The sequence below is a fragment of the Ruegeria sp. A5 genome, from assembly GCF_056543005.1.
Genome location: NZ_JBQGAV010000001.1, coordinates 449,233 through 559,808, shown reverse-complemented (window position 1 = coordinate 559,808; position 110,576 = coordinate 449,233). Strand labels below are relative to the sequence as shown.

118 protein-coding genes, 2 tRNA genes and 1 pseudogene (2 of these 121 only partly in view) are annotated in these 110,576 nt (G+C 55.6%); 56 read left to right on the top strand and 65 right to left on the bottom strand.

Annotated elements, in window-relative coordinates; all coding sequences use genetic code 11:
- The 10 genes from iscR to ACR0AY_RS02810 form a co-directional block, all read left to right on the top strand.
- On the top strand, nt 1-373 hold the 3' portion of the coding sequence (iscR, locus tag ACR0AY_RS02855) for a Fe-S cluster assembly transcriptional regulator IscR (protein WP_170393031.1). It extends 86 nt beyond the left edge of the window; 373 of the gene's 459 nt are visible here — the last part of the coding sequence; its start codon lies off the left edge, out of view; its stop codon occupies nt 371-373.
- Between the two features lie 54 nt (nt 374-427).
- Complete coding sequence (locus ACR0AY_RS02850; protein ID WP_170509807.1) at nt 428-1,471, top strand: aminotransferase class V-fold PLP-dependent enzyme; 1,044 nt, start codon at nt 428-430, stop codon at nt 1,469-1,471.
- Nucleotides 1,472-1,489: 18 nt separating this feature from the next.
- Nucleotides 1,490-3,010 carry a Fe-S cluster assembly protein SufB gene (gene sufB, locus ACR0AY_RS02845; protein ID WP_170393033.1) on the top strand — a complete coding sequence of 507 codons (1,521 nt, stop codon included), beginning with the start codon at nt 1,490-1,492 and terminating at the stop codon, nt 3,008-3,010.
- A complete protein-coding gene (locus ACR0AY_RS02840) occupies nt 3,010-3,213 on the top strand; it encodes a hypothetical protein (RefSeq protein WP_480453696.1) in 204 nt (67 codons plus the stop codon). Before sufB ends, ACR0AY_RS02840 begins: the two co-directional genes overlap by 1 nt.
- Before the next feature lie 51 nt (nt 3,214-3,264).
- Nucleotides 3,265-4,020, top strand: coding sequence for a Fe-S cluster assembly ATPase SufC (gene sufC, locus ACR0AY_RS02835; RefSeq protein WP_170393035.1), 756 nt, complete (start codon nt 3,265-3,267; stop codon nt 4,018-4,020).
- Nucleotides 4,020-5,300, top strand: coding sequence for a Fe-S cluster assembly protein SufD (gene sufD, locus ACR0AY_RS02830; protein ID WP_170646081.1), 1,281 nt, complete (start codon nt 4,020-4,022; stop codon nt 5,298-5,300). Before sufC ends, sufD begins: the two co-directional genes overlap by 1 nt.
- A complete protein-coding gene (locus tag ACR0AY_RS02825) occupies nt 5,300-5,785 on the top strand; it encodes a YIP1 family protein (RefSeq protein ID WP_170509815.1) in 486 nt (161 codons plus the stop codon). Before sufD ends, ACR0AY_RS02825 begins: the two co-directional genes overlap by 1 nt.
- Entirely contained in the window at nt 5,782-6,348 is a 567-nt protein-coding gene (locus ACR0AY_RS02820) for a Yip1 family protein (protein ID WP_170509816.1), read from the top strand. Before ACR0AY_RS02825 ends, ACR0AY_RS02820 begins: the two co-directional genes overlap by 4 nt.
- A gap of 13 nt (nt 6,349-6,361) precedes the next feature.
- Nucleotides 6,362-7,582 (top strand): cysteine desulfurase, encoded by a 1,221-nt coding sequence (locus ACR0AY_RS02815; protein WP_170509818.1) that lies wholly within the window; start codon nt 6,362-6,364, stop codon nt 7,580-7,582.
- Nucleotides 7,583-7,639: 57 nt separating this feature from the next.
- Nucleotides 7,640-7,716, top strand: a tRNA-Arg gene (locus ACR0AY_RS02810).
- Nucleotides 7,717-7,844: 128 nt separating this feature from the next.
- On the opposite strand, the gene mepK is transcribed toward ACR0AY_RS02810, so the two are convergent.
- Nucleotides 7,845-8,414 carry a peptidoglycan L,D-endopeptidase MepK gene (gene mepK, locus ACR0AY_RS02805; RefSeq protein ID WP_170509840.1) on the bottom strand — a complete coding sequence of 190 codons (570 nt, stop codon included), beginning with the start codon at nt 8,412-8,414 and terminating at the stop codon, nt 7,845-7,847.
- Between the two features lie 345 nt (nt 8,415-8,759).
- Between mepK and ACR0AY_RS02800 the strand changes: the two genes are divergently transcribed.
- From ACR0AY_RS02800 to ACR0AY_RS02785, 4 genes are read left to right on the top strand one after another with little or no spacing between them, the layout of a single operon-like run.
- The gene (locus ACR0AY_RS02800) at nt 8,760-10,361 is read left to right on the top strand and encodes a L,D-transpeptidase scaffold domain-containing protein (protein ID WP_170509843.1); all 1,602 of its coding nucleotides are present in this window, start codon (nt 8,760-8,762) and stop codon (nt 10,359-10,361) included.
- Nucleotides 10,362-10,395: 34 nt separating this feature from the next.
- Nucleotides 10,396-11,487, top strand: coding sequence for a UDP-3-O-(3-hydroxymyristoyl)glucosamine N-acyltransferase (gene lpxD / locus ACR0AY_RS02795; RefSeq protein ID WP_170393042.1), 1,092 nt, complete (start codon nt 10,396-10,398; stop codon nt 11,485-11,487).
- Nucleotides 11,488-11,519: 32 nt separating this feature from the next.
- Nucleotides 11,520-11,777 carry an acyl carrier protein gene (locus ACR0AY_RS02790; protein WP_170393043.1) on the top strand — a complete coding sequence of 86 codons (258 nt, stop codon included), beginning with the start codon at nt 11,520-11,522 and terminating at the stop codon, nt 11,775-11,777.
- Nucleotides 11,778-11,785: 8 nt separating this feature from the next.
- Entirely contained in the window at nt 11,786-12,994 is a 1,209-nt protein-coding gene (locus tag ACR0AY_RS02785) for a beta-ketoacyl-[acyl-carrier-protein] synthase family protein (RefSeq protein WP_170509846.1), read from the top strand.
- Nucleotides 12,995-13,046: 52 nt separating this feature from the next.
- Here the strand turns inward: ACR0AY_RS02785 and ACR0AY_RS02780 are convergent, their stop codons facing one another.
- Nucleotides 13,047-13,634: an invasion associated locus B family protein gene (locus ACR0AY_RS02780; RefSeq protein ID WP_170509849.1), complete on the bottom strand. Its 588-nt coding sequence runs from the start codon at nt 13,632-13,634 to the stop codon at nt 13,047-13,049.
- 443 nt (nt 13,635-14,077) lie between these two features.
- Here ACR0AY_RS02780 and ACR0AY_RS02775 point away from each other — a divergent pair, with 443 nt between their 5' ends.
- Entirely contained in the window at nt 14,078-15,625 is a 1,548-nt protein-coding gene (locus ACR0AY_RS02775) for a helicase HerA-like domain-containing protein (protein WP_170509852.1), read from the top strand.
- A 45-nt stretch (nt 15,626-15,670) separates the two neighbouring features.
- Here the strand turns inward: ACR0AY_RS02775 and ACR0AY_RS02770 are convergent, their stop codons facing one another.
- From ACR0AY_RS02770 to ACR0AY_RS02745, 6 genes are all read right to left on the bottom strand, one after another.
- On the bottom strand, nt 15,671-15,883 hold the full coding sequence (locus tag ACR0AY_RS02770) for a hypothetical protein (RefSeq protein ID WP_480438555.1): 213 nt from the start codon (nt 15,881-15,883) through the stop codon (nt 15,671-15,673).
- Nucleotides 15,884-16,110: 227 nt separating this feature from the next.
- Nucleotides 16,111-17,424 carry a branched-chain amino acid ABC transporter permease gene (locus ACR0AY_RS02765; protein WP_170509854.1) on the bottom strand — a complete coding sequence of 438 codons (1,314 nt, stop codon included), beginning with the start codon at nt 17,422-17,424 and terminating at the stop codon, nt 16,111-16,113.
- A complete protein-coding gene (locus tag ACR0AY_RS02760; RefSeq protein WP_170393049.1) occupies nt 17,421-18,431 on the bottom strand; it encodes a branched-chain amino acid ABC transporter permease in 1,011 nt (336 codons plus the stop codon). The genes ACR0AY_RS02765 and ACR0AY_RS02760 overlap by 4 nt, the downstream gene beginning before the upstream one ends.
- A gap of 85 nt (nt 18,432-18,516) precedes the next feature.
- Nucleotides 18,517-19,347, bottom strand: a complete 831-nt coding sequence (locus ACR0AY_RS02755; protein ID WP_170509856.1) for an ABC transporter ATP-binding protein — start codon at nt 19,345-19,347, stop codon at nt 18,517-18,519.
- Complete coding sequence (locus tag ACR0AY_RS02750; RefSeq protein ID WP_170393051.1) at nt 19,344-20,132, bottom strand: ABC transporter ATP-binding protein; 789 nt, start codon at nt 20,130-20,132, stop codon at nt 19,344-19,346. Before ACR0AY_RS02750 ends, ACR0AY_RS02755 begins: the two co-directional genes overlap by 4 nt.
- Before the next feature lie 125 nt (nt 20,133-20,257).
- Nucleotides 20,258-21,439 (bottom strand): ABC transporter substrate-binding protein, encoded by a 1,182-nt coding sequence (locus ACR0AY_RS02745; RefSeq protein WP_170509860.1) that lies wholly within the window; start codon nt 21,437-21,439, stop codon nt 20,258-20,260.
- A gap of 171 nt (nt 21,440-21,610) precedes the next feature.
- Between ACR0AY_RS02745 and ACR0AY_RS02740 the strand changes: the two genes are divergently transcribed.
- Nucleotides 21,611-22,705, top strand: a complete 1,095-nt coding sequence (locus ACR0AY_RS02740; protein WP_170509864.1) for a PQQ-dependent sugar dehydrogenase — start codon at nt 21,611-21,613, stop codon at nt 22,703-22,705.
- Between the two features lie 88 nt (nt 22,706-22,793).
- Nucleotides 22,794-23,321 carry a GNAT family N-acetyltransferase gene (locus tag ACR0AY_RS02735; protein ID WP_170509868.1) on the top strand — a complete coding sequence of 176 codons (528 nt, stop codon included), beginning with the start codon at nt 22,794-22,796 and terminating at the stop codon, nt 23,319-23,321.
- Nucleotides 23,322-23,341: 20 nt separating this feature from the next.
- Here the strand turns inward: ACR0AY_RS02735 and ACR0AY_RS02730 are convergent, their stop codons facing one another.
- Nucleotides 23,342-24,346 (bottom strand): GlxA family transcriptional regulator, encoded by a 1,005-nt coding sequence (locus tag ACR0AY_RS02730; protein ID WP_170393055.1) that lies wholly within the window; start codon nt 24,344-24,346, stop codon nt 23,342-23,344.
- A gap of 169 nt (nt 24,347-24,515) precedes the next feature.
- On the opposite strand from ACR0AY_RS02730, the gene ACR0AY_RS02725 reads away from it, so the two are divergent.
- A complete protein-coding gene (locus ACR0AY_RS02725) occupies nt 24,516-25,886 on the top strand; it encodes a class II 3-deoxy-7-phosphoheptulonate synthase (RefSeq protein WP_170393056.1) in 1,371 nt (456 codons plus the stop codon).
- Between the two features lie 55 nt (nt 25,887-25,941).
- Here ACR0AY_RS02725 and ACR0AY_RS02720 read toward each other — a convergent pair whose 3' ends face one another.
- Nucleotides 25,942-26,613 carry a PAS domain-containing protein gene (locus ACR0AY_RS02720; RefSeq protein ID WP_170509872.1) on the bottom strand — a complete coding sequence of 224 codons (672 nt, stop codon included), beginning with the start codon at nt 26,611-26,613 and terminating at the stop codon, nt 25,942-25,944.
- 232 nt (nt 26,614-26,845) lie between these two features.
- On the opposite strand from ACR0AY_RS02720, the gene ACR0AY_RS02715 reads away from it, so the two are divergent.
- The 10 genes from ACR0AY_RS02715 (at nt 26,846) to phoB (ending at nt 36,275) form a co-directional block, all read left to right on the top strand.
- The gene (locus tag ACR0AY_RS02715) at nt 26,846-27,736 is read left to right on the top strand and encodes a YicC/YloC family endoribonuclease (RefSeq protein ID WP_170405806.1); all 891 of its coding nucleotides are present in this window, start codon (nt 26,846-26,848) and stop codon (nt 27,734-27,736) included.
- Nucleotides 27,737-27,751: 15 nt separating this feature from the next.
- Complete coding sequence (gmk, locus tag ACR0AY_RS02710; protein ID WP_170393058.1) at nt 27,752-28,393, top strand: guanylate kinase; 642 nt, start codon at nt 27,752-27,754, stop codon at nt 28,391-28,393.
- Entirely contained in the window at nt 28,390-28,911 is a 522-nt protein-coding gene (locus tag ACR0AY_RS02705) for a gamma carbonic anhydrase family protein (RefSeq protein WP_170646059.1), read from the top strand. Before gmk ends, ACR0AY_RS02705 begins: the two co-directional genes overlap by 4 nt.
- Before the next feature lie 6 nt (nt 28,912-28,917).
- A complete protein-coding gene (locus ACR0AY_RS02700; RefSeq protein ID WP_170646058.1) occupies nt 28,918-29,949 on the top strand; it encodes an ATP-binding protein in 1,032 nt (343 codons plus the stop codon).
- A gap of 181 nt (nt 29,950-30,130) precedes the next feature.
- On the top strand, nt 30,131-31,171 hold the full coding sequence (locus tag ACR0AY_RS02695; protein WP_170393061.1) for a substrate-binding domain-containing protein: 1,041 nt from the start codon (nt 30,131-30,133) through the stop codon (nt 31,169-31,171).
- An 88-nt stretch (nt 31,172-31,259) separates the two neighbouring features.
- Complete coding sequence (gene pstC / locus ACR0AY_RS02690) at nt 31,260-32,732, top strand: phosphate ABC transporter permease subunit PstC (protein ID WP_170509883.1); 1,473 nt, start codon at nt 31,260-31,262, stop codon at nt 32,730-32,732.
- Entirely contained in the window at nt 32,729-34,045 is a 1,317-nt protein-coding gene (gene pstA, locus ACR0AY_RS02685) for a phosphate ABC transporter permease PstA (RefSeq protein ID WP_170393063.1), read from the top strand. Before pstC ends, pstA begins: the two co-directional genes overlap by 4 nt.
- 12 nt (nt 34,046-34,057) lie before the next feature.
- The gene (gene pstB / locus ACR0AY_RS02680) at nt 34,058-34,855 is read left to right on the top strand and encodes a phosphate ABC transporter ATP-binding protein PstB (protein WP_170393064.1); all 798 of its coding nucleotides are present in this window, start codon (nt 34,058-34,060) and stop codon (nt 34,853-34,855) included.
- A gap of 16 nt (nt 34,856-34,871) precedes the next feature.
- Nucleotides 34,872-35,573 carry a phosphate signaling complex protein PhoU gene (gene phoU / locus ACR0AY_RS02675; protein WP_170393065.1) on the top strand — a complete coding sequence of 234 codons (702 nt, stop codon included), beginning with the start codon at nt 34,872-34,874 and terminating at the stop codon, nt 35,571-35,573.
- A gap of 12 nt (nt 35,574-35,585) precedes the next feature.
- Nucleotides 35,586-36,275: a phosphate regulon transcriptional regulator PhoB gene (gene phoB, locus ACR0AY_RS02670; protein ID WP_170393066.1), complete on the top strand. Its 690-nt coding sequence runs from the start codon at nt 35,586-35,588 to the stop codon at nt 36,273-36,275.
- On the opposite strand, the gene ACR0AY_RS02665 is transcribed toward phoB, so the two are convergent.
- Nucleotides 36,272-37,183 carry a LysR substrate-binding domain-containing protein gene (locus ACR0AY_RS02665; RefSeq protein ID WP_170509885.1) on the bottom strand — a complete coding sequence of 304 codons (912 nt, stop codon included), beginning with the start codon at nt 37,181-37,183 and terminating at the stop codon, nt 36,272-36,274. The genes phoB and ACR0AY_RS02665 overlap by 4 nt on opposite strands.
- Nucleotides 37,184-37,281: 98 nt before the next feature.
- Between ACR0AY_RS02665 and ACR0AY_RS02660 the strand changes: the two genes are divergently transcribed.
- Nucleotides 37,282-38,511: an acyl-CoA dehydrogenase gene (locus tag ACR0AY_RS02660; protein ID WP_170509888.1), complete on the top strand. Its 1,230-nt coding sequence runs from the start codon at nt 37,282-37,284 to the stop codon at nt 38,509-38,511.
- Nucleotides 38,512-38,643: 132 nt separating this feature from the next.
- Nucleotides 38,644-39,411 carry an SDR family oxidoreductase gene (locus ACR0AY_RS02655; RefSeq protein WP_170509891.1) on the top strand — a complete coding sequence of 256 codons (768 nt, stop codon included), beginning with the start codon at nt 38,644-38,646 and terminating at the stop codon, nt 39,409-39,411.
- Here ACR0AY_RS02655 and ACR0AY_RS02650 read toward each other — a convergent pair.
- From ACR0AY_RS02650 to ACR0AY_RS02635, 4 genes are all read right to left on the bottom strand, one after another.
- Nucleotides 39,408-40,274: an acyl-CoA thioesterase gene (locus ACR0AY_RS02650; RefSeq protein ID WP_170509894.1), complete on the bottom strand. Its 867-nt coding sequence runs from the start codon at nt 40,272-40,274 to the stop codon at nt 39,408-39,410. The two genes, ACR0AY_RS02655 and ACR0AY_RS02650, sit on opposite strands and share 4 nt — an antisense overlap.
- A gap of 49 nt (nt 40,275-40,323) precedes the next feature.
- Complete coding sequence (locus ACR0AY_RS02645; RefSeq protein ID WP_170509897.1) at nt 40,324-41,541, bottom strand: serine hydrolase domain-containing protein; 1,218 nt, start codon at nt 41,539-41,541, stop codon at nt 40,324-40,326.
- 107 nt (nt 41,542-41,648) lie between these two features.
- Nucleotides 41,649-42,680, bottom strand: a complete 1,032-nt coding sequence (locus ACR0AY_RS02640; protein ID WP_480453691.1) for a phosphotransferase family protein — start codon at nt 42,678-42,680, stop codon at nt 41,649-41,651.
- Between the two features lie 27 nt (nt 42,681-42,707).
- Complete coding sequence (locus ACR0AY_RS02635) at nt 42,708-43,526, bottom strand: SDR family NAD(P)-dependent oxidoreductase (protein WP_170509903.1); 819 nt, start codon at nt 43,524-43,526, stop codon at nt 42,708-42,710.
- Nucleotides 43,527-43,634: 108 nt separating this feature from the next.
- Between ACR0AY_RS02635 and ACR0AY_RS02630 the strand changes: the two genes are divergently transcribed.
- The 3 genes from ACR0AY_RS02630 to ACR0AY_RS02620 all read left to right on the top strand — a co-directional run bounded on the left by ACR0AY_RS02630 (nt 43,635) and on the right by ACR0AY_RS02620 (nt 45,964).
- Complete coding sequence (locus tag ACR0AY_RS02630; protein WP_170509906.1) at nt 43,635-44,636, top strand: NADPH:quinone oxidoreductase family protein; 1,002 nt, start codon at nt 43,635-43,637, stop codon at nt 44,634-44,636.
- A gap of 129 nt (nt 44,637-44,765) precedes the next feature.
- Entirely contained in the window at nt 44,766-45,215 is a 450-nt protein-coding gene (gene aroQ / locus ACR0AY_RS02625) for a type II 3-dehydroquinate dehydratase (protein WP_170509909.1), read from the top strand.
- Complete coding sequence (locus ACR0AY_RS02620; protein WP_170393076.1) at nt 45,212-45,964, top strand: autoinducer binding domain-containing protein; 753 nt, start codon at nt 45,212-45,214, stop codon at nt 45,962-45,964. The genes aroQ and ACR0AY_RS02620 overlap by 4 nt, the downstream gene beginning before the upstream one ends.
- A gap of 364 nt (nt 45,965-46,328) precedes the next feature.
- Here the strand turns inward: ACR0AY_RS02620 and tsf are convergent, their stop codons facing one another.
- From tsf to ACR0AY_RS02595, 5 genes are all read right to left on the bottom strand, one after another.
- The gene (gene tsf / locus ACR0AY_RS02615) at nt 46,329-47,204 is read right to left on the bottom strand and encodes a translation elongation factor Ts (protein ID WP_170509912.1); all 876 of its coding nucleotides are present in this window, start codon (nt 47,202-47,204) and stop codon (nt 46,329-46,331) included.
- Between the two features lie 76 nt (nt 47,205-47,280).
- Complete coding sequence (gene rpsB / locus ACR0AY_RS02610) at nt 47,281-48,081, bottom strand: 30S ribosomal protein S2 (protein WP_170637669.1); 801 nt, start codon at nt 48,079-48,081, stop codon at nt 47,281-47,283.
- Between the two features lie 168 nt (nt 48,082-48,249).
- Nucleotides 48,250-49,125, bottom strand: coding sequence for a lyso-ornithine lipid O-acyltransferase (gene olsA, locus ACR0AY_RS02605; RefSeq protein WP_480453688.1), 876 nt, complete (start codon nt 49,123-49,125; stop codon nt 48,250-48,252).
- A complete protein-coding gene (gene olsB / locus ACR0AY_RS02600) occupies nt 49,091-49,846 on the bottom strand; it encodes an L-ornithine N(alpha)-acyltransferase (RefSeq protein ID WP_170509917.1) in 756 nt (251 codons plus the stop codon). The genes olsA and olsB overlap by 35 nt, the downstream gene beginning before the upstream one ends.
- Before the next feature lie 105 nt (nt 49,847-49,951).
- A complete protein-coding gene (locus ACR0AY_RS02595; protein ID WP_010440107.1) occupies nt 49,952-50,134 on the bottom strand; it encodes a DUF3553 domain-containing protein in 183 nt (60 codons plus the stop codon).
- Nucleotides 50,135-50,176: 42 nt separating this feature from the next.
- Between ACR0AY_RS02595 and ACR0AY_RS02590 the strand changes: the two genes are divergently transcribed.
- Nucleotides 50,177-50,773: a histidine phosphotransferase family protein gene (locus ACR0AY_RS02590; RefSeq protein ID WP_170509920.1), complete on the top strand. Its 597-nt coding sequence runs from the start codon at nt 50,177-50,179 to the stop codon at nt 50,771-50,773.
- Here the strand turns inward: ACR0AY_RS02590 and ACR0AY_RS02585 are convergent.
- The 9 genes from ACR0AY_RS02585 to ACR0AY_RS02545 all read right to left on the bottom strand — a co-directional run bounded on the left by ACR0AY_RS02585 (nt 50,770) and on the right by ACR0AY_RS02545 (nt 58,255).
- Nucleotides 50,770-52,032, bottom strand: a complete 1,263-nt coding sequence (locus tag ACR0AY_RS02585; RefSeq protein ID WP_170509923.1) for a glutamate-5-semialdehyde dehydrogenase — start codon at nt 52,030-52,032, stop codon at nt 50,770-50,772. The two genes, ACR0AY_RS02590 and ACR0AY_RS02585, sit on opposite strands and share 4 nt — an antisense overlap.
- Before the next feature lie 39 nt (nt 52,033-52,071).
- The gene (gene proB / locus ACR0AY_RS02580; RefSeq protein WP_170509926.1) at nt 52,072-53,178 is read right to left on the bottom strand and encodes a glutamate 5-kinase; all 1,107 of its coding nucleotides are present in this window, start codon (nt 53,176-53,178) and stop codon (nt 52,072-52,074) included.
- Nucleotides 53,166-54,200 (bottom strand): GTPase ObgE, encoded by a 1,035-nt coding sequence (obgE, locus tag ACR0AY_RS02575; protein WP_170509929.1) that lies wholly within the window; start codon nt 54,198-54,200, stop codon nt 53,166-53,168. Before obgE ends, proB begins: the two co-directional genes overlap by 13 nt.
- A gap of 37 nt (nt 54,201-54,237) precedes the next feature.
- Nucleotides 54,238-54,774 carry a GNAT family N-acetyltransferase gene (locus ACR0AY_RS02570; RefSeq protein ID WP_170509932.1) on the bottom strand — a complete coding sequence of 179 codons (537 nt, stop codon included), beginning with the start codon at nt 54,772-54,774 and terminating at the stop codon, nt 54,238-54,240.
- Nucleotides 54,771-55,379 carry a LysE family translocator gene (locus ACR0AY_RS02565; protein ID WP_170509934.1) on the bottom strand — a complete coding sequence of 203 codons (609 nt, stop codon included), beginning with the start codon at nt 55,377-55,379 and terminating at the stop codon, nt 54,771-54,773. Before ACR0AY_RS02565 ends, ACR0AY_RS02570 begins: the two co-directional genes overlap by 4 nt.
- Nucleotides 55,380-55,474: 95 nt before the next feature.
- Entirely contained in the window at nt 55,475-55,744 is a 270-nt protein-coding gene (rpmA, locus tag ACR0AY_RS02560) for a 50S ribosomal protein L27 (protein WP_010440093.1), read from the bottom strand.
- An 11-nt stretch (nt 55,745-55,755) separates the two neighbouring features.
- A complete protein-coding gene (locus ACR0AY_RS02555; RefSeq protein ID WP_170421606.1) occupies nt 55,756-56,373 on the bottom strand; it encodes a 50S ribosomal protein L21 in 618 nt (205 codons plus the stop codon).
- Nucleotides 56,374-56,606: 233 nt separating this feature from the next.
- The gene (locus ACR0AY_RS02550; protein ID WP_170509936.1) at nt 56,607-57,413 is read right to left on the bottom strand and encodes a DUF2059 domain-containing protein; all 807 of its coding nucleotides are present in this window, start codon (nt 57,411-57,413) and stop codon (nt 56,607-56,609) included.
- A complete protein-coding gene (locus ACR0AY_RS02545) occupies nt 57,413-58,255 on the bottom strand; it encodes a DUF2059 domain-containing protein (RefSeq protein ID WP_170421599.1) in 843 nt (280 codons plus the stop codon). Before ACR0AY_RS02545 ends, ACR0AY_RS02550 begins: the two co-directional genes overlap by 1 nt.
- Before the next feature lie 123 nt (nt 58,256-58,378).
- Between ACR0AY_RS02545 and ACR0AY_RS02540 the strand changes: the two genes are divergently transcribed.
- Nucleotides 58,379-58,468, top strand: a tRNA-Ser gene (locus ACR0AY_RS02540).
- A gap of 289 nt (nt 58,469-58,757) precedes the next feature.
- On the opposite strand, the gene ACR0AY_RS02535 is transcribed toward ACR0AY_RS02540, so the two are convergent.
- Nucleotides 58,758-58,958 carry a GDCCVxC domain-containing (seleno)protein gene (locus ACR0AY_RS02535; protein WP_480453839.1) on the bottom strand — a complete coding sequence of 67 codons (201 nt, stop codon included), beginning with the start codon at nt 58,956-58,958 and terminating at the stop codon, nt 58,758-58,760.
- A 22-nt stretch (nt 58,959-58,980) separates the two neighbouring features.
- Nucleotides 58,981-59,304: a hypothetical protein gene (locus ACR0AY_RS02530; protein WP_170509939.1), complete on the bottom strand. Its 324-nt coding sequence runs from the start codon at nt 59,302-59,304 to the stop codon at nt 58,981-58,983.
- 99 nt (nt 59,305-59,403) lie between these two features.
- Here ACR0AY_RS02530 and ACR0AY_RS02525 point away from each other — a divergent pair, with 99 nt between their 5' ends.
- From ACR0AY_RS02525 to ACR0AY_RS02515, 3 genes are all read left to right on the top strand, one after another.
- Nucleotides 59,404-59,802, top strand: a complete 399-nt coding sequence (locus ACR0AY_RS02525) for a MerR family transcriptional regulator (RefSeq protein ID WP_170509942.1) — start codon at nt 59,404-59,406, stop codon at nt 59,800-59,802.
- Between the two features lie 109 nt (nt 59,803-59,911).
- Nucleotides 59,912-61,309: a sensor histidine kinase gene (locus tag ACR0AY_RS02520; RefSeq protein WP_480453685.1), complete on the top strand. Its 1,398-nt coding sequence runs from the start codon at nt 59,912-59,914 to the stop codon at nt 61,307-61,309.
- Complete coding sequence (locus ACR0AY_RS02515) at nt 61,306-61,953, top strand: response regulator (RefSeq protein WP_170392761.1); 648 nt, start codon at nt 61,306-61,308, stop codon at nt 61,951-61,953. The genes ACR0AY_RS02520 and ACR0AY_RS02515 overlap by 4 nt, the downstream gene beginning before the upstream one ends.
- Before the next feature lie 76 nt (nt 61,954-62,029).
- On the opposite strand, the gene ACR0AY_RS02510 is transcribed toward ACR0AY_RS02515, so the two are convergent.
- The 4 genes from ACR0AY_RS02510 to ACR0AY_RS02495 form a co-directional block, all read right to left on the bottom strand.
- Complete coding sequence (locus ACR0AY_RS02510) at nt 62,030-62,875, bottom strand: hypothetical protein (RefSeq protein WP_480453684.1); 846 nt, start codon at nt 62,873-62,875, stop codon at nt 62,030-62,032.
- A gap of 159 nt (nt 62,876-63,034) precedes the next feature.
- Nucleotides 63,035-63,916, bottom strand: a complete 882-nt coding sequence (locus ACR0AY_RS02505; protein ID WP_170509948.1) for a cation diffusion facilitator family transporter — start codon at nt 63,914-63,916, stop codon at nt 63,035-63,037.
- 158 nt (nt 63,917-64,074) lie between these two features.
- A complete protein-coding gene (locus tag ACR0AY_RS02500; protein ID WP_480453682.1) occupies nt 64,075-64,983 on the bottom strand; it encodes a c-type cytochrome in 909 nt (302 codons plus the stop codon).
- 13 nt (nt 64,984-64,996) lie between these two features.
- On the bottom strand, nt 64,997-65,464 hold the full coding sequence (locus ACR0AY_RS02495; RefSeq protein WP_170509951.1) for a cytochrome c: 468 nt from the start codon (nt 65,462-65,464) through the stop codon (nt 64,997-64,999).
- Between the two features lie 86 nt (nt 65,465-65,550).
- On the opposite strand from ACR0AY_RS02495, the gene ACR0AY_RS02490 reads away from it, so the two are divergent.
- Nucleotides 65,551-66,396: a LysR family transcriptional regulator gene (locus tag ACR0AY_RS02490; RefSeq protein ID WP_170509954.1), complete on the top strand. Its 846-nt coding sequence runs from the start codon at nt 65,551-65,553 to the stop codon at nt 66,394-66,396.
- Nucleotides 66,397-66,830: 434 nt separating this feature from the next.
- Here the strand turns inward: ACR0AY_RS02490 and cueR are convergent, their stop codons facing one another.
- From cueR to ACR0AY_RS02440, 10 genes are all read right to left on the bottom strand, one after another.
- The gene (cueR, locus tag ACR0AY_RS02485) at nt 66,831-67,217 is read right to left on the bottom strand and encodes a Cu(I)-responsive transcriptional regulator (RefSeq protein WP_170405727.1); all 387 of its coding nucleotides are present in this window, start codon (nt 67,215-67,217) and stop codon (nt 66,831-66,833) included.
- 15 nt (nt 67,218-67,232) lie between these two features.
- Complete coding sequence (locus tag ACR0AY_RS02480) at nt 67,233-69,743, bottom strand: heavy metal translocating P-type ATPase (protein ID WP_170509956.1); 2,511 nt, start codon at nt 69,741-69,743, stop codon at nt 67,233-67,235.
- Between the two features lie 325 nt (nt 69,744-70,068).
- Nucleotides 70,069-70,797 carry a DsbA family protein gene (locus ACR0AY_RS02475; protein WP_480453679.1) on the bottom strand — a complete coding sequence of 243 codons (729 nt, stop codon included), beginning with the start codon at nt 70,795-70,797 and terminating at the stop codon, nt 70,069-70,071.
- Between the two features lies 1 nt (nt 70,798).
- Nucleotides 70,799-71,272: a c-type cytochrome gene (locus ACR0AY_RS02470; RefSeq protein WP_170509961.1), complete on the bottom strand. Its 474-nt coding sequence runs from the start codon at nt 71,270-71,272 to the stop codon at nt 70,799-70,801.
- Nucleotides 71,272-72,642, bottom strand: a complete 1,371-nt coding sequence (locus ACR0AY_RS02465) for a multicopper oxidase family protein (RefSeq protein ID WP_170509964.1) — start codon at nt 72,640-72,642, stop codon at nt 71,272-71,274. The genes ACR0AY_RS02470 and ACR0AY_RS02465 overlap by 1 nt, the downstream gene beginning before the upstream one ends.
- 39 nt (nt 72,643-72,681) lie before the next feature.
- On the bottom strand, nt 72,682-73,581 hold the full coding sequence (locus tag ACR0AY_RS02460) for a c-type cytochrome (protein ID WP_170509967.1): 900 nt from the start codon (nt 73,579-73,581) through the stop codon (nt 72,682-72,684).
- Nucleotides 73,582-73,590: 9 nt separating this feature from the next.
- Nucleotides 73,591-74,160 (bottom strand): cytochrome c, encoded by a 570-nt coding sequence (locus ACR0AY_RS02455; RefSeq protein WP_170509970.1) that lies wholly within the window; start codon nt 74,158-74,160, stop codon nt 73,591-73,593.
- Between the two features lie 395 nt (nt 74,161-74,555).
- Nucleotides 74,556-75,005, bottom strand: coding sequence for a c-type cytochrome (locus tag ACR0AY_RS02450; RefSeq protein WP_170509973.1), 450 nt, complete (start codon nt 75,003-75,005; stop codon nt 74,556-74,558).
- A gap of 68 nt (nt 75,006-75,073) precedes the next feature.
- Nucleotides 75,074-75,655 (bottom strand): L,D-transpeptidase, encoded by a 582-nt coding sequence (locus ACR0AY_RS02445; protein ID WP_170509977.1) that lies wholly within the window; start codon nt 75,653-75,655, stop codon nt 75,074-75,076.
- Nucleotides 75,656-75,872: 217 nt separating this feature from the next.
- Nucleotides 75,873-76,106, bottom strand: a complete 234-nt coding sequence (locus ACR0AY_RS02440; RefSeq protein ID WP_170509980.1) for a hypothetical protein — start codon at nt 76,104-76,106, stop codon at nt 75,873-75,875.
- 182 nt (nt 76,107-76,288) lie between these two features.
- Between ACR0AY_RS02440 and ACR0AY_RS02435 the strand changes: the two genes are divergently transcribed.
- From ACR0AY_RS02435 to ACR0AY_RS02400, 8 genes are all read left to right on the top strand, one after another.
- Nucleotides 76,289-76,843, top strand: a complete 555-nt coding sequence (locus tag ACR0AY_RS02435) for a hypothetical protein (RefSeq protein WP_170393102.1) — start codon at nt 76,289-76,291, stop codon at nt 76,841-76,843.
- A 210-nt stretch (nt 76,844-77,053) separates the two neighbouring features.
- Nucleotides 77,054-78,082: an alcohol dehydrogenase catalytic domain-containing protein gene (locus ACR0AY_RS02430; RefSeq protein ID WP_170509983.1), complete on the top strand. Its 1,029-nt coding sequence runs from the start codon at nt 77,054-77,056 to the stop codon at nt 78,080-78,082.
- Nucleotides 78,083-78,124: 42 nt separating this feature from the next.
- Nucleotides 78,125-79,000: a branched-chain amino acid ABC transporter permease gene (locus ACR0AY_RS02425; RefSeq protein WP_170393104.1), complete on the top strand. Its 876-nt coding sequence runs from the start codon at nt 78,125-78,127 to the stop codon at nt 78,998-79,000.
- 4 nt (nt 79,001-79,004) lie between these two features.
- Nucleotides 79,005-80,102, top strand: coding sequence for a branched-chain amino acid ABC transporter permease (locus tag ACR0AY_RS02420; protein WP_170509987.1), 1,098 nt, complete (start codon nt 79,005-79,007; stop codon nt 80,100-80,102).
- The gene (locus tag ACR0AY_RS02415; RefSeq protein ID WP_170421563.1) at nt 80,099-80,863 is read left to right on the top strand and encodes an ABC transporter ATP-binding protein; all 765 of its coding nucleotides are present in this window, start codon (nt 80,099-80,101) and stop codon (nt 80,861-80,863) included. Before ACR0AY_RS02420 ends, ACR0AY_RS02415 begins: the two co-directional genes overlap by 4 nt.
- Complete coding sequence (locus ACR0AY_RS02410; RefSeq protein WP_170405694.1) at nt 80,860-81,633, top strand: ABC transporter ATP-binding protein; 774 nt, start codon at nt 80,860-80,862, stop codon at nt 81,631-81,633. Before ACR0AY_RS02415 ends, ACR0AY_RS02410 begins: the two co-directional genes overlap by 4 nt.
- A 5-nt stretch (nt 81,634-81,638) precedes the next feature.
- Entirely contained in the window at nt 81,639-83,525 is a 1,887-nt protein-coding gene (locus ACR0AY_RS02405) for an AMP-dependent synthetase/ligase (protein ID WP_170509990.1), read from the top strand.
- A 30-nt stretch (nt 83,526-83,555) separates the two neighbouring features.
- Nucleotides 83,556-84,716 carry an ABC transporter substrate-binding protein gene (locus ACR0AY_RS02400; protein WP_170509993.1) on the top strand — a complete coding sequence of 387 codons (1,161 nt, stop codon included), beginning with the start codon at nt 83,556-83,558 and terminating at the stop codon, nt 84,714-84,716.
- 60 nt (nt 84,717-84,776) lie between these two features.
- On the opposite strand, the gene rpsI is transcribed toward ACR0AY_RS02400, so the two are convergent.
- Both rpsI and rplM read right to left on the bottom strand, forming a co-directional pair.
- The gene (rpsI, locus tag ACR0AY_RS02395) at nt 84,777-85,262 is read right to left on the bottom strand and encodes a 30S ribosomal protein S9 (protein WP_010440030.1); all 486 of its coding nucleotides are present in this window, start codon (nt 85,260-85,262) and stop codon (nt 84,777-84,779) included.
- 6 nt (nt 85,263-85,268) lie between these two features.
- Nucleotides 85,269-85,727, bottom strand: a complete 459-nt coding sequence (gene rplM / locus ACR0AY_RS02390) for a 50S ribosomal protein L13 (protein ID WP_039536983.1) — start codon at nt 85,725-85,727, stop codon at nt 85,269-85,271.
- Nucleotides 85,728-85,966: 239 nt separating this feature from the next.
- Between rplM and ACR0AY_RS02385 the strand changes: the two genes are divergently transcribed.
- Complete coding sequence (locus ACR0AY_RS02385) at nt 85,967-86,332, top strand: nuclear transport factor 2 family protein (protein WP_170595655.1); 366 nt, start codon at nt 85,967-85,969, stop codon at nt 86,330-86,332.
- A 3-nt stretch (nt 86,333-86,335) separates the two neighbouring features.
- On the opposite strand, the gene ACR0AY_RS02380 is transcribed toward ACR0AY_RS02385, so the two are convergent.
- The gene (locus tag ACR0AY_RS02380; protein WP_170595657.1) at nt 86,336-87,739 is read right to left on the bottom strand and encodes an aminotransferase-like domain-containing protein; all 1,404 of its coding nucleotides are present in this window, start codon (nt 87,737-87,739) and stop codon (nt 86,336-86,338) included.
- 99 nt (nt 87,740-87,838) lie between these two features.
- Between ACR0AY_RS02380 and ACR0AY_RS02375 the strand changes: the two genes are divergently transcribed.
- A complete protein-coding gene (locus ACR0AY_RS02375) occupies nt 87,839-88,066 on the top strand; it encodes a YjiS-like domain-containing protein (RefSeq protein ID WP_170393113.1) in 228 nt (75 codons plus the stop codon).
- 59 nt (nt 88,067-88,125) lie between these two features.
- On the opposite strand, the gene ACR0AY_RS02370 is transcribed toward ACR0AY_RS02375, so the two are convergent.
- On the bottom strand, nt 88,126-88,569 hold the full coding sequence (locus ACR0AY_RS02370) for a PaaI family thioesterase (RefSeq protein WP_480453676.1): 444 nt from the start codon (nt 88,567-88,569) through the stop codon (nt 88,126-88,128).
- A 49-nt stretch (nt 88,570-88,618) separates the two neighbouring features.
- Between ACR0AY_RS02370 and ACR0AY_RS02365 the strand changes: the two are divergent.
- The 4 genes and pseudogenes from ACR0AY_RS02365 to gluQRS all read left to right on the top strand — a co-directional run.
- Nucleotides 88,619-89,413, top strand: a pseudogene (locus ACR0AY_RS02365) (enoyl-CoA hydratase); the annotation flags it as partial.
- A gap of 251 nt (nt 89,414-89,664) precedes the next feature.
- Nucleotides 89,665-91,005: a methylenetetrahydrofolate--tRNA-(uracil(54)-C(5))-methyltransferase (FADH(2)-oxidizing) TrmFO gene (trmFO, locus tag ACR0AY_RS02360; RefSeq protein WP_170509999.1), complete on the top strand. Its 1,341-nt coding sequence runs from the start codon at nt 89,665-89,667 to the stop codon at nt 91,003-91,005.
- A 38-nt stretch (nt 91,006-91,043) separates the two neighbouring features.
- Entirely contained in the window at nt 91,044-91,658 is a 615-nt protein-coding gene (locus tag ACR0AY_RS02355; RefSeq protein ID WP_170510000.1) for a class I SAM-dependent methyltransferase, read from the top strand.
- A complete protein-coding gene (gluQRS, locus tag ACR0AY_RS02350; protein WP_170510003.1) occupies nt 91,655-92,500 on the top strand; it encodes a tRNA glutamyl-Q(34) synthetase GluQRS in 846 nt (281 codons plus the stop codon). Before ACR0AY_RS02355 ends, gluQRS begins: the two co-directional genes overlap by 4 nt.
- Nucleotides 92,501-92,523: 23 nt before the next feature.
- Here gluQRS and hisI read toward each other — a convergent pair whose 3' ends face one another.
- Complete coding sequence (gene hisI, locus ACR0AY_RS02345; RefSeq protein WP_170510006.1) at nt 92,524-92,913, bottom strand: phosphoribosyl-AMP cyclohydrolase; 390 nt, start codon at nt 92,911-92,913, stop codon at nt 92,524-92,526.
- 48 nt (nt 92,914-92,961) lie between these two features.
- Between hisI and ACR0AY_RS02340 the strand changes: the two genes are divergently transcribed.
- Both ACR0AY_RS02340 and ACR0AY_RS02335 read left to right on the top strand, forming a co-directional pair.
- Nucleotides 92,962-93,414: an iron-sulfur cluster assembly scaffold protein gene (locus ACR0AY_RS02340; RefSeq protein ID WP_480453675.1), complete on the top strand. Its 453-nt coding sequence runs from the start codon at nt 92,962-92,964 to the stop codon at nt 93,412-93,414.
- Nucleotides 93,415-93,469: 55 nt separating this feature from the next.
- Entirely contained in the window at nt 93,470-94,108 is a 639-nt protein-coding gene (locus tag ACR0AY_RS02335) for a MarC family protein (protein WP_170393121.1), read from the top strand.
- 185 nt (nt 94,109-94,293) lie between these two features.
- Here ACR0AY_RS02335 and ACR0AY_RS02330 read toward each other — a convergent pair whose 3' ends face one another.
- The 5 genes from ACR0AY_RS02330 to sciP form a co-directional block, all read right to left on the bottom strand.
- A complete protein-coding gene (locus ACR0AY_RS02330) occupies nt 94,294-94,416 on the bottom strand; it encodes a hypothetical protein (protein ID WP_255612104.1) in 123 nt (40 codons plus the stop codon).
- Between the two features lie 110 nt (nt 94,417-94,526).
- Complete coding sequence (gene recG / locus ACR0AY_RS02325; RefSeq protein ID WP_170510009.1) at nt 94,527-96,617, bottom strand: ATP-dependent DNA helicase RecG; 2,091 nt, start codon at nt 96,615-96,617, stop codon at nt 94,527-94,529.
- Nucleotides 96,614-98,866, bottom strand: coding sequence for an NAD-dependent DNA ligase LigA (ligA, locus tag ACR0AY_RS02320; RefSeq protein ID WP_170510012.1), 2,253 nt, complete (start codon nt 98,864-98,866; stop codon nt 96,614-96,616). Before ligA ends, recG begins: the two co-directional genes overlap by 4 nt.
- Nucleotides 98,867-98,991: 125 nt before the next feature.
- Nucleotides 98,992-99,708, bottom strand: a complete 717-nt coding sequence (ctrA, locus tag ACR0AY_RS02315; protein ID WP_170393124.1) for a response regulator transcription factor CtrA — start codon at nt 99,706-99,708, stop codon at nt 98,992-98,994.
- Between the two features lie 84 nt (nt 99,709-99,792).
- Nucleotides 99,793-100,086 (bottom strand): CtrA inhibitor SciP, encoded by a 294-nt coding sequence (gene sciP / locus ACR0AY_RS02310; protein ID WP_170393125.1) that lies wholly within the window; start codon nt 100,084-100,086, stop codon nt 99,793-99,795.
- Between the two features lie 130 nt (nt 100,087-100,216).
- Here sciP and mnmA point away from each other — a divergent pair, with 130 nt between their 5' ends.
- A complete protein-coding gene (mnmA, locus tag ACR0AY_RS02305; protein ID WP_170405650.1) occupies nt 100,217-101,362 on the top strand; it encodes a tRNA 2-thiouridine(34) synthase MnmA in 1,146 nt (381 codons plus the stop codon).
- On the opposite strand, the gene ACR0AY_RS02300 is transcribed toward mnmA, so the two are convergent.
- From ACR0AY_RS02300 to dxr, 10 genes are all read right to left on the bottom strand, one after another.
- The gene (locus ACR0AY_RS02300) at nt 101,359-101,940 is read right to left on the bottom strand and encodes a cadmium resistance transporter (RefSeq protein ID WP_170510015.1); all 582 of its coding nucleotides are present in this window, start codon (nt 101,938-101,940) and stop codon (nt 101,359-101,361) included. The two genes, mnmA and ACR0AY_RS02300, sit on opposite strands and share 4 nt — an antisense overlap.
- Nucleotides 101,940-103,097 carry a lipid-A-disaccharide synthase gene (gene lpxB / locus ACR0AY_RS02295; RefSeq protein WP_170510018.1) on the bottom strand — a complete coding sequence of 386 codons (1,158 nt, stop codon included), beginning with the start codon at nt 103,095-103,097 and terminating at the stop codon, nt 101,940-101,942. Before lpxB ends, ACR0AY_RS02300 begins: the two co-directional genes overlap by 1 nt.
- Nucleotides 103,097-103,891: a UDP-2,3-diacylglucosamine diphosphatase LpxI domain-containing protein gene (locus ACR0AY_RS02290; protein WP_170510021.1), complete on the bottom strand. Its 795-nt coding sequence runs from the start codon at nt 103,889-103,891 to the stop codon at nt 103,097-103,099. The genes lpxB and ACR0AY_RS02290 overlap by 1 nt, the downstream gene beginning before the upstream one ends.
- Nucleotides 103,892-103,895: 4 nt before the next feature.
- Nucleotides 103,896-104,681, bottom strand: a complete 786-nt coding sequence (gene lpxA / locus ACR0AY_RS02285; RefSeq protein ID WP_170405636.1) for an acyl-ACP--UDP-N-acetylglucosamine O-acyltransferase — start codon at nt 104,679-104,681, stop codon at nt 103,896-103,898.
- Nucleotides 104,678-105,151 (bottom strand): 3-hydroxyacyl-ACP dehydratase FabZ, encoded by a 474-nt coding sequence (fabZ, locus tag ACR0AY_RS02280; RefSeq protein ID WP_170393131.1) that lies wholly within the window; start codon nt 105,149-105,151, stop codon nt 104,678-104,680. Before fabZ ends, lpxA begins: the two co-directional genes overlap by 4 nt.
- A 72-nt stretch (nt 105,152-105,223) precedes the next feature.
- Complete coding sequence (locus tag ACR0AY_RS02275; protein ID WP_170393132.1) at nt 105,224-105,808, bottom strand: OmpH family outer membrane protein; 585 nt, start codon at nt 105,806-105,808, stop codon at nt 105,224-105,226.
- A gap of 6 nt (nt 105,809-105,814) precedes the next feature.
- Nucleotides 105,815-108,175, bottom strand: coding sequence for an outer membrane protein assembly factor BamA (bamA, locus tag ACR0AY_RS02270; RefSeq protein ID WP_170393133.1), 2,361 nt, complete (start codon nt 108,173-108,175; stop codon nt 105,815-105,817).
- Between the two features lie 128 nt (nt 108,176-108,303).
- Entirely contained in the window at nt 108,304-108,432 is a 129-nt protein-coding gene (locus ACR0AY_RS02265) for a hypothetical protein (protein ID WP_255612105.1), read from the bottom strand.
- 90 nt (nt 108,433-108,522) lie between these two features.
- Nucleotides 108,523-109,875 (bottom strand): RIP metalloprotease RseP, encoded by a 1,353-nt coding sequence (gene rseP, locus ACR0AY_RS02260; protein ID WP_170510023.1) that lies wholly within the window; start codon nt 109,873-109,875, stop codon nt 108,523-108,525.
- A 5-nt stretch (nt 109,876-109,880) separates the two neighbouring features.
- Nucleotides 109,881-110,576, bottom strand: partial view of a 1-deoxy-D-xylulose-5-phosphate reductoisomerase gene (dxr, locus tag ACR0AY_RS02255; protein WP_170405627.1) — the 3' portion only. Its footprint extends 477 nt past the window's final position; only the last 696 of its 1,173 coding nucleotides appear in the window; its start codon lies beyond the right edge, outside the window; the stop codon is at nt 109,881-109,883.

Genomic DNA, 110,576 nt, shown 5'->3' with positions numbered 1-110,576 from the left:
CGAGATTTCCGAACGTCAGGATATTTCACTACCGTATTTGGAGCAGCTTTTTGTGAAACTTCGCCGAGCTGATCTGGTCAGTTCAGTACGCGGACCGGGTGGGGGCTATCGCCTGGCGCGACCTGCCTCGGAAATCCGTGTGGTCGAGATACTGGCCGCGGTTGATGAGACGGTGGATGCGATGCACAAGGGGGCAGGTGCCTCGGGCGCGTCTTCGGGCAGCCGGGCGCAGTCACTGACCAATCGGTTGTGGGAAAGCCTGAGCGCGAATGTTTACGTATTCCTGCATCAAACGCGGCTGTCGGATGTAATTCGGAATGATCTTGCACCGTGTCCCGCTGTTCCTAGCTTGTTCGCAGTCGTGGACGATTGATCTGATGACGTTTTTCTGTGTTCCGTCAAAACCCATCTTGGAAAAGATACATCTATGAAACGGGTTTATCTCGACCATAACGCAACCGCCGCTCTGAGGCCCGAGGCCCGCGATGCAATGATCGCGGCGATGGATTTGGTGGGCAATCCGTCCTCGGTCCATGCCGAAGGGCGCGCCGCAAAAGCGGTGGTCGAGAAAGCGCGGGCTCAAATCGCAACAGCGTTTGGGGCCGATGGTGCCGACATCGTGTTTACTTCTGGTGCGACGGAGGCAGCGGCTTTGGCCATGGCGGGGCGCGATCTTCAAGGTGCAGCGATTGAGCATGACGCGGTAAGAGCTTGGATTAATGAGGTTCTGCCTGTCTCCCAAGGCGGTTACGTTGACGTGCCGGACGCTTCCCGATCCACGCTACAACTGGCCAATTCGGAAACTGGAATTGTTCAAACTTTGCCTGCCGGTCTTGCGGTCACCGACGCGACTCAGGCTTTTGGTAAGTTGCCGATAGCCTTCAACTGGCTGGGGGCTGAGATGGCGCTGATTTCAGCCCACAAACTTGGCGGGCCAAAAGGGATCGGGGCGTTGGTGATGAAACGCGGCACCAATCTTGCTGCGCAAATCAAGGGCGGCGGGCAGGAGATGGGGCGTCGCTCGGGTACAGAAAATGTCACTGGAATTGCGGGGTTCGGAGCAGCAGCTGAAGCCGCGTCCCGTGATTTAGCAAATGGCGTTTGGGAAAACGTTGCAGAACTTAGAAATATTCTAGAAAACGCTCTTGAGGCTGGTACGAAAGCTACTATTTTTGTCGGGAAAGTCCAGGAGCGACTCCCCAACACTCTGTGCTTCGCCACACCGGGATGGAAGGGCGAGACACAGGTCATGCAGATGGATTTGTCAGGCTTCGCGATCAGTGCGGGCTCGGCCTGCTCCAGCGGCAAGGTTCGTGCAAGCGCCGTACTGACGGCCATGGGATTTGATGAGATGACGGCCTCTAGCGCAATCCGCGTATCGCTGGGGCCAGAGACGGTAGAAGAAGATGTGCTGCGTTTCGCGGAAACGTGGCTTGAAAAAGAGAAAAAGCATCGCGCGCGGGCCGCGTGATCTGACGGAGGGTGAATTATGGCCGCTTTGGACCAGACCCAGGTGAAAGAGGGTGTCGATCAGGAAACCGTAGACGCGGTTCGCGAGGTCAGCACTTATAAATACGGCTGGGAAACTGATATCGAGATGGAGTATGCGCCAAAAGGCGTGAATCCCGATATCGTTCGTCTGATCTCGGACAAAAATGATGAACCTGAGTGGATGACCGAATGGCGTCTGGCCGCGTTCGAGCGCTGGACCCAGATGGAAGAGCCTAAATGGGCGATGGTGCACTACCCGCCGATCGACTTTCAGGACCAGTATTATTATGCCCGTCCGAAATCGATGGAAGATAAACCCAAATCTCTGGATGAGGTCGATCCCAAGCTTCTGGCGACATACGAAAAGCTGGGTATCCCTTTGAAAGAACAGATGATCCTGGCAGGTGTCGAGGGCGCTGAGAATGCTCCGGCAGAAGGCCGTAAGGTTGCTGTTGATGCAGTATTTGACTCGGTTTCGGTCGGGACGACTTTTCAGGAAGAGTTGAAGAAAGCTGGCGTTATTTTCTGCTCGATTTCCGAGGCGATCAAAGAGCATCCGGAACTGGTCAAGAAATACCTGGGGACGGTCGTACCGGTCTCGGACAATTTCTATGCCACGCTCAACTCGGCTGTATTCTCGGATGGTTCATTCGTCTACGTCCCGCCCGGCGTGCGCTGCCCGATGGAACTGAGCACATATTTCCGCATCAATGCAGAAAATACCGGCCAGTTTGAGCGCACGCTGATCATCGCCGACAAGGGCTCTTACGTCTCGTATCTGGAAGGCTGCACCGCGCCCCAGCGCGACACCGCTCAGTTGCACGCGGCGGTTGTCGAGATCATCGTCGAAGAAGATGCCGAGGTGAAATACTCGACCGTTCAGAACTGGTTCCCCGGAGATGAGAATGGCAAGGGCGGGATCTACAACTTCGTGACCAAGCGCGCCGATTGTCGGGGTGATCGCTCCAAGGTGATGTGGACGCAGGTCGAAACCGGCTCAGCCGTAACCTGGAAATACCCGTCCTGCATCCTGCGTGGCGACGATAGCCAGGGTGAGTTCTACTCGATCGCGATCACGAACAACATGCAGCAGGCCGACACCGGCACCAAGATGGTTCATCTGGGCAAGAACACCAAGTCGCGGATCGTATCGAAAGGGATCAGTGCCGGTAAGGCGCAGAACACCTATCGTGGTCTGGTGTCGATGCATCCAAAGGCCAAGGATAGCCGCAACTATACGCAGTGCGACAGCTTGCTTATTGGCGACAAATGCGGGGCGCATACGGTTCCGTATATCGAGGTGAAGAACAACTCATCTCGGGTCGAGCACGAGGCGACGACATCAAAAGTGGATGACGATCAGCTGTTCTATTGCCGTCAGCGTGGCATGGACGAGGAAGAAGCCGTGGCCTTGGTCGTCAACGGGTTCTGCAAGGACGTTCTGCAGGCGCTGCCGATGGAATTTGCGATGGAAGCGCAACAGCTTGTGGCAATCAGCCTTGAGGGATCAGTCGGCTGATGACACCAAAACCCCAACAGCGAATCCGAAAGGACGATGTCCTGACCGTGCTTGGCTATGCGTTGCCGGTGCTCGGCGGCCTGTTGGGGGTTGCTTACGTCAATACCAAGTACATGGATTTTATTAACCCGGTTTGGGCTGTGGGCGGAGGTGCTTTGCTTGGATGGATTATCGCCCGTGTGATCCGCAAGGCACTGGGATAGGAACACATCGGGGCCACGTTACGCCCCTTGCGAGATGCAAAAGGACAAAAAATGCTGGAAATCAACAACCTGCACGTCAAACTTGAGGAAGAAGACAAGCAAATTCTGAAAGGGGTCGACCTGACGGTCGAGCCTGGCAAAGTGCACGCGATCATGGGGCCCAATGGCTCGGGCAAATCGACGCTCAGCTACGTGTTGTCAGGCCGTGATGGCTATGAGGTGACCGAGGGCGGCGCGACCCTTGACGGCGAGGATCTGCTTGAGATGGAACCGGAAGAACGTGCAGCCGCAGGTGTGTTTCTGGCGTTCCAGTACCCGGTCGAGATTCCCGGTGTGGGCAACATGACCTTCCTGCGCACCGCCGTGAATGCGCAGCGCAAAGCACGTGGCGAGGAAGAGCTGTCGGCGACGGATTTTCTGAAAGAGGTTCGTGCCAAGGCCAAGGCGCTGAAAATCGACGCAGAAATGTTGAAGCGCCCGGTCAATGTGGGCTTTTCAGGCGGTGAGAAAAAGCGCAATGAAATCCTGCAAATGGCGATGCTTGAGCCGAAGATGTGTATCCTGGACGAAACGGACTCGGGCCTTGACGTAGACGCGATGAAGCTGGTGGCCGAGGGCGTGAACGCGTTGCGTGATGAGGGGCGCGGGTTCCTTGTTATCACGCACTATCAGCGGCTTCTCGATCACATCAAACCTGACGTGGTTCACATCATGGCGGATGGTCGTATCGTGAAATCCGGTGGTCCCGAACTGGCGCTGGAAGTTGAAAACAACGGCTATGCCGACATACTGGCTGAAGTGAACTGATGGCTTTGCCCCAAGCAAAACAGACAGCAACCGAGGAACGGCTGGCAGCGCTGACCATGCCGGATGCGGGATGCACACGCAAAGCGCGCGAAGCCGCAATTGCACGTGTACGCGCGATGGGTTTGCCCAGTCGTCGAGATGAATACTGGAAATATACCCGTCCAGACACTCTGGTCTCTGCGGAAGCTCCCAGTGCTGCTTTGTTCAAAACGGATGAACCGGCTCTGTTCCACGCGCTCGACCGGCTGAAGATCGTTTTCATTGATGGCGTATTCAGCCCGGAAGAGTCTGATGATCTGTCTCTGGAGGGTGTAACGATCGATCGGCTGGAAGATATCTGTTGCAAAGATATTCATTGGGCCAAAGAGTTATACGGCGTTCTTGAAGCAAAAGGCCAAAATCCAGTGGCGCGTCCCTTGGCGGCGCTGAACACAGCCCATGCATCAGATGGTGTTGCCATTCATGTTACCGGCAAGCCGAGCAAACCGATTAATTTGATCTATCGCCATGAATCTGAAACGTCGGACGCGATCTTGCATCATGTCGTTCGGGTTGAAAGCGGTGCCGAAGTCACGATCCTTGAAAACGGACCCGCAGCGTCGCGCTTCAACAAATGCATGGAGATCGATATCGCCGACAATGGCACACTGCATCACATCCGTGCGCAGGGCCGGGATCATCAACGTCGTGCGGCGACTCATATGTTCTCGCGGCTTGGTAAGGAATCCGTCTATAAATCCTTCACGCTGACCGTGAACGGAGTTTTGACGCGAAACGAGCAAGTCGTCGAACTGACGGGTGACGATGCGGTCGCGCACGTGGCGGGTGCGTGTGTTGGAGATGGTGATTTTCTCCATGATGACACGGTCTTTGTCACCCATGATGCGGTGAATTGCGAAAGCCGCCAAGTGTTCAAGAAGGTGCTTCGCAACGGGGCGACGGGTGTTTTTCAGGGCAAGATCTTGGTAAAGGAAGGCGCTCAGAAAACCGACGGTTACCAGATCAGCCAGTCGCTGCTTCTGGACGATGACAGTCAGTTCCTCGCAAAGCCGGAGCTCGAGATTTACGCCGATGACGTGGCGTGTTCGCACGGTTCAACCTCTGGCGCCATTGATGAAACGGCTTTATTCTACCTACGCTCGCGTGGAGTCCCGACGGCAGAGGCAACGGACATGTTGACACTGGCCTTCCTGGCTGAAGCCGTTGATGAAATCGAGGACGAGGATCTGGCAGCTGATATCGTGTCCCGATTGCAAGATTGGCTGGCACGCCGCCGCTGATGCCTGTCACAACTGATATCGTGGCCACGTATCGCGGACCGGGGCGTGTGGTGCGTCGGCTGCTTGATATGGGGCCGCGCGAAGACCGCGCATTGGCGTTTGTGATGGCGTTCTGTGTAATAGGCTTTATCGCACAATTGCCCGGACTTGCACGGAGGGCTCATCTGGAAGGGATAGAGCTGAACATGCTGATGGGCGGGGCCCTGTTGGGATCGGTCTTTATTCTGCCATTGTGCTTTTATCTTCTTGCTTGGCTCACCCATTTCATCGCGCGGATGATGGGGGGCGATGGCACCAGTTATGGCGCGCGGCTAGCCTTGTTCTGGGCGCTTCTCGCGTCAGCGCCTTTGGTGTTGCTGAATGGGCTTGTGTCCGGTTTCATCGGCCCCGGGTCAGCGCAAACACTTGTGGGGCTGTTATGGGTTGCGGTATTCCTCTGGTTCTGGTTGTCGGGCCTCAAGCAATCGCAAAAGGCTGCTAAATGAATTCCACCGCACTGCTCAACCTGGTCGTTCTGACCCTGTCCAATCCAGCCGAAGCCGCAAGACGATTGCTCGCGTTGCGGCTGGGTACGGAGGTACTATGGCTCGCCTTTTCTCTTGCGGTGATCCTGAACGCACTGGTCCAGTCTGCGTCCAGCTTCGTCCTGCCGCTTATCAGTCCGGATGTTCAGCAACTGGCTGAGCCACTATCGAGGACGCTTTTTGTTTCCGTTGCGGCAATCATGATCAGCGTCGTGACGTTCCTATTAGTGGGCCGCGTCCTGGGTGGAACGGGAACGTTCAATGACTTCATGACGCTGATTGTCTGGTTGCAAATCCTGCAAATTGCGGGGCAAGCAATTATTCTAGCGCTGGTTGCAGCGCTGCCGTTTCTATTCTTACCGGCCAGTCTGGCGATGCTGGGTCTTAGCCTTTACATCACCCTGCATTTTCTCAACGAGGCGCATCGATTTAATTCGTTGGGAAAGTCGTTTGTTGTGATCCTGATCTCTGGTCTTGTGGCCGTCCCGTTTGTTCTTTGGCTGATCCCCGCCGGGTCTGTATAGGGAAGTCCTGTCTATGTATGACGTACAAAAAATCCGCGCAGATTTTCCGATCCTGTCACGTCAGGTCAACGGAAAGCCGCTGACTTATCTAGACAATGGGGCCTCCGCGCAGAAACCCCAGGTAGTGATCGACGCGATCACGCAGGCCTATGCGCTCGAATATTCGAACGTGCATCGAGGGCTTCACTATCTGTCAAATCTCGCGACCGAGAAATATGAGGCCGTCCGTGGCACGGTTGCGCGGTTTCTGGGCGTATCAAACGAGAATGAGATTGTCCTGAATTCGGGTACGACCGAAGGAATCAATTTAGTCGCCTACGGTTGGGCAATGCCACGCCTGCAGGCGGGGGACGAGATTGTCCTCAGCGTGATGGAACATCACGCCAACATCGTACCGTGGCACTTCCTGCGCGAACGGCAGGGCGTGGTGCTGAAATGGGTCGATGTCGATGCGACCGGCCATCTTGACCCTCAGGCGGTAATCGACGCCATTGGCCCCAGGACAAAGCTGGTTGCGGTGACCCAATGCTCGAACGTGCTGGGCACTGTGGTTGATGTCAAAGCAATCACGCAAGGCGCCCACGCCAAAGGCGTTCCGGTTCTGGTGGATGGCAGCCAGGGCGCGGTTCATATGCCCGTCAATGTCGATGACATCGGATGTGACTTCTATGCCATCACGGGTCATAAACTGTACGGCCCATCCGGTTCTGGCGCTATTTTTATCAAATCGGACCGTATGGCTGAAATGCGCCCCTTTATTGGTGGCGGTGACATGATCAAAGAGGTTTCAAAAGATCAGGTGATCTACAACGATCCGCCAATGAAGTTCGAGGCCGGAACCCCTGGCATCGTGCAGACCATCGGGTTGGGTGTGGCGCTTGACTATATGATGGACCTTGGCATGGAGAGCATCGCATCGCATGAGGCCGGCTTGCGCGACTATGCAATGCAACGGTTGAATGGATTGAACTGGCTGCAGGTTCAAGGCACCACAGCGAACAAAGCCGCGATATTCAGCTTTACTTTGGATGGGGCAGGGCATGCCCATGATGTTTCAACCATTCTGGACAAAAAGGGTGTCGCCGTGCGCGCAGGCCACCACTGCGCCGGGCCGCTGATGGATCATTTAGGGGTCACTGCTACCTGTCGTGCCAGCTTTGGGCTTTATAACACGACGAATGAGGTCGACACTCTGATCGATGCGTTGGAGCTTGCCCACGATCTGTTTGCCTGATCGTACTGCGGATTTGCAGTTGCACCCGGATTGGAACGAGGGTAGCTAACGGCCAAGGCACCTGTAGCTCAGCTGGATAGAGCGCTGCCCTCCGAAGGCAGAGGCCAGAGGTTCGAATCCTCTCAGGTGCGCCATTTCACCCTTGCTAGTCGGCATATTACGCAGAACTGACGGTGCACGAACCTGTTTTTCCAGGCAAAACAAAACCCCCGCCAGAACTATCTGATGGGGGTTGTGCAACAGCGAAAGATGAAATGCTCGATTAGCCGCGCCACGAGCGGATGACACCGCAATCCATGTGAACGAAATTCGAACGATAGTACTGTCCAACGCCACCGGCACGGCAGGCCATCGCTGCTTTGCCCATTTGCGAGACCGAGCGTGATGACAGTCGCAGATCAGCAGCCTGACCCTTCATATGAAGCGAATTCTTGGCAACACCCCGCGAGCGGCGGCGCAGCATTGCGTTGGTTTGCGGTGAGCGGTAACCCGACAGCAGCATGTATGGCTCGCTGACATCCAGAAGGTTATGAGTGGCCGCCATAATGTCGACGGTCCTCAGGTCCACGGACTTGACTTGATCGCTGCGCCAGTCGCGCATGAAGTGGTTGACCTCTTTCACCGCGTCTTTGATGTATTTGCCATCAACCCAATAGACCATATCGATACGTTCACCGGTACGGCCGGAATACATGCGGATACGGCGAATATCACCTCCGCCGCGAAGGAAACCTGCTGCGTTGGAATATGTGGGAGCTGCAACAACTGCGGTTGCGGCGAATGCGCCCAATAGGGCACGCCGGGTCAGGCCCGAGGTACTGCTCTTGGTCATTTTTTGTTTCGTCCCGTACTGTTCCTGCCTGCACACGATGTTACGCGCGCCGTATTAATTTTTTCCCATCCCAGATGCGGGATTTATGGCACAGTAGGATTCAACAGCCAAGAAATCTTTGGTCGCAGTCAAATCAAGGGGGAAATTTCGGCAGTTTTTTGCGCAACTGATGCAAGTATGCTTGCTTTTGGCGCAGTTCGCGCGTCGGCGATGCAATCGCGCACCAGGGGTCAAAGAAGCGGTCTGGTGATGAATTTGTGAATAGACATCAGGCGCTCAGCAAAACATTATTTTCAGACGCCGCTTATAGGGCGTGACAAGTCATTGAAGAAACAGGGCCATCCTATGTCATTTGTTACCCGTGCTCGTTCAAGTGTTTTTATCGCCGCTTTCCTTGTGGCTTCGGCCTCAGTCGCGCAGGCGGGGACGGATGGCACAGCGTTTCAAATGGCCGTTGCGGAAAGTGTGTCCAACAGCCCCGCAATTGCTGAGTTTTATCGCACAAACGGGTTTGATCCGGTTTGGGTTGGCGATACGACCGAACATGCTGCACGACGCAAAGCTCTGATCGAAGCGCTTTCGACAACCGACCTGCATGGATTGCCTGGGGCACAATACGACGTCCAGACTTTGGTGACAAAGATGCAGGACGCGCGCAACACCCGTGATCTGGGCATGCTCGAGGCTGAGTTGACACGAGTTTTTGTTAAATATGCCAGCGACTTGCAGTCCGGTTCTGTATCGCCATCGCAAATCGATGCCGGCCTGGTGCGAGCTGTGGAAAAGCGCAGCGCCGCAGAGCATCTTGAACTGCTTGTTTCCAGCCAGGGTGATACGTATTTCAAGAACTTGATGCCGCAATCGCGTCAGTATCTTGCGTTGCTGAAACAGAAGAAGGCGCTGGAAGCGCTGATGACACAAGGTGGCTGGGGCGAGACCGTTCCTGTCTCCAAGCTTGAGCTTGGGGACACAGGGAACAGTGTCATCAGGCTGCGCAATCGACTTGTTGCGATGGGTTATCTGAAGCCTACTGCCAGCCCAAACTATGATGATGCGCTGTTTGCGGCGGTGCAATCCTTTCAGGCTGCTCATGGTCTTGAGGCGGACGGCGTAGCTGGCAAAGGCACGATTTCCGAGATCAATCGCCCAGTTTCAGATCGCTTGAAAGCTGTTTACGTTGCGCTTGAACGGGAGCGCTGGTTACCCAAAGACCGTGGTGAGCGGCATATTCTGGTGAATCTGGCCGATTTTTCTGCCAAGATCGTCGATGACGGGCAGGTCACGTTTGAGACTCGTGCCGTGATCGGCAAAAACACACATGATCGCCGTAGCCCAGAGTTCTCGGATGAGATGGAGCATATGGTGATCAACCCAAGTTGGTATGTGCCACGCTCGATCATCACGAAGGAATATCTGCCGCAATTACGGGCCAATCCAAATGCTGTCGGCCATATCCAGATCACCGACCGCCGTGGCCGTCAGGTAAATCGTGGAGCGGTTGACTTTACCCAGTTCACTGCGCGTAATTTCCCGTTTTCCATGCGTCAGCCCCCGAGCAAAAGCAACGCACTTGGGCTGGTGAAGTTCATGTTCCCTAATAAGTACAACATCTATCTGCATGATACGCCTCAGAAATCTCTGTTCGCACGCGAGGTTCGGGCATTCTCTCATGGATGCATCCGTTTGGCGCAACCGTTCGAGTTTGCCTATAAGCTGCTGGCCAAGCAGGAAGAGGATCCTAAGGCGTTTTTCCACCGCGTTCTGAACACGGGCAAAGAAACGAAGGTTGAACTGGATAAAAAAATTCCGGTGCATCTGATTTATCGCACGGCCTATATTGGCCCCAAAGGCGAGGTGCAGTATCGCCGCGACGTGTATGACCGGGATCGCAAAATCTGGGAAGCGCTGCAAAAGGCAGGGGTGGTCCTGCCGGACGTTCAAGGGTAATCACGAGGCAAATCCCGCCACGAGGACGCCCGACATGCAGTTTACCGTTCAACAAATCGCCGATTCCCTGGGGGTCGTCGCAGAAGGCCAGACTGGGCTGACCATCTTGCGGGCAGCCGAGCCGGGAGATGCCGGGCCAACCGATCTGGCCATGGCGATGTCGCCAAAATATGCTGAAGCCTTGGAGACCGGTACAGCACGGGCCGCGGTTTTGTGGGATGGCGCGGACTGGAAAGCACTGGGGCTTGAGGCCGCCATTTTTGTGCAACGCCCCCGCATGGCGATGGCAGGGATCACCGCGATGCTGGATCGCGGGCAGGGGATTGCGCCGGGAATTCATCCATCGGCTGTCATTGATGAAACCGCCGAGATCGGGGTAGACGTATCGGTCGGCCCGCTTGCTGTTATCGGTGCGCGCGCGCGCGTCGGCGCGGGTTCGGTTATCGGCGCGCATTGCGTGATCGGTATGGATGCGTCGCTTGGTGAAAACGCTCTGCTGCGCGAAATGGTCAGCATAGGTGCGCGGGCTCAAATCGGTGATCGCTTTATCGCGCAGCCGGGTGCCCGTATCGGCGGGGACGGTTTCAGCTATGTCACACCAGAAGTCTCGGGTGCCGAAAATGCGCGGAAAACTCTGGGTGATCAGGGGGATGCAAAGGCGCAAAGCTGGTTGCGCATCCATTCGCTGGGTGCGGTCGAGATTGGCGATGACGTCGAGGTCGGCTCGAACTGCACTGTCGACAACGGGACCATACGCAATACTGTAATCGGTAGTGGATCGAAACTGGATAATCTTGTCCACGTGGGACACAACACCCGAGTCGGGCAGGATTGTTTGTTATGTGGGCAAACCGGCGTTTCTGGTTCGGTCGAGATTGGTAATAACGTAGTACTGGGTGGTCAGACTGGTGTTGTCGATAATATTTTCATCGGTGATGGCGTGATTGCCGGTGGCGGCACCAAGATTCTGTCAAATGTTCCTGCTGGTCGCGTGATCATGGGCTACCCGGGCATTAAAATGGAAAGCCATACCGAGATATATAAAGCCCAACGTCGTCTGCCCCGATTGTCGCGCGACGTCGAGGCGTTGAAAAAGGCTGTTTTCAAACAGCCTTCAAGTGATTAAATCATCCCCAAGGCGAAAATCAGGGGATCGAGATGAGCATCAGCGACCGCGTCATAGCAATCATTGCCGAACAGGCCGTGCTTGAGCCTTCGGATGTGACGCCCGACAGTACGCTCGAAGAATTGGGCATCGATAGCCTGGGTCTTGTTGAGAGTATCTTTGCCATCGAGGAAGAGTTCGATATCACCGTGCCCTTCAACGCAAACGAGCCCACATCCGGCGATTTCGACATTTCGAATGTGACAGCGATCATTGCGGGTATCGAAAAACTCGTGTCTGAAAAGGTCTGACCGCTGGTATGAAACGCGTCGTCATTACGGGTGCTGGCACCATTAACGCGTTGGGCCATTCCGTCCCCGACACTCTGGAAGCCATGCGCGAGGGTCGTTGTGGTATCTCCGAGCTTGAGTTTCGTGATGTGGATCGCCTGTCGATCAAGATCGGCGGTCAAGTCCGGGGTTTTGAGGCCGAGGGCCGTTTCAACCGCCAACAGATGACGCTGTATGATCGGTTCACGCAGTTCACGTTAACCGCCGCCAAAGAAGCGATCGATCAATCCGGTATCGTATTCTCGGGTGACACAGCCGCGCGGTCGGGGGTGGTGCTGGGAACGGCCGGTGGTGGCGTCTCCACCTGGGATGACAACTACCGCTCGGTTTACGAGGATGGTAAAAATCGCGTGCATCCTTTTGTCGTGCCCAAGCTGATGAACAACGCGGCGGCCAGCCACGTTTCGATGGAGCACAACCTCAAAGGCCCTAGCTTTACAGTATCAACAGCGTGTGCGTCTTCGAACCATGCGATGGCGCAGGCATTTCAGATGGTGCGCAGCGGGGCAGCGCCCGCAATGGTGACCGGTGGCTCGGAGTCAATGCTGTGCTTTGGGGGCGTCAAGGCATGGGAAGGGCTTCGCGTCATGTCAAAAGATGCCTGTCGGCCCTTTAGCGCAAACCGAAACGGGATGGTGCAAGGCGAAGGTGCGGGTGTTTTTGTGTTCGAAGAATACGAACACGCGCGCGCGCGCGGAGCAGATATCCTGTGCGAGGTCGTGGGATTCGCCATGTCCTCGGACGCGGCCGACATAGTTATGCCCAGCAAACAAGGGGCAGCACGGGCCATGGCCGGGGCGTTATCGGATGCACGGCTGAATGCATGCGATGTGGGTTACATAAATGCCCATGGGACCGGCACGGCTGCAAATGACAAAACCGAATGCGCAGCCGTTGCTGGTGTGTTTGGTCCGCACGCCGACGATCTGATGATTTCGTCAACAAAGTCCATGCACGGTCACTTGATCGGCGGTACCGGGGCAGTTGAGCTATTAGCCTGTATCATGGCCCTGCGCGACGGGGTGATCGCCCCGACCATTGGCTATGAAGAGCCCGACCCCGAATGCGCGCTGGATGTGGTGCCAAACGAGTCGCGTGAGGCGAAAGTTAATGTCGCCCTTAGCAATGCTTTCGCCTTTGGTGGGCTGAACGCCGTTCTTGCGTTGAAGCGTATATGAAGAAGCCGCCGTGTAATCACGGCGGCTTTCTTATTCGATGCTTTTGCGGGGCTTAGTTTATGGAAACGTTCAGTCCGTCAAAGCCTGCTGTGAAGCCAGACAAAGACATGTCCATATTCAGAACCTGATCTGGCAGGCGCGCAGGAACCAGCGACAGCACTGCCTTTTGGCCTGATTTCATCGCGTCGATATCACCCTGTGTCAAACCCAGTTGCGCCACACAGCCAACCGGAATGCAGTGGTGATAATTGTAAAGCTTGCGCGGTGCCCCATCGATCGACATAGCCAATTGCGCCTGCAGCAGGGTTTCGAGCGGTACTACAACATTCGCCCAAGCAACAGCGGCACCGCCTTCGGGCAGTTTTCCGATCGAAACTTCAGCAATCGGATCACCCTGTTGGTTATTCAGGATCTGAACCATCGCGCAGGGATCGTCTTCGCCTTCGGTTTTGATGCAGGAAATATTCCATTCACCCGTTTGTTCTTTGACGTATTGCTCGCCAACACGGGGACCAGATTCACCCAGATCCAGATCGCTGCCAACTTCGGCTTCAGGTTGCTGTGTGGTTTCCTGCGCAAATGCTGTTCCGCACAACAGTGCTGCGGCCGCCACATTAAAAGGGACAAGTTTCCTGATCATGAATGCCTCATCTAACTGATCCAGTTTTTTGTTTCCTCTATCACCGCAATTCAGTGGTGTCAGGGTAAATCCGAATTCCAGACCGTGAATTGATCGTTTTTTGCCGAAATGCGTGGGAAACACCGCGATCTGCAACGAAAAAGGGAGCCGGTGGAGCGGCTCCCTTCCTGAATATTTTCTCCCCGTCGGACTGGCCGACTTAGTTATGCGCAGACGTTACGAAAGGGGAACCCGTTGGTCAACTCCTAACCCTAAAAAACTATTCTTGCGTCTTTCGGTTTTCGTAGAAATTAAAAAAAAAAGCCGTGCCCAAAGGCACGGCCAGTCGACAGGGAGGAAGTTTGCCCCCGCAGCCAAGCCACGAGAAGCAACATTTACTCTCGCAGCGAAAGGTTAACTTTGTATGCTTGCAGCAGATCGGTAGAATTCGGGACAGATTTTCAATGGACAACAAGATCTTCGTAGGCGGTGGTGGCGACGGCTATTCAGTGGCACAGGGGCTGTCGCTGAAATATGCGAACCGCCATGGCCTGATTGCTGGTGCGACCGGTACGGGCAAAACGGTTACGCTGCAAATTCTGGCTGAAGGCTTCTCACAGGCGGGGGTTCCAGTGTTTCTGGCCGATGTGAAAGGTGACTTGTCTGGGCTGGCGCTGCCTGGAAGCGAAACCCACAAATTACACCAGGCTTTTTTGGATCGGGCCGAGAAGATCGGGTTCGGCACATTCTCTTACGCCGCGTGTCCAGTCACGTTCTGGGATCTGTTTGGCGAGCAGGGGCATCCGGTCCGAACCACAGTGACAGAGATGGGCCCACTGCTACTATCGCGACTGATGGAGCTGAGCGAGGCGCAGGAAGGCATTCTGAACATCGCCTTTCGGGTCGCAGACGAAGAAGGCATGCCGCTGCTTGACCTGAAAGACCTGCAGGCATTGCTGGTCTGGATAGGCGAGAAACGTGCCCAACTATCGCTGCGCTATGGCAATGTCTCGACATCTTCGATCGGTGCTATTCAACGCCGCTTGCTGGTTCTGGAAAATCAGGGCGGTACCAATCTGTTTGGCGAGCCTGCGTTGGACCTGGCCGACCTGATGCGGACAGATGCGAACGGGCAAGGGATGGTGAACATTCTGGCCTCTGACAAGCTGATGGGCTCTCCGCGTCTGTACGCGACTTTCCTGTTGTGGCTGCTTAGCGAATTGTTTGAAGAACTGCCCGAAGTGGGGGACCCTGAAAAACCGAAACTGGTGTTCTTCTTTGATGAAGCGCACTTGCTGTTCGAGGACGCCCCCAAAGTGCTGGTGGACAAGGTCGAGCAGGTGGCGCGCCTGATCCGATCAAAGGGCGTTGGCGTTTATTTCATCTCGCAGAATCCGGCGGACATCCCGGAAGATATTCTGGGTCAGCTGGGCAACCGGGTCCAACATGCGCTGCGGGCCTTCACAGCGCGCGACCGCAAGAATCTGCGACTTGCTGCTGAGACCTATCGTGAAAACCCAGCTTTCGATACTGAGACCGCAATCCGAGAGGTGGGCGTGGGCGAGGCCGTGACGTCGATGCTGCAAAAGAAGGGTGTACCGGGCGTGGTCGAGCGCACTTTGATCCGGCCACCGGGCTCCCAACTTGGTCCGATTACCAAAGCTGAGCGTCAGTCGGTGATCAAAGCTTCGCCGATGGATGCAAAATACGGCAAGCGTATCGACCGCAAATCGGCGTTTGAGATTCTGCAGGCGCGCGCGGATGCCGCTGCGAATGCGGCGGAACAGGCGGAATCCGACGAAGTTCTGGAACAGCAGAGCCCGGCAGAACGCGAATACGCCTCGGCCCGAAGGTATTCGGGCAACCGCGTTGGGCGATCGTCATCTCGTCTTTCGCGCAAAAAGGATACCTTCGCCACGGCCATGAGCGAGGCCGTGATCAAAGAGCTGAAAGGAACAACTGGCCGCCGCATCGTCAGGGGCATACTGGGCGGCTTGTTCCGCAATCGATAGAATCCGGAGCGCAGCGCGCGCCGAACCAGTCGCGCGCCCATATTGTTATCGATTAAGCCGGCGCAGGCCTTCCTGTCTGCAATAATTATCCGCCTCGGGCACCGACATTTTGGTGGCCGGAAAATCGATTGCGCGGTCCCAGGTGACGCGGTCCTGGCGGTAAAGCTGACAGGTCACAACTCCTTTGGGCGTCTGGACCTTGACCGGGGTGGTCTCCAACTGTTCGGGTGAGGGAATACACGCTGATAGCGTTGCCATCAGCGGGATCCCGATTGCGAAAACTCTGAGTGGTTTAATCATTGCGACTACGGTGCTCTCATCTTGGTTAACTGTCAGATCGTTACAACTCCGCACCAAACAAACATGGTATGGGGCACAGCGCGATGTGGTGGATCACGATACACCGATTTAGAGCGTTCTGACTCGCCGCACAATAAAACGCACCGATTAACGGTGCGTTAGGGGAATTTCGCAAGAAATTTTGCTTATTTCTCGGGGATCAGCCCTCTTGGACTGAATCTGAGAACAATCAAAAGAATCAGCCCCATGGTGAACAGGCGCATATGTGCGGCGCTATCTATCAGATGCGTCTTAAGTGCGCTGCCGTCAGGCATGCCTGAGGTTATCAGGTTCATCAGCCACAGGCCCATGGGTTCAACCTGAACCCACAGGAACCAGATCAGGAACGCTCCCAGTACGGCTCCGAAATTGTTGCCCGACCCGCCGACGATCACCATGACCCAGACAAGGAAGGTAAAGCGAAGCGGGTTGTAAGTGCCCGGCGTCAGCTGCCCGTCCAAAGTGGTCATCATCGCACCGGCGATGCCGCAGATGGCTGAGCCCAGAACAAAGATCTGTAGATGGCGGCGGGTGACATCCTTGCCCATCGCCTCGGCGGCAACCTCGTTGTCGCGGATGGCGCGCATCATGCGGCCCCAAGGGCTTTTCAACGCCATCTGAGCCATCCACAGCAGCACCAGTAGCACGATCAGGAACAGCAAAGAGTAGCCCAGCTTGACGGAAAGCGTCGAGGCAGTAACCGGATCCAGCCCGAACCACTCGGCCCTTGCAAGGAAAGTTGGGTCTTGCTGCAATTCAACTTCGTAGCCAACCACCGGTGAGGGGCGTGGAATGCCGTAGACGTTCTTGACCCCACGTGCCAGCCAGTCCTCGTTTTTCATGACGGCGATGATGATCTCGGCGATACCAAGTGTGGCAATTGCCAAATAGTCCGAGCGCAGGCCCAGCGCCGTTTTTCCGATCAGCCATGCTGCGCCCGCCGCCAAAAGTCCCCCGGCAGGCCAAGCGAATAGGACAGGAAGGTTCAAACCGCCGATATTACCTGCGACAGCAGGATCAATCGCTTCGATCGCAGCTACGTTGGGATCAAAAATTGCGCGGTAAACAAAAAAACCTACGACCAGAATACCGATGATTGCAAAGGTTTGTGGGCGTCCCTTGGGCATTTTTTGGGCCACCATCACAGCTGCAACCACGGTTGCCGCGCCCATCAAAAGCGACAGGATGACGCCATATCCTCCACCAGACCAGGCGCCGGGGGTTGGGGGTGTCGAGACCAGCACAACCGCCAGCCCGCCCAGCGCTACAAAGCCCATGACACCAACGTTGAAGAGGCCAGCAAAGCCCCATTGCAGGTTGACGCCAATCGACATGATGGCCGAGATCAAGCCCATGTTCAGGATCAGGATTGCGGCGTTCCAGCTTTGGGTGAATCCGGTCAACAGGATGAGTGCGCCGACGACCACAAAAAGCAGCGTGTTTTTGACTGGCTCGCTCATATCACTTTTCCTTTGAACAAGCCGGTTGGCTTAAACAGAAGTACGATCAGCAAAATGGCAAAGCTGACAGCGAATTTGTAATCGGTGGACAGGAACTGCACCAAACCTGACGGCTCCAGATTTTCAGGTGCCAGATAGGTGAGCACTTTCTTCCACGCGTAGGTGATCGTCACCTCAGAAAACGCGATGATGAAACCGCCCGCGATAGCTCCCAGAGGGTTTCCGAGGCCACCCACGATAGCCGAGGCAAAGATCGGCAGCAAAAGCTGGAAATAGACAAATGGCTTGAAGCTTTTGTCGAGGCCGTAAAGCACGCCCGCAGTGGTCGCCAGCGCGGCAACGATGATCCATGTGATCATCACCACGCGCTCGGGGTTGATACCGGACAGCAACGCAAGATCCTCATTGTCAGAATAGGCCCGCATTGATTTGCCGGTGCGCGTTTTGTTCAGGAACCAGAACAACAGCGCCACGGCGACAACCGCGACGATCACCGTGATGCCCTGGGAGGTCTTGATTGCCAGCCCTTCACGCAGCCCAGTCATCGCCTTGAAATCTCGCGCCGAGACGATGAAACGCGCTCCGTCTGAGAACCTCTGGTCATCCGGACCGATGATGAAACGAACCAGCCCGTTCATGATGAACATCACGCCCATCGAGACGATCACCAGAATGACAGGCTTGGCCTTCTGTTCCCGATAGAAGCGATAGACCAACCGGTCGGTGATCAGCACCAGAACGATACAGCCCAGAATGGCAAAGGGCAGGGCGAGCAGAGCCGTTGGCAACGGCCCGAAACTGACGCCTGCGGCTTGCAGGCCCCAAGTGACCAGCACCGCGATCATCGCGCCAAAGGCCATCGTATCGCCATGGGCAAAGTTCGAAAACCGCAGGATGCCGTAGATCAGCGTCACCCCCAAAGCGCCCAGCGCCAACTGACTGCCATAGGCGATTGCGGGAACAAGAACGAAGTTGGAGAGCGCCACAAGGGCGTTGAGGAAGTCCATTAGTTCGTTACCTCATTTTCCAAGTTCGTACGTCTTTTCGACCTGATTTCAGAGTGATCAAACACGAGAGTAGCTGTCACTGGCGTCATCCCCCCAAGAAACTCTTGCGAACTTCTGGATCGGCCAGCAGTTCCTTGCCCGTGCCGGTATAGGCATTGCGCCCCTGAACCAGCACATATCCCTTGTCGGCGATCTCGAGCGCCTGACGGGCGTTTTGCTCGACCATCAAGATCGGCAGCCCGGTTCGGGAAACCTCGATGATCCGGTCAAACAGCTCATCCATTACGATGGGTGAGACACCCGCGGTGGGTTCGTCCAGCATCAGCACCTTGGGCTGGGTCATCAGCGCGCGGCCCACGGCAACCTGTTGGCGTTGGCCGCCTGACAGCTCTCCGGCGGCCTGATTGCGTTTGTCGCGGAGAATGGGGAAGAGGTCATAGACCTGCTCCATCGTATCCGAGAAATCGTCACGACGGATGAAGGCGCCCATCTCAAGGTTCTCTTCCACCGTCATCGACGTAAAAATGTTCGAGGTCTGCGGGACAAAGCCCATGCCGCGTACCACGCGGTCTTGCGGGCTGAGATTTGTGATATCTTCGCCATCCAGCCGCACAGACCCTTGGCGTACGTCCAGCATGCCAAACACAGCCTTCATTGCGGTGGATTTGCCCGCGCCGTTGGGGCCGACGATCACCGCGATCTCGCCCTTATCAACGGCGATGGTGCAGTCATGCAGGATGTCCGGCCCTTTGCCATAGCCACCAGTCATGGTGTCGCCAATCAGGAAAGGACCGCCCTCGACCCGATGCGTTTCACCGCTTTTGCGATGTGCTGGAGTCATGGTGCCGACACCATGCGTATTGGTGATCGAAGCGTCCTTGTTGCCCTTGTCGTCCTGGTAGGGGTTGTCGCTCATGCGCCCGCCTCCAGCTTGTCTTTGTTCTTCAGGCCGGTGCCCAGATAAGCTTCGATCACGTGCTCATTGGCCTTGATCTCGTCCAGAGTACCTTCGGCAAGCACCTTGCCCTCGGCCATGCAAATGACCGGGTCGCAAATCTTGCCGATGAAATCCATGTCGTGCTCGATAACGACGAAGGTATAGCCGCGTTCCTTGTTCAGGCGCAGGATCGTGTCGGCGATGGTCATCAGGAGGGTGCGGTTCACACCAGCGCCGACCTCGTCCAAAAACACGATCTTGGCATCGACCATCATGGTTCGGCCAAGTTCCAGCAGCTTCTTCTGACCGCCCGAGACCTGACCGGCCTTGTGATCGGCCAGATGTTCGATTGTCAGGAATTCCAGCACCTCATCGGCTTTCGCCCTAAGTGCGCGTTCCTCATCCGCGATACGCTTACGCCCGAACCATGTGTTCCACAGCGATTCCCCGGATTGTGCGCCGGGCACCATCATCAGGTTTTCACGGCAGCTCATCGACGAAAACTCATGCGCGATCTGGAAGGTGCGCAGCAGGCCCTTATGAAACAGCTCGTGCGGGGGCAGGCCAGTGATATCCTCACCGTCCATGTGTACCTTACCGCTGGTCGGTGGAAGTACGCCCGCGATCACGTTGAATAGCGTGGTTTTTCCGGCCCCGTTCGGTCCGATCAGACCGGTGATCGAGCCCTTTTGGATTTCCAGCGATGCCCCGTCCACCGCATGAAACCCGCCGAAATGCTTGTGCACGTCATCGACGACGATCATCTTTTCCCCTAGCCGCCGTTTTCGGCGTTTTTACCATCCCCGTTAACCGGAGTGCGGCCTTTTTTCATTGAAACAGCCCGGGCACAAGGGCCGGGCTGCTTGTTTTTATGACTTTTAACCTTGGATCAACGGAAGTTGACGGTCTTGTTTTCGCCGTCGGTCACCTCGATCTCGCGATAGGAACCTGCGCTTTCGCCAGGGCCGATCAGCTCAACGCCCGATGCGCCGACATAATCGATGTCCTGACCGGCAGCCAACAGCTCCAGACCTTTAGCCAGTTCTCCGGGGAAGATTTGCTCACCCGGAGCATTGGCGACATCCATGATTTTCGCGCCGTATTCAGCGGGGTTGGTCGAACCTGCGGCCTGCATCGCCAGCATGAACAGCGCGGCGGCGTCATAGCTTTCCGGCGAGTAGGGCGACGAACCGTCAAAGCCCGCAGCTTCAGCCATGGCAAAGTACTTCTCGGCACCTTCACCGCCCGAGCCAGCGATCTGACCGAACGAGCCGTTCAGGTCGGGACCAACGTTTGTCGGCAGCGAGTCACCGATCATGCCGCCGGGCAGACCGAATGTATCAAACGCGCCGCTGTCCAGCGCCGACTGGATGATGCCCAGACCACCCTGATCCAGATAGCCGGCAACGACCAGAATATCGCCACCGGCCGAGGCCAGCGCGCCCACTTCAGCCGAGTAGTCGGCTTTGCCGTCTTCGTGCGCGGCAACGATGGTCACCTCGCCACCCGATGCCTCGAACGAGGACTGGATCGCATCCGCCAGACCCTTGCCATAGTCGTTGTTGGTGTAGGTCAGCGCGATCGAGCTGATGCCACGATCGTTCAGGATGTCAGCCATCACCTGACCTTCACGCGCATCCGACGGGGCGGTGCGGAAGAACAGGCCGTTGTCTTCCATGGTCGACAGACCCGGAGACGTGGCCGACGGCGAGATCATGACCATGCCGTTCGGGATCGCGACGTTCTGCAGGATCGCGCCAGTGACGCCCGAGCAGTCGCCGCCGATGATACCGGCGACGCCATCGGCGATCATACGTTCGCCGTTCGATGTGGCCAGACCATTGTCGATACAGCCGGTGTCGGCGCGGGTTCCGGTGACGGATGCTCCGTCCAGCAGCTTGCCCGATTCGGTGACTTCGGCCATCGCCAACTCGGCACCCGAACCCATGGCCGGGGCCAGCGATTCAATCGGGCCGGTAAAGCCAAACAGAACACCCAGCTTTACATCGTCGGCCATCGCGGTGCCCGCCAGCAGAGCGATTGCTGCAGTAGCTGTAAGCAGCTTTTTCATTAAGTTACTCCCTATTTATCGTTTGAACGTCGTCGTTCTGGGCACGACCCTAGGCAAGCTGTTCAGAAAAGAAAAGTCCTAACAAAAAAGTGCTTTTGAATGCAGCGATCCTATCTGTTTTGTTAGGCTAGGCTAGTTCGTTACAACGTACCACTGGGGAATAGGGCAGATATGTTCAGGACTTTTGCGATTCTCATTCTGTCGTGCTGGTCGATCGCCGGCTGGTCCGATGTGATCGAGACAGCCAGTGGGCCGGTTCAGGTAACCCAGGTCGTCAGAGGCCTCGATACACCATGGGCGATTGGCATTCTTCCTGACGGCAGCTTCGTTGTCACTGAACGAGATGGCGAACTTTTGTTTGTTGCCGAAGGTGAGGCAAAGCGTGTCGAAGGCCTGCCTAAGGTGGCTGCAAACGGACAAGGCGGTTTGCTTGATGTCACCATCGCGTGGGATTTCAATCGGACCCGCGAGCTTTTCCTGACATTCTCAAAACCGCAATCCGGCGGTGCAGGCACCGCTGTCGCTGTCGCTCGTTTATCGGAAAACGGAGAACGTCTGACCAATCTACGCGTGATATTCGAGGCCTCTCCCGGTGGCTCCGGCGGGCGCCACTTTGGCTCTCGTGTCGTTGAAGCGAATGATGGCACGTTGTTCGTCACTATCGGTGACCGGGGTGATCGCCCGGCTGCACAAGATCGATCGAACCACATGGGTACGGTCATTCGGATCAACCGTGATGGTTCAGTTCCCAGTGATAACCCGTTTGTGGGCAATCCCGGTGTCCGCCCCGAGATCTGGTCGTTTGGTCACAGAAACCCTCAGGGTGCCAATTTGGATCAGCAAGGTCGGTTATGGGTTTCGGAACACGGGGCAAAAGGCGGGGATGAGGTCAATCTGATCAGACCCGGTGCCAACTATGGCTGGCCGGTGATTTCTTATGGCGTTCACTATTCTGGTCAGAAAATCGGCGAAGGCACATCGAAAAAAGGGATGGAACAGCCCGAGCATTATTGGGATCCTTCCATCGCACCCTCTGGCTTGATGGTCTATTCCGGGAAACTTTGGCCGGAATGGAAGGGGAATCTGTTCGTTGGCTCTTTGAAATTCGACTACATTGCACGTTTGGCGGGCGATCCACTGCGTGAGGCTGAGCAGATCGAAGGCCCCGAGACCGAACGTGTTCGCGACATCGCCGAAGCACCAGATGGGTCGATCTGGTTCATTTCCGTCGGGCAAGGCGCGGTTTACCGAATGACGCCCCTCTGACGGTATTAAACGGGGTTAGGGCGTTTGCTTCTATGCCATTCGGTCACGGTGTATCTATTCCAGGCTTCAGGGTGATCGGGAGATTTGAATGTGTGATTTTGTAATCGAGCTTTGTGAAACAATGCCGCCAAAGCGCGAACTGAATACGATCCTGGCACAATATTATGCGCTTATCGTGCAACGAATGCAGGATATGGGCTTTGAGATTGATCCAGCAGCCCCCGAAAGCGCATTGGCGGAGTTTTGGGCGCATACAGAGGATTACCTACCCCCGAATGGATGTCTTGTGGTGGCGCGAAACGATGCCGGAGACATCATTGGATGTGGGATGCTGAAACGATTTGATCACCAAACCGGAGAACTTAAGCGGGTTTTTGTGACCGATGAGGCACGGGGGACCGGTGCCGGGCGTGCCTTGATCGAAGCCCGGGAACAGGCCGCGCGTGATATGGGTTTGAAACGCCTCATCGCCGATACGCTTACACCGAATGTCGAAATGCGCGACCTGTACCCCAAACTTGGTTTTGTTGAACTGGACTCACCAATCGAAACCACGACCTATTTGGATCAACCGATGTTACGGCCGCACCTGCACTACTTTGCGAAAGATTTGTAAGGTTTCCCTGCGGCCGTGAATCAAACAGACAACCGACCGCTCTGTGCACCGCGTTCGCGATAAGGCGTGGTGTTGTAATGCGCCCGGTAGCATTTGGAGAAATGCGACGGGCTGGCAAAGCCGCAAGCCAGCGCCACATTGATGACGCTCATATCGGTCTGCATCAGCAAGTTCCGCGCTTTATGCAGGCGCAGCTCCATGTAGTAGCGCTTGGGCGAGCGGCTGAGATAGCGGCGGAACAGACGTTCTAGCTGGCGCGTCGACATGCCTACGTCCTTGGCTAGAATAGAAGGCGAGATTGGCTCTTCTATGTTCTTTTCCATCATCAGGATAACCTGACTGAGCTTGGGGTGGCGCACGCCGATCCGTGTAGGTGTCGACAAACGTTGCGTGTCCTGATCCGTACGTATCGAAGAATAGATCATCTGATCAGCGACCGCGTTGGCCAGATCTTCTCCGTAGTCTTCGGCAATCAGCTTGAGCATCAGGTCAATCGAGGATGTGCCGCCAGCAGTTGTCATTCGGTTGCCATCAACCAAAAACACCGACTTGGTCAGCTCTACTGTGTCGAATTCTTCGGCAAAACTGTCTGAGTTTTCCCAATGGATCGTTGCGCGCTTGCCTTCCAGCAAACCGGCTTTGGCCAGCGTATAGGCCGCGGTGCAAAGACCGCCGATTTTCAACCCTTTACGCGCTTCGCGACGTACCCAGTTCAGAATGCGCTTGGTGGTTGCCGCTTGTACATCGACCCCCCCGCAGATCAGGACGACGTCGTCACGCTGCAATTCGGTCAGATCAGAATCAAGATTGAAAGAAGTTCCGGCTGAACAAGTCACTGTTTCACCGCCTTCGCCCGTCAAGGTCCAGGTATAAAGCTCTCGGTTGGCCATTCGATTGGCGATCCGCAGACTGTCCAAAGCCGAAGCGAATGACAAAAGGGAAAACTTGTCCAAAAGCACAAATACAAAGTTATGCGGCTTGCCTGTGCTATGATCCACAGTGACAACTTGGCGTTGCTCTTGCATGGCGAACTGTCCTTGATTCGGCGCGCACCGGGATTTCCACGGTGGCGGATATGCCAGTCACCATGCTCAAAGCTTGATTATGGCGTCAAGAGGCGCAAAAGGGATATGGCCTCTCATTCATGCATTTTGTATAGAGGCCACCTGAAATACTTCAGCGGAGATAAAAGCTATGACTGAATGGCAAAAAACGAACTGGCGCAACAAGCCCCGGGTTCAGATGCCAGACTATACCGACGCGGCCGCGCTGGCCAAAGTCGAGGCGCAGCTTTCGCAGTATCCCCCGCTGGTTTTTGCGGGTGAAGCGCGACGGCTGAAGCAGCATCTGGGAGCCGCGGGTCGTGGCGAAGCGTTCCTGTTGCAAGGCGGGGATTGCGCTGAAAGCTTTGAGCAGTTCAGCGCGGATGCGATCCGTGACACGTTCAAGGTGATGCTGCAGATGGCAATGGTGCTAACCTACGGCGCCAAGGTTCCCGTGGTTAAAGTTGGCCGCATGGCGGGCCAGTTCGCAAAACCGCGCAGTGCGCCGACCGAGGTTGTGGACGGTGTGGAGCTGCCCAGCTACCGCGGTGACATCATCAATGAGCTGGCCTTTACACCCGAGGCACGTATTCCGAATCCCGACAAGATGCTTCAGGCCTATACACAGGCGGCGGCAACACTGAATCTGCTGCGGGCGTTCTCGACCGGTGGTTTTGCGGATATGAGCCACGTGCATTCGTGGACGCTGGGTTTTGCCGACGGGCAAGACGTTCAGAAATACTCTGAGATCGCCGACCGCATTCAGGATTCGATTGACTTCATGGGGGCTGCTGGCATCACCGCCGACACCACCCACGAATTCTCATCGGTGGAGTTTTACACCAGCCACGAGAGCCTGTTGCTTGAGTACGAAGAGGCGTTGACCCGTCTGGATTCGACCTCGGGCAATTGGTTGGCCGGTTCCGGGCACATGATCTGGATCGGCGATCGGACCCGTCAGCCCGACGGTGCGCATGTCGAGTTCTGCCGGGGTGTTCTGAACCCGATTGGTCTGAAATGTGGCCCGACAACCAGTGCCGAAGACCTCAAGGTTCTGATGTCCAAGTTGAATCCCGAAAACGAAGAGGGGCGTCTGACTCTGATCGCGCGCTTTGGTGCAGGTAAAGCGGGTGAGCATCTGCCGCGTCTGGTCAAAGCCGTAAAGGAAGAGGGCGCACAGGTTACTTGGGTCTGCGATCCGATGCATGGCAACACGATCAAATCCGCAACCGGCTACAAGACCCGGCCGTTTGATTCCGTGCTGCGCGAAGTACGCGATTTCTTTGGCGTACATCAGGCTGAAGGCACGATCCCCGGTGGCGTTCATTTCGAGATGACAGGGCTGGATGTCACCGAATGCACCGGAGGTGTGCGCGCGGTGACCGAAGAGGATCTTTCGGATCGCTATCACACAGCTTGTGACCCGCGCCTGAACGCTTCGCAGTCGCTGGAACTTGCATTCCTTGTCGCGGAAGAACTGACCAACCTACGTCGTGACCGCAGCAAGCGCGCTGCAAGCTGACTTCGAATACATCCTGAATTAGTAAGACGGCGGGCCTCATGCCCGCCGTTTTCATTTAGTCGTCACGTGATGATACCAACCTTAGGTGCGGTGCCCCTTTGAACGTGGTCTGGTCTTCAGCGAACCCCTCTGCTTGCTGTTGGATAGGCCTCGGAGGCTGTTGCAAATCAGAGATCGTGTTGACGCGGCGATCCGAGACGATGAAGCGACGCGGTGTCGCCCCGATGGTTCCGTCGCTGACCATGACCCCAAGAATGCGGCTGACGTCGCCCAGATCGCTTTTAAGCGGCAGCAGGATCATGCGGGCCTGAAGGCTGGTTCGTCCGAGCTTGCCTTTCGAAAGCAAGCCCAGTTCGGCAACCGCGGGGCCGGTGAGGACTTGGTCCAGAATGGATTTGACATCATCGCGGGCGCTCGGTTCGAAAAAAGCCGTTAGCGGCATACCGCGAACTTCCATGCCCGCCAGATTGTTCAGGTGACTTCCCGCCAGCCGAAACCGGGCCAAACCCGGCGCGATGCGTTCCAGTATGAATGTGTATTCGAGAATATTCTCCAGGCCGCGCGGATCGATCTGCGAGCGCATCGGAACGCCTTCACCTGTCAGCAAGGCGGTCCAATAGGCTTCGGCCTGACGGATGGGAGAAAGGCTTCGCCCGCTGTCAAATCGGTCCATTGCGATGATCTTTCCAAGTTCTGAGCCGGAACCAGTCCCGAAAAAGGTTTTCATTTCATCACCCTACCGTCAATCACTCGCGATTTTCCTAAAATGCCATCTAATGGGCAAAGCTGCGATCCGCCAGCTTTTCTGACTGTCAGATTGACACGGGTTAATACAATTTTGGAGCAATTCTTTAACGAATGGTTAACCTCTTGGCATTGATTGGGGAATGAGCAAGGTCTTGCCCCTTGCTGGTCAATGGCATTAGGTGCGACCAGTGAATTTGACGGAAAGGGCAGGCATGATCAAATCCATGACCGGTTTCGCCTCGGGCAAGGGGGCGTTTGGTCCCCATAGCTGGACTTGGGAATTGCGCAGCGTCAATGGCAAGGGGCTGGATTTACGTCTGCGGCTTCCCGATTGGTTGACAGGGTTAGAGGCCGCGCTGAGAGGCGATCTGTCGAAGCAGGTCAACCGAGGGAACATCACGCTGTCCCTTCGGATGGGACGGGAAGAAACCGCCGCGGATGTCCGGTTGAATACCCCAGCGATGGAAGCTGCGCTGGATGCACTGGCCCAGACCGAAGCGCTTGCAGGCGCGCGGGGCGTATTGTTGGCTCCCTCCAAAGCCAGTGATCTTCTTGCGTTGAAAGGGATGTTGGAAGCCGGAGCTGACGCGGATGATCCAGCCCAGCTTGTCGAGCACCTGAAATCTGAGTTCGGTGGCTTGCTTGCTTCATTCATTGAGATGCGCGGTTCCGAAGGTGAAGCTCTGTCAGGCATTCTTGCGGGACAACTCGACCAAGTCGCAAAGCTGACGGATCAGGCCGCTGATCTGGCCGAGCGTCGCCGCGAGGAAATGGCGCAAAACATGCGCGAAAATCTGACGCGCGTTCTCGACAATACGCAAGGTGCGGACCCTGATCGCGTTGCACAAGAACTGGCCCTGATCGCGGTCAAGGCCGATATCACCGAAGAAATTGACCGGTTGAAGGCCCATGTCACTGCGGCGCGTTCCCTTCTGACGCAAGACGGCCCGGTTGGGCGTAAGCTGGATTTCCTGATGCAAGAATTCAATCGTGAGGCCAATACGCTCTGCTCGAAATCGCAGAATGCCGAACTGACGGCGGTTGGGTTGGAGCTGAAAGCGGTCATCGATCAGATGCGCGAGCAAGTGCAGAACGTGGAATAAGGACGGGAACATCACATGGCGGATCGCCGCGGTCTATTAATCATACTGTCCTCGCCTTCGGGCGCAGGTAAATCCACTCTGGCCCGCCGTTTGATGCAATGGGATGTCGGTTTGGAATTCTCGATCTCGGCCACCACCCGTGCTCCGCGCCCGGGTGAGGAGCATGGCCGGGAGTATTACTTCCTATCCGAGGACGAGTTCAAACAGCAGGTGGCGGATGGGCAGATGCTGGAACACGCGCATGTGTTCGGCAACTTCTACGGCTCTCCTGCTGGACCGGTCCGCGAGTCCATCACACAGGGGCGCGATGTGCTTTTTGATGTCGATTGGCAGGGAGAAGTGCAGATCCGCAATTCGGATCTGGGCAAGCATGCGTTGTCGATTTTCATCCTCCCGCCCTCGATCCGCGAGCTTCGGCGCAGGCTGGAAGGGCGTGGGCAGGACAGTGAGGATGTGATCGCCAAGCGCATGTTGAAAAGCTGGGATGAGATCAGCCATTGGGGCTACTACGACTATGTTCTGATCAACGATGATTTGGATACCACCGAGGAAAAGCTGAAGACCATCGTCAGCGCAGAACGCATGCGTCGCATCCAACAGCCCAGCCTGCAGAACCACATCCGCTCGTTGCAGACCGAGTTCGAGGGCTTGTCATGACCATCTATGCCTTGGGCGATCACTCGCCGCAAATTCACGAAGACACCTGGGTAGCCCCCGACGCCAACTTGATCGGCAAAGTAGTCCTGGAACAAGGCGCTTCGGTCTGGTTCGGGTGCACCATCCGGGCCGATCACGAAGAAATCCGTGTGGGCGCAGGCAGCAATGTGCAGGAAAACTGCGTGATGCACATCGATGCGGGTTATCCGCTGACCATTGGGAAGAACTGCACAATTGGTCACAAGGTCATGCTGCATGGTTGCACGATCGGAGACAATACGCTGATCGGTATGGGGGCTATCGTTCTAAACGGAGCGAAGATCGGAAAGAACTGTCTGATAGGGGCGGGGGCGCTGATCACCGAAGGCAAAGAGGTTCCCGATAATTCGTTGGTTATGGGCTCGCCGGGCAAAGTTGTGCGGCAGCTTGATGAGGCGGCGGCCCAGAAACTAACGCTGAGTGCGCTGCACTATCAGGACAACATGCGCAAGTTTCGCCAAACATTGCGTCCGGTCTAAACGCGCATGACGGATACCCTGCTTGCCGAATTGGTTTCAGCCATTCCGATGCCCGCCGTGCTGGTTGGTCGGACCGAGCGTATTGTCGCCGCAAATAGCGAGGCGCGGACGCTTTTGGGGCACGCAATCGAAGGCAGGCATTTTGCCACAATCCTGCGCCAGCCTCAGGTCATCGATGCCGTCGAACAATGCCTGCGCTCGAAGCAGCCCGGCAAAGCGCGGCATCTGTCCAATGATGGTGCTCAGGATACGACGTTTGAGGTGCAGTGCAGATTCGTCGGCGGGACCGAGGCGGTATTGGCGGTATTTCAGGATATCACGCATCTGGAACAGGCCGGTCAGATGCGGCGCGATTTCGTGGCCAATGTCAGCCATGAATTGCGCACGCCGCTAACGGCTTTGATGGGGTTTATCGAAACATTGCGAGGCCCCGCCCGCGACGACACCGCCGCCCGCGACCGCTTTCTTCAGATCATGGCGGATGAGGCCAATCGGATGAACCGGCTTGTGGGGGATTTGCTGTCGCTCAATCGGGTGGAAAGTGAAGAACGGGTCAGACCTAAAGAGCCATTGGAACTGACAGGCCTGATTCAATCGACCTTAAACACTCTGCGACCGCTGGCGGATGATGCCAGTGTTGTTGTTTCGTTGGATGCCCCAAACGAGTCGATCGAGATGGTCGGAGACAGCGATCAGCTTCGTCAGGTGATAACCAATCTCGTTGAAAACGCGATCAAATACGGGGGCAGCGGTGGCAAGGTCGGTGTGGTCGTAACCCTGTCTGAGCGGGATACGGCGATGCGCGGTCCTGCGGTACGGATCAAGATCATTGATCAAGGGCCCGGTATTGATGCCAAACACCTGCCCAGGTTGACCGAAAGGTTCTATCGCGCAGACAGTCACCGCTCGCGCGAGTTGGGCGGAACCGGACTGGGGCTTGCGATCGTGAAGCATATCGTCAATCGCCATCGGGGCAGGTTGCGTGTGGAAAGTGAACCGGGGCAGGGAGCGACGTTTACGGTCATTTTACCACGCTAAGGTCGTGCCAAACGCAGGCTTTACTGGGGTGACGCATCGTCAAGTTAAGAATTTCTGAGAAATTCATGAGTTGTCATGAAACCGTTACATACCTGTCACAAAAGGCTTACGCAGGCGTCATAGTGCTGCGCTCAGATCATCATGGGGATGATCAGTACCCATCCTTTTCAAGGAGACTGAAATGTCCTTTGTAAAACTGTCGGCTTCTGCGCTGGCTATCGCTGCCGTCTCGGCAACCACTGCTGCTGCGCGTGACAACGTTCAAGTTGCTGGCTCTTCCACCGTTCTGCCTTATGCGTCAATCGTTGCAGAACTGTTCGGTGAAAATACCGACTTCCCCACACCGGTTGTTGAATCAGGCGGCTCGTCCGCCGGTCTGAAACGCTTCTGCGAAGGCGTCGGTGAAAACACGATCGACGTTGCAAACGCATCGCGTGCCATCCGTGAAAAAGAGATTAAAGCATGCGCCGAAAACGGTGTGACCGACATCATGGAAGTCCGCATCGGTTATGACGGCATCGTATTTGCAAGCCAGCAGTCGGGTCCTGCCTTCACGGCGTTTGAGCCTGCGGATATTTACAATGCCATCGGATCGAAAGTGATGAAAGATGGCGCGCTGGTCGACAACAGCTTCAACAGCTGGGCCGAGTTCAACGCTGACCTGCCGGATGTGGAAATCGCAATGTTCATCCCGGGCACCAAGCACGGCACCCGCGAAGTGTTCGAAGACAAAGTTCTGCTGGCAGGTTGTGAAGCGACGGGCGCGATGGAAGCCATGGTCGCGGGCGGCCTAAGCGAAGATGACGCCGAAGATGCATGCCTGGACGTGCGCACCGACGGCAAATCGGTCGATATCGACGGTGACTACACCGAAACTCTGGCCCGCATCGATACCAACACCAATGGTATCGGCGTGTTTGGTCTGGCGTTCTACGAGAACAACACCGACAAGCTGAAAGTGGCTACGATGGGTGGTATCGCACCGTCGACCGAGAGCATCGCGTCGGGTGAATACCCCGTCTCGCGCCCGCTGTTTTTCTACGTCAAGAAAGCGCATATCGGCGTGATCCCCGGTCTGAAAGAATACGCCCAGTTCTTCACTCATGAAGAAATTGCTGGTCCCTCGGGCCCGCTGGCCAACTACGGTCTGGTTGCCGATCCTGAACTGGCAAAAACGCAGGACGCGATTGCCAACGAAGTAACCTTGGGTTCGGGCAGCTAATCCCTCACCCCGATTGAATTGACTGGGGGCGGCGTTTTCTGTCGCCCCCAATTTTTCCCTAATCCCGATCAAGACCTATGGGGGCGTCATGCCAATTCTTTGGCTCATTCTGATCGTGCTTGCGATCGCGGCAGTCGGATATGTTTTGGGGCGAATGCGCGCCTTGCAAAGTGCCGGAGGGGACAGCCGCAATCTGCATTCTCTTCCCTCGTTTTATGGCGCGAACGTCGCACTGAAAGTCATAGTTCCCGCCTTAGGTTTGTTGATCGTCTGGCTGCTGGTTCAGCCGCTCTACGTTAACTCTCAGGTCTCGGAGATGGTTCCCGAAACGGCGATCAAGGAAGGATCGTCGCGCAGTCTTGTTATGGCCGAGGTGCGTCGGACCGCAAATGGTCTGGACAGTGCCGTTGCCCAGGGACATCTCACCGAAACGCTCGCACAGGATGCGCGGGCGGATATTTCCGAGATGACCCAAAAGTTGAAGGACGCGGGTCAAGTCGTAACCTCGGACATCACGCAGATGGTTTTGCATGCAGCTCAAGCCTATCGGGCGATAAATTCAACCGGTTACGCGATCATGTCCGTCGCTGTGATACTGGTCGCCTTGGCCGGTGCTGCGTTCAGTTGGTTCCAGACGCATTCTGAATATCGTGCCCGCAATGTGGTTGAGCAGGGAATTCGTGTGATGCTGCTGGCGGCTGCGTCGATTGCGATCCTGACAACGGTCGGCATCGTCCTTTCGCTGGTTTTCAATACGTGGGAGTTCTTCAAGCTTTACCCGGCATCAGAGTTCTTTTTCGGTACTACCTGGGCGCCCAGTTTCTCGGGCCGTGGCGGGGCATCAGATCTGGGTATCATCCCCTTGCTGTGGGGCACGTTCTATATCTCGTTGGTGGCGTTGTTGGTGGCCGTGCCAATCGGTCTTTTCGCTGCGATTTATCTCAGTGAGTACGCTTCTTCGCGCGTGCGCTCGATCGCCAAACCGATGCTTGAGGTGCTGGCCGGTATCCCGACCATCGTTTACGGCCTTTTCGCCCTGCTGACCGTTGGCCCGCTGTTGCTGAGCGTGTTCGGGGATGACGGATTGGGCTGGATGAAAGCCGGTACGGCGGTGATGACCGCCGGTCTTGTCATGGGCATCATGCTGATCCCGTTCGTTTCGTCGCTTTCCGACGACATCATTAACGCGGTGCCTCAGGCCATGCGTGATGGCTCTTACGGGCTGGGGGCCACACAATCCGAGACCATCCGGCAGGTCGTTTTGCCCGCAGCCTTGCCCGGGATCGTCGGTGCGATCTTGCTGGCAGCTTCGCGCGCAATTGGTGAGACCATGATCGTGGTTCTGGGGGCAGGGGCCGCTGCGCGTCTGGACCTGAACCCGTTCGAGGCCATGACCACCGTAACCGCCAAGATCGTCAGCCAGCTGACAGGCGACGCCGATTTCGCCTCGCCCGAGGCCCTCGTCGCCTTCGCGCTTGGCATGACGCTGTTCATCCTCACGCTGGGGCTGAACGTTTTCGCCCTTTATATCGTGCGCAAGTATCGGGAGCAGTACGAATGACCGACGCCAGCATGCAAAACACCTCGACCTCGCTGACTGCATCCGATGCCCGGACCAAAAAACGCGCGGCTGCCGAAAAGCGTTTTCGCGCCTATGGGATCGTCGCCATCGCGACCGGACTGTTCTTTCTGATTGTGCTGTTTGCCTCAATCCTGTCGCAGGGCATCCCGGCCTTCCAGCGCACAGTTATCAGTTTAGAATTCACGCTGAGTGAAGCGCAGCGCGATGAAGCCGAAGGCACGATGTTCAAGACAAAGGCCTACTCCAATCTGTTCATTGCGGAACTGAATGAACAACTAGCCGAAAGTGGCATCACCGTGGATTTCGATCAGGATGCCATCGAGCGTCTGTTGGGCAAAATCGGCGGTACGATCCGAACCTTCTATGCCGATAATCCTAGCAAGCTGGGTGAGCCGATCATGTTCGATCTGGCGGCTTCAAGCCGTGTGGATGGCTACTTCAAGGGTCGGGTGTCTCGTGACACCCTGCAGGACAGCCGCTTCCTGCAACTCAGCGATCTGGATCTGGTGGACGCGTTGAAAGAGGCAGGGATCATCAAACAGGCATTCAACTGGCCGTTCATCACTGGTGCGGACTCGGGCGTGGATAACCCCGGTGGCGCGGGTATTGGTGCCTCAGTTGTTGGCTCGTTCTTCATGATGCTGGTGGTGCTGTGCCTATCGCTGCCCATTGGGGTCGCCGCCTCGATCTATCTGGAAGAGTTTGCGCCGCAGAACAAATTTACCGACCTGATCGAGGTGAATATCTCGAACCTGGCCGCCGTTCCGTCCATCGTCTTCGGTATCCTGGGGCTGGCAGTGTTCATTCAATTCATGCACCTGCCGCAGTCGGCACCGCTGGTGGGTGGTCTGGTGCTGACGCTGATGACCCTGCCAACGATCATCATCTCGACCCGAGCCTCGCTAAAGGCGGTTCCCCCGTCTATCCGCGACGCGGCGTTGGGGGTAGGGGCCTCGAAGATGCAGGCCGTCTTCCACCACGTGCTGCCGTTGGCCGCGCCCGGTATCCTGACTGGTACCATCATTGGTTTGGCGCAGGCGCTGGGTGAAACTGCTCCGTTGCTGTTGATCGGCATGGTGGGTTTTGTCGCCCGAGGCTATCCCGATGGCTTTTTGGCGGGCTTCACCGAGCCGAACTCGGCCATGCCGGCACAGATCTACACCTGGGCCGCGCGTGCCGATGTGGGTTTTTACGAGAAAGCCTGGGGCGGCATCATCATCCTTTTGATGTTCCTGCTGACCATGAATATCATCGCTATCATCCTGCGCCGCCGCTTTGAACGCCGCTGGTAGGAGGGGTTTAAAATGAACGATATGACACGAGTGGAGAGAACCGTGGACTCCAAAGACATCAAGATCAACGCCAAGCAGGTTCAGGTCTACTACGGTGAGACCCACGCCATTAAGGACGTGAGCGTCGATATCGAAGACAAGACTGTGACGGCTTTCATCGGTCCCTCTGGCTGCGGTAAATCCACCTTCTTGCGCTGTCTGAACCGGATGAACGACACAATCGACATTTGCCGGGTGCAGGGTGATATCCTGCTGGACGGTGAAGACATTTACGACAAGCGCGTCGATCCGGTACAGTTGCGTGCCAAGGTCGGCATGGTTTTTCAAAAACCGAACCCGTTCCCCAAATCGATCTATGACAACGTGGCTTACGGTCCGCGTATCCACGGCCTTGCCAAGAATAAGGCAGAACTGGATGAAATCGTAGAGAAATCTCTACGTCGTGGTGCGATCTGGGATGAGGTCAAGGACCGTCTGGATGCCCCCGGTACCGGCCTTTCTGGTGGTCAGCAACAGCGTCTTTGCATCGCGCGCGCCGTAGCCACCGAGCCTGAGGTGCTATTGATGGACGAACCCTGTTCGGCGCTCGACCCAATCGCAACCGCGCAGGTCGAGGAACTGATTGACGAACTGCGTTCACGCTATTCAGTGGTGATCGTAACCCATTCGATGCAACAGGCCGCGCGGGTCAGTCAGAAGACAGCGTTTTTCCATCTGGGGAACTTGGTTGAGTTCGGCGAAACCGGGCAGATCTTCACCAACCCCGAAGATCCCCGAACCGAAAGTTACATCACCGGCCGGATTGGCTGAGCACAGGATAACTGCAATGAGCGAACAACATATTGCATCCGCGTTCGACCGCGACCTTGAGGCCATCCAAGCACACATCATGAAGATGGGTGGACTGGTCGAAGCCGCCATTATGGGCGCGGCCCGGTCGCTGGAGACCCGCGACGAAGAACTGGCAAATGAAGTGCGTCAAGGCGACAAGGCCATCGACGCACTGGAAGAACTGATTGACGAAGAGACCGCGCGCCTGATTGCCTTGCGTGCACCGACGGCCAGCGATTTGCGGCTGGTGCTGTCCGTGCTGAAGGTTGCGACCAACCTTGAACGGATTGGAGATTACTCCAAGAACATCGCCAAGCGAACGACCGTTCTGGTGAATGCCGGCGAAATCAACGGCAGTGCCGCCGCTCTGCGCCGAATGGCGCGCGAGGTCGAGCGGATGCTGCGCGACGCGCTGGATGCCTATATCCAGCGTGATGCTGAGCTGGCGCAGGACGTGATCGAGCGGGATCTGGAAGTGGACCAGATGTACAACGGCCTGTTTCGCGAGTTCCTGACCTTCATGGCGGAGGATCCGCGCAACATCTCATCGTGCATGCACCTGCATTTCATCGCAAAAAATATCGAACGCATGGGCGATCACGTCACCGCCATTGCCGAGCAGGTCGTCTATCTCGTCACCGGCGAGAGACCCAGCGAAGCGCGCCCCAAAGCCGACAACACGTCGCAAACGATCTAGGAGATCTCAGTCATGTCCGCTGATCAACCGACGGTACTGGTTGTTGAGGATGAGTTGGCCCAAAGAGAGGTACTGGCCTATAATCTGGACGCCGAAGGGTTCCGGGTAATCCGTGCCGCTAATGGCGACGAAGCTTTGTTGCTGGTCGAAGAAGACCGCCCGGATATCATCGTTCTGGATTGGATGATGCCCAATCTCAGCGGTATCGAGGTCTGCCGCCGCCTGAAAACGCGGCCGGACACCCGATCAATTCCGATCATCATGCTGTCGGCGCGCTCAGAAGAGGTTGATAAAGTGCGCGGCCTTGAAACCGGTGCCGATGATTATGTGGTCAAGCCTTACTCGGTTGTCGAATTGATGGCACGTGTACGGACACAATTGCGCAGAGTCCGTCCAGCGACCGTTGGCATCCGGTTGGAGTTTGACGATATCATACTGGACTCTGAGACCCACAAGGTCAGCCGCGACAACAAGCTGTTAAAACTGGGCCCGACCGAGTTCCGGTTGCTGAGCACATTCATGGAAAAGCCCGGCCGGGTCTGGAGCCGCGAGCAGTTGCTTGACCGCGTATGGGGCCGCGATATCTACGTCGACACGCGTACTGTTGATGTTCATATCGGTCGTCTGCGCAAAGCGTTGACCCAACATGGCGGTGAAGATCCGGTGCGCACTGTGCGCGGGGCAGGATACGCGCTCGGCTAACGTGGCAGTGCTTCTTCGGTCTGGGCCTGAGAAGCAAGCCAGTGTCGAAACTCTCGCAATGATCCGTCATCCGATTTTTCGCGCGGCCAAACCAGATAATATGCCCCCATCGTCTCTATCGCGTCAGGGAAGGCTGCAACCAGCCTACCTGTCGCAAGGTCTTGTTCCACCAGATAGTTTGGCAACAGGGCAACACCCAGGCCGTGCAGCGCGGCTTGGTTGATCGTGTTGAACTGGTCGTGGACGGTGCCGGGCAGGGGATGCGGGTGCGTGACACCCATCTGTTGAAACCAGTCCTGCCAGGCGCGCGGTCGTGTCTGGATATGCAGCAGCGGCAGTTTTAGCAGATCGCGAGGTGAGGTCGGAGTGCCTTTGGGTAAAAGCTCGGGCGCGCAGACGGGCAAAACCCGCTCGACACTTAATAGCAAGCGATCAGTTCCGGGCCAATCAGGTTCCCCAAAATGTAAAGCCGCATCAAAGGGTTCCGAAGCAAAACTAAACGGTCGCAACCGCGTGGTCATGTTGATTGTGATATCCGGATTGCGGCGGGCGAAATCCGGCAGACGCGGTACCAGCCAGCGCATTCCGAATGTCGGCAGAATCGCCAGATTCAATGTCCCACCGACAGGGGAAATGTGCAGTTTCAGCGCCGCCTGCGCGATCTGAGACAAGGCTGGCCGAATTTCTTGTACATAGTCCTGTCCAGCCTTTGTCAGTGACAATCGCTTGCGATCACGGCTGACCAATTCTGCGTCCAAATGCGCTTCAAGCGTCTGCAGTTGCCGACTGACCGCGCTCTGCGTCAGTGCCATTTCATCCGCGACTGCCGAGGCTGATCCAAGGCGATCCAAAGCTTCAAGCGCGCGCAGCGCGGATATAGGCGGCAGGATAGGGCGCTTGGTGTCCATCTATGCGTTTTGATCATGAAACAATGCAAATGTCTCGCTGTTTTTTGAATATTTCTCAGATTATACTTGCCCAAACCCATTCAATTCGGAGAAGCAAAATGAACGCTCCAGATACAAATCCTGTCCTGCGCGCAAAAGATGCGCCTGACCTTGGACGTTTCAACTGGGACGACCCATTTCGCTTGTCGGACCAGTTGGAAGAGGATGAACGCCTGATTGCCGACAGCGCGCGCGCTTACGCCCAGGAGAAATTGCAGCCGCGTGTCACCAAGGCTTTTGCAAACGAAGAAACCGATCCCGAGATCTTTCGTGAAATGGGTGAAATGGGCCTGTTGGGCACGACAGTCCCCGAAGAATATGGTGGGATCGGTGCAAGCTACGTATCTTATGGACTTGTGGCGCGGGAAGTTGAACGGGTGGATTCCGGCTATCGCTCGATGATGTCGGTGCAAAGCTCGTTGGTGATGTACCCGATTTTCGCCTATGGCAGCGAAGAACAGCGTCGCAAATATCTGCCGAAACTGGCAAGCGGCGAATGGATTGGGTGTTTTGGCCTGACAGAGCCGGATGCGGGTTCGGACCCGGCGGCGATGAAGACCCGCGCCGAGAAGATTGATGGCGGGTATCGTCTGACCGGCAGCAAGATGTGGATTTCAAACGCACCGATCGCAGATGTCTATGTGGTCTGGGCCAAGTCAGATGCGCATGACGGCAAGATTCGTGGGTTCGTGCTGGATAAAGGCACCAAGGGCCTGAGCGCACCGAAGATCGAGAACAAGCTGAGCCTGCGTACTTCGATCACAGGTGAAATTGTCATGGATGGCGTTGAGGTGGACGAGGGCGCTTTGCTTCCACATGTTCAGGGTCTCAAGGGACCGTTCGGCTGCCTGAACCGCGCACGCTATGGTATCAGCTGGGGTGCGATGGGGGCCGCGGAATGCTGCTGGCACGCAGCGCGTCAATACGGCTTGGATCGTAAACAATTCAATCGACCACTTGCGCAGACCCAGTTGTTTCAACGCAAACTGGCAGAGATGCAGACCGAAATCTCTTTGGGACTGCAAGCAAGCTTGCGCGTCGGCCGTCTGATGGATCAGGCTGAAGCTGCGCCCGAGATGATCTCGATCATCAAACGTAACAATTGCGGCAAGGCATTGGACATTGCGCGGATGTCGCGTGACATGCACGGCGGCAACGGTATCTCACTTGAGTTCCAGGTGGTGCGTCACATGATCAATCTTGAGACAGTCAACACCTATGAGGGCACGCACGACGTTCATGCATTGATCCTGGGGCGGGCGCAAACCGGGCTACAGGCATTTTACTGAGATTGCATCTATTAATCGTATAATCGGTATTATGTAAAAAAATAGGAAGCGAGCCACGACTATAGAACACACATTGGTCGTGGCTTGCCAATATGTTACGCTGTGTTTGAGAAGTAAGACACGAGCTATGCAATGGTTCTGATTGGGAAGACCGTCGTCATCACTGGCGCTGCAAATGGCATAGGTAAAGGTCTTGCCAAGCGGTTCTCAGAAGAAGGTGCGCATGTAGTCTGCGCCGATATCGACCTTGCCGGCGCGCAGGCCGTGGCGGCGCAAATTGGCGGTGATGCACTCAGCTGTGATGTGTCCAAGGAAAGTGATATTCGAAATCTGATTGAGACTGTCGAGGATACGATCGCTCCGATTGATTTATTCTTTGCCAATGCGGGAATACTCACCCTAGGTGGATTTGAAGTGCCGAATGCTGAATGGGACCGCATCTGGCAGATCAACGTTATGTCTCATGTCTGGACCGCGCGGCACCTGATCCCAAGGATGGTTGCGCGTGATGGTGGTTATTTAATGATCACAGCTTCAGCGGCTGGATTGCTCAATCAACCCGGCGCAGCCCCTTATGGCGTAACCAAACATGCGGCTGTGGGTTTTGCTGAATGGGTTGCGATGACCTATGGCGACAAAGGTCTCAGGGTCTCAGTTCTGTGTCCACAGGCCGTTCGGTCGGAGATGATACGTGGACATGAGGATTCGGTCGCCGCGATTGACGGAATAATTGAACCTGATGAGGTCGCCCAAGCCTGTGTCGAGGCGCTGGCGGATGAACGTTTCTTGATTCTTCCGCATCCACAAGTGCTTGACTATATGCGTTTAAAAACAGAAGACTACGACCGATGGTTGGGTGGAATGATGAAGCTTAATCAAAGGTTTGCTGGCAGTTCTTAGCGCGGTTTCCGTCTTCTGAGCAGGCCTTCTTGCGCGACGGATGCAACTAATTCGCCATTCTGCGAGAAGATCGAACCCCGATTGAAGCTGCGCCCCTGCCCTGTCCACGGCGACTCCATCGAATACAGATGCCAGTTTTGAAACTGCACGGGTGCATGAAACCAGATGGCATGGTCCAGACTGGCCCCATCAATTTCACCAGTGAACCAGCTCAGCCCATGGGGCCGCATTCCGGAACTGAGCAAGCTCATATCCGAGGCATAGGCCAATAGAAGATGTTGTGTGACGGTGTCCGCGTGGTTCGCTGCGCCCATGCGAAACCAGACGTGGTTCTTGTCATCTGCCTTGGCGGGTGCAAACAGGTCCAGCGGATCAATTTCGCGCACTTCGATCGGGCGCTCGCGCAGCAATTCAGCTTTCAGCTTTTCGGGAACGCGATCCAGGTATTTTTCGCGCAATTCGTCACGCGATGGATGGTGCTCGGGCGCTTGAACGTCCGGAATCGGATGCTGATGTTCCCATCCGTCATCCTGCTTGTGAAACGAGGCCGACATGTTCAAAATTTGCTTGCCATGCTGGATCGCAACCACGCGGCGGGTTGTAAAAGAACCACCATCGCGCGCGCGATCCACTTGATATATAACCGGAATTGACGGATCGCCGGGCCTTATGAAATAGGCATGCAAGGAATGGCATAGACGATCCTCGACCGTCCTGTACGCTGCCGCAAGCGCTTGCGCGATCACCTGCCCGCCGAAGATACGCGTTGGTGTCTCGCCACCAGAACCGGTTCCGCGAAACAAATCGACCTCAAGCGGTTCGATATTCAGCAGATCAAGCAATATGCGTTCGGCTTCGGTCATTCGGGGCTCTCCGGCGTCTTGGCCTTTTCCGGTATCACTCAAACACCGATCATTCAACGAGCGCCGCGTGAACAAGCGCCTTTAACTCGGCTCGGGATGGATAAGAGCTGGATGGCGAGAGCTGTGTAAAAAACACTGTTGAAAGCGCGTTGACCGGATCGATCCAGAAATAGGTGGAGGCCATCCCGCCCCAGCCATAGTCGCCAACCGAGCTTGGGGCTCGGGTGCGCGCCGGGTTCAGTACCACCGCGCCTCCGATGCCAAAGCCTGTGCCTTCCATGGGTTGCTCTGCAAAGCTTTGTGGACCCATGGATGCAATATCGTCCGGTAAATGGTTGCGAAACATGAATTCTACAGTCTTCGGCCCGAGCAATCGCGCGCCATTTGCGGTTCCTTTGTTTCGCAACATCTCGGCGAACTTGCTGTAATCGTCGATGGTACTGATCAATCCGCCACCGCCAGAAAAGGTCGTTGCTGCCTCGAACGGCGACTCTCCGGGCTGATCCACCAACCGCAATGTTTCGCCACCGGACTTTGCCGCGTTCAACGCCATGGCATCACCCTCAAGCGGGGTGTAGAGCGAGGCAAATCGGTCCCCTGTCCCTTCAGGCACTGAAAACGCGGTTTCACTCATCCCAAGTGGTCGAAAGATGTGTTCGGTCAGAAACACGTCCAGCGGTTTGCCTGATACAACTTCTATCACGCGGCCAATCACGTCGATCCCGACCGAGTACTCCCAGCGACTGCCTGGCTGAAACGCCAGCGGTAACTCTGCCAGCACTTTGACCCGATCCGCCAGCAGACCCTGTTGCGGGGAAAAGATTAGATCAAACGCATCCATAGCCTCGGGTAACAGACCGGGATTGAACGGGTAGCTCAGCCCGCTGGTGTGCGTCAGCAATTGATGCAAGCTGGGTGTCGGCGCGTCCTCGGTCTGGTTCAACTGCGTTGCACCCGGGACCAAAGCTTGCATCGTTGCAAACTCTGGCAGGAAATCGGAAACCGGGGCATCTAGATGAAACAACCCTTGTTCCACCAACATCATCAAAGCAACGGACGTCACAGGCTTAGTCATCGAATAGATCCGAACCAGGCTGTCGCGCTGGAACGCGAGGTCGGTTTCAATGCAGCGGCGGCCACATGCGTGAAAGAATGCCTCTTGCCCGTTCTGGTGGATCAGAAGGGCGCTGCCTGCGTATTTCTTCTGCTCAACATATCTGTGCATCCATTGGCGGATGTGGGTCTGCGCGGTCGGATCAAATCCCATGAGGCAACTCCATCTTGAACAGGCCGATTTTGCCTTCGTAAGACCCTAGGCAACAGCGAATTCTGCCGATTTTTGCTGGATTTGTTGAAGTGCGCCGAGAATACTGCCTACGTTTTTTGCAGCGCAGATAATCCGTGTTGGGCGAAGACCGGCACATAGGCACCGAAAGCCTTAGCGCGTGCTGGGTCTGACGCGTTTCCATCCAAGGCCCGCTTGTAGACACCTTGCAGAATACCGGCCATCCGAAAGAAGTTAAAAGCAAGGTAGAAGCCAAAATTCTCAATCCCTGGCAGGCCGCGGCGTGCGCAATAATTGGCGATGAAGTCCTGATCGGACGGCAGCCCGAGGCTTAACCGATCCACGCCAGCCAGCCCCCGTCCCTCCTTGCCCGGTGGCAGTTGCCACTGCATGATGACGGCCGCCAGGTCGGCATATGGATGGCCGATGGTCGATAGCTCCCAATCCAGCACTCCGATGCAGGCGCTTCCATCCGCCTCGAACATCAGATTGTCGATGCGGTAATCCCCATGAACCAGTGTTCTTTGATTGTCATCCTCGGGGATCTGGCGCTCAAGCTCGGCGATCAGCTGATCCATCTCGGCGATTTTTTCGGTCTCAGAGGCGCGATATTGTTTGGTCCAGCGAGCAATTTGCCGTTCGAAATAGTTGCCTGGAGGTCCGAAATCCGAAAGACCCACCGCATCGATATCGACCATGTGCAGTTCGGCCAGTACGCGATTCATCTCTTTCAGCACACCCGTGCGCGTCGCATTGTTTTCGCCTTTCATGACAGGGTCGACAAATGTGCGCCCTTTCAGATGCTCCATCACGTAAAAGGCAGAGCCTATGACGCTGTCATCTTCACAAAGCAGATGTACTTGCGGGACGGGCACATTGCTACCAGCCAGCGCCGCTTGTACGCGAAATTCCCGATCCACTGCATGTGCGGATTTCAGCAATATGCCCGGCGGCTTGCGTCTCAGAACATAGGATTTGGCCGGCGTACGCAGCAGATAGGTTGGGTTCGACTGACCCACGGTGAATTTTGTAGCTTCAAGAGGGCCATGATAACCAACAAGATGCGTGTTTAGATAAGCGTCGACGGACTTGATATCCAAAGTGTTTTCAGTGTGTGTCATATATTCAGCCTGCGTATGAACCCACGGCTAAAGGGCATCGGCAAAGATATTGCCACCGGTCTGCACATTTATCCCGCCGGAGACAGGGATGACCGCGCCAGTGACATAGCTGCCTCCGCGACCGCATAGAAACAACATGCAACCAGCGATATCCTCGGCCTGGCCAACCCGGCCCAGTGGAACACCTTTGCCGACGCGCGCGCGCTTGGTTTCGTCTTCGGTGGCAAAGGCCGTCATGCGCGATACGAATGGTCCCGGGGCCAGCGCATTCACCGTGACTCTGTATGGTGCCAATTCTTTAGCCATGATTTTGGACAGGTGAATAACCGCCGCTTTGGACGCGGAATAGCTGTAGGCCCCGTCACCCATCGGGACCTCACCCATGACCGAACCTACATTGACGACCCGCGCAGGATCCTCGTCGGTTGCGGATTTCATCAGAAGTGGCAGCAATTTTTGGGTCAGATCAAATACGCCTGCGACATTAACCGACATGACTTTGTCCCAAGCGAAATGAGGGAACTGCCCCATCGGCGCGCCCCAAGACACACCTGCATTATTCATCAATATATCAATCGCTTGAGTGCGATTTTTGACTTCATCCACCAACGCATCTACACCCGCCTCACTGCTGATGTTGCCAGCAAACCCCTCGGCCGAGCCTGACGCGTCCAGAGCGTTCAACTCCGTTGCAACCTCCTCGCATGCCTCGCCTTTGCGAGAAGCGATCAGCACATGCGCCCCGGCACGTACCAACGCCTCGGCCGCCATTCGGCCGATACCGGTGGCACCCCCAGTTACCAGTGCCGTCTTTCCACTGAGCGAAAACAAAGTCTCGGGCGTCATGTGCACTCCATTCAGGCGATCTGGGATTCTGGCGTGAGGTCTTCTTGACAATACGTGCTGACAATCCAACGATTTCAAAACAGGTGAAGCAAGAGGCAATTGAAAAACATGCAGGCATTACTCAGCGTCACACCAAGCGGCCCCGAGAGTTTGGAACTGACCACCCTGCCCGATCCAACCCCTGAGTCAGATGAAATTGTAATGCGTATCCGCGCCGCCGGGGTGAACTTCCCTGATACGCTGATGATCCGGGACCTCTATCAGATAAAACCACCCCGCCCCTTTGCGCCAGGTGGTGAAATCGCCGGAGAAGTTGTCTCGGTCGGAGAAGGCGTCACAGACTTCGCGCCTGGTGATCGGGTTCTGGCGCTGACAGGGCACGGAGGGTTCGCCACGCATCTGAAGCTCAAACCAGCGACTGCCGTCAAGATACCCGACGTGATGCCGTTTGAAGATGCGGCTAGCTTTGTCTTCACCTACGGCACTTCATACCACGCCCTCAAGGACCGTGCGCTACTTAAGCCCGGCGAAAAAGTGCTTGTTCTGGGGGCCGCCGGTGGCGTTGGGTCTGCGGCGATTGAGCTAGCCAAAGCGATGGGGGCACATGTGATCGCGGCGGTCTCGTCTGAAGACAAAGCATTGTTTTGCAGAGATATTGGCGCAGACCAGACGCTGATCTATCCACGCGATCTGGACCGCGAAGCGCAAAAGGCCCTGTCCGCCGAGATAAAGGCACTGGCCCTGGGCGAAGGTGTGGATGTGGTCTACGACGCGGTCGGCGGAGACTACGCTGAGCCCGCCTTGCGAAGTATGGCGTGGGGCGGGCGTTATCTGGTTGTTGGCTTTCCTGCCGGCATCCCCAGCATTCCGCTGAACCTGACTTTGCTCAAGGGCTGTCAGATCGTCGGGGTGTTCTGGGGTGCGTCCGTACTTCGCGACCCGAAGGGGCACGCACAAAACCTGGCCGAGTTGTTCCGCCTATATGGATCGGGAAAGATTTCACCCCGTATCAGTGCACGATTTCCGCTAACCCAGGCGGCAGAGGCAATTGGCATGCTCGAACGGCGCGAGGCTCTCGGTAAAGTTGTGGTCACGATGGAAGATAATTGAATAGAGGATGGGATTGAGCCGATCCAGCAACCTGCATGCGTCAATGAAGCTCTACCCATAAGAGCGAAGGTCGCTGGACGGCCTTTAAATTCATGTTTATGAAAAAAGGAAGATGGGGACAGTTTGAATATGCACAATATCCTGGTTCTGAATGGTCCGAACCTGAATTTGCTTGGTACACGGCAACCCGAGGTCTACGGCGCAACGACGTTGCAGATGATCGAGGACCTGTGCGTTGCGCATGGTGAAACGCTGGGTCAAAACATAACCCATCTCCAATCCAATCACGAAGGCGCGCTGATTGATGCGATCCACGCGGCACGCGGCGTTCAGGATGGCATAGTACTGAATGCAGGCGCATTCACGCATACATCGATTGCGCTGATGGATGCGATATCTTCGGCCGAAGTACCCGTGGTTGAAGTTCATTTATCTAACATCCACGCGCGCGAGGCGTTTCGTCACAAATCGCATATCGCACCAGTCGCGATTGGACAGATCTGTGGTTTTGGCGCGCAAAGCTATGTTCTTGCACTGAACGCGATTGCCGCGCATCTGGCTGAGAGGGACACAGGATGACCCTCAAAGAGTATCTGAATTTTCTGAGCTACACGAAAACTCTGGAAGAGCTTTGGGATGCACATTGCCGCCAGATGGAAAAGTATGGCTTCGACCGGCTGTTGTATGGGTATACGCAATACCGAACGGCGACTTCGCTCGGCGATCCAGAAGACTTTGTAATCCTGACTAATCACTGCTCGGATTACTTGGAAGGGTTCCTTCAATCCGGCCTGTATTTTCACGCCCCCATGCTGAAATGGGCGCTGAACAACGAAGGCGCTGCAAGTTGGAGCATGATACAGGACATGATGTCCAGCGGGGTCATGTCGAACGAAGAGCTTCGGGTTTTCGAGTTCAATAAGTCGCGCGATATTACAGTAGGTTATACGGTCAGCTTCAATTCGGTATCGATGCGTTCCAAAGGGGCGATTTCGCTTGCGGCACGTAATCACAGCCAGGAGGAGATGGACGAGGTTTGGAACGAGCACGGCGACGACATCCTTCTGATGAACAATGTTGCCCATCTCAAAATCCTGACCTTGCCATATCATGCCCCGAACCGCGCGCTGACCAAACGACAGCGCGAAGCATTGCAATGGGTCGGCGACGGAAAGACCACGCAGGACATCGCGCTATTGATGGGTTTGACTTCGGCAACGGTGGAAAAACATCTGAGACTCGCGCGTGAGGCGCTTTCGGTTGAAACAACGGCACAGGCCGTGTTGAAGGCCGCGTTGCAGAATCAGATGTTTGTGATGGAAGCATGACCCTATTTTGATGCTAATTAGCATCAAATTGACCTAGGGTAAGGAATACATGACTTTCCGAATCTCCCGATAAAATTGCAAATTGATATTGTTCCGTGAGTGGTGGCTTTAGCCAGGGAACGTTTTGATCGGATCTTTGTTATACCAAAGCTCTCTGATCGCTCTGACACCGAGGCGTCTATTCGTCCACGTCTCTTTGTCAGGATTATTGAGGGGCCCTTCCATCCCCATCATGCAGGGCCCCTCAATTCACCAATCTTCGCAAGCATCGGTTTTCAGGCTTTTGACATGAAAAAAAACCCGGCTGCGCTATGCAACCGGGCTCGGTATTTGTTGCAGCCTCTAACCGAAGCTGCAAAAGATTTTAGCCTTGGGCTGCCTTTGCAACTTCGGCAGCAAAGTCTTCTTTTTCGACCACGATGCCTTCGCCTACTTCCATGCGGACAAAACCGGTGATGGTAGCACCTGCTTCTTTGGCAGCCGCTTCGACGGTCAGGTCAGGATTCACAACGAAGTCCTGGTTCAGAAGGGTCGCTTCGGCGACGAATTTCTTCATGCGACCGACGATCATCTTTTCGATCACCTGCTCGGGCTTGCCGGATTCGCGAGCGATGTCCATCTGGACCTGCTTCTCTTTCTCGACGACTTCCGGATCCATGTCCGCCTCGGACAGGGCCGCCGGGTTCACAGCTGCAATGTGCATTGCAACCTGCTTGCCGAAGCCTTCATCACCGCCGGAGAGAGCGACCAGAACGCCGATTTTGCCCATGCCGGTTGTCGCCGCGTTGTGAACGTAGGAAACGACGGTATCGCCCGACAGTTTCGACATGCGGCGGACCGACATGTTTTCACCAATGGTGGCGATCTTGTCGGTCAGGGTATCTGCAACAGACTTGCCGCCCAGATCAGCAGCCAGCAGCGCGTCGACGTCATCAACGCCTTCGGCTGCGTAGGTGATCTTGCCGACCATCTCTTGGAATTCGCTGTTTTTCGCAACGAAGTCGGTTTCCGAGTTCACTTCGACTGCAACACCGTTGCCGCCGTTGACGTGAACAGCAACCAGACCTTCCGCTGCAGTACGGCCCGATTTCTTGGCCGCCTTGGCCAGGCCTTTGGTGCGCAGCCAGTCAACGGCTTCGTCCATGTTGCCGCCGGTTTCGGTCAGCGCTTTTTTTGCGTCCATCATGCCTGCGCCGGTCGAGTCGCGCAGTTCTTTTACCATTGCTGCTGTGATTGCCATCTTTTGGCTCTCCTCAATTCAAACGGAATTGGGGCAGGTCTACCCTGCCCCATATGTCATTTACGTGACGGGCAGCTTACGCTTCGGCTTTGACTTCCGGTGCGGCTTCTTCCGCGGGTGCTTCTTCGGCAACCACTTCTTCAACCGGCGCCTCTTCGAACGCACCCAAGTCAACGCCAGCAGCACCCATCTGAGCGGTCATGCCGTCCAGAGCGGCGCGTGCGGCCAGATCACAGTACAGAGCGATTGCGCGTGCTGCGTCGTCGTTGCCGGGGATGATGTAGTCAACACCGTCGGGCGAGCAGTTGGTGTCGACAACAGCCACAACCGGGATACCCAGCTTGTTGGCTTCGGCGATCGCCAGTGCTTCTTTTTTGACGTCGATGACGAACAGCAGATCCGGAACGCCGCCCATTTCACGGATACCGCCCAGCGAAGCCTGCAGTTTGGCCTGATCACGTTCCATGCCCAGACGCTCTTTCTTGGTCAGGCCTTCGGCGCCAGCTTCCATGGCTTCGTCGATCTGGTTCAGACGGTTGATCGACTGGGAAACGGTTTTCCAGTTGGTCAGCGTGCCGCCCAGCCAGCGGTGGTTCATGTAGTACTGAGCCGACTTTTCAGCGGCGTCTGCGATCGGCTGAGCAGCCTGACGCTTGGTACCTACGAACAGAACGCGGCCACCTTTTGCGACGGTGTCACGAACAGCCTGCAGAGCCTGATCCAGCATCGGAACGGTCTGAGTCAGGTCCATGATGTGGATGCCATTGCGCGAGCCGTAGATGAACGGGCCCATGCGGGGATTCCAACGCTGTGTCTGGTGACCAAAGTGAACGCCAGCTTCTAGCAACTGACGCATGGTGAACTCGGGAAGAGCCATGCTTTACTTTCCTTTTCCGGTTTACGCCTCGGCGGGGGTGAAAGAAGCGGATGCTCCAACCGGCGGGCCAGATAAGGATGTCTCCCTCAAAAAGCCCAAACCCCGCCTGCGGGTTTGAATGGCGCGCGTATACGGCAGGTTTAGCATCAGCGCAAGGGCCAAATGCCCCTATTTTTCAAGCCGCGCCAGTGAATGCGCATGACGTACCGCGTCTTCGCAATGGGCTGCCAGAGCTTTGCGGTTTTCAAAGTCGCTAACCTTGGCTGGCACGTGGTAGATCAATTCCACGGTGCCTTGTCGGCGTGCCCCCAAAGTCTTAAGCAAATGCGGTCCGAAATCCATGTCGCCCCACCAGCCATAAAACCTATTGGGCTGACCTTGGGGAGCGTGAAAGATGACCGAAACCGGTTGAACATACATGAATTCCCGCAGCTCTTCAGTGAAGAACGCGGCAAAGAGTGTTGTTTTAAAGGGTAAAACTCGCTGTCCGTCGGTCGAGGTGCCTTCTGGAAAGAACAACAGCTTGTGCCCGGCTTTCAGACGTTCCTCGAAAATCCGGGTCTGCTCGCGGGCTTTCTTGCGATCACGTTCGATGAAGACCGTACCCGTCGCGCGTGCCAGCCAGCCGATGCCGGGCCATTTTGCAACTTCGGCTTTCGATACGAAATACACGCGCTTACGGGCATTCAGCGCAAAGATATCCAACCACGACGTATGGTTTGCAACCACAGCGCCGCGTTCCTGCATGAGCGCGCCAGAGGTGCGAAATCTGATCCCGAGAATTCGAAATGCACTGCGACAAACGAACTGAGAAATGAACGGTGTCACTGGCCGTTGAACGCCATAAAGCGGTCGTTCGATGAAACGTATCGCCAATAAGACGAACAGCCCCCCAAAAACCAGAAGGGCCAGCGGCAGACCGCGAAGTATCACCAGGACCCAACCTAAGAAACCAAGCTCAATTGGATCAGGAGCGTCTTCACTTTGCCACGATGGGTCGCTCACAGGGTTATGCTCCACCATAAATACGCCGCTGACGCTCATTCATGCGGGCTGTGTCAAGGATCAGACACACATCGGTTGTGTTGAAGGCATGATCGATAAATGCCCCCTCGCCCACGAATCCACCGAGGCGAAGGTAGGCCTTGATGAGAGACGGCACCTGAACCATCGCCGCGCGCCGATCCAGCGCGTCGGGTGCCAAAAGGTCCATTGATTGAAATACCTCTGGCTGGGCCCGAACCCGCAAATCCAGCGGGGCAAGATGGTTGTGATGCAGCATCGACAGCGGCTGCGCCAATTTGCTCACGTCGGTTCCGTGGAAACTCGCGACCCCGAACAAGACCTCAATATCACGCTCGGTGACGTATGCAGCTAGACCATTCCACAGATGATACATCGCCGTGCCACCACGATAATCCGGATGCACGCACGAGCGTCCAAGCTCCAACAGCTTGCGCCCGCTTTGTTTCAGGACGGTGAGATCGTATTCATCCTCAGAGTAGAATTGCCCCAGTTCGGCAGCTCGCTCACCAGGAAGCAGTCGATAGACTCCGATCACCTCTTCAGATGAATCGTCGATGGCGAGCATATGATCGAAGTATGGATCGAACCGATCCTTCTCGAGCCTCGCCTCATGATCCACCATCTCGCCGCCACCGCCCAATTCCTGAACAAACACGTCGTAGCGCAGTCGTTGGGCCGCCCGCAGTTCAACCTCGGTATTGGCCAATTTGACAGTGAATGAGGGGCCTTCGTCGGGCATCAAGAAAATTCCATCGATCGCTGTTGCGCGCTGATAACGCGATTGCTCGGCCAAAGGCAACAAGCCCGCGTTTTGCCCGAGTTGTTAACCTTTCCTAAACCAGTTTCACGGATCAAAGACCGGCATCAGGGCTATACGTGTCCCGTCGATCACCACTTTCCCCTGCTCGCGAAAGTTAACGGTGATCTTGCCTCCGATATTGGACTGCACTTGTCCAACGCCCCAATCGGGGAAATCGGGGTGGCGGACATACATGCCCGGTGCAAGAATGGCATTCAGATCTGTCATGTTGGGCTCCGGGTCCAATGGCAGGTGCAGCAGGAGGTACGCATGGGCGCGTCAGACGTCAACCTGGCCGAATTGATCGGCTCTCGGATCTGTCATGATCTGATTAGCCCCATTGGGGCAATTACCAACGGGCTTGAGCTGTTGGAGATGGTTGGCGCAGTCCAAGGCCCTGAAATGGAGCTGATTTCAGGCAGCGTTGGCAGTGCAGGCGCCCGCATCCGGTTTTTCCGCGTAGCCTTTGGATCAGCAAGCGATCAGCCATTGGGTCGCACCGAAGTGGTCGAGCTTCTTAAAGATGTGGAAAAGGCCGGGCGTCTGCGGATCAGTTGGAACCTGACCGAAACTGTCCCGCGCAATCAGGTTAAACTCGCGTTTCTGGCTGTGATGTGCTGTGAAAATGCGATGCCCTTCGGCGGCGAAGTGGAAATCGAAACTCAGGGCGACGCATGGACGGTGACTGGCGTTGCTGACAAGCTGAACCTCAATACGGGTCTGTGGAAAGGGATTGGCTCGGGGCGATTTACCGAAAAACTAAGCCCGGCGCAGGTTCAATTTGCCCTGCTGCCGGACACAGCCTCGACGATGGGGCGCAGGATCACGGTAGAAACGACCGCAACCCGGGTGACACTGCGGTTTTAGTGCCGAGTTGTCCCGTTTCCGCGCACCAGATACTTAAAACTGGTCAACTGAGCGGCACCGACAGGACCGCGCGCGTGCATCTTGCCGGTGGCGATACCAATCTCAGCGCCCATGCCAAACTCACCGCCATCCGCGAATTGGGTCGAGGCGTTATGCATCAGGATTGCGCTGTCAAGCCGTTCGAAGAAGTGCTCGGCGGCCACGGAATCCTCGGTCATGATACAATCGGTGTGGCTTGAGCCAAACTGCCGGATATGCGCAATCGCGGCGTCGATATCTGCGACGGGCCGTACAGCGATGATACTATCTAGGTACTCTTTGCCCCAGTCATCATCCGACGCAGGAATGGTGTTTTCATTGGCCAAAACGCCTTCGGCATGCACTTCAACACCCGCAGTTTGAAGAGCAGCGATCAGATCACGGCCCAGTGTTTCTGCAACGTCTTGATGGATCAGCAAGCATTCTGCCGCGCCACAGATACCGGTGCGCCGAGTTTTGGCGTTCAACACAACATCCAGCGTCTTCTGGGGATCGGCGGCTTTATCAACATAAATATGAACGATACCTTCGAGATGCGCAAAGACGGGCACGCGCGCCTCGCGTTGCACAAGACCGACCAATCCTTTGCCACCTCGGGGAACGATGACGTCGACATAATCAGTCATGGTCAAAAGCTCTTGCACCGCAGCCCGGTCGCGAGTCGGCACCAGTTGAATGGCGTCTTCGGGCAAGCTAGCAGCTGCTAGCCCCTCAACCAGACAGGCGTGGATCGCGGTTGACGAATGAAAGCTCTCAGACCCGCCGCGCAAGATCACGGCGTTCCCGGATTTCAGGCACAATGCACCCGCATCCGCCGTCACGTTGGGACGGCTTTCGTAGATCACGCCGATCACACCCAATGGCGTGCGCACACGCTGAATGTTGAGGCCCGAAGCCATGTCCCATTCGGCCAATACTTCACCCACAGGATCGGTCTGATCGGCGACGGTGCGCAGCCCGTCTACCATGCCCTGAACGCGTGCTTCATCCAGCATCAGGCGGTCCATCATCGCGGGGCTCAAACCCTTTTCTCGCCCGAACTCCAAATCCTTCTTGTTCGCTTCGATAATGTCGGCACGTTTGTGCCAAACGGCGTCTGCGGCTGCGATCAGCGCGGCGTGCTTGCGTTCGGCGGTGGCAAAAGCAAGCTCTTGCGAGGCTGCTTTGGCGCGCGCACCAAGGTCGGCCATCATTGCGGGAATGTTGTCGAAATCCTTCATCTCAAGCGCCTTTCGGTCTCAGTTTATCAAATCACGCCCTTACAGCGCCAGATCGTCCCGGTGGATCAGGGCCGCGCGGCCTGGATAGCCTAGCGTCGCCTCGATTTCAGACGATTTACGTCCTTTGATCGCATCCGCCTCTTGCGCGGTATAGCGACTTAGCCCCTGTGCCAGCCTCCGCGCCTGCGCATCCAGAACAGCGACGGGATCGCCGCGACCGAAATCACCCGTGACCTCGACAATGCCAGCGGGCAACAGGCTTTTGCCATTGGAAAGCGCCCTTGCCGCGCCGTCATCGATCACGATCTCTCCGCGCGGTTTCATCGCCGAAATCCAGCGTTTCCGGGCTGCATGCGGATCGAGCGTGGCCGTGAACCAAGTGCAGCTCGCTCCATTTTCAAGCGTTTTCAGTGGGTTCAGGGGTGATCCTTCAGTTATCGCCATATCGCAGCCAGCTGCGGTTGCCATCTTGGCAGCCAACAGCTTGGTCTTCATGCCGCCCTTTGACAGCCCCGATCCCGCGTCACCTGCCATGGCCTCGATCTCGGGCGTGATCTGTTTGATCACGTCATATCGGGTGGCTGTCGTGTCCTCGTTGGGATTGCCCGAATAGAACCCGTCGACATCTGAAAGCAGGATCAACTGATCCGCGCCGATGGTCACGGCGATTTGCGCTGCCAGCCGGTCATTGTCGCCATACCGGATCTCATCTGTGGCGACTGTATCGTTTTCGTTGACAATCGGAACAACACCCAGGCTCAGCAGCGTTTCCAACGTTGCACGGGAATTCAGATAACGCCGCCGATCCGCGCTGTCTTCCAACGTGACCAACACCTGAGCGGTTTTGATCTCATGCGGCGTCAACGCTTCTTCATACGCACGGGCAAGCCGGATTTGTCCAACCGCCGCAGCGGCCTGTGACTGTTCCAGCGGCAGATTCTGCATCGGCAGGCCAAGTACACCTCGACCCAACGCGATTGACCCGGACGAGACCAGAACAACAGCTGTCCCCTGCCCTTTCAGCCAAGCCACGTCCTGCGCCAGCGATTTCAGCCAATCCGACCTGAGCAATCCCGTATCCCGGTCGACCAACAAGGCCGATCCGATCTTGACCACCAGGCGGCGGGCATGGGTCAGGGTTGCCAAGGCGTGGCCTCCTCGGCGGGTTTCTGGCGCAGGCGGTTTTCATCGATCTGAGCTCGCAAGGACCGCAGCACCTCGGTCACGCCCAAATGCGCAACGCCTGACATGGTCATGACCGGGCCGCGAACGGCTTCTTCCAGTTCGGCCTTAATCAGTTCGCGTTCCTCATCGTCCAGAGCGTCGATCTTGTTCAATACGGTGATACGCGGCTTATCCGCCAGCTCTCCGCCATAAGCCTCAAGCTCGGTGATGATTGTGCGATAGTCTTCGACCACAGTTTCCGAGGTGCCGTCGACCAGATGCAAAAGCACAGCGCAGCGTTCCACGTGGCCCAGAAACCGGTCACCGATTCCACGCCCTTCATGCGCGCCTTCGATCAGTCCGGGGATGTCGGCAACGACGAACTCTACATTATCGACACCGACAACGCCCAGATTGGGGTGCAGCGTAGTAAACGGATAGTCGGCGATCTTGGGTCGCGCATTCGATGTTGCGGCCAGAAAGGTCGACTTGCCCGCGTTGGGCATGCCCAACAGACCCACATCCGCGATCAGCTTTAGCCGAAGCCAGATTGTGCGGTCGATCCCCGCCTGCCCCGGATTTGCACGGCGCGGGGCCTGATTGGTTGCCGATTTGAAATGCAGGTTGCCGAATCCGCCATTGCCGCCCTTGGCCAGCAAAAACCGTTGACCGACCTCAGTCAGGTCGCAGATCACGGTTTCTTCGTCTTCGTCCAGAATTTCGGTCCCAACTGGCACGCGCAAGATGATGTCATCGCCATCCTTGCCGGTACGCTGCTGACCGCGACCGGGCAGGCCGTTTTTGGCGAAGAAGTGCTGCTGATAGCGGAAGTCGATCAGGGTGTTCAGCCCGTCCACAACTTCGGCCCAAACCGAACCGCCTTTACCGCCGTCCCCGCCATCGGGTCCGCCGTATTCGATGTACTTTTCACGTCTAAAGCTGACGCAGCCGCCACCTCCGGCCCCGGACCGGATGTAGACCTTTGCAAGATCGAGAAATTTCATAGCTGTCCCCTACTGCAAAGGCCCCATCGGCCACAAGTCAGAGTTTCTTTGTATAGGTCCAGGTGGGCACATTCGCATCGCGCGACACCGAATAGGTTTCCGCATCGCCAAGATACTGGAACCCGCAATGGGTCAGAACCCGGGCCGAGGCCGGGTTGTCCTGGAACACGCTGGCAAACATGGTCGCGTTTTCCAGCGGATTGGCGTTGACCAGCGTTTCAACGGCCAGCGATGCAATGCCGGTGTTCCAATACACCGGGGCGACCCAATAGCCGACCTCGGACTGGTTGCGATCCAGCCGGGTCAATGAAATCAGTCCGATCAGCTCCGGGCCACCATCCTTTGTGGCATCCATTGCCCAGACATCCTCGTCCCGGTCTTCGGCCATCGCGCGCATCACAAACGCCTCAATCGAGCCAGGTGGCAATGGATGCGGGATCGATGTCGTCATGCGCGCCACACGCTCATCGCCTGCATAGTGCTCAATGAGACCCAAATCCGACCGACGCAGAGGGCGAAGGTCGAACCGCTCGGTTTCAATGACCGGCTGATTTATTATTGCCTCAATTTTCATGAGTGCGTTCCTCCTCCGAACAACACAAAAAGTACGGACGCAACTGTCAAACTGGCTAACGTCCACATCAGATATTTTTCCGCAGGCCGACCTTCAACCGCATGGGCGATCCGATCTCCGGCAAATGTCCAGATCGGGTGCAATACGATCTGGCAGATTAACAAACAGAGAGCGATCGTGAGGGTCGCCTCAAAACTGGGTGTTCCTGTTGCCACAAACCCGGTGAAGCCTGCGATAATCATTGCCCAAGCCTTAGGGTTAAGAGGATGCACTATTAACCCCGCCAGAAAACCGGGCACTTGCTTATCCGATTGACCTCGGGAAAGCCGCAGATTGGCAATTTTCCACGCGAGCCAGCAAATATATGCAGCAGAAGCATATTTGAGTGTCTCGAACACCAACGGCGCTTGATCGGCAACTTGCATCAGGCCAAATCCAACCGGCCAGATGATCAGCTGTTTTCCCAGAATGACCCCGCCCACAAAGGGCAGTGCCGACCGAAAGCCAAAACGCGCACCTGTACCCAGCAGGACCATATTGGCCGGTCCCGGCGTGCCGACCTGCGAAGCGGCAAAAATCAGGAAACTGGTGGTTGCGACTGTCATCGGTTCTGGTGATCACGACTGCGTTAAAACGAAAAAGGGACCGGCACTTTGTGCCGGTCCCCCATGAATTTTTCTTAAACCTTCTGGGTTTCGGCTTACTCTGCGGCCTCCGCCACTGGCAGGACCGAAATAAAGGTGCGGTTTTTAAGTCCCTTATGGAACTTCACGGCGCCATCGACAGTTGCAAAGATGGTATGGTCTTTGCCCATGCCTACGCCTTCGCCCGGCCAGAACTTGGTGCCGCGCTGACGTACGATGATGTTGCCTGCGATGGCGGCCTGGCCACCATACAGCTTCACGCCAAGGCGACGACCAGCTGAGTCGCGACCGTTACGGGAGGAACCGCCAGCTTTCTTATGTGCCATTCTCTCTCTCCTTAGCCCTGAGCCAGCTCTTTGGCTTGCTCAACCCATTCGGGTTTCACTTTGATGGTGTCGATAGCAGCAATCTGCTCGTCCGACAAGGCGGCCAGAGCGGCAAAGCTTTCGATACCGGCTTCAACCAGCTTTTTGGCAGCGGCAGGGCCGACACCGTTAAGGGCTGTCAGATCGTCGGCGGCAGCTGCTGCGGCGGGTGCCTCTGCTTTGGCTTCAGCTTTCTTGGCAGGCTTTTTCGCTACCGGAGCAGCTTCGCCAGCCGGTGCCGAACCGGTTGCAGCTTTGATGCCCGACTTGTCAGCGCCCGACGACAGGATGTCGGTGATTTTGACCAGAGTCAGTTTCTGACGGTGACCAACGGTACGCTTCGAGCTGTGCTTACGACGGCGCTTGACGAACTTGATGACCTTGTCACCTTTGATCTGTTCGATCACTTCGGCCTGTACGCCTGCGCCTTCAACGAAAGGTGCACCAACAACCGGTGCGTCGCCGCCCAGCATCAGAACATCGTTGAATTGAACTTTTTCACCTGCGTCGGCAGCCAGCTTTTCAACACGGAGCACATCGCCCGCCTGAACCTTGTACTGCTTGCCGCCAGTCTTGAGGACCGCAAACATGCGTCTTTCCTTTGTCTAACCGCGTTCTGTGGTCCCCGATTGGGTGTTACTGGCTTTCGCCACCTCGAACAGCGCGCCCTTTTCGGGCTGTGTGAATGACCTTTGGCACATGCCATCAGGTCAAAGAATAACGATACCCGGCGCGGAAAGCCGGCCGGGATGCGCGCTTATCGAAGCATTCATGAAGAAAGTCAACCAAAAATCCGCAGCTTTGAGATCCGAAAATCTGCGGCTCAGAGATCCGACGCTTTCATGGCTTGCGCGACGGATTGCCCAAGCTGGTAAGAGATGCCGTTTAGCATCTCATCAAAACCCATGAACAAGGCGGAATTCAAGGCCCGACCCGCATCGGTGCGGGAAAAGGCGATGTTCTCTCGCATCTGAGCCTCGTTCAACGGCTGATAGGCCAATAAAAGGAACGAGTACATCCATTCAGTTGTCTCAGCCCTGGTGTTCTCATGCTGAGATAGCAGTTCCTGCAACACGGATGCATCGTCAAACAGGGCGCTTTGCCCAGAGGCAAGTCCTTGGTAAAAACTATAATCAGCGCTGATGGTGCCTTGCACATTTTTCTCGATCAGGTCGTTGACTTGCACATATTCGTCTACAAGACGAAAAAACATGCCCTCGCGATCAGCCTGTTCGTAAGCGCTGCGTGCCATCTCTTCGATCGCGTCATCTGCAATGGCCCGGCGCGCCGAGTTTTCCAGAGAAACGATGCTTTGCCCCAGTTCGCTTTCAAAAAAGATCGAAGCTTGTTCTAGCTGCGCATCGGACATCACCTCGCCAACCGACAGCGAAAGTTGCTGGTGCATCGTGGTCGGATCGTACAGATCCTCAACTTGCGCCAAAAAATAGGCTCCTCCTGAGCTACCCAGCATCGACTCGTTGATTGCATGCCCTTGCGCCACGCCTTCTTCACTAAGAATTTTCATAAAATCCAAAATATGCATCGCATGCATCAGTCTTTCAGCACGCTCGCCTGCGGCCAGAGGCAGCGCCCAGATCGTCAAACAGAGTGCCGTAGCTAAAACTCGCATCAGATATCCTGCGCCGGGCGCAATTCGGCCATGCGGGCGGCCAATACTTCGAACCGCATCGCCATGATTTCATATTGGATCGCATTCAACAGCTCATAGACCTCCTGCATCAGAGGCTGTTCCAGAGCGTCAACATAGGCGTCGACATCCTCATCCGAGAAATCCTGGTAGGTGTAAGCCGCCCCTGCCAAAGCTGACAGTTGCAGAGATCGACGCAACTCACCTTCATTGCGTTGGATCATCGCGCGCAGTTCATCTCCGCTCAGTTGCATGTCGATAATGCCAGACGCACTTGCGGCCAGTAAAAACCGCACCTGAATCTCTTGCAGCGCGCGCAGCGAGGTTCCGCTGGCGTCCACCGCACGGTTCATGCGCTTCAGGCTTTCAACGCGCGATGAGCCTTCTTTTATCAACTTCGAGACGATTTCCTGCCCGGCCAGTTGTTTGGCATCATCATCGTCATCCATATGAGCGGCGTTTTCAGCAACGACCAGTCTTTGCCCCAACTCCGAGGCATAAAACGAGACCGCGTGGACCAGCGCCTCTTCGCTAAGCGTCTGTTCAAGGATAGAGACGGCCGTTTCGTGCATCAAAGCGGTATCAAACACCTCTTCGGTCAGACGCGCCCAATCCGATCCGAAGCCGTCAGGGTCGATACCCAGCATCTGCGGGGCCGAAGCAGAGGCCTGCGCTATGCTTTCCAAGGCAACGTCAAAACCTGTCGTGGTCAGAAACGCCTCAATCTGATCCTGACTGGCGGCCTGAGATGGCGAGGCCATGACACCAAGTGAGAAAATTGGAAGGATGAGGCTGATTGCGAACTGGCGTATAAAGTAAGTCATACATATCAGCCTAGGTGTTTTCTTACCTCTGGCAATGGAAAATCCCACTATCGTCAAAATCCGGAACTTTCTGCTTGCACCCCTGCCCGTTCACCACTAAATCCCCCCCTCACAGACCCCCGCGGAGAGGTGCCGGAGTGGTCGAACGGGGCGGTCTCGAAAACCGTTGTGGGTGCAAGCCCACCCAGGGTTCGAATCCCTGTCTCTCCGCCACTATTTTGCTACCAGCAACATTCCTGAATACAGTCTCGATGCCCTACTCACGACCGAGTGCACTTGTCGTTGAGCATCGGATGGGTCCGTTTTCAAATAGATTGAAGTAGTTTTTCATTTGCCTTGCCCCAAAAAAGCTACTGTGCCCGGCGCCCTCTTTCCAATTTGTTATTTTCGGCCGAGCAGTCGTTCAAGAACCATTGCCCAACGGCTGGATCGGGCCAAAAGTACTAGATCTTTTACTCCTTCGGTATTGTCCGCAGTCAATCAATCCGACCCGTAGAAAGACCTATCCACAACAGCTATCCCCCAACTGAATTGGCGGACACGGTACAGTTGCGTAGGAACAAAAGACACAGCAATCGCCTTCTAACGGTTTCAAGACTGCCTTGCACGATTTGCATTCATAAAACCACTGGCACGAGTCAGTTGGCATTCTTTCGGTTTCCATATGCCCACACTTTGGGCAGGTCAAATTGCTATCGAGCATCACAGTTTGATTTGTCATTGTCTCACATCCGCATGATTAGATAGTCATTGATTTGAGCCTCATTGAACACGATGACCCATGCCAACGCGGTAGTCGCCGTGCTTCCGACAAGCCACCATTTCAGATTTGCCAACGTCCCGTTTAGATGCGCTAAGAACCACGAAACCGCGACCAGCGCTGTTGAGACGGCGAGAACATAGTAGCTTGCCGCCGCTATTTTTCCGAATACTGCCAACCAACTGCCGCCCAAGCCTAACAACATCATGGCCATTGGAAGAACACAGCACGTTGCGACGCCCAGAGCTGAAACCGATCCCAAGTAGCTGAGGTTCACGTATTTCTTCATCTTTTGCTCCCGAGATGCTCGATTTGATTGTGTTGAAGCACCGGTATTCAGAGCGTATAACTCCTGTAGTAACTACAGGATCAAGTGGAGGCACTTCACATGATTGCGATAGGTGAGGCTTCCCGGCAATCCGGGGTTGGCATAGAAACCATCCGCTACTACGAACGCGAAGGTATCGTACCAAGACCTGTGCGAGCTCTGAACAATCGTCGCCTCTATTCAGCAAGCGATGTGGGAAGACTTCGATTTTTGAAGAGGTGCCGCGACCTGGGATTTCCTCTCCCAGACGCAAAGGCGCTTTTAGAGCTGTCAGAAGGAAGTGCCGAAGACTGCTGGTCAGTGAAAGAATTGGCCGAGGCGCATATTGCCAGCGTTCGAAGCAAGATTGATGAGCTCAGACGTCTGGAGCTCGCCTTGAGTGAGCTTACCGCCAATTGTGATAGTGGTAACGTTCACTGCCCGATGCTGCAAAGACTGGGAACGATGGATGATATCTGACACTGGACACTGGGCGGAAACTCAGGGTCTGAGATTTAGCCAGATCACGTCAGACCAAGGTCTGTGGTGCGGTAACAGATTGTAGTTCATAGTCGATTTCACGATGAGAGTGAAAGTAACTGACTTGACGATTGGCAATTGGTCGTTGTCGCGAGTCTTTCTTGCGGCCAGTATCTTCGTGATGGGTACTGCTACCGCAGTCGTTGGGGTCTGGGTGTCTAATCGAATTCAGAACGCAGTCGTGCAAAACTCCGCTAACTCTGCGGCGCTGTATATGGAAAGCGTAGTTTCCCCGCTCAGCCAGGAATTGGCACATGGCGACCGCCTTTCTGAACAGGCGGGCCTGGCTCTGGACGAGATTTTCATGACCCAGCCAATGCGTGACCGTATCGTTTCCTACAAATTCTGGAAGCAAGGCGGTGTGATTGCGCATGCCTCGGATACAGACATCATAGGAAACCGTTTCAATCCAACGGATGATTTAAGGCGAGCGTGGAACGGTGATATCTCCGGCTCTTTCGAAGAGCTTGATCATGCCGAGAGCGCCGCCGAGGCGGCATTGGGGATACCACTGCTGGAAGTTTACAGCCCCATCCGCGAACTCTGGTCCGGCGAAATCATCGCAGTTGCGGAGTTCTACGAAAGAGCTGACCAGCTTGAGTTAGACTTAGCCAAGGCCAGGCGAACAAGTTGGTTGGTCGTCGGCTCCGCATTCCTGGCAAGTACTATTGTTCTGTATACCATCGTCGCAATTGGCGACAAAACAATTCGACAACAGGGGACTCTGCTTAAACAGCGTCTGACAGAAAGTGAAAGGATGGCTGAGCAGAATGCGCTGCTGCGGGCGCGTGTGGTCGAGGCGTCAGAAAGATATACCACGCAAACAGATCGGTTGCTCAAGAATCTTGGAGCTGAGCTACATGATGGCCCTGCGCAATACCTGTCGCTCGCCGCCCTTAGACTGGAGGCCGCGTTTTCCAAAGAATCGGAAAGGCCTAAAGAGGCAGTGGAAATTCAGCAGTCTTTGCAAAAATCGCTGGCTGAAATTCGCGCAATTTCGCGAGGGCTGTCCGCGCCAGATATCGATAGCCTGTCACTCGTCGATGTTGTGAAGAGAGCCGTAGAGGATCACGCCGAACACAGCCCGTTGCGACCGGATATTTCATTCCTGGGCAGCCAGGCCCCAGAGTTGTCATTGTCCGACAAACTGTGCGTTTTTCGGTTCCTCCAGGAAACGCTTTCCAATGCCGCTAGATATGCTCCAGCTTCCAAGTGCACTGTTATCGCTGAGGCGCAGAACGACCGCATAGTTGTAAAGATCACAGACGACGGACCAGGATTTGACAGGTCAGAAGAAACCGCGTTGCGAGACGATGGTGGCCAGGGGCTTATGGGCTTGCGAGATCGGGTCGAGAGTATTGGTGGCAGGTTCGACGTCGCATCGAGACCGGGCGAAGGCACCACCATAGCTATGACACTATTTCCCAGAAAGTTAGGCACATCATGACTACATCTGTCGTAATAGCCGATGATCACCCGATATTCAGGGATGGTTTGCAACGCACGTTGGATGAAGCAGATGGCTTCGAAGTTTTAGCCGCTGGGTCCAGTGCTGAAGAGGCAGTATCGCTGGTCGGCACGCATCAGCCGGACATAGCTATTCTTGACCTCTCGATGCCCGGTGGCGGGATAAGCGCGACACGTAAAATCGCGGCAATGGCAAATCCACCCGTCATTGCAATCTTGACGGTCTCAGAGAACAGCGGCGATGTCGCGGACGCCTTGGAGGCGGGTGCGATTGGGTACATTGTGAAGGGAGTAACCGCGAGCGAACTAACCGCTTCTTTACGCAGCATCGCCGCAGGTGAAGGGTTCGTTTCTCCTGGCTTGGCCTCGAGGGTACTTCTTCAAATCAACGCTGACACCGGCATGTCTGTTAACAGCAGCATTCTAGATGACCTTACACATCGTGAGGAAGAAATACTGAGACGTGTGGCCAAAGGACTGAGTAATCGTGAAATCGCTGACGAGTTAGACCTCCAGGAAAAGACCGTGAAGCACTACATGACCGCAGTTCTGTCCAAGCTTCATGCGCGAAATCGGGTAGAGGCCGCGCTCATTGCACATGATGTTTGGAACAAGGGAGAATAGCTGCGGTCTCTTTGACGACGGTGGCGGCCCCTCACCAAAAAGAAGCCGCCAACGGATTATCGACTGGAATTGCAGCTCAGTTGGCGACCGACTGTAACCTCCGGCGATCAGAGGCCGTTGCGTTTCTTTCAACAACAGTCCGGTTGTAAGGGTCTTTCAACTCGTAACGCCCAAACTCGATCTCCTCTTTCCAACCATTGGCATAATTTACTTCGATATTGTTGCCTTGGCGTTCGATTTTCGTGGGTCGACTTCCAGCAGTGCCGCCTTGCCCAGATGAGCGTACATTGTCGATTGAGATACCATTCGCCAAGGACCGAAGCCTTGAAACGTCAGCGCCTGTCGCGGGGCGTTCCTCAACAGTTCGGTTCTGAGCATTCTTTCTCTCATACCGCCCGTCTTCGATCTCTTCCTTGGTTCCGTCCGAGTAACGCACCTCAATGCCCTTGGCGTTCGTTTCGACCTTTGTTATCCCAGCCGAACCCGACGATTTGCCCCCTGAATTAGACTTATCCTTCTTTCCGCTGCCCTTATTGGAGCGTTTGGAGTCATCATCGTCATTATCGTCATCATCATCGTCGTCGCGACCACTTTTTCCTGACCCCGAATTGTCGTCCCGGTCATCATCTCTGTCGTCGTCTCGATCATCGTCTCTATCGTCATCACGATCATCATCTCGGTCGCCACCACGGCCGCTATTACCCGACCCCGAGTTATCATCCCGATCGTCGTCGCGATCATCATCCCTGTCATCGTCACGATCATCCCCGTCTTTCCCTTTGCCGCTTTTGGCAAAGGCATATGACGGTTCAAAATGTAGGCGGCCATCGTCATCAAAGGTTGGCACATAAGGCGTCGCGGCAATCAACGAAGCCAACGCCGCGGTACTTAGAAGTTGACCCAGCTTTCTTTGAATTTTCATTTTCGCCTCCAATTTTGATCGTCACGCTTCATGGCATTGGAGACAGGCTACTACCGGCCCGACTTTCCCACATCGGGCTTAGGTCTGACGAATTTCAAGCCGAACGTCTTAACCAGATCAGTCAAACCAATAGATTCTTTGCAGAACCAAATGAGCAGTTCAGTGGGGATTAACCCCGTCGCCTTTCAACTCGTCATCAGGTTCGAGGTGAATGACAAAGACGGAACCCGGGTACAGACACTCTAGTTCTTCCTCTATGTCGTTACATATATCGTGCGCTGCGCTGACTGGCATTGTGCCGTCCACAACAAGGTGAAACTCTACAAAGATAACATTCGCGGATCTGCGCCCTTTGAGGTCATGATACTCTAAGGCTGCACCGAGGTTTGCTTCGATTGCATTAGAAACAGTCTGCAAGTCATGTTCCGACAGGCTTACATCCATCAGGCCATCGACGGATGCCCGAATAACTTTCCAACCCTCCCACAAGATGTTCAGCGCAACAAGAATTGCCAGGATCGGGTCAAGGATCAACCAGCCGGTGACAAGCGCTAGTATCAGTCCTGCGACGACACCAACAGAAGTCATAACATCCGTAAAAATGTGGCGGGAGCTCGCTTGCAAGGCGGGCGATCCCTCGCGCCTACCTGTCCTAAGCAAGAGGTAGGCCCATGCACCGTTCACACCCGTTGCAACGATATTGACGGCAATTCCAAGCAGCGGCGCATCCTCAAGATGCGGGTTCGGGAGCACCAGTACAGCTTCTCTGATGATCAAGAACGCCGCCAACACAATCAGCGCGCCCTCAACCACGGCTGAAAGATACTCCGCTTTTTTATGACCAAAGGGGTGGTTTTGGTCAGGGGGCTTATTGGCAACCCGAACTGCGAAATACGCCAACAAAGCCGCGACAACATTCACGGTTGATTCCATTGCGTCTGACAACAAAGCCACCGAACCTGTCAGCCACCAAGCCAACAGTTTCAGGGCCAGTACCACAATGGATATCGGGATAGACCAAAGAGCGATTTTTTGTGTCATTTGGCCGCGACCCTCAGTCAATTATGAACAGAAACTCGGGTGATTGGTGAGCTCCGATGTTCAAAACGTAAAACAGGTGTTTGGCGAAAAGGGAATAGGTCTTACGGCATCCTATTGGCGACAGCATCTGGTCGCCGCTGCGTGGCGCCAAACGACTGTTATTCGGATGAAAGCCCGGTCGACGAAACAGGAACAGCCTTGAGATAGGCTGCAATCGCCAAACGGTCCTCATCCGTCAGCCGTGAGGTGTTCTCGATGACCTCCACCATCTCACCACCCGCACTGTCATAGTCTGGTGTAAAGCCAGATTTTAGGTATTCGGCAATGTCTGCTTCTGACCAATCAAGCTGGTCTGAGGTTAAGCCGGGGATACGACCTTTCCCGTTTGGATTTGGTGCACCCGTCAGCCAAAGGTCTCGTTTCAGGCCCCCTAAACCATTTCGCGGGGTATGGCATTCAGCGCAATGACCCAGCGCCTCGACCAAATACCTGCCATGTTTTTGTTGGTCGGTCAGATCACCTTCGACCACCCAGCCTGATGACATGAACAAGAGCTTCCATCCCCCCAATCCGCGCCGAACGCTGAAAGGAAAACCTACGTCATGCGCAACACTTTCCGTTGCGGCCGCTGGCAGCGTGCCGAGGAATGCGTGTAGCGAAACCACGTCTTCGGCCGACATGTTGGCGTAAGAGGTATAGGGAAACGCTGGGAAATAGTGCTGCCCTTCGGGTCCGGTTCCATGGATCAAGGCATTGGCCAGATCCAGGGCAGACCAGGATCCGATACCAGTTTCCGGGTCACTGGAAATGTTGGGGGCAATGAACGTGCCGAATTCCGTCTCAAACCGGCGACCACCAGCGAGCACGAGCTTGTCTTCACCGACCGCATCCGGCGCTGAATGACAGGATGCGCATCCCCCCGCGTGGAACACGATTTCACCGCTGGCAAGATCTGGGTTCAAACCGTCGAGTCGTGATTGTTCCATTCGTTGAGGTCGGGTCAGCACCAAACCGGCCAACCCGACCAACACAATGACGATTGCGACAAAGAAAAGAAAGCGCCGCACCGTCAGTGCCAAATCAGTTCTTTGGAGCTCTGTATGCTTTGTGACATGCCGAACAGCTTCCGCCCAGATCGCCCATCGCTGCTTTTAGGGCATCAACATCTTGACCTGCCGCAGCCTGCATCGCAACAGCGGCGTCTGCCATGGCCTGCCCTTTCGCACCAACGTCAGGGAAGTTCTCCCAGATCGCAGGCAATGCACGGGTGGTCGGATCGGACGCATTGTCAGATCCCTGGGGCCACATCGCGGATTGATCGATTTGTGTCAGTACAACAAGATTATTCGCGGCCCGAGTTGCGGCCTCGGCATCATAATCGACCTCTCCCTTAGCCATTCCGCCAAGTGTACCAAGATTGAAGGCATAGAGTTGCATGATTGAGGTACGAGCTTTCACAGCTGGGTTTTCACTTTCTTGGGCGATGGCTGTGCCAATGGCGGCCAATGACAAAAGACCTGCCGCGAATACTGAGAACTTCTTCTTCATGATGTGTCTCCCTGTTTAATGCTCCGAATGTTAACTTGAACGATTTTTCTTGTAATTGTTTGTTATTGGTCGTCACTTGTTAATTTATGAACAACGAAAACTGGGATGATATTCGGTACGCGCTCGCCGTAAGCAAATACGGCTCACTCAATGCAGCGGCAGCGGCACTGGGCGTCACGCATGCGACCGTGTTGCGAAGGGTGGCCGCATTCGAAGAGCGCAATAGCTGTGTGATTTTCCAGAAAAGCCCTTCGGGATACTCCGCCCTGCCCGAGGCCAGAGCAGTTCTGTCGGCTATGGAAAGCGTCGAAGATGCGGTGCTATCGGTCGAACGCGCGATTGTCGGTGCAAATCAGTCCCCTACGGGCCATGTGCGAATTACATCTACAGACAGTCTTTGCCAGATTGTTCTACCTTCAATACTAAATGAGATCGCACGGCTTTACCCCGGCCTGAAGCTGACTTTGCTAAGCGGGAATAGTCACCATGATTTGTCCCGGTTAAGCGCAGACATCGCCGTGCGCCCATCGATAAAGCTCGGGGAGGGTCTGATCGGACAGCGTGCCGGAACACTGTCTTTCGGAGTCTTTGACGACGGCTCCCCCAATCGCAAATGGTTGAGGCTAGATGGCGCGTTAAGCCGTTCACTTCCTGCCAAATGGTTAAAAGCGAATGTCAGTGCTGACCAAATGACCAACGGGGCAGACAGTTTTTTGGTGCTTCAGCAGATGGCAGCCGCAGGAGTCGGTAAAACGTTTTTGCCTACTTTTTTTGGCGACGCGGATTCCAGACTTCGAAAGTCTCACGACATCACTCCAGAAATTCAGGTTCCGCTCTGGGTTGCGGCACTGGACGAAATTGCGAACACACCAAGATTTGCAATCGTTCAACGAGTGTTGGTTGAACGCTTAGCCACTGTTCTTACTGGATGACGCTTTTTTTTGAAATCAAATGCGAGCATTAGGATGGAGCTTCAAGCCGATACACGACGCAGACATTTCAAACCAAAGTCTTACTAACAAGCTGTTAGGACAATGACCTCTTGATGCAGTTTGCCGGTCACTACGATAACCGAATTTGCTATCGTCTAGTTTGCGCTGTGCGGACTTGAGGTAAGGAGTGCTTTCCGCCCTAAGGGACCTAAATGCGCCATCGATAACTGCCGGCAAAGGTTACTCAACTTTAATCACTATGACGCTTTCCCATGACACCCCCCACCCGCTTTTTGTGCCGAAGCCGTCCCTAGTGCTGACCCGAAGCCAACAAAACTACATTTGATAGTGCGGCACGCATTTGAGAAGAGCGGATTGCCACGTCTGAAGAAAAAGATTGCCAAACTTGGAGGCAGATCAAACAACAAGGTCAACTACGCTTGGCCCAAGTTTTTTAGAATTGGACAGTCTGGGCGGTGGTCGCCAGCGCATTCTTCGATCAGATGAGACAGTGTTTCATGCATCGCCTTCAGATCGGCAATCTTATCGTCGATCTCTTTCAGATTCTGTTTTGCAATTTCTTTCACGTCCGCGCTTGCGCGTTCTTTGTCCTCGTAAAGCGCCAGTAGCGAACGACAATCCTCAATGGTAAAGCCCAATGAGCGGGCCCGCCCGATGAAGGCCAGCTTGTGCAGTTCCTTTTCGTCGAAATGGCGATACCCATTGAGGCTCCGCTTGGGTTTGATGAACCCGATATCCTCGTAATAGCGGATGGTTTTGGCAGGCAGACCCGAACGTTCTGCTACATCTCCGATATTCACAGCGGTTCTCCTATACTATCCAGCATGCACTGAACGCAGCGTTTGCTCGGTGTTCTGCGAGATCTGTTCTCGCCCAACTTTGATCGGCTTTACCCAGCGCAACCGCAGCGCATTGGTTAGGACAAATACGCTGGACAGCGCCATGGCACCTGCGGCCAAAACCGGCGACAGCAGCGGGCCGCCAAACGGATAAAGCACCCCTGCCGCAACCGGTATGAGCAGTGTGTTGTAGCCGAACGCCCAGAACAGGTTTTGGCGGATGTTACGCATGGTGCGCTGACTAATATCGAAGGCATTGACCACGCCCGTCAGGTCGCCTGACATCAGAACGACGTCAGCCGCTTCGATGGCAATGTCAGTGCCTGTCCCGATCGCAATTCCTACGTCAGCTGCCGCCAAAGCAGGCGCATCATTGATGCCATCACCCACAAAGGCCAGTTTTCCGCCATTTGAACACAAATCCTGTAACGCGGATACTTTACCCTCGGGCAGAACTTCAGCCACGACATGATCGATGCCAAGCTGCGCTGCAATGGATTTGGCAGTAGCGGCATTGTCGCCAGTAATCATCGCTACTTTCAGGCCTAGCCCGTGCAGAGCTTCGATTGCGTCCGGCGTGGTGGTTTTGATTGGGTCCGCCACAGCGATTACGGCCGCGATAGCCCCGTCTACGGCAGCATAAAGTGGAGTCTTTCCGTTGATTGCGAGTTCAGCGCCCCGATCAGACAACGCGCCCATTTCTACCCCTTCGCGACTCATCAGGCGGTCGGCTCCGATCAGGATTTTATGGCCTTCGACTGAGGCGCTTACCCCGTAACCGGTGATCGACGTGAAGTCTTCTGGCTTGGAAAGCTCCAGACCACGGGTTTCTGCCGCGCGCACGATGGCTGTGGCGATTGGATGTTCGGAAGTGACCTCAACGGCAGCAACAAGGTGCAGAACCTCGTCTTCGGTCATTCCTTCGGCCACAATCAGGTCGGTCAGCTCCGGACGCCCTTCGGTCAGGGTGCCCGTCTTGTCCACCGCAACAACGGTGGTTTCCTGCAGCATTTGCAAGGCATCGCCCTTTCGGAACAGGACGCCCATCTCGGCAGCGCGGCCGGTGCCGACCATGATGGAAGTAGGTGTGGCCAACCCCATGGCGCAGGGGCAAGCAATGATCAGTACCGCAACCCCGGCCACCAACGCCAGGCTAAGCGCGGGATCGGGTCCGAACAACATCCATACCAGCACTGTCACAACGGCCACTGCGATCACTACCGGCACAAACCACAGCGTGATGCGGTCGACCAGGCCTTGAATCGGAAGCTTGGCACCCTGTGCTTGTTCGACCATCTGAATGATCTGGGCCAACATAGTGTCTGCGCCGATCTTTTCAGCACGGTACGTCAATGCACCCGCGCCATTTACGGTCCCCCCAACCACAGTTGCGCCCTCGGTTTTTTCGACGGGAACCGGCTCTCCGGTGATCATGCTTTCATCGACATATGACGCGCCGGTCATTACGGCACCATCCACCGCGATTTTTTCGCCCGGTCGAACGTGCACAATATCACCTACAACAATCTGCTCAATCGGTAGCTCGACAACCGATCCGTCGCGCTCAACTCGCGCTGTTTTTGCCTGCAGACCGACCAGTTTTCGGATCGCTTCACCAGTTCGACCCTTGGCGCGCGCCTCGAGGAATCGCCCGAGCAATATGAGAACCACGATCACCGCTGCGGCCTCGTAGTAGACATTTGCGGTTCCGACCGGAAGAACACCCGGCGCAAAGGTCGAGATAAGCGAGAACCCATAGGCCGCCGAAGTGCCCAGAGCCACCAGAGAATTCATGTCCGGCGCGCCTCTGAACAAGGAAGGGAATCCCTTGGTGTAGAACTGCAAGCCTGGCCCAAAAAGAACGATCGTGGTCAGAAGGAATTGCAGGTAATAGCTGTTCTGGATGCCGATGGTGCTCGCTATCAGGTGGTGCATGCCCGGAATAACATGCGAGCCCATTTCGAGAATGAATACCGGCAATGCGAGCAAAGCGGCGAAGCTTGTTCGCCGCGCCAGATGGCTGATCTCTGCCGCTTTGCGGTCTTGTGGTTCGGTCTGCGTTGCGGATCGCAGGCTCGCCGGATAGCCGGCAGATACCGCATGCGCCGCTATGGCTTCGGGTGTTGTGACTCCCTCAGCATAACGCACAGTTGCACTTTCAGTGGCCAGATTGACCGACGCGAACAAGACGCCGCCATCGGCTTCCAGGGCTCGTTCAACGCGCCCTACACAGGATGCGCAGGACATGTTCTGAATATCCAGAGTGACCTCTGCCGTCCGCGCCGGATATCCGGCGCGGTTTAACGCATCAGCAATGGCCGCTATATCGGCTGGATCGCGGAAATCGACCTGAACGCTTTCGCTGGCGAGATTAACCGAAGCGGTATCTACCCCTGGAACATCTTTCAAAGCGCGCTCGACGCGCCCAACGCAGGAAGCACAGCTCATACCCTGAACCTGGAGCCGCGCATGTAAATTTTCAGTCATATTGTCACCACGTATGTTCTGCTGACGGGCAACATAAGGGTTCCAGCAAGTGGAAGGTCAAGGGATGAGGCTGACTTTCTTTCTCATCATCCATGACGACGCTAAGTATCCCGGATATGAGCTGCGGGCACCGCAAGTCAGTTATAGACAAAGCCATTGACACAGTAATTTCCTCCGCAAAGTTGGACTTTGACATGAAAAACCGCAGGGTACGTGTCTTAAGCGCTAATCAACTTGATCATATCCTTGCAGCTCAGAGTCCGAGGGATGCGAAGCCACGGTCGCAACAGAAGCTTAGGGGCGCACATGCTGTCGCCCCTTGGTTCTATCTTGCGTCTCTGACTGCCTCGATTAGCCGGGTCATTTCATCTTCGGCGATCAGCCCCGGGGCAAGCGCATCTCCAATCACAAACGAAGGGGTGCCACTGAAGCCAAGCTGCCGGGCCAATTCCATGGACACCTGGATATGCGCGTCGACTTCCGGCGCCTCCATGTCTGCGCGCAATTGATCCTCGTCCAGGCCAAGTTCCCGAACAACTTTCAGGACACTGGCCTCACTGGCACGACCGTTCAGAGCCATAAGCGCCCAATGAAATTCTTCATATTTTCCCTGATTTCGTGAGGCAAGCGCGGCGCGTGCCGCGAAGTCGGAACCTTCTCCGAGTATGGGCCATTCTCGGTAAACAACTCGGACATCGGAATCGCCTGCGATTACGTTTTTCACGACCGGGGCCGCGCGTTTGCAATATGGGCAGTTATAGTCAAAAAACTCGACTACGGTTACATCACCTTCCGGGTTTCCGATGACAGGCGCATTCGGATCCTGTTCCAGCAATTCACGCTGATTTTCCAAGACGTTTCCAATGGCTTCGGCTTTTGCCTGATCTTCGCGCTGTTGAAGCAATTGAATCGCCTGCATGATGATTTCGGGGTTTTCCATAATGGCTTCCAGAGCCAGCCGTTTTACATCGGAGTCAGACAATTCGTCAGCACTCGCCATAGCAGCACCAATCGACATAGTGATGGCAATTAAGCCTGCAAAAAATCGTTTCACGTCAGTTTCCTTCCGTTTGTTCTGCCTCGGTGCGCTGCTCTTGCAGCTTGCGTTCCCGATCCGGCCAACTCTCCTTGATGAAGGCAAGGATGTCCCAGATTTCCTGATCCGACAGAGTGTCCTCGAAACCTGGCATACCGCTTTTGACATCAGCGACGCCCATCTGTTTTAGTGTTTGGTACCCGCCAAGCTTTGTATAATCGAACAACAGCTTGTCGCCGTGATGCCAAGTGTGCCCTGTTCGGTCATGCGGGGGAGCTCGCAAGACGCCATCTGGATCAGGTGTCTGCCAATCTGGTTGACCCTCCAGACTTGCCCCGTGGCATGACGCGCAGTTTTCGGCGTACAAAACTGCACCACGTGCCGAATCCGCTGATGCACCGTTTTGTGCGCGCCCGCTCAGGCCCCAGCCAGCGACCGCGACAATGATCACCACAGCAGCTAGTGACACCCATTTCGCCGCACTCTTGTTCATCACGCCACGCTCAGCCAGGTCTTCATTCCAGCGGCCTGATGCGACAGCATGTGGCAATGAAACAGCCAGTCCCCCGGGTTATCCGCAACGAACGCAATCTCCCGCGTTTCCATCCGGTCAACCAGTATTGTGTCTCGCAGCGGTCCCAGGCTCCCGTTCGGCAGAACTTCCTGAAAGTGCGTCCCGTGCAAGTGCATGGCATGCGCAAAGACAGTGTCGTTCTGCATCTGAATACGGACTATGTCGCCACGCGAAACAGAAGCGAGCGGGTCTTCGGGTAACCCTGCGACTCCGTTGAATGTCCAGATCTGTCCTTCCTGAACCAACTCATTAGCGCTCATGACTTGGCCGTTGTAAGTACCTTGACGCAGTCCGCCCATCGCCCCGCCTTCCATCACCAATGGAACCTTTAAGGCGTCAGAAACATCTTCAAGAAAAGAAACAGGGTTGGGTGGCAGAGCTTCGATCTCACCGCGGCTGGCAGATGTACCGCTTCCCGAAACCGGGATCTCAGCGATAACAAATGATTCATCGCGTTCGTGAAGAGTTATTTGAACGGCTTCGTTCGATTCCGCTGTGACGTCGACGATCAAGTCTGCTCGCTGTGCAGGTCCGAAAACAAGTGTTTCGAAATCTTCTGGCTGCCTTACAGGCATGCCATCATAAGCGACCAGTTTCCCGTTTGCGCCACCTACTGACACATACATGATCCGATCAGTTGCCACGTTGACCATTCGAATTCGCAATCGCTGGTTCGTCAAAACTTCGGTCATTGGCGATATGCGCGCGTGAACGTAGTTTCCCATCCGACCTGCATGGGTCCAATCATGCATTGCACCAAAATCATCAACTATTTGAGCGTCCTTAGACAACCGCCAGTCATCCAGAAGGATCGTGATGTCATGGTCCGTGTCCGGCGGGTCCGTTTCGTCGACGATGAACGCGCCGTAAAGGCCCCTGGCCACTTGTTCCGTTGACTGGTTGTGAGAGTGATACCAGAAGGTCCCCGCGTCCTTCAGAGGCAAGTCATACTGAAATTCGCCGCCGGTTGGTACAGCCTCCTGCGTAAGGCCCGGCACCCCGTCCATATTGTTTGGAACCCGCAATCCGTGCCAATGGATTGCTGTAGGCTGAGGTAGCGAGTTCAGGAGTGTCCGGCGAACCGTTTCGCCTTGCCGGGCACGAATTTCAGGGCCCGGAACACCGCCATCATATCCCCATATCTCGGTCTCCGGATAGTTGTCGGGGGCAACACGTGCCAATCCTGAACGCGCCTCTATTATTCGGGGGGCGGTAGCCGCCCTCCCGATAGTCGGCACTGCGATTAGTGCCGACGTGCCTGCAACGAATTGCCTGCGATTGAGCTTCATTAGGACTTCCTTCCAAAGAATACTTGATCTCTCACTGGATTATCCCCCCTCGTGTACATCCAGCAGATAGGTCGCCATTGCCTTCCGGTCATCGTCTGTCAGAAAACTGGTGCCATAGTTTACAACCTCTCCCATGGCGCCGCCGAAGACATCGCCATCAGGCATGACGCCGGTGCGCAACGCGTAGGCCAGATCATCGACTGTCCACCCACGCATTTGCAGGGTCTCAAAGTCGATGGCCGGTGCCTTGTCACCGCCCGGCAGAGAGTCACTTCCCTTGAAGTGTTCCGTGTCCGAGTTTCTTGCGCCAGCCAGGTTCCTCCCGGTGTGACAGGCGGCACAATGCGTGGCACCTTCAACGAGTAACCGGCCCCGGTTCCATACATCATCATTGCCCGGCACGGGATCGGTCCGCGGCGGTTCCAAAAATGCCGCCCGCCATAGCTTCAGGCCCCATCTCTGATTGAAGGGGAACACCATTTCCTGCTCTTTTGACGGTTCCGCTACTGGCGGAACCGTTTGCCAGGCGGCCCAAAGATCGGCGATGTCCTGATCCGTAAAGTTGGCATAGAACGGATAAGGAAAGGCCGGGTAGTAGGGTTGTTCGTCGGGCGACACACCCTGACGTACTGCGCGGGCAAATTCCTCGATGGTCCAATCACCGATCCCGTGATCGGGATCTGTGGTCAGGTTCGGCGAAAAGAGCGTGCCGAACGGGGTATCCAACTCCACCCCACCGGCCAAGGGCGCACCTCCTTTGGCAAAATCTGTGTGGCAGGCGATACAGCCACTTGCCCTTGCCAGATACGCCCCGCGGTTAACGTCACCCTGAATGTCGAGAGCTTGTAAGGGCTGGCCAATCGGCCAAGCCATCACGGCAACAAATCCCGCTGACGCCATTACGGCGGCAGCAAGGCCCAATCGGAATATCGGTCTCATGACGCATTCCTATTCCGACCGAAATTGCGTGTGACACGCCGAGCATGTCTGGCTCAGCATCATGAATACACCATCTGCCGGCATTTCAGACAGTTGTGCTTGATCTGGACTGCCGCCCATCATCCCGCCACCCATCATAGAACCGCCGCCCATCATGGATGCGCCGGCCATCATGCCCGAACCTTGCCCCGACCCGGACATCATCAACCCGTTGTCCGCCGCAAGCTCAAGGCCTTTGGAGTAAGTTTCCAACTGGCTGGCCAATTCTGAAAAGGAGCCCCAATCCTGCCAAATCTCCGATTTGGCCTCTGAGGGTTTGCCATCAGATCCCTCTGGAAACAGCTTTGTCATGCTCTCACCGGCGTGGCTTCCGATTTTCTTGGCTTCGCTTCTTACCGTTTGCGCATTGTAGGGCGTTTTCCCCTGCATCATCGGTGTAAGAACCTTCATGCTGTCCTTCATCGCGGACATGCCGTCCATGCGTTCTTTGACAATGCCGGTTGCGCCACCATGCGCCAAGGCGGCGGCTGCAAACAAAGAAACCAGGGCGACGCCTGTAGTCATTTTTAGAATGTTCATTTTTTGTCCTTATCGTCTGCTTCGACGCGCCCATCTTGAGCGCAATTCGACTCGTCAGATCAGAACACGCGGCGGCGGTGGGTCAAACGATGTGATGCCGAGAACCCGGTATTGGGCTCGCGAGATCGAGTACCTTTGCTCAGCGACATAGGGGTCAGGCGACGTTGGGCCTATCAAAAATAGCCCGACAGCGTTGCATATGGCTCCGCCATGACAATGCCCGGGATGACCCTGCTTGACATGCTCAACGTCCGCAGAGTCGCTTTGGTCAATCACATGCTGTGAATCACCGCCATGTGCATGCGCAGAATCGGCCGTTACAAGTAGCCCGCCAATGGCCAACACCATTGACAGGATGAAGTAACGAATTGCACTGCTCGTTCGGCTCGTCACCTTCAGAAAATCCCGTTTTCCTGCTGCAACTCTCTTATATACGCCACGATGCCTTTCACATCCGCTCGGGTCAAGCCATCAACCGGCGGCATATTGCCGAACTTCCAATGATGGGCTCGAACACCATTCTGGACTGCCACGTAAAATGCCTCGTCCGAATGGTGGCCTGGTTCATAGATTTTATGCACCAATGGTGGTGCAAGGCCCTCCATACCTGTTGCATTCGCGCCATGGCACGCCGAGCATTTTGCGTCGAATGCCACTTTGCCGACTGATGCAAAATCACTCAGCTGGTCAGGCAGATTGACGTTTTGGATTGGGTCCCCTGGCTCCAGTGCTGACGTATCGGGCGGCGTCATCGAATGGCCTGTCGGTTGCTGATTTAGGTTGTAGACGAACGCGGCGGCGCCTGCGATCACTACTCCGCCTATCAAGAGTGTAAGTTTATCCATCTCAGTTTTTCTTATGATTTTCAGTTTCTGACTTTTGGGCCCGCTCAGAAAAATCGCATTGACCAAGGTCAGATCAGTTTTACCTGCGTGCCTACAGCCGCCAGCTCGAACAATTCCGCAATCTGATCGTTGTATAAGCCGATGCAGCCATTGGAGGATCTTCTTCCGATCTTGCGTGTGTCATTGGTGCCGTGGATCCGGTAGTATTGCCAGCTCAAATAAAGTGCATGTGTCCCCAGAGGATTCTCCGGACCCGGTCCCACATAGTCGGGCCAAGCGGGGTTGCGCTTTTTCATTGCTGGTGTCGGCCGCCAAGATGGCCCCTCAACCTTGCGAGTTACTGTGGTGTAGCCCAGCCTTGTAAGGTCTTCCGTCAACGGCACGCTGGTTGGATACATCCGATAGACGCTCTCGTCTTCTGACCAATATTGCAGGACCTTGGACTGTGTATCGGACAGGATCACACCATTCTTAAGCGTATCAAAGTGATCCTGCCATTTAGCAACGCGGAATGAGGAAACATTCCGGCGCGTCCCCTCGGTTGTCATCGATTGGGCCCAAACGGCCGGTGCTGGAAAAAGAGTTGTCGCAGCAAACGCGGCAATCACTCCGCGTCGCGTAACAGCCTTTCTATCCCTGTTCGGTTTCATGCCCGCCACCCCAAACGTGTATTCTTGCTTTACGACTCATTTGGGCTGTATGCCCGGTTCCCGCGCTGGAAGGTCAACAAACAACAGGTTTTGCGTAAGCGAAATTTCGTCTGGAATACTGCTGCCGTCGGCACATGGGGCGGTTTCAAAGGTGGCTTCAGATCGTCAAGCCATTGTGAAGAAGAAACTATTCTTGGGTACTCACACCGAAACAACGTCAATACAGGTAGATAGCAAGAATGGAGCGTTTTCCCGAGCTCCTATCGCCTTTGTTCAGATTGCTGCCCGCTTTCTGTGCCGAACCTGCCCATCTTGCCGCCACAAAGCTCTTGTCTCTTAATGCAAGGACTTCTGTTTTGATGTAGAACACGGTCTCGGAAATCGTTGTGAGTGCAAGCCCACCCAGGGTTCGAATCCCTTTTACTTCGTCATCAATCAATTCATCCTTCAAGGCTGTTTCTTTGCTTGTGTTGCGATTCCTGCAATGGATGGCATGATGTTGCCACTGCCTGCAGTGTCAATCAGCGCAGTGTGGCTCAAACCCGCAATATGCTGCAAAATCACGTGTTTTCCCCTTTGCTTTAACGTACCTTAACCCCATCTGAGCGACACATCATTTGAAGGAGACATCCAATGTCGCGTCTTTTACTTATCGTAGCCATCGCCGTTATCGGCGGAGGCGCTTACTATTTCGCCACAAAACCTGAACCAACCCCTGCCGAGCAGTTGCAATCGGCGGCTGAAGATGCCTCAGAGGCGGTTGGTGAAGCAGCCTCGGCAATACAAGAGGGCGCTGCTGATGCCGTTGAGGCGGCGACTGAACAAGCATCCGAGGCTGCGTCCTCGATTGCGGATCAGGCCTCGGAAGCTGCATCTTCCGTATCGGAACAGGCCAGCGACGCTGCTACATCTTTGACCGAGCAGGCCAATGATGCAGCCTCAGCAGCTGGAGATCAGGTCGCAGCGCTTGCCGGTCAGGGACAGGAACTGTTCAACTCGTGGGTTCAGGACGGCATGCTAACCGCGCAGAATTTCGACTATGACGCTATCGTCACGTCGGTTCAGGAAAGCGCCTTGTCTCAGGACATCAAAACACAGGTTATGAAGATCCTCGACGAGATCAAAGCGTCGCCTGAGCTGGTTGTCGCGAAGATACAGGATCTGCGCAATCTGATGACGCAGCAGTGAACAGTTCCAGAACCAGCCCCTAGAGGGCTGGTTCACCCGGACGGGATGCGACTTAATTTGCGTCACATTACGGCATTACCCAATTGACATAGCTCACCGTGTTTGATTGCTTTCTTGAGATTGTTTTGAAAAAATAAAACCTTTTGTCAATGTGTTACATTGTGACGATGAAGGCCTCGTGCTGAACTCGCATCAAAGAAGGATCGAACGATGACCACCCTGCCCGACACCATGTTTGCCGTTGTTCAATCGCAGGACGGATATTCCGGCACAGCCACGGGACCGACGCTGGAGAATGCCTCGGACTGGTTAGCGGAGGCTGAACTGCCTGTACCTGTCCCAAAGGCGGGACAAGTGCTGATCAAAGTGCGCACTGCCTCGGTGAATCCTTCAGATATCCATTTTATCAAAGGAGAATATGGTCAGCCGCGGGTCAAAGACGCCGCAGCAGGGTTCGAGGGGTGCGGAGATGTTGTTGCCACCGGTACCGGGGCTAACGCCCTGCTGGATCAGCGCGTGGCCTTTGTGGCAGCAGGCTCTGGTGCCTGGGCCGAGTATGTTGTGACGCAGGCCCAGATGTGTATCCCCTTGCGCCCCGAAATCTCGGATGAAGACGGGGCGGCGCAGATCGTAAACCCGCTAACCGCAATGGCGATGGTGGATATCGCACGGGCTGAGGGCGAGGCTTTTGTAGTCTCTGCCGCCACCAGCCAGCTTGGTAAGTTGATGTGCAGCCTTGGACGGGATCTTGGGTTGAAACCGATCGCTCTGGTGCGGCGCGCCGAAACGGTCGAGATGTTAAAAGGCCTGGGTGCGGCAGAGGTGGTCGTGACCAGCGATACGGATGCGCCGACGCGGTTTGCCACGATCAGTGCAGATCTGAAACCTCATGTTTTTCTCGACGCGGTTGCCGACCAACTGTCAGAGCAGGTGTTCTGCGCGATGCCCAATGGCGCGCGGTGGGTTTGCTATGGGAAACTCAGTACGGAAATGCCGAAGTTGACTCAGATGGGCCAGTTGATCTTCATGAGCAAACGGATCGAGGGCTTCTGGCTGACCCGCTGGATGATGGACACACCCCCGGCTGATCAAATGCGAGTTGTCAGCGAAGTGCAGGCGCGATTTGCAGATGGGCGCTGGCGCACAGATGTTTCCGCACGGCTTTCGCTACGAGAAGTGCTGCCAAATCTGGCGGATGCTCTGAAAAAGAGTGACGGGAAGGTGATAATCACTCCATAGTAGAACAAAGCGCCGGACTTAACCGGCTTAGGGAGGGTGAGATTGGATAACGCACAGCTGCTGATTAGCGGGCTGGCGAATGGTTGTGTCTACGGCCTGATCGCCCTTGGCTTTGTACTGATTTACAAAGCCACCGAGGCAGTGAATTTTGCGCAGGGCGATTTCATGATGCTGGGTGCGTTTGTCACCATTGGCCTTACGAATACGGAATATATGGGGCTGCCCTTCTGGCTGGCGCTACCGATTTCACTGGGGATTATGGGCGCACTTGGGTATCTGATCGATCGGCTGATCATCCGCCGCGTCTTTGGCGAAAGTCAGACTGCCGTGGTGATCCTAACCATCGCCTTGGGCTTTGTGATCAGGTTTGCAGCTGGTCTGATCTGGGGGCACGAGCCGCAAACGCTGCAGAACCCATTGGCTGGTAAGGAAATCCGGTTCGGTGGTCTTGTGCTGGGGATGGAGGACGTGGCCGTGATTGTTGTCACCGTCCTACTGACCTGGGGTCTTTATGTGTTCTTCAGCAAGACCAAGCTGGGGCTTGCCATGCAAGGTGCGTCTCAAAACCAGTTGGCGGCATATTACATGGGGATCCCGGTCAAGCGGGTTCAGGGCTTAATCTGGGCATTGGCCGGAGTTGTCGCTGGGATTGCCGGAATTTTGTTCGCGGCCAAAGGCTCGGTCGATCCCACAACTGGGCTTCTGGGAATCAAGGCATTTGCAGCAGCTGTGATAGGCGGATTCGGCAGCCTGCCCGGCGCTTTGGCCGGCGGGCTAATCGTCGGCGTAATCGAGCCCTTTGCCAGCCGCTATATCGCAGCCGGGTACAGTCAGATCGCGCCTTATGCGCTGTTGCTGGCAGTTCTGATCTTTCGACCGCATGGGCTGTTCAGCCAGGTGCGGGTCAAGAAGGTCTGATCGCATGCGGATTGTTTTCAAAACAAACTATATGCAGGACATTCGCCCGTGGAAGGATGGCTATCAGCTTAGCCTCTATCTGATCCTGTTGGCGGTCGTAGCCGCTGCGCCGTGGTGGCTGGATGATTTCTATCTTGGGGAACTGACTAATGTCCTGATCTGGGCCATCGCGGGTTTGGGCTTGATGATCCTAACCGGCCATACCGGGCAGGCCAGCCTTGGCCATGCCGCCTTTCTGGCCGTTGGGTGCTATGCCAATGTCATCCTGATTGAGGCTGGGGTGCCCTTTCTGCTGGCGTTCCCGTTGGCGGGCCTGTTGACCGGCATCGTCGGAGCAACCGTCGCTATTCCTGCCCTGCGCCTGCATGGCATCTATCTTGCGATCTTCACCCTGGCTCTGTCTGTGCTCATGGACGACATCATCGTTCTGGCCGAACCCGTCACCGGAGGTGTCGCGGGTAAATATCTGGGTGGTGTCGAAATCTTCGGACATCTGGTCGATCGTTGGGCCACCCCGGCCCCGTTTTTCTGGCTGGTGCTGGCCGTCGCCGTTATCGTGACACTGGGCTATATCAACCTATTGCGCGCGCCCTTGGGCCGCAGCTTCATCGCCGTACGAGACTCTGAGATCTCAGCGCAGGCGATGGGTGTGGATATCGCGCGCACCAAGACAATCTCTTTCGCCCTCTCCTGCGCCGTCACCGGACTAGCAGGCGCATTGATGGGTATGTTCTCTGGGGCGTTCAATAACGAGACATTCAGCGTCGTAATTTCCATCCAATTGCTGATGATGATCGTTATCGGAGGTCTGGGTTCGATCCATGGCGCGTTTTTGGGCGCAGTTGTGATCGGTTTCCTGCCGCAGTTTCTGTCGATTTCAAAGGAATACGCGGCAGCCCTGTTTGGCGGCAATACGGTCGCCATTCCGGGGCTCGAATTCGGCATCTTCGGCATGATCCTGATCGCCTTCATCCTGTTCGAACCGATGGGTCTGTATGGTCGATGGCTAAAAATCCGGACGTGGTTCGAACTGTTCCCCTTCTACCGCAAGGACATGTTCAAACGACAAAAGTCCTATCTCAAGACGGAGCGTCTGAGATGAGCTTGCTGGAGTTTGAAAACGTTACCCTGAAATTCGGCGGTCTGACTGCTGTGGATGATCTGTCCTTCAACGTGCAAGAAGGTGAGGTGTTCGCCATCGTCGGTCCCAACGGCGCCGGCAAATCAACGGTCTTCAACCTGATTTCGCGCTTCTATGATCCTTATGCAGGGGCGATCCACTTTGACGGGCATGATCTGCTGCGTATCAAGCCCTCGGGTGTCGCGGCCTATGGCGTCGCGCGGACATTCCAGAACATTGAACTGTTCGAACATGCGACCGTTTTGCAGAACCTTCTGGTCGGGCGCCACCGGCACCGCAAAACCAATCTGATCTCGGAAATTCTGTTCTCGCCCTCAGCTCGCAGGCAGGAGATCGAGAACCGAGAAAAGGTTGAAGAGATCATCGACTTCCTCGACCTCCAGGCCTTTCGTGACAAGATGATCTCGGGCCTCCCCTATGGCGTGCGTAAGGTGGTCGAAGTCGCCCGAGCGTTGGCCACCGATCCAAAACTCCTGCTGTTGGATGAACCCGCCTCGGGCCTATCGGTGGAAGAGACCACAGATATGCGTTGGTGGATCGATGACATCCGGCGTCAGATGGGCATTACCGTGCTTATGGTAGAGCATGATATGGGTCTGGTCTCGGGCGTATCCGACCGGGTTCTTGCCATGGCCGACGGAGCGAAGCTTGCCCTTGGAACCCCAGCCGAAGTTCAATCTCATCCTGCTGTGGTAGAGGCCTATTTGGGCAAAGCTTCATGAACCAACCGATCCTTAGCATTCGCAATGTTGAAAGCTTTTATGGCCCGATCATGGCCATTCGTGGCGTGTCATTGGACGTGCATCGAGGGCAGGTCGTTTCAATCCTGGGCGCAAATGGCGCGGGCAAGACAACGCTGATGAAAACAATCTCAGGCGTGATGGATCCCGAGAAAGGTTCAATCACATTTGACGGTCAGCAAATACAGGGATCGGAACCTCACAAGGTCGTGCAAAAAGGCATCGTCCATGTGCCCGAGGGACGCGAGGTCTTTCCACTTTTGACCGTCGACGAGAATTTGAATCTTGGGGCTTATACCCTTTCGGACAAGGGTCAGATCGATCATGACCGCGATCTGGTGTTTTCCTACTTTCCTGTGTTGAAAGACCGCCGCAATCAGGAAGCTGGCACTCTGTCCGGCGGGCAACAGCAGATGCTGGCGATTGGGCGCGGCCTGATGGCTAACCCGCGTATCATGCTGCTGGATGAGCCCTCGCTGGGCTTATCGCCGCTGCTGGTGCAAGAGATTTTTGGCATTCTCAAGCGCCTGAATGACGAACAGAGCATGACAATGATGCTGGTCGAGCAGAACGCCAATGCGGCACTGGAACTCGCCCATCATGGCTATGTAATGGAGATCGGACGGATCGTTATGGATGGTGCGGCTGAAACCTTGCTGCAATCCGAGGACATTCAGAATTTCTATCTGGGCGTTCAGGAAGAAGGCGCGCGAGAAAACCGCCGCTGGAAACGCAAGAAGACATGGAGGTGAGCTGGATGGACGCAAGCCCCCTGCCCCCTCAGACCAGAATCAACGGTGTGCAGTTCAACGCTACGCCAGGTCAGAGACCCCTGCGAGTCGATGGCTGTGTCACGATATGCGAGCTATTCCAGAAACGCTGTGCCGAACTGGGACAGCGTACGGCGCATCGCGAGAAGGACTTCGGCATCTGGAAATCCTACTCATGGGCCGACTACTGGCAACACGCCAAATGGATCGGGCTGGCCCTGCGCAAGCTGGGTCTGCAACGTGGCGAGGTTGTCTCGATCCTGTCCGAAGACCGCAAGGAATGGGCGTGGTTCGACATGGGCATCCAGTGTGTCGGAGGGATTGCTTCGGGCGTCTACACCACAGATTCGGCCAGCCAGTTAAAATATCTGATCAATGACAGTGGCAGCCGGTTTCTGATCGTTGAAGATGAAGAGCAGTTGGACAAGTTCCTCGAAGTCGAGGCGGATCTGCCCGATCTGCTCAAGGTCATTATCCTTGAGGATGAAGGCCTGCACGACCTGGATCATCCGCGTTGCATGATGATCGAGGACTTGTACGCTCTGGGGCAGCAGGCTCAGGTCGATGAACCCGGCGCATTCGAAGCAGAAATCGCTGAAACCACGTCACAAGACACCGCCCTGCTCATATATACTTCAGGTACCACCGGTAATCCCAAAGGCGCCATGCTGAGCCATGAGAACATCATGGCCGCGATCGAGGCAGGGGCACATTCCCTGCCCTCCCAATCAGCCGACGAACAGCTATGTTTTCTGCCGCTCTGTCATATCCTCGAACGCGACGTGTCGATCTACTACCCGCTTGCGATGAAGACTACTGTGAATTTCGCTGAAAGCCCCGAGACAGTGTTCTCCAACCTGCAAGAGGTCTCTCCCGCCACCTTCACTGCCGTCCCGCGCGTGTGGGAGAAGATCTACTCGCAGGTCATGTTCATGGCGAAGGAAGCAACGCCCACAGGACGCTTCGCCTTTGCACAGGCGCTTAAGTCTGGAATGGCGCGCGCTGAATTTATCCTTGCGGGCAAACCTGTTCCAGCACCGATCGCTATGCAGTCCTGGCTTTGGGATCGGCTTGTTCTGCGTAACCTGCGCCGGATGCTGGGCTTAGATCGTCTCCGCCGAGGCGGCTCTGGTGCAGCGCCGATCTCTCCCGATTTGCTCAGGTGGTATTGGGCAATTGGTGTGCCCATTGTCGAGGGCTTCGGTATGACTGAAACCGCCGGCATAGCAGCGCTGAACACGCTTGAGGCCAACAAGATCGGCACCATTGGAAAACCTGTTCCTGGCAACGACCTGCGCATCGCGGAAGACGGAGAAATTCAGGTCAAAGGCCTGAACGTCTTTCAGGGCTACTGGCGCAACAATGCCAAAACAGCTGAAAGCTTCACCTGCGACGGTTGGCTGCGCACTGGGGATATGGGGCATATCGACGAGGAAGGCTTTGTCACCATCACAGGGCGCCTCAAGGACATCATCATTACTGCGGGCGGTAAGAACGTCACGCCCGCAGAGATCGAGAGCGGGTTGAAGTTCAGCCAGTATATCTCGGACGCGGTGATCATCGGGGATCGGCGCAAGTACCTGACGGCGCTAATCATGATCGATCAGGAAAACGTTGAGAAATTCGCACAAGAGCGCAAGATCCCCTTTTCGAACTTTTCTTCCCTTTGTGCTGCGTCCGAAGTGACGGAGTTGATCGGCAATGAAATCGCAGCGGTCAATAAGGACTTTGCGCGGGTCGAACAGATCAAGGATTTCCGGCTGATCGACGTGTTGCTCACTGCCGAAGATGAGGAGCTGACGGCGACTATGAAACTCAAACGTGGTCTGGTGGAAAAGAAACACGCACATCTCATTGAAGATATGTACAATTAGTTAAGGGGCGACCCAACAGGGAGGAGAAGTATGAAACACTTGTTTAAGGGCCTTGCCGCAGCGACGGCATTGACTGCATCTGCCACGATCAGCTGGGCGCAAACACAAGGCGTGACAGATGACGAGATCGTCATTGGCTCAGTCAACGACCTCAGCGGCATCTTCGCTGCTGTGGGCGTTCCGGCCACCAAAGGCGCAAATGTGGTCTTTGATCGCGTCAACGCCGAGGGTGGCGTGCATGGCCGCAAGATCCGCTTTGTCGTCGAGGATAACGGCTATCAGATGCCACGCGCGATGCAGGGCTATAACAAGCTGCTGAACCGTGACAAGGTTTTCGCGATGTTGCAGTCGCTGGGTACGCCGATGAATGTTGCTGGGTTCAAGCTGCTGGATCCGAAAGGTATTCCCAACGTCGCCCCTCTGACCGCCGCGCGGCAAATGCTGCAAGAGCCGATTAAGAACAAGTTCACCTCGTTCTCGACCTATTACGATCAAGCTCGGATTGGGGTGAAGTATCTGAACGGTGAATTTGGATCGCAAACCGTTTGCACCATGTACCTGCCTACTGATTTCGGTGAGGAAATTCTGGAAGGCAGCAAAGCGGGAGCCGAAGAGGCTGGCATCACTTTCGGCGCTGAGACCACCCATAAACCGGACGAGACGGATTTCGTGGGGTCCTTGAGCAAGCTTAAAGAAGAAGGTTGTGACATCGTCACGATGGCGCTAGGCGTGCGTCAGGCAATCACTGTTGTTGGAACGGCCAAGAAAATGGGCCTGATCGACATGAAGTTCCTCGGCACCTCTGCCAGCTTCCTAACCGTGGTGGCGCAGGTGCCCGGTGGAGTGACCGACGGTTTCTATGCGGCGGCCTCGTGGCTGGATCTCTGGGCGCGCGCCGAAGAGCCAGCCCCGGCAGCATTTATTTCTGAATACAAAGAGGCTACGGGCGAAGACCCGGTCGGATTTTCAATGCTGGGCTATTCAGCGGCCGAGATGATGGTCAAAGCGCTTGAAGCTGCAGGTCCTGATCTGACGCATGATAGCTTCATCGCCGCGATGGAATCTCTGGATTACATGGATGAGTTGGTCGGCAACCAGATCACCTATGGGCCCGATGACCATCAGGGTGCTGACTCTGTATTTGTCAGCGTCGTCGAAAATGGTGCGTGGAAACTGGTTTACGAAGAATAAACCGAACAAGGAAAAAGGGCTCGCAGTTGCGAGCCCTTTCCAATTCGGTATCTGTAGCGATTAACGCTTCGAGAACTGGAACGAACGACGCGCTTTGCGCTTACCGTATTTCTTACGTTCCACAACGCGGCTGTCGCGGGTCAGGAAGCCAGCGGCTTTCAGAGCGCCACGCAGGTTGGGATCGTACAGTTGCAGCGCTTTCGAGATGCCGTGCTTGACCGCACCGGCCTGACCGGTCAGGCCACCGCCTTTGACGGTTGCAACAACGTCGAACTCACCTTCCACACCAGCAACCTGGAACGGCTGGCGCAGGATCAGCTGCAGAACGGGACGCGCAAAATACTTGTCCTGATCCTTGCCGTTTACGGTGACCTTGCCGGAACCCGGCTTGATCCAGACGCGGGCAACAGCGTCTTTACGCTTGCCGGTGGCGTAGGAACGACCCAACTCGTCACGTACGGGTTCACGTACGATAACTTCTTCGGCCACGGTTTCAACGCCTGCGACGGCGCTCAGCTCTTCGAGAGTATTGATCTGATCAGCCATCGGTCATTAGCTCCGGGTGTTTTTCTTGTTCATGGACTTTACGTCCAGAACTTCGGGCGCTTGCGCCTCATGAGGATGCTCGGCACCTGCGTAAACGCGCAGGTTGGTCATCTGCTGACGCGCCAGACGGTTGCCCGGCAGCATGCGCTTGACCGCTTGGGTCACGACGCGCTCGGGGTGTGCACCCTCGAGGATCTGCTGCTTGGTGCGCGACTTGATGCCGCCCGGGTGGCCAGTGTGCCAGTAGAAGTTCTCTTCGCGCTTCTTGCCGGTCATCTGGATTTTGTCAGCGTTGATCACGATGACATTGTCGCCCATGTCCATGTTGGGTGTGAACGACGCTTTGTGCTTGCCACGCAGGCGCATGGCGACGATCGACGCAAGACGGCCCAGAACAACGCCCTCGGCGTCGATCAGGATCCATTTCTTGTCGATGTCTGCAGGTGTTGCAGAAAAGGTTTTCATGGCAGGATAGTCCTGTTTGATGTGAAAGACCGCCCCTTGGCGGAGCGGCCCGAATTCGATGGAGGGGGTTTAGACCTACTAGTTATGCAGGTCAATACAGGCAAAGTATAATATATCTATCAATAACAATAACTTATAAAATAGGTATTATTTTACCCCAAAATTTCTTCGGCATATCCAATTTTGCGTAGCTTAGTTAAGCTAGACTCAACCAAGATCATCCAATGTCGGAGGTGGCTATGCAAGAATTGGAACAGGTTATCGCTGCCTATGGTGCGGCATGGCAGTCGACCGATCCCGAAAGGCGACTGAGCCTTCTTGAGCAGTGTTTTGCACAAACTGGTCGTTACGTCGATCCAACTGCAGAAGTTTCCGGCAGAGATCAACTCAATGCCCATATCGGAGCAGTTCTGAGTGATACAAAGGGCCGCGTTGAGCTGACCAGTGAGCCGAATTCACACCATGATGTGGTCCACTTCACCTGGCATATGGTTGCTCCCGATGGTTCCATTATGGTGGCCGGACATGATTTCATTCGTCTCGATGCCGATGGTAAGATTTCTCATTTGTCGGGCTTTTTCGGTGACCCTGCCCCAGTGCAATAGCGGCTACACGCTTATTTGTTCGGGTGGGTTATCGAGCAGCGCGCGCAGACGCAGCATGGCATCTTCGAACTTCTCAAGCGAGACATGCCCATTCACCGCTATACGAACGGCATTTGGCGCGCGACCATCCCGCAGCGCGAATTCATCGGCCGATCGCAGCTGAATACCTTCCCGCTCGGCCGCACGGCTGAACGCAGCGGACCGCCAACCGGAAGGCAGATGAAGCCAGACGAAGGGAATCTCCGAATCCCAGTTTAGATCGAAGCCACCCAGGGCGTTTACCGCCACACGTACATATTCGCCCATCTTGGTACGGACGTTTTTTGCAAGTTGCCTCGCCTCTGGATGTCCCAACAGCAACCGCGTCAACTCAGCCAAAGGCTGGGCGAGCCCGAAATACCCGTATTCTGCAGAACGCCGCAGATCGACGCTCTGCTCTTTCGGTGCGATGGCGAAACCTACCCGTAATGCTGGTGTGAGAGTTTTCGAAATTGACGAAACATGCCAGCCCCGTTCGGGTGCCAAAGCACGATAGCTGGGCGCGCGGGCCTCGCCCATGCGATAGCAATCGTCTTCAATGATCTGTAATTCATGCTTTCGCGCAATCTCGACAACTTCTTTGCGCCGTTCCAACGGTGAATGCCCGCCCGTTGGGTTCTGCACTTCGGGTGAGACGCAGATCGCCTGCGCCTTCGTCTGCCTGAGGATGTGGTCCAGCGCATCGGGGCTTATGCCCCATTTGTCCATTTTTACCCCGACAACCTCGGCGCGCATCAACTCACCTGCCCGTCTGAACCCGGCATAAGACAAGTCCTCAACCAACACGATGGGTTTCGGATCTTTCAGAACGGTCTGGAACACAACGCAAATGCCACTTTGCCCACCATGTGTCAGTACAATGTCATCTGCATTCAATGAGCCCAGAGGAAGATCTGACAACCAGTCGGCCACAACCTGGCGCACGGGTAGGTAGGCATCTCGGGTCGGATAGTTCATAAACATCCGCGGATCGCCTTTTGCAACCTTTTCAAGGCATTCGCGGATTAATGTCACCTGCCCCACATCTGGCAAGCGTGGGCTGAACAGACTGACGTTGGATTCATATTTGTCGTCCCTCAGATGTAACTGCCGCGACCAGACATCGTCCAGAATGGGCGATCTCGGCGGGGCTACAAATGTACCACGCCCGACCTCGGCTTGTAGCAAACCTTCATCGGTCAGGATCGTATAGGCGCGCGCGACTGTGCCTGGTGTAATCTTTAATCGATACGCCAGTTCCCGCACCGGAGGTAGTTTCTTTCCAACCTCCAGTGTTTTGTTTTCTATCGCTTTTCGGATCGTGTCAGCGACCAGAGTATATTTTGGACCTTTGGATTTCGGTAACGCCTCTGGCCAAATTGTATCCATTACAATTCTTCCTTTGATTTCGACACAATGCTGAATGTATCAAAGTAGTGTACCGAACATTTTTACTTTGTGTCAATACAATTTGAAAGGATACCCAAGATGACACGCGCAATGCACAACCCCGCCCTCTTGCTGCTGAACGACAGCCCCCGGCTGCCGCTGATCGCCGCGCTGGCCGTGCGGTTTGCGGCGTCGGTCACACAATGGGAACAACGCCGCCGCAGCCGGGTAAACTTAGGTAAGCTGGATGACAGGCTGCTCCGCGATGTCGGGCTGACCCGCCATCGGGCAGATGCAGAAGTCAGCCGCTATTTCTGGATGAAATAGATTATCCCCAGTCCCATCTAAGGGACCTCTTCCTGGCCGGGGTTTATCCCCGGCCTTTTTTACCCAAAGGCAGCAGCGGCTGAGCCTTCTGGAGGAAGCGAATAGGTCATGCTGGCCCGCGCGACGGGCTTGTCAGAGCCTTCCGAGTAAATCAGCACATCCCCGACAGCCAGTGTTCGACCTAATTTCAACAACCTACACTCAGCAATCAGGTCCGCCCCGCCTTCAGGCTTGTGCAAGAAATCCAGAGAACTGTTGGTCGTGACAGCCAGAGATTGCCGACCTTTCCGCGCCAAAACCATTGCATATACACTGACATCGGCCAGCCCGAACATGGATGGACCAGATACTGTGCCTCCGGGGCGCAGGTGACGGTCTTCGACCCTCAGGCGCATGGTGATGTTGGCTTCTGTCAGACCCTCGACAACAAAGTCGTTATGAACCTGTGGAAACACCTGCGCCAGGTATTCCGTCAATTCTTGTTTATTCAGTGCTAATGACATGCTTCCCCTCGTCGCTCTGCCCGCCTAGAGTTGGCCTGAACGCCAGCGGGAGGGCAAGATGGCAATTCTGGAACGTAACGATACAGGTGCGATTGCACGGCTTCGAATGAACGCGCCTGAGCGGTTGAACGCCCTCAGCGATGAAATGCTGGCGGCCCTGCAGGCAGAGTTCGATGCGCTGCGCGAAGACAAGTCGATTCGTGTTGTTGTTCTTTCCGGTGCGGGGAAAGCGTTTTGCGCGGGGCACGATCTGAAACAGATGACCCAGGGGCGGCAGGCACCCGATGGTGGGCTTTCCTATTTTCAGGATCTGTTCGACCGATGTGCCAAGATGATGATGTCCATTCAGTCCCTGCCCCAACCCGTGATCGCCCAAGCGCACGGGATCGCCACTGCCGCAGGGTGTCAGCTTGTAGCAACCTGTGACCTGGCAATCGCGGCCGAGGGCACACGGTTCGGCGTAAATGGTGTCAATATCGGCTTGTTCTGCTCCACTCCGATGGTGGCTCTCAGCCGGAATATACCGCGGAAACAGGCGTTTGAAATGCTCACGACCGGTGATTTTATCACCGCCGAACGCGCGGCCGAGCTGGGTCTGATCAATCGAGCGGTTCCCGAGAACTTGTTGGAAGATGAAACCAATGCGTTGGCCGAGAAGTTGGCAGGCAAGCTCAGCAGTGCCGTGAAAATCGGTAAAACCGCTTTTTATCAACAGATTACAATGCGGACTGATCAGGCATACGATTATACCGCCGAGGTAATGGCACAGAATATGATGGACCGGAATACTGAGGAAGGGATTAGTGCCTTTATCGAAAAGCGCCCGCCTGATTGGCACCAGTAACGCAATTATTTAATACATTTTTGCCGACTGTTCGCATTTTTTCACTTTTCAAAAGGGCGACACTGTGGCAAAGCTGGGTCAAGGCCAAGGCCTGACCATACTTTTGGGTCGCCGTGGGCGGAAGGTCCCTCCAAGCTGGTTTCTCTCACCGGCGTTGACATTCCCGCAGCGGCGACCCCAAGAATCCCCCTCAGAACTAAAGCGATTACTGCGCATTGCGCATGGCGCTGCTCTGCCCTATTTGGCAGCACATGACAGAGACATTGCATATCGTGGGCGGCGGCATGGCCGGGTCCGAGGCCGCCTGGCAGGCAGCGGAAATGGGCGTGGATGTTGTGATCCACGAAATGCGTCCTAATGTGGGCACGTTTGCACACCAGACCGGCAATCTGGCCGAGATGGTGTGTTCGAACTCATTCCGATCGGATGATGATGAACAGAACGCAGTCGGCTTGCTGCATTGGGAAATGCGCGCGGCAAACGGGTTGATCATGACGACCGCAGATTGCCATCGCCTGCCTGCGGGTGGCGCGCTTGCGGTTGACCGTGATCCTTTTGCCGAAGCCGTAACTGCCAAACTGAAGGCCCATCCACGGGTCTCGGTCTCAGCGGAAGAAGTAACCAGTCTACCCCAAGACGGAAAGTGGATCTTTGCAACCGGGCCGTTGACCTCGCCCGCATTGGGGGAAGCCATTCGCGCAGAGACTGGTGCCGAGGCGCTGGCCTTTTTCGACGCGATCGCCCCCATCGTCTATGCAGACAGCATTGATATGAGCAAAGCCTGGATGCAGTCACGCTACGACAAGGGCGAGACTGAGGAAGAGCGTACCGCCTACCTCAACTGTCCGATGGATCGTGATCAGCACGAAGCCTTCATTGATGCGCTGCTGGCTGCAGATAAGACCGAATTCCACGAGGGAGAGACCGCTGGTTATTTCGACGGCTGTCTGCCGATCGAGGTTATGGCCGAGCGCGGTCGTGAAACTTTACGCCATGGCCCGATGAAACCTGTTGGCCTGACAAATCCGCATCAACCGGACGTAAAACCTTATGCCGTCGTCCAATTGCGGCGCGACAATGCCTTGGGCACGTTGTTCAACATCGTCGGTTTCCAAACCAAGATGAAATACGGTGCGCAAACCGAGGTATTTCGTATGATACCGGGTCTGGAAAATGCCAGCTTTGCGCGATTGGGTGGCATTCACCGCAATACTTTCATCAACTCTCCGACTTTGCTGGACGCGCAGATGCGGCTCAAGTCTAGGCCAAATATTCGTTTTGCGGGGCAAATCACGGGGGTGGAAGGCTATGTGGAAAGCGCAGCGATGGGCCTTTTGGCAGGCCGTTTGGCCGCTGCCGAAATACTAGGCCGATCCCTTCCCGACGTACCGCAAGACAGTGCGATGGGCGCATTGATCCACCACATCACGGGCGGCGCCGAAGCCAAGACCTTCCAGCCGATGAACGTGAATTTCGGTCTGTTTCGCCCGGTCGACGGCCTGAAGGGGGGGCGCCGAGGCCGCAAGGACCGCTACAAGGCCTATACCGATCGCGCCAAGGAAGTCTGGAGCGATTGGGTAAAGCAGTGTTGACTGGACGTCGCCCCCAGCCTGCGCCTAACATGTAAGGTATGAGCGATAAGTTTCTGAAAGACACATACAATCTGAATTCTGCCCAGGAAACGCACGATCACTACCAGAAATGGGCGGCCTCATACGATGATGAGGTCGGTGAGCACGGATATGTCACCCCGGACCGTGTTGCGGCAGCATTGAAATCCTTTGTCTCAGATGCTGATGCGCCAGTGCTGGACTACGGATGCGGTACCGGGTTGTCGGGTTTGGCACTTCGCAAGGCGGGTTTTCGTGTCATCGATGGGATGGATCCAACACCAAAGATGCTGGAAGGTGCCGCTGCCAAGGGGGTTTATCGCAACTTGATAAACTTCGAAGTTACTGATCCCAACCCCATTGAGGCCGAAGCTTACTCAGCCATAACATGCATTGGCGTCATCGGTGTTGGTGCCGCGCCGCCTGAAACCTTTGATCTACTTATGAACGCGCTGCCACGTGGCGGATATCTGGCGTTTTCCTTCAACGATCACACTTTGGCTGACCGCACTTACACCGGGCGGCTGAACGACTGGCTGGACATGGGTCACGCAAGGCTGTTATTCCGCGAATACGGTCCGCACCTACCGGGTATGGACATGAAATCTGACGTTTATGTTGTTGAAAAAAAGTGATATTCAGAACGCGTTTTGCGCCATCGCCAACAGGTCCGCTGCATTTGGGGCATGCCTATTCCGCGCTTCTTGCGTTTGATCAGGCACGGGCTGCGGGTGGATCATTTCTTTTACGGATCGAAGATATTGATCAATCGCGATCCAGGTCCCATTGGGACACCCAGATCTACGACGACCTGCACTGGCTTGGACTGCGCTGGCCGCACCCGGCGATGCGCCAGTCGGACAGGCTGCCGCGATACAGAGAGGCATCGGAAATTCTGAAAAACATGGGCCTTGTCTACCCTTGCAGCTGCAATCGTGCCGATATCGAATCTGCGGCCGGTGCTCCGCAGGAAGGTGTACCCCAGTTCGGACCTGACGGGCGCATCTATCCAGGCACGTGCCGCGACCGCCCTTTGTCGGATGCTTCAGCTGGGGATGTTCTGCGCCTGAACATGCACAAGGCAATCAAGGCATCCGAACTTCGTGGATTTTGTGAAACTGGTGCGAAGTATTTGGGAACGCATGAGCTTGATGCGCACAACCTCATGAACGCGGTTGGCGACATCATTCTCGTTCGGCGCAATATGGGCAGTTCGTATCACCTGTCCGTCGTGGTTGATGATGCGGATCAGAACATCTCCCATGTGGTCCGGGGCGAGGATTTGTTCGATGCCACGCAGATACATGTCCTTTTACAAGGGCTGCTTGGGTTGCCGACACCTGTTTATCATCATCACCGTCTGATCCGGGACAACAACGGCAAACGCCTCGCGAAACGTGACGACGCACGCGCCATCTCGCTTTATCGCGAACAAGGAGCATCTCCCGCTGAAATCAGAGAGATGGTGGGCATTTGACCTGACCACCATCAGAGGCCCCACTATTCCATCGGCTTCATGAGTTCGACTTCGGTCTCATTGCGGACGGCCGTGTAGAAACAACTTCGCCGGTTGGTGTGACAGGCTGGCCCCGTTTGGTTCACCACAACCAGCAGGCAATCCCTGTCGCAATCGACGCGAAAATCCACCAGGGCCTGCAAGTGGCCTGAGCTTTCGCCCTTGATCCAGAACGCCTGTCGTGACCGCGACCAATACGTAACCCGTCCGGTTTCCAACGTTTGCTCGATGGATTGGGCATTCATCCAGGCCATCATCAGAACCTCGCCCGTCGCTTCGTCCTGTGCGATCGCGGGGATCAAACCCGCCTCATTGAATTTCAGTGTCGACGGATCGAACAAGACTGCGTCAGCCATCGCAAAAACCTTTTGCATCCCAGAATCCCGCCATTATGTATGGGGAATGGACAACGAGGGAAAGCCATGAGCGGCGAAACCGATCTGATCAAGCTCTATTCCGGACGCATCTTGGCGCTAGCTGCGGATATTCCTCATCTGGATCGCTTGGATAATCCCGATGCGACGGTAAAGAAACGAGCCCCTTTGTGTGGATCGACCGTGACTGTAGACGTCAAGCTCGAAGATGGGCGGATCGTGGACTTTGGGCAAGACATCAAGGCCTGTGCGTTGGGTCAGGCCTCGGCTTCGGTCGTAGGCAGCGCCGTGATCGGGGCGACGCGGTCGCAGGTCGAAACCGCACGTGATCAGCTTTCCGCAATGCTGAAGAAAGACGGCCCTGCCCCCGAGGCGCCCTTTGACGGGCTCGAAGTTCTGATGCCCGCGCGGGACTACAAGAACCGCCACGCGTCAATCCTGCTGGCGCTTGACGCGACCGCCGAGGCGATGGAGCAGGCCGAACAAGCCAACTGCGCCTGATTGGCTTTTCCATACAAAGCCGTATAGGGTGCCCCCAATGATTGGGGGGGCTAACGTGAACAATTTGCTGGAACATTTTGTGACGCTCTGGGTCGTGATCGACCCGATCGGCACCATCCCCGTCTTTATCGCTGTCACTGCTGGGATCGCGACGGGTGCGCGTCGTAAAACCGCTTTACTGGCCGCGTTGGTCAGCGCAGGCATTCTGCTGTTCTTTCTGATCTTTGGGCAACTTGTGATCGAGGCTTTGGATATCGGCCTTAACTCGTTTCAGGTTGCAGGCGGAATTATTCTGTTTCTCTTCGCTCTGACCATGATCTTTGGCGAAAGCAAACAGGTGATCGAGCAGCGCCAGGCCGAAGAGGACCTGGACGACAAAATGCACAAGACCAATCCGGCCATTTTCCCTTTGGCCGTCCCTTCGCTTGCGTCACCGGGCGCGATGCTGGCGATAGTGGTTCTAACGGACAACAACCGATACAGCGTCGCCGATCAGAGCATCACTGCACTGGTTATGTTGGTCGTTATTGCCATAGCGTTTGTGCTGATGCTGCTGGCCGAGCCGATCATCCGGTTGATCGGGCATTCCGGCGCAGCGATCATCAGCCGCGTGATGGGGATGATCCTTGCATCCGTCGCCGTAAATTCAGTTCTATCCGCCACGATCGAAATCATCAAAACCGGACAGCTGTAAAAAGAACCGCCGCACCTTCCGGGCGGAAAGGGCGGCGGCAAGTCATGCGTTTCTCATGTAGGGTCCGGATCACCGCACGGGGCCGAGGCAGGCCCCTTCAAGGGAAATGGGACAGGCAGGTCACCCTTGACTATGACGGGGAGACAAGCGCGGTGTGATCGGCACGAGATCGCAGGCAGAAAGGCTTAGAACCCGGTTGGCAGGTGAAGGGCAACCACCAGCATCACAACCAGTGAAACCGCGCCCGCTGCATCCTGCAAAATCGTGGATTGTGAACGGGTAAAGGCAGTTTTGATCTGGCTCAGCATGGTCTCACCTCCGGTCAGGTTTAATCCTTTGTTGACCTTTTGTTCTCATATTTTAACGAGTCGGTAAAGAACTTTTTGAGAACATTTGTGAACTTAGTGGGATTTTCGGTCTAACCCACTGATATCAAACGGATCGCCTGATCCTGCTTCATAAGCCACAGAAGAACACGCGCAGCCTGCCCCCGATCCGAGGTCAATTTGGGGTCTGCGGACAGCAAAGCGCGCGCATCTGATTGCGCCACCGCCATCAGCCCAGCTTGCCTTTCAAGATCAGCTATCCGGAACTTTGGCAGGCCAGATTGTGCGGTTCCGATCAAGTCACCCGCACCGCGCATCTGCAGATCGGTCTCGGCAATGCGGAAGCCGTCTTCAGTTTCTCGGAGTACCTCCAGCCGTTTGCGACCACCCTCGCTAAGCGGTGGCTGATACATCAACAAACAGGTTGAGGCATCTTCACCACGTCCAACTCGGCCCCTAAGCTGATGCAACTGCGCCAGACCAAAAATCTCTGCCCGCTCAATCACCATGATCGTGGCGTTGGGCACGTTCACCCCAACCTCGATCACCGTAGTAGCGACAAGGACTTTGGTCTTACCACTCTGAAACGCCGCCATTGCCGCGTCTTTATCGGCGGGCGGCATTTGGCCGTGTACCAGACCCACCACATCGTCCCCCAAGATCGCGCGCAACCTTTTGAAACGCTCTTCAGCTGCAGTCAGGTCCGAGACCTCGGATTCATCGACTAATGGGCACACCCAATAGCATTGTTTGCCTGCATCAATCGCACCGCGCAGATGGGCCACAACTTCGTCCATGCGTTGCGTGCTGACGACTGCGGTCTTGATCGGTTTACGGCCCGGCGGCTTTTCATCCAGCACCGAGACGTCCATATCGCCGTACTGCGCAAGCGCCAAACTGCGCGGGATGGGCGTAGCGGTCATCACCAGCACATCCGCGCGTTGGCCCTTTTCGGACAGCTCCATGCGTTGGCGGACGCCAAAACGGTGCTGCTCATCAACGATGGCCAGCCTTAGGGCTTTGAATTCAACATCGTCCTGAAACACCGCGTGGGTTCCGACCAATATCTGAATATCTCCCTGCTTCAGCGCAGCCAGCTTCGCTCGACGCTCAGCCCCCTTGTCGCGCCCGGTCAGGATTTCCAGCACAACTCCGGCTTCTTCTGCCAATGGTCGCAGCCCTTCAAGATGCTGCCGGGCAAGGATTTCGGTAGGGGCCATCATCACCCCCTGCCCGCCAGCTTCGACGGCTATAAGCAGCGAAACAAATGCTACCAGAGTCTTTCCTGCCCCCACATCGCCCTGAAGCAACCGGTTCATCCGCGTCTTAGCGGCCATATCTGCCGAGATTTCCTCGATCGCGCGTGTCTGCGCTCCGGTTGGTCGATATGGAAGGCTTGCCAGCACCTTGGATTGCAACACGCCGGTGCCGAGACTGACGATCCCTCGCGCTTTACGCTCACGCTGTCGTGCCAGGGCCAGCGTCAGTTGATGTGCGAGCAGCTCATCGTAAGCCAGACGTTCCCGCGCGGGCGAAAAAGGTGCTACGTCGTCCGCCCCCTGCGGGTGATGCGCCGCGTGAATAGCAGTTGCCCAATCAGGCCAATTCTGTTGTGCCGCCTGAGCGGGGTCGGCCCATTCGGCCAATGCAGGTACTCGCGCCAACGCGCTTTGAGCAGCTTTATAGGCAGTTTTTTGCGTTACACCCTGCGTCAGATGATAAACCGGCTCAAACTCGGGCAATTCGCCTGCGTTTTCAGGCGCGACCATATGATCGGGGTGTACCATCTGAGCCATGCCATCGAACAGCTCAAGCTTTCCCGATACCACCCGGCGTGCGCCCTCCGGCAACAGCTTCTTCAGATAATCCCCTCGGGCATGAAAAAACACCAGTTGGAAATCCGCCTGACTGTCTTCAACATGAATGCGATATGCGCCCCCTTTGTTCCGCGGTGCTCGATGCGCGCCGATCGTCACCTCAACAGTCAGAGTCGTCGGAAGGTCGGCGCCCTGAATCGTATCGCGTCGCCGCCGGTCAATCACCGCATAGGGTAGCGAAAACAATACATCGCGCGGTGAATCGATCCCTAATTGGCCCAGAAGCTGCGCGGTCTTCGGCCCCACACCATCTAGTGTTTCAAGACCCGCAAACAGCGGAAAGAGCTGTTCAGGCCTACCGCTCATAGATCGCCAATCAGTTGAAGCCAGCTATCTTCATCCAAGGTTTCGATGCCCAGATCAGCCGCTTTTTTCGCCTTGGACCCTGCGCCCGGGCCCGCCACGAGCAAATCAGTTTTCTGACTGACCGAGCCAGATACCTTGGCCCCCAGCGCTTCGGCGCGGGCCTTGGCCTCGGCGCGTGTCATCTTTTCAAGCGTTCCCGTAAACACGACGGTTTTTCCTGCGACCGGACTGTCCGACGCAGGAGCCTCTGGTGGAACAACCGTCAGATGTTTACGCAGATCATCAAATGCTTGGCGTTCCTCCGAATTGGCAAACGCATCAGATAGTGACAACCCGAGCGTGGCGCCTATTCCGTCGATACCAATCAGATCAGCCCAGGCGCTGGCGGCATCCGACGAAACATCCATTCGCGCGAAAGCCGCGTCCCTAACTTCTTTAACTTTCGCGCGTCTCGCTTCTGCAGTAGCCGCGATTCTCTCGGCGTCTTCCGCTTCATCGGCTGCACGCTGCGCAAGCGCGGCAGGCCGGGCCGTATCAATGGAGGCCGCCATTACATCCCATTCCCGATAAAACAACGCCAAATCTCGCGCACCAACTTCGCCCACATGACGAATCCCCAGAGCGAACAACAGACGGGCAAACGGTATGGTTCGCTTGTCATCGATCGCTGCAAACAGGTTGCTTGCCGATGTCTCGCCCCAGCCGTCGCGGTTTTTCAACCGGGCCAGGTTTTCGGTGTCGCGATCTTTCAATGTAAATATGTCAGCGGGTGTGTTTATTGGCAGAAGAGGATCGCCATAAAACATCTCGATTTGTTTTGCGCCAAGCCCTTCGATATCGAACGCCTTGCGCGATACGAAATGTTTGAGTTTTTCAACCGCCTGCGCGGGACATATCAGCCCCCCTGTGCAGCGGCGGACCGCATCCCCCTCTTCCCGGATTGCGTCGCTGTCACATTCCGGGCATTTCGTCGGGAAAGCAAAGGGCCGCGCATCATCGGGTCGTTTCGACAGATCAACATCCGAGATTTTCGGGATCACATCCCCGGCCCGATAGACCTGAACCCAATCTCCAACGCGAATATCCTTGCCCTCACGAATGACTCCGCCTTTGGCGTCCCGCCCTGCAATATAATCTTCATTGTGTAGGGTCGCGTTCGAAACAACTACCCCGCCAACGGTTACCGGATGCAGCCGCGCTACCGGGCTAAGCGCGCCCGTACGGCCCACCTGAATGTCGATGGCTTCAAGCCGCGTCCAAGCCAGTTCGGCAGGAAACTTGTGCGCAATCGCCCAGCGGGGCGTGGTAGATCGGAAACCCAGCCGGGCCTGCAGACTCAGATCATCGACCTTGTATACGACCCCATCAATATCATAGCCCAAGGTCGCGCGCTGAGCTTCAATCTGACGGTAATGTTCCAACATCTCATTAGTCGTTGAGCAACGCCTTGTCAGCGCATTTACCTGGAACCCCAAGGTTTTGAGGCGATCAATTGCGCCCATCTGAGTCTCAGCTAGCGGTGCAGACAGTTCACCCCAGGCGTAGGCAAAGAATTTCAGCGGGCGAGATCGTGTTATTTCGGAATCCAGTTGACGGAGCGAACCAGCCGCAGCGTTGCGCGGATTTGCAAAGGTCTTTCCACCTGTTTCGACCTGACGTGCGTTCAAAGCCTCGAAATCATGGTGAGACATGTATACCTCGCCGCGAACCTCAAGAACGTCTGGTGCACCCTCAATTCGGTGTGGAATATCGGAAAGCGTACGCGCATTTGCGGTAACGTTTTCACCGGTATCACCATCACCACGTGTTGCAGCCTGCATCAGTTCACCCTGCTCATACCGCAGGGATAATGACAGGCCGTCGATTTTGGGCTCAGCTGTATAGGCGAGCGGTGCCTCATCTCCCAGTCCCAGATATTTGCGGATCGAGCGGTCAAAATCGGCAACATCCGTGTCATCAAACGCATTGCCCAGTGACATCATACGCACGGCGTGGGTCACTTTTGCAAACCCATCTGAAACGCGTGCGCCCACTTGTTCAGTAGGGCTGTCGGAGCGTTTCAGTTCGGGGAATCGCGCCTCGATCTCGGCATTGCGACGCTTGAGAGCATCATAGTCGGCATCCGAAATTTCTGGAGCATCTTCAGTGTGATAAAGCTGGTTTGCCCGCAGCAGTTCGTTGGCGAGCCGGGCCAATTCTTCCCGTGCTTCATCTTCTGTCAGATCTGCGATTGCTGTGGTATCGCTCATGGCCCCGCCCTGTCACATCGTCTTGAAAACCAGTGATAGGACGAGGCCATGGTCAGGTCCAGTGTTGTACTGAAACGCGAGTGGAATTACCGCCCCAGACCAACGACGGCAGCTATCAGATCAGGTCAAGCGCCCACGGCCATGCGGGTTTCACCCATGTTGTTGGCTTGTGGATCCCGCAGGACATATCCACGGCCCCAGACCGTCTCGATATAATTCTCACCGCCGGTCGCATTGCTGAGTTTCTTGCGTAACTTGCAGATGAAGACGTCGATAATCTTGAGCTCGGGCTCATCCATGCCGCCGTAGAGATGGTTCAGGAACATTTCTTTGGTCAGTGTTGTTCCTTTCCGCAGGCTCAGAAGTTCCAGCATCTGATATTCCTTGCCTGTCAGGTGTACGGTTTTTCCGTTCACCTCTACGGTTTTGGCATCCAGATTTACGGCGACCTGCCCGGTGTGAATCACGGATTGAGAATGCCCCTTAGAGCGGCGGATAATCGCATGAATGCGCGCCACCAGCTCTTCGCGATGGAAAGGTTTGGTCAGATAATCGTCTGCTCCAAATCCGAAGCCCTTGATCTTGCTTTCGGTGTCATCAGCGCCCGACAGAATCAGGATCGGTGTCTCTACCCGTGCTATGCGCAGTTGGCGCAACACTTCATGGCCGTTCATATCCGGCAGATTCAAGTCCAACAGGATGAGGTCGTAATCATATAGCTTGGCCAGATCGATGCCTTCTTCGCCAAGGTCCGTCGCATACACGTTGAGATTGGCGTGTGTCAGCATCAGTTCGATGCTTTTGGACGTGGTTGGATCATCCTCGACAAGAAGTATGCGCATGTTCACTGCTCCAATTTAGGTCAAATTCTTCAACTGATTTGAGCCTGAATAAAAATGGTTAATCTGACGTTACCGTTGAATCATTTATTCACTTTCACCTTTAAGTTGTCGATATTTTTTTAAGGCCGTCACCTTCAATGCATCGATCCCATGCTCAGCAACTGCTGAGACCCACGAGTTGAACTCTTCATCGCTGATGCCATAGCGCTTTTTGGCTTCGGACAACGAAATCAACCCATAAAGTACACCACGCACAACGATCACCTTGCGCGACGCCACCCAGCGCCGCGTATCCGCAGGAGGCAAATCGGCGCGTGTCAGCACGCTCCCGTCAGGCAGGGTGACCGACCTTGGACCTTCCACTTTGTGCAAATACATCTCTCATACCTTCTGCTGCTGCGACAAAGCTGCACCCAGCCTACTTAAAAGGGCGTGAAACCGCCCCTTGAGAGTGTCTAGAATTTTCTTATATTCTGCCGGTCTTTCTTAACCCGGACAGGAACCGCCTATGGCCCTCGATACCGAGACCCCGCTGAACTCGCTTGGCTTTGCCAAACCACCCTCGGAAACGCGGGTTGTCGTGGCCATGTCCGGCGGTGTGGACAGCTCTGTTGTGGCGGCCCATCTCGCTGATCAAGGCTATGATGTCGTAGGTGTTACTTTGCAGCTTTACGATCACGGTGCGGCGTTGGCCAAGAAAGGCGCGTGCTGTGCGGGGATCGACATCCACGATGCGCGTCGCGTGGCGGAAGAACGCGGGTTCCCTCACTACGTCTTGGACTATGAAAATATCTTCAAGGACGCCGTAATCGACGAATTCGCCGACAGCTATCTTGCCGGCGCGACTCCGGTGCCCTGCATCCGTTGCAATGAACGGGTGAAGTTCAAGGACTTGCTTGAGACCGCCAAGGACCTTGAGGCCGACTGCATGGCCACGGGCCACTATATTCAGCGCAAGATGGGCCCCAATGGCGCCGAGCTTCATAGCGCTGAGGATGCAAATCGCGATCAGTCCTATTTCCTATTTTCGACCACACCGGAACAGTTGGATTTCCTGCGTTTCCCGCTTGGCCACCTGCCCTCCAAAGACGCCACGCGCGAGATGGCGGCACAATATGGGCTGGCCGTTGCGGACAAGCCGGATAGTCAGGACATCTGTTTTGTGCCCAACGGAAACTATGCCAGCGTGATCGAAAAACTGCGCCCCGGAGCCGCAGAACCCGGTGAGATCGTACACGCCGATGGCCGCGTTCTGGCGCAGCATAACGGGGTGATTCACTATACGATCGGTCAGCGTCGTGGGCTCGGTATCGGTGGTCTCAGCGAACCTTTGTATGTGGTCAAGCTGGATGTGGACAAGAAACAGGTTGTTGTCGGCCCCAAAGAGATGTTGGCCACAAGAACCGTTCCCGTGCGCGAGATCAATTGGCTGGGTGACGAACCGTTCACGTCAAAGAACGAATGGCATGTTTCGGTCAAAGTCCGCTCGACCCGCCCCCCGCGTGAGGCGATTATTCGACCCCTTTCGGACACAACAGCCGAGGTTGAATTGCTGACGCCCGAGGAAGGTATCTCTCCGGGTCAGGCTTGTGTGTTCTACGAAACCGATAGCAGCCGTATCTTTGGCGGCGGCTGGATCTGGCGCGGTTACTAAATCGCGTCAGTCCACGAGTTGCTGAGGATATAGATCCCGGCACAAATCATCACGTAAGGCACCAGTTTCTCAAGCCGACGTGCGAAACCGCCGGTCATGATCGGGGATTGTGCACCCCAAAGCCCCAGCATGGTCAGCGTCAGCGCTGCTGCCGCCGCGCCGGTGACACCCGCAATCCGATAGCTGGGGGCTGAGTCGGCCAATAGCGGCGCAAGCACAGCGAACGTGTCCATCGACAGGCTTATGAACAGCAGCATGGTGACGAATGTCGAAGCACCCGTGGATATTTGAGGGGCCTCCTCGGTCTCCGATCCCCGGAACTGGCGGATAACTCCGATCAGCCCGAGGCCAAGTGGTATCACGCCCAGATATCCAGCCCAATGTGGCACCACATCATCGACACCCAAGGCCAACAATAAGGCGGCCGCGATGATTAACATCTGCGCCAGCAGGAACCCCGCAACGGTCCGGCGCGGACCAGACACCATCATCAACGCTACAAGAGCTGCAAGGTTGTCGAGATTGGTCAAAACCTGCGCCATGAAGGCAGAAGCAGCAAAGATCACATGATCCAGCATCACGATTTCATTCTGTCCAAAACGGACCTTGCCGCACGCAAACCCGGTGCTTCGCCACCGCGACCAAGACGCTCCATCGTCGTCGCCATGGCTTGATGTTGGGCGTTGGGGGTGGCGGCCACCTGTTCCAACGCCGCAGCGATCTTATCCGGTTGGCATTCATCCAGCAGACATTCGGGTACTGCGCGTGTCTCCGAGACCAGATTGACCAGTGTGACGGTGTCCAGCTTAACCATTCGTTTTGCGATCAGCGTGGTCAGCCAGTTGAGGTTATAGGCGATCACCATCGGTGTTGCCTGCGCGGCCAGTTCCAATGAGACCGTGCCGGATGCAGCCAATGCAAGATCAGCTGCGGCAAACGCTGCCCGTTTCTGCGCTTGCGCGTCGTCCGAGGGCAATTCCCGCGGATCGACAACTATCGGATTCCCCGGCCAGTTCCGAACCTGTTCGGCGACCGCATCAACCATATGTGCAACTGCGGGCACGACCACGCGCATATCGGAACGGTCTTTCAGAAATTCCTGCAAAGCAGCGCCAAAGATCGGAGCCAGCCGTTCGACCTCACCCCGCCGAGAGCCGGGCAAAGCCAGCACGATCGGCGCGTCGCCCAGATCGTGAGCCGCACGGAATCGCTGGATATTCTGATCGGACGCAATGGGTTCGTTCACAACCGGATGGCCGACAAAGTCACACTCCATCCCTGCCCGCTCCATATAAGGCGGTTCAAAGGGTAACAGCGCAAGGACGTGATCGATTACTTTCGCCATCTTGTCTGCGCGCCCCGGCCTCCAGGCCCAGACGCTGGGGGCAACGTAGTGGACAGTGCGAATCTCGCTGGAGGCCTTTACCAGCTTAGCCACACGCAACGAGAAATCCGGGCTGTCGATAGTGATCAGTACATCAGGCTTCGTATCTAGAACTGCCTGAGCAGTCTCAGCGATACGGCGTTTTAGGTGAAAGAACTTGGGCAGAACCTCGACCAACCCCATAATGCTGAGTTCGGACATGGGAAATCGGCTGGTCAGTCCCTGCGCCTGCATCAGCGGCCCGCCAATCCCATCAAACTGCACCTCTGGCACAAGGGTCCGCAGACCTTCCATCAACGCGGCCCCTAATCGGTCGCCCGAAGGTTCACCGGCGACCAGAAAGACGCGCATCAGACCGTGCGCTCGCGGACATAAAGAAACAGACCAAGGCGATTGCATTCTTCAATCACGCGATCGCGTTGCAAAACGATGACGCCGCCCTTTTCAATGACAATGCCAGACAAGCCCGCAGCGACGGCTCCTGACACGGTGTCGGGTCCGATGGCAGGCATATCTGAGCGGCGATCCTGATCTGGTTTTGGACCCTTGTACAGAATGCCACCGCCCGCGTCAGGGCGCTGAGTCAAGGATTGCAGCATCCATGCGGTGCCATAGATGCCCTCGATCGCCAACGCTTGAGATTTCAGTACTACGCAAGCCTGACCGATATCCGCCGCCCCCATGTTGCGCAGGATTCCTGCCGCTCGATCTGCGTCGGCGTGATCCGCTTCAGAAGGCTGGGCTTCGGTCAATGAGCCAAGCGACGGCAGCAAATCCGGCGCGATCTCATGCGCCGCACGGACCGTCAAACCGGCATCCTCAAATATACCAATGACCGCGCGCAATGCGCCGTCGTCACCGGCCATGATGGCCTTTTGCAGGATCGGCACCAGCGGCATCGTTGCCGCATCAATGCGAGCTGGATTGACAGTCGGACGACGAACTGCCCCTGCCATGCAAATCTCGGTCACGCCGCGGGCTTTGAGATCGGCGATGAAGCTACCCAGTTGCTCCAATGGAAAAACCAAGTCGGTGGTCAGTGTATCGGGCTCAAACCCTTCCAGAGCGCAGATTAGCGGGCGGTTTGGCAGACAAGTGACCACCTCGTCTGGTAAAGCGCCAGTTCCTGCGATCAATGCCAGCATTGGCCTACTTCCTCGGGGTCAGGAACGAACGGTCTGTTTGCCCCGTCACAAATTCGACGATCTGGCGCACATATTCGTTGTCAGCATCCTCACCCAGCCGGGTGGCGCGATCCATGAAGGTGCCGTCTCCTTCTGACAGTTCCTTGAAGGCCGCGCGCAATGCCGAGATATCCTCACGCGTTACACCACGCCGTTTCAAACCGACCAGATTCAAGCCATCCAGCTCGCCCCGAGGCGCCTGAACAAGCCCATATGGGATCACATCATTCGGGACCATCGTAAGCGCGCCAATGATGGCACCGCGACCTACGCGCACGAACTGATGTAAGCCCGAAATTCCGCCAACGATGACGTCATCCTCGATAATACAGTGACCAGCCGCACCAGCGTGATTCACCAGAATGACCCGGTTGCCGATTTGTACATCATGCGCCACGTGGACACCGGCCATCAGTAAGCAGTCATCGCCAATCCGGGTGATACCACCGCCGCCATCCGTGCCGGTGTTGATAGTGACGTGTTCGCGGATACGGTTGCGCTCACCGATTTCAAGGCGCGTGTTCTCACCACCGAATTTCTTGTCTTGCGGAATTTCCCCGACAACAGCAAAGCTGAAAATCACTGTGTCATCACCAATTGACGTATCGCCGGTGACCACGACATGGGATTTCAATTCGACCCGATCGCCCAGACGGACCTGCGGACCGATATGGCAGAATGGACCAATCGTACAACCCTGCCCGATCTGCGCACCGTCTTCGATAATGGCGCTGGGATGAATACCGCTCATGTTGTTTTTTCCATGTCCCAGTCGACATAGGCCGAAAATTCAGCTTCGGCAGCAACCTCGCCCTCGACTGTCGCGCGGCCGCTGAACTTGAAGATCTTGCCACCTTTCTTACCGCGTACAGTTTCGACATGCATTTCGAGAACATCGCCAGGTACGACTTTGCGGCGGAATTTGCATTTGTCGATATTCATGAAATAGATCAGCAATTCGCTGTCGATTACATCCATGCCGACACCCAGCATAACCCCTGCAGTCTGCGCCATCGCCTCGACAATGGTCACGCCAGGCATGATCGGAGTTCCGGGGAAATGGCCCTGAAAGTGCGGCTCGTTCATGGTGACATTCTTGATGCCCACCGCTGATTGATAGCCATCGATATCCACAACCTTGTCGACCAGCAAAAACGGATAGCGATGCGGCAATATACGCTGAATCAGCTGAATGTCGGCGCTCTTGGTTTCCGTGGTCATGGTGCGGATGTCCTGTTCTGGATGTCTCTTTTAAGCGTGGTTAGCAATACCCGTACCCAAGGGCAAGCCAGCCTATTCGTTGTTATTGTTTTCAAGTGTAGCGCCGTCGCCGATTGCGGCATCGATCCTGGCGATCGCAGCGTTGGTAATATCTGAGGCGTCCGTGCTTAGAACCACATTGGACCGCTCGATCACAATCGAGGCGCCAAATTCGCGCAGCAGTTCGATCAGCACCGGTTGCGCCATTTCAAAAAACTGACCGCGCGCCTCTTCGCCGCGCCGCGCTAATGCGTCCAGTTTGGCGCGCTGGCCGTCACGGTGTGATTGAACTTTCTCGTCAAAAGCTTCGGCAAGCGGGCGAAACTCGTCCGCCGAAAGATCTGACCTCTTTTCGGTCAGATCTTTTTCTTCCTTGCTCAACTGCGCCACAATCCTTTCGTTTTCTTCGGCCAAAAGGGTGCTTTCGGCTTCAATCTCGCGAAAGACCCGCTGCCCAAAGGCGGAATCTGCAAACAAACGCTCACTGGAGATTGTCAGAACGTCTGTTTGCGGCACGCCCAATTGCTGCGCACCCAGCGGCATTGCTACAGCTACAAGTACCAAAACGCACAGGGCCCTTAGCGGGCCCTGCAGGATGTTCTTAACTTCGGTGATCATTCGCGATCAGAACCTGGCTTGAACGGTCAGGTCAAAGCTTTGCTCTTTATCGAAGTCCTCTTTCTTGAGGGCCTGCGAGAAGTTGAAGCGAAGCGGACCAAACGGTGTTTCCCACAGCACGGATACCCCTACAACATGCCGGATCGAACCGCTTTCACCAACAATATCAGCGCCAGCGGTGTTGACGTTGTTGAGATTGTAGAGGTTGCCAACATCATAGAAGACGCCGCCACGCAGCCCCAGTTCTTCGGGCAGCCCCAGCGGGAAGTCCGATTCGAAACGAGCAACCCAGTAGTAGTTGCCGCCGATGGCATCGTCCTGCCCGTTCGAAAGGTCACGCGGCCCGATACCAGCAGGCTCAAACCCGCGGAATGTGCTAGGACCTAGAACAAACCGGTCGAGCGTGCGGCTGAAATCGTCCCCGGTCCAGTTCAGTGCACCCAATTCAAGCGTCGCGCGCAATACGACTTCTTCGTTGAGGACGCGTTTCTGCGCGATCGCCCGCGCCGTGGTTTTGAAGAATTCATTGTCCCCGCCAAGACCAGCAGCATCCACGCCGACTTCGAACAGGACGCCCGCTGTGGGGTTCAGGCCACCAATACGGCTATCGTATACGTAGGACACACCCAGAGAACTGCTGGTTCGTTTCCCCTGATCGATCTCTGATGAGATGACAGCGCCGTTCCGCTCATTGCTCTGCTGGGTCATTTCGCTGCGATCCCAACCATAGCGAAGACGCAACGCCGACAATTCACCGATCGCGTAGCTCAGCTGTGGGCGGAAGAACACTGTTTTTGTGTCGTAGCTGGCAAAGCTCGAATTGGTGCTGGCCAGGCCAAGCCCAAGATCAAAGCGTAGCTTACGGCCCAGCAGATAAGGCTCGGTAAAGTTGATAACGTACTGTTCAGAATCCTGAGCTGTCGACAACGTGATACCCAGGTTTTGCCCGCGGCCGAGGAAGTTCGATTCATTCAATCCGATTGCGATCCCGAAACCGTCCGAGACCGAGTAGCTACCACCCAGGCTCAACGAACCGGTTGGTTGTTCTTCGACATCCACGTCCACGATAACCTGGCTTGGCGACGATCCCTCGCGGGTTTCCACATCAGCGACCGAGAAGAAACCCAAGGCGCGAATACGTTCGGCGCTCTGGCGGATTTCGCGGGGATTGAAGGGGTCGCCTTCAACGGTATCGAATTGACGGCGGATCACACGGTCTAGCGTGGTTGTGTTCCCCTCGATATCGATGCGTTCCACAAAGATACGCGGGCCACGGGTCAGCACGAACTGGACATCCAATGTCAGATCGCGGGGATTACGCGTTACCCGGGGCTCGACCCGCAGAAAATCAACGCCGTTTTTCAGCCCCAGACGCTCCATCCGCGCGATCGAGTTCTCAAGCACCGTCGGAGAGTAAATTACACCTGGTTTGACTTTCAGAGCCGCCTGATAAGGCGCCGGGTCCACACCCGGGATCTCACTGACGGTCGTAATCTGACCGAACGAGAACCGCTGTCCTTCTGTGACGTTCATAACCAGAAAGAATGCATCCCGTTCACGGGTGAATTCGACATTGGCACTATTGACGCGAAAATCGATATAACCGCGTGACAGGTAGAAATCACGGATCACCTGTTTGTCGAATTCGATTCTGTCGGCAATGAAGGTGTCGCCGCGAAGGAAGGTCCGCAGAATGTTCGCCTGCTTTGTTTCAAGCACGCGGCGCAGGCGACGGTCCGAAAACGCGCGGTTTCCTACAAAACTGACGCGCTCGACCTCGATTGTCGTTCCTTCGGCGACTTCGAACACCAGATCGACACGGTTATCGCTGCGACGTATGATACGCGGGATAACCGTCGCGGATACGCGGCCCTGCGCCGAATATACTTCGGCAATCAGGTCAGCGTCCGCTTCGGCCTGTTGAGGCGTGAATACGCGGCGGGTTTGGGACGATATCGCTTCGAGCAGGAGATCATCTTTTACGCGGCGATTGCCCTCGATGCTGATCTGGTTGATGGTCGGGTATTCCTCGACCGCGATGACCAACGTACTGCCACGCGGTGTAAGTTCGACTGTTTCAAAAACACCACTGTCAAGCAAACGCTGGAAGGCATCATTCAATTGTCCTGCCGTAACAGTCTGCCCCGGTTCGATTCCGGTGCGGGCGATAATCGTCGAAGTCTCGATCCGTCGATTGCCCTCAACTTCGAAGCTGTTGATGGTGTAGGATTGCGCCTGCGCGGGCTGCGTCAGAACCAGTAAACCCGGTGTAGCAAAAAGGAAAAAGAACGTTAGTGCCTGCCACAAAATGTTGCTTTTCCGCCCCCGCGAGCCGCAGTATGTGCCCGTGCGCCTGCTGTCAGTCATTTTTATCACTACCCAGAATTTTCAGCCTTTAGCTGCTGAGTAGCCCGATTGTGAGGCCATGTCAAAAGACGAAAAAGCAAAAACGGCCCATAAGGCCGTTGCACGTAAGTCAGACATGTTCTGGAGAATCACAAACCGAGCAGATAACCACCAACAGCTAGAGCCAGTGCGGTCACGGCAAAGCTAAGCAGCATATCCCAGTTCAACTGGAACAGGACGCTGACACTCTGATAGGATTTTTGAAACGCCTTGGTCATTGAACTCAAGCCTACACTTAACGATGCACTCCAAAAGATAGGCTTGAATTGCGGCAATTTTGCGTCGGAACGGTGCCAAGATCGCCTTAATCAGCAGAACAGATCATTACTGACCGAGAAAAGCATCAATGACAGGATTAGCGTGACACCGACCCCCATCAGTACCCTCAGCGCTTTATCACTGGGTGGTCTGCCAGACACAGCTTCATAAGCGTAGAATAGCAAATGTCCCCCATCCAAGGCTGGGATCGGGAACAGGTTCAGCAACCCGACCGCCGTTGACAATACGGCGATGAAGAAGATGAAGTTCTGTGCCCCCTGGCTGGCCATAGCACCCGAGGTTTCGGCAATACCGATCGGCCCGGAAATGTTGCAGGTGCTGATCGCTCCGGTGATCATGTGCCACATTCCCGACAGTGAGCCTTCGATGATGCGCCCGGTTTGGACCACGCCACCTTCGATCGAATCCCAAATGCCCGCTGGAACGGTTTCGGGATCGATCATCATGCCGCCGACGATACCGATGCGCCAATGGGTGATGAAACCACCATCGGACGTCGGCTCGTCGGTGCGTCGGGGCGCAAGTGCAAATTCTAAATCCGCCCCGTCGCGCCATACATCCAGCAGCAATACGCGCCCGTTCGATCCTTCGACATGTTCTTTAAGCTGCTCGAACGCAAAGATCGGATCACCGTCTACCGCCGTGATTACGTCGCCTTGCTGCAACTGTATGTCCATCGCTGCACTGCGCGGCGTAACCTGTTGGATTAGCGGTGGAAAGAGCCAAGGTGCCACGACATCAGTGGTCTCTCCATCTCGGATAACCGTATAGTCCAGCTCTGGTTCTACAGGCAGCGAATTGATGAAATCGGACCAGTTGCTTGCGTCATCGAAATCCGGTGTTGGAATGCCTGCGATGGCGATAATCTCATCGCCCTCCTGCAGACCCTGAATTGTACCAGGCAACGGCTGCAGTGCACCAACTGTCAAAGGTTCACGGGAAACACCCTGCGACCAGAAAATCAGGCCAAACACCAATATCGACATCACGAAATTAAAGACCGGCCCTGCCGCAACAGTAGCCGCACGCGCCCAAAGCGGGGCGCCGTGCATGGTGCGGCGCAGCTCTTCCGGGCTTTGCGCGGAGATCTCACTCATCGCGTCTACGTCTTTGCCGGACGCGGCATTGGCATCCCCGAGGAATTTGACATAACCGCCAAATGGCAGCAGCGCGACCTGCCAGCGAGTGCCGCGCTTATCTATGCGGCTCCATAGAACCGGGCCGAAACCGATCGAGAACACTTCGGCATGAATGCCAGACCACCGACCAACGATGTAGTGGCCGTATTCATGCACTGCGACAATCACGGAAAGCGCAATAACAAAGGCTATTATCGTGTAGAGCAGATTGCCAAATTGCGGGATCAAAGAGAGTATATCCAAAAGTTCTATCCTGCTCGTTCCAATACGGTTTCATCGACCCACTGACGTGCGAGATGGTCCGTTTGCTGTACATTATCAAGGGTCAATGGTGCATCAATCAGGCTGTCTGAGGCCTCAAAGCGCTCCAACACGGCCGACACCGTGTCTGCCATATCCAAAAAACGTATCCGGTTTTCTATAAAGTGGTCCAATGCGCGCTCTTTGGCGGCGTTGAAGATCGCACCGGACAAGCCGCCGCGCTGCATCACTTCGCGGGCAAGACGCAAAGCCGGGTAACGCGCTTCATCCGGTGCATGAAATCGCAACTGACCCAGTTGCGCGAGATCCAGGCGCGCAACAGGTAAATCGCGCCGTTCGGGCCAATGCAGCGCGTACCCGATGGCATGGCGCATATCCGGAGCCCCCAGATGCGCCATCAAGGCGCCGTCCTGAAATCCGACCAGTGCGTGAACGATGGATTCGGGGTGCACGAGGACTTCGATATTCGATGGGTTAACGCCAAAATATTCTTTGGTTTCTATAACTTCCAATGCCTTGTTGAACATAGATGCGCTGTCGATCGTAATCCGCTGTCCCATGTTCCAGTTCGGATGACTCGATGCCTGTTCAACAGTTGCTTTGGCCAGATCGCCAAGCGGCCAATCCCGGAACGCTCCACCGCTTGCGGTGATAATGATCCGTTCGACGCTTGTCATATCCTC

Bases quoted from the DNA above. Each gene is read 5' to 3' on its own strand.
- ACR0AY_RS02850 (WP_170509807.1), top strand. From the start codon at position 428: ATGAAACGGGTTTATCTCGACCATAACGCAACCGCCGCTCTGAGGCCC.
- sufB (WP_170393033.1), top strand. From the start codon at position 1,490: ATGGCCGCTTTGGACCAGACCCAGGTGAAAGAGGGTGTCGATCAGGAA.
- ACR0AY_RS02840 (WP_480453696.1), top strand. From the start codon at position 3,010: ATGACACCAAAACCCCAACAGCGAATCCGAAAGGACGATGTCCTGACC.
- sufC (WP_170393035.1), top strand. From the start codon at position 3,265: ATGCTGGAAATCAACAACCTGCACGTCAAACTTGAGGAAGAAGACAAG.
- sufD (WP_170646081.1), top strand. From the start codon at position 4,020: ATGGCTTTGCCCCAAGCAAAACAGACAGCAACCGAGGAACGGCTGGCA.
- ACR0AY_RS02825 (WP_170509815.1), top strand. From the start codon at position 5,300: ATGCCTGTCACAACTGATATCGTGGCCACGTATCGCGGACCGGGGCGT.
- ACR0AY_RS02820 (WP_170509816.1), top strand. From the start codon at position 5,782: ATGAATTCCACCGCACTGCTCAACCTGGTCGTTCTGACCCTGTCCAAT.
- ACR0AY_RS02815 (WP_170509818.1), top strand. From the start codon at position 6,362: ATGTATGACGTACAAAAAATCCGCGCAGATTTTCCGATCCTGTCACGT.
- mepK (WP_170509840.1), bottom strand. From the start codon at position 8,414: ATGACCAAGAGCAGTACCTCGGGCCTGACCCGGCGTGCCCTATTGGGC.
- ACR0AY_RS02800 (WP_170509843.1), top strand. From the start codon at position 8,760: ATGTCATTTGTTACCCGTGCTCGTTCAAGTGTTTTTATCGCCGCTTTC.
- lpxD (WP_170393042.1), top strand. From the start codon at position 10,396: ATGCAGTTTACCGTTCAACAAATCGCCGATTCCCTGGGGGTCGTCGCA.
- ACR0AY_RS02790 (WP_170393043.1), top strand. From the start codon at position 11,520: ATGAGCATCAGCGACCGCGTCATAGCAATCATTGCCGAACAGGCCGTG.
- ACR0AY_RS02785 (WP_170509846.1), top strand. From the start codon at position 11,786: ATGAAACGCGTCGTCATTACGGGTGCTGGCACCATTAACGCGTTGGGC.
- ACR0AY_RS02780 (WP_170509849.1), bottom strand. From the start codon at position 13,634: ATGATCAGGAAACTTGTCCCTTTTAATGTGGCGGCCGCAGCACTGTTG.
- ACR0AY_RS02775 (WP_170509852.1), top strand. From the start codon at position 14,078: ATGGACAACAAGATCTTCGTAGGCGGTGGTGGCGACGGCTATTCAGTG.
- ACR0AY_RS02770 (WP_480438555.1), bottom strand. From the start codon at position 15,883: ATGGCAACGCTATCAGCGTGTATTCCCTCACCCGAACAGTTGGAGACC.
- ACR0AY_RS02765 (WP_170509854.1), bottom strand. From the start codon at position 17,424: ATGAGCGAGCCAGTCAAAAACACGCTGCTTTTTGTGGTCGTCGGCGCA.
- ACR0AY_RS02760 (WP_170393049.1), bottom strand. From the start codon at position 18,431: ATGGACTTCCTCAACGCCCTTGTGGCGCTCTCCAACTTCGTTCTTGTT.
- ACR0AY_RS02755 (WP_170509856.1), bottom strand. From the start codon at position 19,347: ATGAGCGACAACCCCTACCAGGACGACAAGGGCAACAAGGACGCTTCG.
- ACR0AY_RS02750 (WP_170393051.1), bottom strand. From the start codon at position 20,132: ATGATCGTCGTCGATGACGTGCACAAGCATTTCGGCGGGTTTCATGCG.
- ACR0AY_RS02745 (WP_170509860.1), bottom strand. From the start codon at position 21,439: ATGAAAAAGCTGCTTACAGCTACTGCAGCAATCGCTCTGCTGGCGGGC.
- ACR0AY_RS02740 (WP_170509864.1), top strand. From the start codon at position 21,611: ATGTTCAGGACTTTTGCGATTCTCATTCTGTCGTGCTGGTCGATCGCC.
- ACR0AY_RS02735 (WP_170509868.1), top strand. From the start codon at position 22,794: ATGTGTGATTTTGTAATCGAGCTTTGTGAAACAATGCCGCCAAAGCGC.
- ACR0AY_RS02730 (WP_170393055.1), bottom strand. From the start codon at position 24,346: ATGCAAGAGCAACGCCAAGTTGTCACTGTGGATCATAGCACAGGCAAG.
- ACR0AY_RS02725 (WP_170393056.1), top strand. From the start codon at position 24,516: ATGACTGAATGGCAAAAAACGAACTGGCGCAACAAGCCCCGGGTTCAG.
- ACR0AY_RS02720 (WP_170509872.1), bottom strand. From the start codon at position 26,613: ATGAAAACCTTTTTCGGGACTGGTTCCGGCTCAGAACTTGGAAAGATC.
- ACR0AY_RS02715 (WP_170405806.1), top strand. From the start codon at position 26,846: ATGATCAAATCCATGACCGGTTTCGCCTCGGGCAAGGGGGCGTTTGGT.
- gmk (WP_170393058.1), top strand. From the start codon at position 27,752: ATGGCGGATCGCCGCGGTCTATTAATCATACTGTCCTCGCCTTCGGGC.
- ACR0AY_RS02705 (WP_170646059.1), top strand. From the start codon at position 28,390: ATGACCATCTATGCCTTGGGCGATCACTCGCCGCAAATTCACGAAGAC.
- ACR0AY_RS02700 (WP_170646058.1), top strand. From the start codon at position 28,918: ATGACGGATACCCTGCTTGCCGAATTGGTTTCAGCCATTCCGATGCCC.
- ACR0AY_RS02695 (WP_170393061.1), top strand. From the start codon at position 30,131: ATGTCCTTTGTAAAACTGTCGGCTTCTGCGCTGGCTATCGCTGCCGTC.
- pstC (WP_170509883.1), top strand. From the start codon at position 31,260: ATGCCAATTCTTTGGCTCATTCTGATCGTGCTTGCGATCGCGGCAGTC.
- pstA (WP_170393063.1), top strand. From the start codon at position 32,729: ATGACCGACGCCAGCATGCAAAACACCTCGACCTCGCTGACTGCATCC.
- pstB (WP_170393064.1), top strand. From the start codon at position 34,058: ATGAACGATATGACACGAGTGGAGAGAACCGTGGACTCCAAAGACATC.
- phoU (WP_170393065.1), top strand. From the start codon at position 34,872: ATGAGCGAACAACATATTGCATCCGCGTTCGACCGCGACCTTGAGGCC.
- phoB (WP_170393066.1), top strand. From the start codon at position 35,586: ATGTCCGCTGATCAACCGACGGTACTGGTTGTTGAGGATGAGTTGGCC.
- ACR0AY_RS02665 (WP_170509885.1), bottom strand. From the start codon at position 37,183: ATGGACACCAAGCGCCCTATCCTGCCGCCTATATCCGCGCTGCGCGCG.
- ACR0AY_RS02660 (WP_170509888.1), top strand. From the start codon at position 37,282: ATGAACGCTCCAGATACAAATCCTGTCCTGCGCGCAAAAGATGCGCCT.
- ACR0AY_RS02655 (WP_170509891.1), top strand. From the start codon at position 38,644: ATGGTTCTGATTGGGAAGACCGTCGTCATCACTGGCGCTGCAAATGGC.
- ACR0AY_RS02650 (WP_170509894.1), bottom strand. From the start codon at position 40,274: ATGACCGAAGCCGAACGCATATTGCTTGATCTGCTGAATATCGAACCG.
- ACR0AY_RS02645 (WP_170509897.1), bottom strand. From the start codon at position 41,541: ATGGGATTTGATCCGACCGCGCAGACCCACATCCGCCAATGGATGCAC.
- ACR0AY_RS02640 (WP_480453691.1), bottom strand. From the start codon at position 42,680: ATGACACACACTGAAAACACTTTGGATATCAAGTCCGTCGACGCTTAT.
- ACR0AY_RS02635 (WP_170509903.1), bottom strand. From the start codon at position 43,526: ATGACGCCCGAGACTTTGTTTTCGCTCAGTGGAAAGACGGCACTGGTA.
- ACR0AY_RS02630 (WP_170509906.1), top strand. From the start codon at position 43,635: ATGCAGGCATTACTCAGCGTCACACCAAGCGGCCCCGAGAGTTTGGAA.
- aroQ (WP_170509909.1), top strand. From the start codon at position 44,766: ATGCACAATATCCTGGTTCTGAATGGTCCGAACCTGAATTTGCTTGGT.
- ACR0AY_RS02620 (WP_170393076.1), top strand. From the start codon at position 45,212: ATGACCCTCAAAGAGTATCTGAATTTTCTGAGCTACACGAAAACTCTG.
- tsf (WP_170509912.1), bottom strand. From the start codon at position 47,204: ATGGCAATCACAGCAGCAATGGTAAAAGAACTGCGCGACTCGACCGGC.
- rpsB (WP_170637669.1), bottom strand. From the start codon at position 48,081: ATGGCTCTTCCCGAGTTCACCATGCGTCAGTTGCTAGAAGCTGGCGTT.
- olsA (WP_480453688.1), bottom strand. From the start codon at position 49,125: ATGAGCGTCAGCGGCGTATTTATGGTGGAGCATAACCCTGTGAGCGAC.
- olsB (WP_170509917.1), bottom strand. From the start codon at position 49,846: ATGCCCGACGAAGGCCCCTCATTCACTGTCAAATTGGCCAATACCGAG.
- ACR0AY_RS02595 (WP_010440107.1), bottom strand. From the start codon at position 50,134: ATGACAGATCTGAATGCCATTCTTGCACCGGGCATGTATGTCCGCCAC.
- ACR0AY_RS02590 (WP_170509920.1), top strand. From the start codon at position 50,177: ATGGGCGCGTCAGACGTCAACCTGGCCGAATTGATCGGCTCTCGGATC.
- ACR0AY_RS02585 (WP_170509923.1), bottom strand. From the start codon at position 52,032: ATGAAGGATTTCGACAACATTCCCGCAATGATGGCCGACCTTGGTGCG.
- obgE (WP_170509929.1), bottom strand. From the start codon at position 54,200: ATGAAATTTCTCGATCTTGCAAAGGTCTACATCCGGTCCGGGGCCGGA.
- ACR0AY_RS02570 (WP_170509932.1), bottom strand. From the start codon at position 54,774: ATGAAAATTGAGGCAATAATAAATCAGCCGGTCATTGAAACCGAGCGG.
- ACR0AY_RS02565 (WP_170509934.1), bottom strand. From the start codon at position 55,379: ATGACAGTCGCAACCACCAGTTTCCTGATTTTTGCCGCTTCGCAGGTC.
- rpmA (WP_010440093.1), bottom strand. From the start codon at position 55,744: ATGGCACATAAGAAAGCTGGCGGTTCCTCCCGTAACGGTCGCGACTCA.
- ACR0AY_RS02555 (WP_170421606.1), bottom strand. From the start codon at position 56,373: ATGTTTGCGGTCCTCAAGACTGGCGGCAAGCAGTACAAGGTTCAGGCG.
- ACR0AY_RS02550 (WP_170509936.1), bottom strand. From the start codon at position 57,413: ATGCGAGTTTTAGCTACGGCACTCTGTTTGACGATCTGGGCGCTGCCT.
- ACR0AY_RS02545 (WP_170421599.1), bottom strand. From the start codon at position 58,255: ATGACTTACTTTATACGCCAGTTCGCAATCAGCCTCATCCTTCCAATT.
- ACR0AY_RS02535 (WP_480453839.1), bottom strand. From the start codon at position 58,958: ATGCTCGATAGCAATTTGACCTGCCCAAAGTGTGGGCATATGGAAACC.
- ACR0AY_RS02530 (WP_170509939.1), bottom strand. From the start codon at position 59,304: ATGAAGAAATACGTGAACCTCAGCTACTTGGGATCGGTTTCAGCTCTG.
- ACR0AY_RS02525 (WP_170509942.1), top strand. From the start codon at position 59,404: ATGATTGCGATAGGTGAGGCTTCCCGGCAATCCGGGGTTGGCATAGAA.
- ACR0AY_RS02515 (WP_170392761.1), top strand. From the start codon at position 61,306: ATGACTACATCTGTCGTAATAGCCGATGATCACCCGATATTCAGGGAT.
- ACR0AY_RS02510 (WP_480453684.1), bottom strand. From the start codon at position 62,875: ATGAAAATTCAAAGAAAGCTGGGTCAACTTCTAAGTACCGCGGCGTTG.
- ACR0AY_RS02505 (WP_170509948.1), bottom strand. From the start codon at position 63,916: ATGACACAAAAAATCGCTCTTTGGTCTATCCCGATATCCATTGTGGTA.
- ACR0AY_RS02495 (WP_170509951.1), bottom strand. From the start codon at position 65,464: ATGAAGAAGAAGTTCTCAGTATTCGCGGCAGGTCTTTTGTCATTGGCC.
- ACR0AY_RS02490 (WP_170509954.1), top strand. From the start codon at position 65,551: ATGAACAACGAAAACTGGGATGATATTCGGTACGCGCTCGCCGTAAGC.
- ACR0AY_RS02480 (WP_170509956.1), bottom strand. From the start codon at position 69,743: ATGACTGAAAATTTACATGCGCGGCTCCAGGTTCAGGGTATGAGCTGT.
- ACR0AY_RS02470 (WP_170509961.1), bottom strand. From the start codon at position 71,272: ATGAACAAGAGTGCGGCGAAATGGGTGTCACTAGCTGCTGTGGTGATC.
- ACR0AY_RS02465 (WP_170509964.1), bottom strand. From the start codon at position 72,642: ATGAAGCTCAATCGCAGGCAATTCGTTGCAGGCACGTCGGCACTAATC.
- ACR0AY_RS02460 (WP_170509967.1), bottom strand. From the start codon at position 73,581: ATGAGACCGATATTCCGATTGGGCCTTGCTGCCGCCGTAATGGCGTCA.
- ACR0AY_RS02455 (WP_170509970.1), bottom strand. From the start codon at position 74,160: ATGAACATTCTAAAAATGACTACAGGCGTCGCCCTGGTTTCTTTGTTT.
- ACR0AY_RS02450 (WP_170509973.1), bottom strand. From the start codon at position 75,005: ATGGATAAACTTACACTCTTGATAGGCGGAGTAGTGATCGCAGGCGCC.
- ACR0AY_RS02445 (WP_170509977.1), bottom strand. From the start codon at position 75,655: ATGAAACCGAACAGGGATAGAAAGGCTGTTACGCGACGCGGAGTGATT.
- ACR0AY_RS02435 (WP_170393102.1), top strand. From the start codon at position 76,289: ATGTCGCGTCTTTTACTTATCGTAGCCATCGCCGTTATCGGCGGAGGC.
- ACR0AY_RS02430 (WP_170509983.1), top strand. From the start codon at position 77,054: ATGACCACCCTGCCCGACACCATGTTTGCCGTTGTTCAATCGCAGGAC.
- ACR0AY_RS02420 (WP_170509987.1), top strand. From the start codon at position 79,005: ATGCGGATTGTTTTCAAAACAAACTATATGCAGGACATTCGCCCGTGG.
- ACR0AY_RS02415 (WP_170421563.1), top strand. From the start codon at position 80,099: ATGAGCTTGCTGGAGTTTGAAAACGTTACCCTGAAATTCGGCGGTCTG.
- ACR0AY_RS02410 (WP_170405694.1), top strand. From the start codon at position 80,860: ATGAACCAACCGATCCTTAGCATTCGCAATGTTGAAAGCTTTTATGGC.
- ACR0AY_RS02405 (WP_170509990.1), top strand. From the start codon at position 81,639: ATGGACGCAAGCCCCCTGCCCCCTCAGACCAGAATCAACGGTGTGCAG.
- ACR0AY_RS02400 (WP_170509993.1), top strand. From the start codon at position 83,556: ATGAAACACTTGTTTAAGGGCCTTGCCGCAGCGACGGCATTGACTGCA.
- rpsI (WP_010440030.1), bottom strand. From the start codon at position 85,262: ATGGCTGATCAGATCAATACTCTCGAAGAGCTGAGCGCCGTCGCAGGC.
- rplM (WP_039536983.1), bottom strand. From the start codon at position 85,727: ATGAAAACCTTTTCTGCAACACCTGCAGACATCGACAAGAAATGGATC.
- ACR0AY_RS02385 (WP_170595655.1), top strand. From the start codon at position 85,967: ATGCAAGAATTGGAACAGGTTATCGCTGCCTATGGTGCGGCATGGCAG.
- ACR0AY_RS02380 (WP_170595657.1), bottom strand. From the start codon at position 87,739: ATGGATACAATTTGGCCAGAGGCGTTACCGAAATCCAAAGGTCCAAAA.
- ACR0AY_RS02375 (WP_170393113.1), top strand. From the start codon at position 87,839: ATGACACGCGCAATGCACAACCCCGCCCTCTTGCTGCTGAACGACAGC.
- ACR0AY_RS02370 (WP_480453676.1), bottom strand. From the start codon at position 88,569: ATGTCATTAGCACTGAATAAACAAGAATTGACGGAATACCTGGCGCAG.
- trmFO (WP_170509999.1), top strand. From the start codon at position 89,665: ATGACAGAGACATTGCATATCGTGGGCGGCGGCATGGCCGGGTCCGAG.
- ACR0AY_RS02355 (WP_170510000.1), top strand. From the start codon at position 91,044: ATGAGCGATAAGTTTCTGAAAGACACATACAATCTGAATTCTGCCCAG.
- hisI (WP_170510006.1), bottom strand. From the start codon at position 92,913: ATGCAAAAGGTTTTTGCGATGGCTGACGCAGTCTTGTTCGATCCGTCG.
- ACR0AY_RS02340 (WP_480453675.1), top strand. From the start codon at position 92,962: ATGAGCGGCGAAACCGATCTGATCAAGCTCTATTCCGGACGCATCTTG.
- ACR0AY_RS02330 (WP_255612104.1), bottom strand. From the start codon at position 94,416: ATGCTGAGCCAGATCAAAACTGCCTTTACCCGTTCACAATCCACGATT.
- recG (WP_170510009.1), bottom strand. From the start codon at position 96,617: ATGAGCGGTAGGCCTGAACAGCTCTTTCCGCTGTTTGCGGGTCTTGAA.
- ligA (WP_170510012.1), bottom strand. From the start codon at position 98,866: ATGAGCGATACCACAGCAATCGCAGATCTGACAGAAGATGAAGCACGG.
- ctrA (WP_170393124.1), bottom strand. From the start codon at position 99,708: ATGCGCATACTTCTTGTCGAGGATGATCCAACCACGTCCAAAAGCATC.
- sciP (WP_170393125.1), bottom strand. From the start codon at position 100,086: ATGTATTTGCACAAAGTGGAAGGTCCAAGGTCGGTCACCCTGCCTGAC.
- mnmA (WP_170405650.1), top strand. From the start codon at position 100,217: ATGGCCCTCGATACCGAGACCCCGCTGAACTCGCTTGGCTTTGCCAAA.
- ACR0AY_RS02300 (WP_170510015.1), bottom strand. From the start codon at position 101,940: ATGCTGGATCATGTGATCTTTGCTGCTTCTGCCTTCATGGCGCAGGTT.
- lpxB (WP_170510018.1), bottom strand. From the start codon at position 103,097: ATGCGCGTCTTTCTGGTCGCCGGTGAACCTTCGGGCGACCGATTAGGG.
- ACR0AY_RS02290 (WP_170510021.1), bottom strand. From the start codon at position 103,891: ATGCTGGCATTGATCGCAGGAACTGGCGCTTTACCAGACGAGGTGGTC.
- lpxA (WP_170405636.1), bottom strand. From the start codon at position 104,681: ATGAGCGGTATTCATCCCAGCGCCATTATCGAAGACGGTGCGCAGATC.
- fabZ (WP_170393131.1), bottom strand. From the start codon at position 105,151: ATGACCACGGAAACCAAGAGCGCCGACATTCAGCTGATTCAGCGTATA.
- ACR0AY_RS02275 (WP_170393132.1), bottom strand. From the start codon at position 105,808: ATGATCACCGAAGTTAAGAACATCCTGCAGGGCCCGCTAAGGGCCCTG.
- bamA (WP_170393133.1), bottom strand. From the start codon at position 108,175: ATGACTGACAGCAGGCGCACGGGCACATACTGCGGCTCGCGGGGGCGG.
- ACR0AY_RS02265 (WP_255612105.1), bottom strand. From the start codon at position 108,432: ATGACCAAGGCGTTTCAAAAATCCTATCAGAGTGTCAGCGTCCTGTTC.